This window comes from Streptomyces sp. NPDC051364, assembly GCF_040682115.1.
Lineage (GTDB): Bacteria > Actinomycetota > Actinomycetes > Streptomycetales > Streptomycetaceae > Streptomyces.
Window position 1 is genome coordinate 226,472 of record NZ_JBFBAH010000009.1, and the last position, 97,032, is coordinate 323,503.

Annotated in this window: 88 protein-coding genes, 1 tRNA gene and 3 pseudogenes (1 of these 92 running past the window's edge); 36 read left to right on the forward strand and 56 right to left on the reverse strand. The window is 73.1% G+C overall.

Annotated elements, in window-relative coordinates; genetic code table 11:
• From AB0M76_RS21315 to AB0M76_RS21335, 5 genes are all read left to right on the forward strand, one after another.
• A protein-coding gene (locus tag AB0M76_RS21315) for a dihydrodipicolinate synthase family protein (protein ID WP_365954336.1) crosses the window boundary here: on the forward strand, positions 1-768 show its 3' portion. The gene continues 396 nt to the left of window position 1, outside the view; only the last 768 of its 1,164 coding nucleotides appear in the window; the start codon falls outside the window, past its left edge; the stop codon is at positions 766-768.
• A complete protein-coding gene (locus tag AB0M76_RS21320; RefSeq protein ID WP_365954337.1) occupies positions 765-1,604 on the forward strand; it encodes a sugar phosphate isomerase/epimerase family protein in 840 nt (279 codons plus the stop codon). The genes AB0M76_RS21315 and AB0M76_RS21320 overlap by 4 nt, the downstream gene beginning before the upstream one ends.
• Positions 1,605-1,682: 78 nt before the next feature.
• Complete coding sequence (locus AB0M76_RS21325) at positions 1,683-4,091, forward strand: polysaccharide lyase 8 family protein (RefSeq protein ID WP_365954338.1); 2,409 nt, start codon at positions 1,683-1,685, stop codon at positions 4,089-4,091.
• Positions 4,092-4,176: 85 nt separating this feature from the next.
• Positions 4,177-5,805 (forward strand): N,N-dimethylformamidase beta subunit family domain-containing protein, encoded by a 1,629-nt coding sequence (locus AB0M76_RS21330; RefSeq protein ID WP_365954339.1) that lies wholly within the window; start codon positions 4,177-4,179, stop codon positions 5,803-5,805.
• A 123-nt stretch (positions 5,806-5,928) separates the two neighbouring features.
• Positions 5,929-6,324 (forward strand): VOC family protein, encoded by a 396-nt coding sequence (locus AB0M76_RS21335; protein ID WP_365954340.1) that lies wholly within the window; start codon positions 5,929-5,931, stop codon positions 6,322-6,324.
• 143 nt (positions 6,325-6,467) lie between these two features.
• Here the strand turns inward: AB0M76_RS21335 and AB0M76_RS21340 are convergent.
• Together AB0M76_RS21340 and AB0M76_RS21345 are read right to left on the reverse strand one after the other, a co-directional pair.
• Positions 6,468-6,541: transfer RNA gene (locus AB0M76_RS21340), tRNA-Trp, on the reverse strand.
• Positions 6,542-6,596: 55 nt separating this feature from the next.
• On the reverse strand, positions 6,597-7,358 hold the full coding sequence (locus AB0M76_RS21345; protein WP_365954342.1) for an ankyrin repeat domain-containing protein: 762 nt from the start codon (positions 7,356-7,358) through the stop codon (positions 6,597-6,599).
• A gap of 122 nt (positions 7,359-7,480) precedes the next feature.
• On the opposite strand from AB0M76_RS21345, the gene AB0M76_RS21350 reads away from it, so the two are divergent.
• From AB0M76_RS21350 to AB0M76_RS21365, 4 genes are all read left to right on the forward strand, one after another.
• Positions 7,481-8,029 (forward strand): hypothetical protein, encoded by a 549-nt coding sequence (locus AB0M76_RS21350; protein WP_365954343.1) that lies wholly within the window; start codon positions 7,481-7,483, stop codon positions 8,027-8,029.
• A gap of 115 nt (positions 8,030-8,144) precedes the next feature.
• Positions 8,145-9,473, forward strand: a complete 1,329-nt coding sequence (locus AB0M76_RS21355) for a glycoside hydrolase family 18 protein (protein WP_365954344.1) — start codon at positions 8,145-8,147, stop codon at positions 9,471-9,473.
• A 77-nt stretch (positions 9,474-9,550) separates the two neighbouring features.
• On the forward strand, positions 9,551-10,735 hold the full coding sequence (locus AB0M76_RS21360) for a serpin family protein (protein ID WP_365954345.1): 1,185 nt from the start codon (positions 9,551-9,553) through the stop codon (positions 10,733-10,735).
• Complete coding sequence (locus AB0M76_RS21365; RefSeq protein WP_328619479.1) at positions 10,732-11,616, forward strand: aldo/keto reductase; 885 nt, start codon at positions 10,732-10,734, stop codon at positions 11,614-11,616. The genes AB0M76_RS21360 and AB0M76_RS21365 overlap by 4 nt, the downstream gene beginning before the upstream one ends.
• Here the strand turns inward: AB0M76_RS21365 and AB0M76_RS21370 are convergent.
• Entirely contained in the window at positions 11,599-12,627 is a 1,029-nt protein-coding gene (locus AB0M76_RS21370; protein ID WP_365954346.1) for a sugar kinase, read from the reverse strand. The genes AB0M76_RS21365 and AB0M76_RS21370 overlap by 18 nt on opposite strands.
• Positions 12,585-13,232, reverse strand: a complete 648-nt coding sequence (locus AB0M76_RS21375) for a bifunctional 4-hydroxy-2-oxoglutarate aldolase/2-dehydro-3-deoxy-phosphogluconate aldolase (protein ID WP_365954347.1) — start codon at positions 13,230-13,232, stop codon at positions 12,585-12,587. The genes AB0M76_RS21370 and AB0M76_RS21375 overlap by 43 nt, the downstream gene beginning before the upstream one ends.
• Before the next feature lie 135 nt (positions 13,233-13,367).
• Between AB0M76_RS21375 and AB0M76_RS21380 the strand changes: the two genes are divergently transcribed.
• Positions 13,368-14,165, forward strand: a complete 798-nt coding sequence (locus AB0M76_RS21380) for an IclR family transcriptional regulator (protein WP_365954348.1) — start codon at positions 13,368-13,370, stop codon at positions 14,163-14,165.
• 77 nt (positions 14,166-14,242) lie between these two features.
• Here the strand turns inward: AB0M76_RS21380 and AB0M76_RS21385 are convergent, their stop codons facing one another.
• Positions 14,243-14,572, reverse strand: a complete 330-nt coding sequence (locus AB0M76_RS21385) for a hypothetical protein (protein WP_365954349.1) — start codon at positions 14,570-14,572, stop codon at positions 14,243-14,245.
• Between AB0M76_RS21385 and AB0M76_RS21390 the strand changes: the two genes are divergently transcribed.
• From AB0M76_RS21390 to AB0M76_RS21405, 4 genes and pseudogenes are all read left to right on the forward strand, one after another.
• Complete coding sequence (locus AB0M76_RS21390; protein WP_365954350.1) at positions 14,571-15,191, forward strand: MerR family transcriptional regulator; 621 nt, start codon at positions 14,571-14,573, stop codon at positions 15,189-15,191. The genes AB0M76_RS21385 and AB0M76_RS21390 overlap by 2 nt on opposite strands.
• A 76-nt stretch (positions 15,192-15,267) precedes the next feature.
• Positions 15,268-17,055, forward strand: a complete 1,788-nt coding sequence (locus tag AB0M76_RS21395; protein ID WP_365954351.1) for a sigma-70 family RNA polymerase sigma factor — start codon at positions 15,268-15,270, stop codon at positions 17,053-17,055.
• Between the two features lie 99 nt (positions 17,056-17,154).
• Positions 17,155-19,659, forward strand: a complete 2,505-nt coding sequence (locus AB0M76_RS21400) for a Helicase associated domain protein (protein ID WP_365954353.1) — start codon at positions 17,155-17,157, stop codon at positions 19,657-19,659.
• A gap of 32 nt (positions 19,660-19,691) precedes the next feature.
• Positions 19,692-19,961, forward strand: a pseudogene (locus tag AB0M76_RS21405) (FAD-dependent oxidoreductase); the annotation flags it as partial.
• Between the two features lie 161 nt (positions 19,962-20,122).
• Here the strand turns inward: AB0M76_RS21405 and AB0M76_RS21410 are convergent.
• Complete coding sequence (locus tag AB0M76_RS21410) at positions 20,123-21,514, reverse strand: glutamate decarboxylase (RefSeq protein WP_365954354.1); 1,392 nt, start codon at positions 21,512-21,514, stop codon at positions 20,123-20,125.
• A gap of 293 nt (positions 21,515-21,807) precedes the next feature.
• Here AB0M76_RS21410 and AB0M76_RS21415 point away from each other — a divergent pair, with 293 nt between their 5' ends.
• A complete protein-coding gene (locus AB0M76_RS21415) occupies positions 21,808-22,206 on the forward strand; it encodes a tyrosinase family oxidase copper chaperone (protein WP_365954355.1) in 399 nt (132 codons plus the stop codon).
• Positions 22,203-23,054 carry a tyrosinase family protein gene (locus AB0M76_RS21420; RefSeq protein ID WP_365954356.1) on the forward strand — a complete coding sequence of 284 codons (852 nt, stop codon included), beginning with the start codon at positions 22,203-22,205 and terminating at the stop codon, positions 23,052-23,054. Before AB0M76_RS21415 ends, AB0M76_RS21420 begins: the two co-directional genes overlap by 4 nt.
• On the opposite strand, the gene AB0M76_RS21425 is transcribed toward AB0M76_RS21420, so the two are convergent.
• Both AB0M76_RS21425 and AB0M76_RS21430 read right to left on the reverse strand, forming a co-directional pair.
• Complete coding sequence (locus tag AB0M76_RS21425) at positions 23,006-23,707, reverse strand: response regulator (RefSeq protein ID WP_365954429.1); 702 nt, start codon at positions 23,705-23,707, stop codon at positions 23,006-23,008. The genes AB0M76_RS21420 and AB0M76_RS21425 overlap by 49 nt on opposite strands.
• A gap of 68 nt (positions 23,708-23,775) precedes the next feature.
• Positions 23,776-25,380, reverse strand: coding sequence for a sensor histidine kinase (locus AB0M76_RS21430; RefSeq protein WP_365954357.1), 1,605 nt, complete (start codon positions 25,378-25,380; stop codon positions 23,776-23,778).
• Positions 25,381-25,488: 108 nt separating this feature from the next.
• On the opposite strand from AB0M76_RS21430, the gene AB0M76_RS21435 reads away from it, so the two are divergent.
• Together AB0M76_RS21435 and AB0M76_RS21440 are read left to right on the forward strand one after the other, a co-directional pair.
• Positions 25,489-26,847: a cation:dicarboxylase symporter family transporter gene (locus tag AB0M76_RS21435; protein WP_365954358.1), complete on the forward strand. Its 1,359-nt coding sequence runs from the start codon at positions 25,489-25,491 to the stop codon at positions 26,845-26,847.
• A gap of 269 nt (positions 26,848-27,116) precedes the next feature.
• Positions 27,117-28,874 (forward strand): S8 family serine peptidase, encoded by a 1,758-nt coding sequence (locus AB0M76_RS21440; protein ID WP_365954430.1) that lies wholly within the window; start codon positions 27,117-27,119, stop codon positions 28,872-28,874.
• Positions 28,875-28,893: 19 nt separating this feature from the next.
• Here AB0M76_RS21440 and AB0M76_RS21445 read toward each other — a convergent pair whose 3' ends face one another.
• From AB0M76_RS21445 to AB0M76_RS21460, 4 genes are all read right to left on the reverse strand, one after another.
• Positions 28,894-30,309 carry an alpha/beta hydrolase gene (locus AB0M76_RS21445; protein ID WP_365954359.1) on the reverse strand — a complete coding sequence of 472 codons (1,416 nt, stop codon included), beginning with the start codon at positions 30,307-30,309 and terminating at the stop codon, positions 28,894-28,896.
• A gap of 76 nt (positions 30,310-30,385) precedes the next feature.
• Positions 30,386-31,060 carry a (2Fe-2S)-binding protein gene (locus AB0M76_RS21450; protein WP_365954360.1) on the reverse strand — a complete coding sequence of 225 codons (675 nt, stop codon included), beginning with the start codon at positions 31,058-31,060 and terminating at the stop codon, positions 30,386-30,388.
• A 1-nt stretch (position 31,061) separates the two neighbouring features.
• The gene (locus tag AB0M76_RS21455) at positions 31,062-31,610 is read right to left on the reverse strand and encodes a hypothetical protein (protein ID WP_365954361.1); all 549 of its coding nucleotides are present in this window, start codon (positions 31,608-31,610) and stop codon (positions 31,062-31,064) included.
• Between the two features lie 35 nt (positions 31,611-31,645).
• Positions 31,646-32,713, reverse strand: coding sequence for a hypothetical protein (locus tag AB0M76_RS21460; protein WP_365954362.1), 1,068 nt, complete (start codon positions 32,711-32,713; stop codon positions 31,646-31,648).
• A 1,019-nt stretch (positions 32,714-33,732) separates the two neighbouring features.
• Here AB0M76_RS21460 and AB0M76_RS21465 point away from each other — a divergent pair.
• Positions 33,733-34,419 (forward strand): GNAT family protein, encoded by a 687-nt coding sequence (locus tag AB0M76_RS21465; protein WP_266661044.1) that lies wholly within the window; start codon positions 33,733-33,735, stop codon positions 34,417-34,419.
• Between the two features lie 84 nt (positions 34,420-34,503).
• Here AB0M76_RS21465 and AB0M76_RS21470 read toward each other — a convergent pair whose 3' ends face one another.
• Genes AB0M76_RS21470 through AB0M76_RS21480 form a run of 3 tightly spaced genes read right to left on the reverse strand, consistent with a single transcriptional unit; the run spans position 34,504 to position 37,775 of the window.
• Positions 34,504-35,532, reverse strand: coding sequence for a hypothetical protein (locus AB0M76_RS21470; protein WP_365954363.1), 1,029 nt, complete (start codon positions 35,530-35,532; stop codon positions 34,504-34,506).
• Positions 35,533-35,580: 48 nt separating this feature from the next.
• Complete coding sequence (locus AB0M76_RS21475) at positions 35,581-36,891, reverse strand: MFS transporter (RefSeq protein WP_365954364.1); 1,311 nt, start codon at positions 36,889-36,891, stop codon at positions 35,581-35,583.
• A 2-nt stretch (positions 36,892-36,893) separates the two neighbouring features.
• Entirely contained in the window at positions 36,894-37,775 is an 882-nt protein-coding gene (locus AB0M76_RS21480) for an alkaline phosphatase family protein (RefSeq protein WP_365954366.1), read from the reverse strand.
• A gap of 259 nt (positions 37,776-38,034) precedes the next feature.
• On the opposite strand from AB0M76_RS21480, the gene AB0M76_RS21485 reads away from it, so the two are divergent.
• On the forward strand, positions 38,035-39,279 hold the full coding sequence (locus AB0M76_RS21485) for an alpha/beta hydrolase-fold protein (protein ID WP_365954367.1): 1,245 nt from the start codon (positions 38,035-38,037) through the stop codon (positions 39,277-39,279).
• On the opposite strand, the gene AB0M76_RS21490 is transcribed toward AB0M76_RS21485, so the two are convergent.
• Entirely contained in the window at positions 39,257-40,711 is a 1,455-nt protein-coding gene (locus tag AB0M76_RS21490; protein ID WP_365954368.1) for a carboxylesterase family protein, read from the reverse strand. The two genes, AB0M76_RS21485 and AB0M76_RS21490, sit on opposite strands and share 23 nt — an antisense overlap.
• Before the next feature lie 159 nt (positions 40,712-40,870).
• Here AB0M76_RS21490 and AB0M76_RS21495 point away from each other — a divergent pair, with 159 nt between their 5' ends.
• Entirely contained in the window at positions 40,871-41,221 is a 351-nt protein-coding gene (locus tag AB0M76_RS21495) for a hypothetical protein (RefSeq protein ID WP_365954369.1), read from the forward strand.
• A gap of 81 nt (positions 41,222-41,302) precedes the next feature.
• A complete protein-coding gene (locus tag AB0M76_RS21500; RefSeq protein WP_365954370.1) occupies positions 41,303-41,581 on the forward strand; it encodes a chaplin in 279 nt (92 codons plus the stop codon).
• 138 nt (positions 41,582-41,719) lie between these two features.
• On the opposite strand, the gene AB0M76_RS21505 is transcribed toward AB0M76_RS21500, so the two are convergent.
• The 7 genes from AB0M76_RS21505 to AB0M76_RS21535 all read right to left on the reverse strand — a co-directional run bounded on the left by AB0M76_RS21505 (position 41,720) and on the right by AB0M76_RS21535 (position 49,171).
• Complete coding sequence (locus AB0M76_RS21505) at positions 41,720-42,583, reverse strand: tyrosinase family protein (RefSeq protein WP_365954371.1); 864 nt, start codon at positions 42,581-42,583, stop codon at positions 41,720-41,722.
• 43 nt (positions 42,584-42,626) lie between these two features.
• Positions 42,627-42,992, reverse strand: a complete 366-nt coding sequence (locus tag AB0M76_RS21510) for a tyrosinase family oxidase copper chaperone (protein WP_365954372.1) — start codon at positions 42,990-42,992, stop codon at positions 42,627-42,629.
• 191 nt (positions 42,993-43,183) lie between these two features.
• Complete coding sequence (locus tag AB0M76_RS21515) at positions 43,184-44,425, reverse strand: cytochrome P450 (protein WP_365954373.1); 1,242 nt, start codon at positions 44,423-44,425, stop codon at positions 43,184-43,186.
• Between the two features lie 71 nt (positions 44,426-44,496).
• Positions 44,497-45,729, reverse strand: a complete 1,233-nt coding sequence (locus AB0M76_RS21520) for an FAD-dependent oxidoreductase (RefSeq protein WP_365954374.1) — start codon at positions 45,727-45,729, stop codon at positions 44,497-44,499.
• Positions 45,730-45,894: 165 nt separating this feature from the next.
• The gene (locus AB0M76_RS21525) at positions 45,895-47,007 is read right to left on the reverse strand and encodes an acyl-CoA dehydrogenase family protein (protein ID WP_365954375.1); all 1,113 of its coding nucleotides are present in this window, start codon (positions 47,005-47,007) and stop codon (positions 45,895-45,897) included.
• Entirely contained in the window at positions 47,004-48,197 is a 1,194-nt protein-coding gene (locus AB0M76_RS21530) for an acyl-CoA dehydrogenase family protein (RefSeq protein ID WP_365954376.1), read from the reverse strand. Before AB0M76_RS21530 ends, AB0M76_RS21525 begins: the two co-directional genes overlap by 4 nt.
• On the reverse strand, positions 48,194-49,171 hold the full coding sequence (locus tag AB0M76_RS21535; protein WP_365954377.1) for an NADPH:quinone oxidoreductase family protein: 978 nt from the start codon (positions 49,169-49,171) through the stop codon (positions 48,194-48,196). The genes AB0M76_RS21530 and AB0M76_RS21535 overlap by 4 nt, the downstream gene beginning before the upstream one ends.
• A 188-nt stretch (positions 49,172-49,359) precedes the next feature.
• Between AB0M76_RS21535 and AB0M76_RS21540 the strand changes: the two genes are divergently transcribed.
• The 3 genes from AB0M76_RS21540 to AB0M76_RS21550 are packed head-to-tail and all read left to right on the forward strand — an operon-like array spanning position 49,360 to position 52,294.
• Positions 49,360-50,511 (forward strand): hypothetical protein, encoded by a 1,152-nt coding sequence (locus AB0M76_RS21540; RefSeq protein WP_365954378.1) that lies wholly within the window; start codon positions 49,360-49,362, stop codon positions 50,509-50,511.
• 49 nt (positions 50,512-50,560) lie between these two features.
• Entirely contained in the window at positions 50,561-51,460 is a 900-nt protein-coding gene (locus tag AB0M76_RS21545; protein WP_365954379.1) for an SDR family oxidoreductase, read from the forward strand.
• A gap of 36 nt (positions 51,461-51,496) precedes the next feature.
• Positions 51,497-52,294 carry a hypothetical protein gene (locus tag AB0M76_RS21550; RefSeq protein ID WP_365954380.1) on the forward strand — a complete coding sequence of 266 codons (798 nt, stop codon included), beginning with the start codon at positions 51,497-51,499 and terminating at the stop codon, positions 52,292-52,294.
• On the opposite strand, the gene AB0M76_RS21555 is transcribed toward AB0M76_RS21550, so the two are convergent.
• From AB0M76_RS21555 to AB0M76_RS21575, 5 genes are all read right to left on the reverse strand, one after another.
• Entirely contained in the window at positions 52,281-53,114 is an 834-nt protein-coding gene (locus AB0M76_RS21555; protein ID WP_365954381.1) for an enoyl-CoA hydratase/isomerase family protein, read from the reverse strand. The two genes, AB0M76_RS21550 and AB0M76_RS21555, sit on opposite strands and share 14 nt — an antisense overlap.
• Before the next feature lie 56 nt (positions 53,115-53,170).
• Positions 53,171-53,935 (reverse strand): PIG-L family deacetylase, encoded by a 765-nt coding sequence (locus AB0M76_RS21560; RefSeq protein ID WP_053789870.1) that lies wholly within the window; start codon positions 53,933-53,935, stop codon positions 53,171-53,173.
• 42 nt (positions 53,936-53,977) lie between these two features.
• Positions 53,978-55,285: an alpha/beta fold hydrolase gene (locus AB0M76_RS21565; RefSeq protein ID WP_365954431.1), complete on the reverse strand. Its 1,308-nt coding sequence runs from the start codon at positions 55,283-55,285 to the stop codon at positions 53,978-53,980.
• A 146-nt stretch (positions 55,286-55,431) separates the two neighbouring features.
• Complete coding sequence (locus AB0M76_RS21570; RefSeq protein ID WP_365954382.1) at positions 55,432-56,517, reverse strand: S-(hydroxymethyl)mycothiol dehydrogenase; 1,086 nt, start codon at positions 56,515-56,517, stop codon at positions 55,432-55,434.
• 73 nt (positions 56,518-56,590) lie between these two features.
• On the reverse strand, positions 56,591-57,592 hold the full coding sequence (locus AB0M76_RS21575) for a LysR substrate-binding domain-containing protein (RefSeq protein ID WP_365954383.1): 1,002 nt from the start codon (positions 57,590-57,592) through the stop codon (positions 56,591-56,593).
• Between the two features lie 71 nt (positions 57,593-57,663).
• On the opposite strand from AB0M76_RS21575, the gene AB0M76_RS21580 reads away from it, so the two are divergent.
• Positions 57,664-58,566: a dihydrodipicolinate synthase family protein gene (locus AB0M76_RS21580; RefSeq protein WP_365954384.1), complete on the forward strand. Its 903-nt coding sequence runs from the start codon at positions 57,664-57,666 to the stop codon at positions 58,564-58,566.
• A 395-nt stretch (positions 58,567-58,961) separates the two neighbouring features.
• Positions 58,962-59,723, forward strand: a complete 762-nt coding sequence (locus AB0M76_RS21585; protein ID WP_365954385.1) for a transglycosylase SLT domain-containing protein — start codon at positions 58,962-58,964, stop codon at positions 59,721-59,723.
• A 124-nt stretch (positions 59,724-59,847) separates the two neighbouring features.
• Here AB0M76_RS21585 and AB0M76_RS21590 read toward each other — a convergent pair whose 3' ends face one another.
• The 13 genes and pseudogenes from AB0M76_RS21590 to AB0M76_RS21650 form a co-directional block, all read right to left on the reverse strand.
• Positions 59,848-60,453: a response regulator transcription factor gene (locus tag AB0M76_RS21590; RefSeq protein WP_365954386.1), complete on the reverse strand. Its 606-nt coding sequence runs from the start codon at positions 60,451-60,453 to the stop codon at positions 59,848-59,850.
• The gene (locus AB0M76_RS21595; protein ID WP_365954433.1) at positions 60,450-61,592 is read right to left on the reverse strand and encodes a histidine kinase; all 1,143 of its coding nucleotides are present in this window, start codon (positions 61,590-61,592) and stop codon (positions 60,450-60,452) included. Before AB0M76_RS21595 ends, AB0M76_RS21590 begins: the two co-directional genes overlap by 4 nt.
• Before the next feature lie 153 nt (positions 61,593-61,745).
• On the reverse strand, positions 61,746-62,468 hold the full coding sequence (locus AB0M76_RS21600) for an ABC transporter permease (protein WP_365954434.1): 723 nt from the start codon (positions 62,466-62,468) through the stop codon (positions 61,746-61,748).
• Positions 62,468-63,382 carry an ABC transporter ATP-binding protein gene (locus tag AB0M76_RS21605; protein WP_365954435.1) on the reverse strand — a complete coding sequence of 305 codons (915 nt, stop codon included), beginning with the start codon at positions 63,380-63,382 and terminating at the stop codon, positions 62,468-62,470. The genes AB0M76_RS21600 and AB0M76_RS21605 overlap by 1 nt, the downstream gene beginning before the upstream one ends.
• Positions 63,383-63,689: 307 nt before the next feature.
• Entirely contained in the window at positions 63,690-64,460 is a 771-nt protein-coding gene (locus AB0M76_RS21610) for an aminoglycoside adenylyltransferase domain-containing protein (protein ID WP_365954387.1), read from the reverse strand.
• A 62-nt stretch (positions 64,461-64,522) separates the two neighbouring features.
• Positions 64,523-65,437 (reverse strand): squalene/phytoene synthase family protein, encoded by a 915-nt coding sequence (locus AB0M76_RS21615; protein ID WP_365954388.1) that lies wholly within the window; start codon positions 65,435-65,437, stop codon positions 64,523-64,525.
• A 66-nt stretch (positions 65,438-65,503) separates the two neighbouring features.
• Positions 65,504-67,201, reverse strand: coding sequence for a protein kinase (locus AB0M76_RS21620; RefSeq protein WP_365954389.1), 1,698 nt, complete (start codon positions 67,199-67,201; stop codon positions 65,504-65,506).
• A 27-nt stretch (positions 67,202-67,228) separates the two neighbouring features.
• A pseudogene (locus AB0M76_RS21625) lies at positions 67,229-68,770 on the reverse strand (peptide-N4-asparagine amidase); the annotation flags it as partial.
• A gap of 294 nt (positions 68,771-69,064) precedes the next feature.
• Positions 69,065-69,565 carry a ribonuclease E activity regulator RraA gene (gene rraA / locus AB0M76_RS21630; RefSeq protein ID WP_365954390.1) on the reverse strand — a complete coding sequence of 167 codons (501 nt, stop codon included), beginning with the start codon at positions 69,563-69,565 and terminating at the stop codon, positions 69,065-69,067.
• Between the two features lie 72 nt (positions 69,566-69,637).
• Positions 69,638-69,904, reverse strand: coding sequence for a GlsB/YeaQ/YmgE family stress response membrane protein (locus AB0M76_RS21635; RefSeq protein WP_266661109.1), 267 nt, complete (start codon positions 69,902-69,904; stop codon positions 69,638-69,640).
• Positions 69,905-69,990: 86 nt separating this feature from the next.
• Positions 69,991-70,308: a hypothetical protein gene (locus tag AB0M76_RS21640; RefSeq protein WP_365954391.1), complete on the reverse strand. Its 318-nt coding sequence runs from the start codon at positions 70,306-70,308 to the stop codon at positions 69,991-69,993.
• Positions 70,309-70,313: 5 nt separating this feature from the next.
• On the reverse strand, positions 70,314-71,213 hold the full coding sequence (locus AB0M76_RS21645) for a hypothetical protein (protein ID WP_365954392.1): 900 nt from the start codon (positions 71,211-71,213) through the stop codon (positions 70,314-70,316).
• A complete protein-coding gene (locus AB0M76_RS21650; protein ID WP_365954393.1) occupies positions 71,210-72,172 on the reverse strand; it encodes a phosphatase PAP2 family protein in 963 nt (320 codons plus the stop codon). The genes AB0M76_RS21645 and AB0M76_RS21650 overlap by 4 nt, the downstream gene beginning before the upstream one ends.
• 232 nt (positions 72,173-72,404) lie before the next feature.
• Between AB0M76_RS21650 and AB0M76_RS21655 the strand changes: the two genes are divergently transcribed.
• Entirely contained in the window at positions 72,405-73,037 is a 633-nt protein-coding gene (locus tag AB0M76_RS21655; protein WP_365954394.1) for a TetR/AcrR family transcriptional regulator, read from the forward strand.
• A gap of 189 nt (positions 73,038-73,226) precedes the next feature.
• Here the strand turns inward: AB0M76_RS21655 and AB0M76_RS21660 are convergent, their stop codons facing one another.
• Positions 73,227-73,784: a TerD family protein gene (locus AB0M76_RS21660; protein ID WP_365954395.1), complete on the reverse strand. Its 558-nt coding sequence runs from the start codon at positions 73,782-73,784 to the stop codon at positions 73,227-73,229.
• A 466-nt stretch (positions 73,785-74,250) separates the two neighbouring features.
• Here AB0M76_RS21660 and AB0M76_RS21665 point away from each other — a divergent pair, with 466 nt between their 5' ends.
• On the forward strand, positions 74,251-75,066 hold the full coding sequence (locus tag AB0M76_RS21665) for a glutamate ABC transporter substrate-binding protein (protein WP_365954396.1): 816 nt from the start codon (positions 74,251-74,253) through the stop codon (positions 75,064-75,066).
• Here the strand turns inward: AB0M76_RS21665 and AB0M76_RS21670 are convergent.
• Together AB0M76_RS21670 and AB0M76_RS21675 are read right to left on the reverse strand one after the other, a co-directional pair.
• Positions 75,050-76,006: a twin-arginine translocation signal domain-containing protein gene (locus AB0M76_RS21670; RefSeq protein WP_365954397.1), complete on the reverse strand. Its 957-nt coding sequence runs from the start codon at positions 76,004-76,006 to the stop codon at positions 75,050-75,052. The two genes, AB0M76_RS21665 and AB0M76_RS21670, sit on opposite strands and share 17 nt — an antisense overlap.
• Positions 76,007-76,173: 167 nt before the next feature.
• A complete protein-coding gene (locus AB0M76_RS21675; RefSeq protein ID WP_365954398.1) occupies positions 76,174-76,740 on the reverse strand; it encodes a DJ-1/PfpI family protein in 567 nt (188 codons plus the stop codon).
• A gap of 254 nt (positions 76,741-76,994) precedes the next feature.
• On the opposite strand from AB0M76_RS21675, the gene AB0M76_RS21680 reads away from it, so the two are divergent.
• Together AB0M76_RS21680 and AB0M76_RS21685 are read left to right on the forward strand one after the other, a co-directional pair.
• Positions 76,995-77,828, forward strand: coding sequence for an endonuclease (locus AB0M76_RS21680; protein ID WP_365954399.1), 834 nt, complete (start codon positions 76,995-76,997; stop codon positions 77,826-77,828).
• A 139-nt stretch (positions 77,829-77,967) separates the two neighbouring features.
• Positions 77,968-78,270, forward strand: coding sequence for a DUF3040 domain-containing protein (locus AB0M76_RS21685; protein WP_365954400.1), 303 nt, complete (start codon positions 77,968-77,970; stop codon positions 78,268-78,270).
• A gap of 20 nt (positions 78,271-78,290) precedes the next feature.
• Here AB0M76_RS21685 and AB0M76_RS21690 read toward each other — a convergent pair whose 3' ends face one another.
• From AB0M76_RS21690 to AB0M76_RS21705, 4 genes are all read right to left on the reverse strand, one after another.
• The gene (locus AB0M76_RS21690) at positions 78,291-78,722 is read right to left on the reverse strand and encodes a GNAT family N-acetyltransferase (RefSeq protein WP_365954401.1); all 432 of its coding nucleotides are present in this window, start codon (positions 78,720-78,722) and stop codon (positions 78,291-78,293) included.
• 59 nt (positions 78,723-78,781) lie between these two features.
• A complete protein-coding gene (locus AB0M76_RS21695) occupies positions 78,782-80,443 on the reverse strand; it encodes a glycoside hydrolase family 20 protein (RefSeq protein ID WP_365954402.1) in 1,662 nt (553 codons plus the stop codon).
• A gap of 87 nt (positions 80,444-80,530) precedes the next feature.
• Positions 80,531-80,968 carry a heme-binding protein gene (locus AB0M76_RS21700; protein WP_365954403.1) on the reverse strand — a complete coding sequence of 146 codons (438 nt, stop codon included), beginning with the start codon at positions 80,966-80,968 and terminating at the stop codon, positions 80,531-80,533.
• A 65-nt stretch (positions 80,969-81,033) separates the two neighbouring features.
• Positions 81,034-82,251 (reverse strand): MFS transporter, encoded by a 1,218-nt coding sequence (locus tag AB0M76_RS21705; RefSeq protein ID WP_365954404.1) that lies wholly within the window; start codon positions 82,249-82,251, stop codon positions 81,034-81,036.
• Between the two features lie 217 nt (positions 82,252-82,468).
• Here AB0M76_RS21705 and AB0M76_RS21710 point away from each other — a divergent pair, with 217 nt between their 5' ends.
• Complete coding sequence (locus AB0M76_RS21710; protein ID WP_365954405.1) at positions 82,469-82,918, forward strand: MarR family transcriptional regulator; 450 nt, start codon at positions 82,469-82,471, stop codon at positions 82,916-82,918.
• 155 nt (positions 82,919-83,073) lie between these two features.
• On the opposite strand, the gene AB0M76_RS21715 is transcribed toward AB0M76_RS21710, so the two are convergent.
• The 5 genes and pseudogenes from AB0M76_RS21715 to AB0M76_RS21735 form a co-directional block, all read right to left on the reverse strand.
• A complete protein-coding gene (locus tag AB0M76_RS21715) occupies positions 83,074-83,589 on the reverse strand; it encodes a hypothetical protein (RefSeq protein WP_365954406.1) in 516 nt (171 codons plus the stop codon).
• Positions 83,586-84,317, reverse strand: coding sequence for a SigE family RNA polymerase sigma factor (locus tag AB0M76_RS21720; RefSeq protein WP_365954407.1), 732 nt, complete (start codon positions 84,315-84,317; stop codon positions 83,586-83,588). Before AB0M76_RS21720 ends, AB0M76_RS21715 begins: the two co-directional genes overlap by 4 nt.
• Before the next feature lie 23 nt (positions 84,318-84,340).
• Positions 84,341-84,808 carry an LAETG motif-containing sortase-dependent surface protein gene (locus AB0M76_RS21725; protein ID WP_365954408.1) on the reverse strand — a complete coding sequence of 156 codons (468 nt, stop codon included), beginning with the start codon at positions 84,806-84,808 and terminating at the stop codon, positions 84,341-84,343.
• Positions 84,809-84,943: 135 nt separating this feature from the next.
• Positions 84,944-86,530 carry a glycosyltransferase gene (locus AB0M76_RS21730; protein WP_365954409.1) on the reverse strand — a complete coding sequence of 529 codons (1,587 nt, stop codon included), beginning with the start codon at positions 86,528-86,530 and terminating at the stop codon, positions 84,944-84,946.
• A 67-nt stretch (positions 86,531-86,597) separates the two neighbouring features.
• A pseudogene (locus tag AB0M76_RS21735) lies at positions 86,598-87,559 on the reverse strand (PLP-dependent aminotransferase family protein); the annotation flags it as partial.
• Here AB0M76_RS21735 and AB0M76_RS21740 point away from each other — a divergent pair.
• The 3 genes from AB0M76_RS21740 (at position 87,559) to AB0M76_RS21750 (ending at position 90,741) form a co-directional block, all read left to right on the forward strand.
• Complete coding sequence (locus AB0M76_RS21740) at positions 87,559-87,927, forward strand: EamA family transporter (protein WP_365954410.1); 369 nt, start codon at positions 87,559-87,561, stop codon at positions 87,925-87,927. The pseudogene AB0M76_RS21735 and the gene AB0M76_RS21740 sit on opposite strands and share 1 nt — an antisense overlap.
• 52 nt (positions 87,928-87,979) lie before the next feature.
• A complete protein-coding gene (locus AB0M76_RS21745; protein WP_365954411.1) occupies positions 87,980-88,852 on the forward strand; it encodes an AraC family transcriptional regulator in 873 nt (290 codons plus the stop codon).
• A 68-nt stretch (positions 88,853-88,920) separates the two neighbouring features.
• Positions 88,921-90,741: a protein kinase gene (locus AB0M76_RS21750; protein ID WP_365954412.1), complete on the forward strand. Its 1,821-nt coding sequence runs from the start codon at positions 88,921-88,923 to the stop codon at positions 90,739-90,741.
• Here AB0M76_RS21750 and AB0M76_RS21755 read toward each other — a convergent pair.
• The 3 genes from AB0M76_RS21755 to AB0M76_RS21765 form a co-directional block, all read right to left on the reverse strand.
• Positions 90,713-94,189 (reverse strand): endo-alpha-N-acetylgalactosaminidase family protein, encoded by a 3,477-nt coding sequence (locus tag AB0M76_RS21755; RefSeq protein WP_365954413.1) that lies wholly within the window; start codon positions 94,187-94,189, stop codon positions 90,713-90,715. The genes AB0M76_RS21750 and AB0M76_RS21755 overlap by 29 nt on opposite strands.
• Positions 94,190-94,342: 153 nt before the next feature.
• Positions 94,343-94,717 carry a YbjQ family protein gene (locus AB0M76_RS21760; protein ID WP_266661159.1) on the reverse strand — a complete coding sequence of 125 codons (375 nt, stop codon included), beginning with the start codon at positions 94,715-94,717 and terminating at the stop codon, positions 94,343-94,345.
• Entirely contained in the window at positions 94,704-95,780 is a 1,077-nt protein-coding gene (locus AB0M76_RS21765) for a histidine kinase (protein ID WP_365954414.1), read from the reverse strand. The genes AB0M76_RS21760 and AB0M76_RS21765 overlap by 14 nt, the downstream gene beginning before the upstream one ends.
• A gap of 273 nt (positions 95,781-96,053) precedes the next feature.
• Here AB0M76_RS21765 and AB0M76_RS21770 point away from each other — a divergent pair, with 273 nt between their 5' ends.
• Positions 96,054-96,896, forward strand: coding sequence for an SAM-dependent methyltransferase (locus tag AB0M76_RS21770; RefSeq protein WP_365954415.1), 843 nt, complete (start codon positions 96,054-96,056; stop codon positions 96,894-96,896).
• The last annotated feature ends 136 nt before the right edge of the window (positions 96,897-97,032 follow it).

Below are 97,032 nucleotides of genomic sequence, written 5' to 3' on the forward strand. Positions count from 1 at the left end.
GCCGCGTACGAGGAACAGCTCGCGCACATCGAGGCCTGCGGGGCGGGGGCCGTACTGATGGCCTCACGCGCCCTGGCGGCCACAGCACGCGGCCCGGAGGACTACCTGGAGGTGTACGGGAGACTTCTGCGGCAGAGCACCCGGCCGGTCGTACTGCACTGGCTTGGCCCGATGTTCGACCCGGAGCTGGCCGGGTACTGGGGCCACGGCGATCTCGACGCGGCCACCGAGGTGCTCCTGAAGATCATCGCCGACTGCCCGGAGAAGGTGGACGGGGTCAAGGTCTCGCTGCTGGACGCGGAGCGGGAGCGGGACATCCGGCGCAGACTCCCGCCTGGCGTCCGCTGCTACACGGGCGACGACTACCACTATCCCGAACTGATCGCCGGGGAGGGGGCCGGAGATCTGGCGAGTGATGCACTGCTGGGCATCTTCGACCCGATCGCCCCGCTGGCCGCGCGTGCTGCGCTCGCCCTGGACCGGGACGATCCTGCGGGGTTCCGGGAGCTGCTGGATCCGACGGTGGCGCTGTCCCGGCACCTGTTCGCCCCGCCGACCCGCTACTACAAGACGGGGGTGGTGCTGCTGGCCTGGCTCGCGGGGTACCAGGAGCACTTCACGATGCTGGGCGGGCTGCAGTCGGCCCGGCCGCTCCCCCATCTGGCCACCGCGTACGAACAGGCCGATCTGCTGGGTCTGTTCCCCGATCCGGAGCTCGCAGAGGCGCGGATGCGGCAGCTCCTCGGGGTGTACGGGGTGGCGTCATGAGCCGGGGGCCGGCACCGGCCCGGTTCAGCCTCAACCAGGAGACGGTCCGGCAGTGGTCGATGCCCGAGCTGGTCGCCGGGTGCGCGGAGGCCGGGGTGGGCGCGGTCGGGCTGTGGCGGGATCCGGTCCGGGAGTTCGGGCTGCGCGAGACGGCGAAGCTGGTCGCCGGGGCCGGGCTGCGCGTCAGCTCACTGTGCCGCGGCGGGTTCTTCACCGCCGCCGATCCGGCGGGGCGGGCGGCGGCCCTCGAGGACAACCGGCGGGCCGTGGAGGAGGCGGCCGAACTGGGCGCCGACGCGCTGGTCCTGGTCTCGGGGGGCCTGCCCGACGGCGACCGGGACCTGGTGGGTGCGCGGCGGCGGATCGCCGACATCCTGGGCGAACTGGCCCCGTGCGCCGCCGCGCACGGGATACGGCTGGGGATCGAGCCCCTGCATCCGATGTTCGCCTCGGACCGCTGTGTGGTCTCCACCCTCGGCCAGGCGCTGGACATCGCCGAGCAGTTCCCGGCGCGGCAGGTGGGGGTGGTCGCCGATGCGTACCACCTGTGGTGGGACGAGCGGCTGCCGGCCGATCTGCGCCGGGCGGGAGAGGGCGGGCGCATCGTGTCCGTCCAGGTCGCCGACTGGGTGACCCCGCTCCCCGAGGGGGTGTTGCTGGGCCGGGGGCAGCTGGGCGACGGATGCATCGATCTGCGGGCGTTCCGGGAGCTGGCGGACGAGGCCGGCTACCGGGGCCCGGTGGAGGTGGAGATCTTCCATCCGGGGCTGTGGGCACGGGACGGCTCCGAGGTGCTGAGGGAGGTGATCGACCGCTACCGCGAGCACGTGGCGTGAGGCAGGCCGGGTGGGGCAAGGAACGGGCCGGCGGGGGCCGGTCAGGACATCGGTACGGGATCGGACCAGGAGCAAGCGATGACAGATGTGTGGAGCCGGCGCGCCTTCCTCTCCGCCGCGGGCGGGGGTGCGCTCCTGCTGGGAGCACCCGCCGCGCCGGCGGGGGCTGCGCCGGCGGGGGCTGCGCCGGCGGACGAGGTCCACGACGCGATGAGGGCGGTGTGGCGCGGTCTCTTCCTGGGCGGCGGCATCCCGGCCGCGGCCGAGCCGTTCCGTTCGAGACTGGCCGATCTCGGCGCCCTGGCCGGCGGCTGGCGCTCCGCCATGGCTCCGGCGGCCGGCTCGCTCTGGCCCGACCTGGGGTACGGCAGCGACCCCGAGATGATGATGCAGAGCTACTACCGGCTGCGGACGATGGCCGAGGCCTACGTCCGGCCCGGGACCGGGCTCACCGGGGACGGTGCGCTGCGCACGGCCCTGCTGACCGGGCTGGAGCATCTGCACGCGGACGTCTACCACGCCGGCCAGGTGCGGTATGGCAACTGGTACTGCTGGCAGATCGGCGCCCCGCAGGCTCTGCTGGACCTGTGCGTACTGCTGTACGAGGAGTTGCCGGCCGCCCGCCTCGCCGACTTCTGCGCGGCCGTCGACCACTTCGTCCCGGACTCGGCCGTCGGCTCGTACACCGGGACCAGTACGGGGGCGAACCGGGTGGACCTGTGCCGGGTGCTGGCGCTGCGCGGCGTGGTCGGCGGGGACTCGGCGAAGATCGCCCTGGCTCGGGACGCGCTCGCGCCGGTGTTCCCGTACGTCACCGCGGGTGACGGGCTCTACCGGGACGGGTCGTTCGTCCAGCACACCTGGGTGCCGTACACGGGGACGTACGGGGCGGTGCTGCTCGGCGGGCTGGGGCTGCTGTTCGCTCTGCTGAAGGGCACTGCGTGGCAGGTCACGGATCCCGGGGCGCAGATCGCGTTCGACGCGGTGGAGCGGGCCTGGGCGCCGTTCCTGTTCAACGGGCTGGTCATGGACGCCGTATCGGGGCGGGCGGTGAGCCGGGGTCTGCTGGTCGCCGACCCGCGGCAGGTCCAGCAGGACGACCATGCCCGGGGGCATGCGGTGCTCGCCACGATCCTGCTCCTCGCGGAGGGCGCGAGCACCGCCGAGCGGGCGCGCTGGCGCGGGCTGGTGAAGGGGTGGATGGCCCGGGACTACTACAGTCCCCCGCTCGCGGACACGGCGCTCGCGCTGTCCTCCCTCGCCCGGCTGGCGGACGTCGAGTCCGACGCGTCGGTCACGGCACTGCCCGAGCCGGTCGGGCACCGGCTGTTCGCATCCATGGACCGGGCCACGCACCGGCGGCCCGGCTGGGCGGCCTCGCTGTCCATGGCCTCGAAGCGGATCGCCCACTACGAGACGGGCAACGGGGAGAACCTGCGCGGCTGGCACACCGGGAGCGGGATGCTCTCCTGGTGGGGAGCCATGTACGGCAACGGCCAGTACTCGGACGCCTTCTGGCCCACGGTGGACCCGTACCGGCTGCCGGGGACCACCGTGTCGCGGAAGGTGCTCGCCGACGGTGCCGGCGGTGACTGGGGGGCGTCCCGGCCCGACGCGGCCTGGGTGGGCGGTTCGACCGACGGGGAGTTCGCCTCGCTGGGCCAGCACCTGCGGGGTCTGGGCAGCACGCTCACGGCTCGCACATCCTGGTTCTTCCTCGACGACACCATCGTCTGCCTGGGGGCCGGGATCCGCTGCTCGGACGGGGCCGCGGTCGAGACGGTGGTTGACAACCGCAATCTCGGCGCCACTGGCACGCATGCCCTGACCGTGGGCGGTACGGTCCTGCCGACCGCCCTCGGCTGGTCGGCGGCCTTCCCCTCCCCCGGCTGGGCACACCTCGCCGGCTTCGGCGGGTACGTGATGTCGGGCCCGGGGTCGTTCAAGGCCCTGCGGGAGGCGCGCACCGGCCGATGGAGCGACGTCAACCGCGGCGGATCCACCACGGCCCTGACCCGGCGCTACCTCACCCTCTGGTACGACCACGGCAAGGACCCGGCCGGCGCCGGGTACGTCCACCAGGTGATGCCGGGGGCGACGGTGGCCCGGACAGCCGCCCGGGCCGCCACTGCGGGGTGGCTGTCCGTACTCGCCAACTCGGACACGGCCCAGGGCGTCTCGGTGCCCTCGCTGGGCTTCACCGGGGTCAACTTCTGGCAGGCCGGGTCGGCCGGCCCGCTGGAGGCGGCAGCACCCTGTTCGGTGACGGTGCGGGAGAGACCGGACGGGACGGCCGCGGTGTGCGTCTCGGACCCCGCCCGCGCGCTGACCTCGCTGACCCTGGTCTGGAACCGCCCCGTCACCGCGGTGCTGACCCGGCCGCCGAGCCTCCTCTCGGAGGCCACCGGCGCGCAGTTGCGGCTCGGCTTCGGGGACCTCACCGCGGCTGCGGGGGCGGTCCAGCAGGTGGTGGTGCGGCTGGGGTGAGCCGGGAGAGGCGCGGGGCGGACTGACGGGGAGGACGGTCGGGCCGGTAGCAGAGGGGCGTCAAGCGTGACATAGCGTGCCCTCCATGGATCAGGAGTACATAGCCGGGGCCGGGAACGGCGACGGCGCGGGCAGGCGGCGGTTCCTCGCGATTGCGACGGGTGCCGCGACCGCCGCCGGGCTCGGGGCCGTGGCGGGCTGCGCGAACGGAGCCGCCGAGGGGGCGGACGGCGGGGCCGCAGGCAAGGACAAGGGGGCCACGCCCGGCGGACCGGGCGGCAAGGGCGGGCCGGCCGGTTTCGACGTCAAGGCCGAAAACGCCAGGCCCGGGAACGGCGACTGGCATGTGACCAAGGCCGGCCCGGCCCGGGCCATCGAGGGCTTCGCCGACAAGGTCAGCGTCCTGCCCGGCGAGTCCTTCGGCCTGCACGTGTCCACCACCGCGCCCCGGTTCACCGTCTCCGCCTACCGGATGGGCTGGTACGGCGGCGCCCGGGCCCGGCTGGTGTGGCGGTCCGAGGCCCTGCCCGGCGTACGCCGGCCCGAGCACACGGTGGATTCCGCGACCCGGATGGTCCGCACCCGGTGGCCCCGTACGACCACCGTCGACACGAAGGACTGGCCGGAGGGCTGCTACCTGCTGCGGCTCGACGCACAGGGCGGCGAGGGCCAGCGCTTCGTCCCGGTCACCGTGCGCTCGGCGGCGAGCGCCGGCCGTACGGTCGTGGTGAACGCGGTGGCGACCTGGCAGGCGTACAACCGGTGGGGCGGATACGGCAGCTACGACGGGCCCAGCGGCGGCTACGCGTCGCGCTCCCTCTCCGTCACGTTCGACCGGCCGTACGAGTACGACGACGGCGCGGGCCTGTTCCTCGTGTACGAGGCCCCGCTCCTCGCCCTCGCCGAACGGCTCGGCATCCCCCTGGCCTACGCAACGACCACCGACGTGGCGCGGGAGAAGCGCCTGCTGGAAGGGGCCGCGGCCGTGCTCTCCCTCGGCCACGACGAGTACTGGTCACCCGAGCAGCGGGCCCACTTCACCGCCGCCCGGGACGCCGGGACCAACATCGCGATCCTGGGGGCGAACTGCTGCTTCCGCCGGATCCGGCTGGAGCCCACCGATCTCGGGCCGGACCGTACGGTGGTCTGCTACAAGTCCTCCTACGACCAGGACCCCGGATTCAAGCGGGGCCACCCGGCCACCGTCGACTTCCGCTCGGCGCCCGGCGCCGAGCCGGAGAGCTCGCTGCTCGGTGTGATCTACGACGGCTACCCGGTGGACGCCCCGTACGTGGTGACCCACCCCGGCCACTGGCTGTTCGAGGGCACCGGCGTCAAGGCGGGCGACCGCTTCGCGCACCTGGTGGGGGTGGAGTACGACAAGGTCAACACCGGTTTCCCGACGCCCCGGCCGATCGAGATCCTCGCCCACTCCCCCGTGGTGTGCGAGGGCCGGCCCAGCCACCAGGACACGGCGTACTACACGGTGCCGAGCGGCGCGGGCGTGTTCGCGACCGGGACCATGCGCTGGGTGGAGGCCCTGGACGCCACGGGCGACGGCCGCAGCGGGGCCAACCACGGCCTCGACGCGACGGCGGGCGCGCTGACCACCCGGGTGACGGAGAACCTGCTGCGGGCGTTCGCGGCGGGCCCGGCGGGGCGGACGCATCCCGCCCAGGACAACGTCAAAGCCGTGTACGGGGGTTCGCCATGACCGGAATGCGGTGGACTCGACCCGGAAGTGGTGTTTAGGATCGTGATCACGGCATCGCGTGTCGGTCACCGACCGGGTGAGACATGGAGGTGCCCGTGATGTGCCTTGCGGAGGCATTCACTCATGCCAGTACAGCTCAACCACACGATCGTCCACTCCCGGAACAACCGGGAGGCCGCCGAGTTCCTGGCGGACATCCTCGGCCTCGAGGTCGGGACCGAGTGGGGCCCGTTCATCCCCGTCGAAACCGCCAACGGCGTCACCCTCGACTTCGCAACCGCCCCGGCCGAGTCCATCACCATCCAGCACTACGCGTTCCTCGTCTCCGAGGAGGAATTCGACGTGTCGTTCGGGAAGATCCGGGCGGGCGGGGTCCCGTACTTCGCCGACCCGCACATGAAGCAGCCCGGCGAGATCAACCACAACGACGGCGGCCGCGGCGTCTACTTCCTCGACCCGTCGGGCCACGGCATGGAGATCATCACCCGCCCGTACGGCTACGTGGAGCCCACGGCCTAGCCCAGCCACCTGCTCAGGCGGTCATGCGCCGCATGGCCTGCGGGGCGGGTGCGCGGCCAGGCGGCCGCGCACGCTCCCGCTGGTGAAACGCCGTCGGGCCCGGCCCCTGTGGAGGGGACGGGCCCGACGGCGCGTACTGCTTGCAGGGGCGGCAGGATTCGAACCTGCGACATCTGGTTTTGGAGACCAGCGCTCTGACCAGCTGAGCTACACCCCTTCGGTGAGACCAACTCTGACACGGAGCGCGGCGAAGATCCAAACGAATTCATGGGTCATGCGGGTGGAAGTTCGGCCCGCGTGTGGGCGCCGACAGTTCGAAGCCAGTCGATCAGGGACTCGTTTCCGCTGGTCAGAGCGATGTCCAGCGGGGTCAGGCCGCCGTACCCGATCCAGTCGGCGTCCACCCGGTGAGACAGGAGGTACTGGGCGGCGGGGAGTTGACCTCCGTGGCAGGCGGACCAGAAGGCGCTGGTGAGATCTTCGGCGGGCGGGACACCGGCCGCGAGGAACTCCGTGACACGGTCGAGCAGTCCGAGGGCGGCGGCCTCTTGGAGGTCGGGGCGGGCCCCGAGTTCGAGGAGTCGGCGGGCGGCCCGCCACTGGCCGAAGGCGCAGGCGTCCGCGAGCGGGGTGCCACCGCCGACGACCGCGCCCGGCGCCGCGATGTCGGAGCCGGCCGCGACGAGGGCGTCGACCGCCTCCACGTCGTCATTGCCGGCAGCCCAGTGCAGCGGGGTCTCGGCGTGCGCCCCGATGAACCGGGCCGCCGGGTCGGCTCCGGCGGCGACCAGGGTGCCGATCACCTCCGCCGTCACAGGACGGTGCCCGGGCCAGTCGGTCGCGATGTGCAGCAGGCTGCGCTCGCCCGCGGCCGCACCCCGCTCGACGATGCGGCCCGCCGCGAGCCCGGGGTGCGCATCCAGCAGGCGCCGCAGCTCCGGTACGTCGCCCTCCTGGATCGCGGCCGTGACGGCGACGGCGAGCGGATCGCCGGATTCGAGCAACAGGGGCGGGGGCTCTGACGGGGTCCGCATCGGCGGGAGCTCCTTCCGTGGGGCGGAGCCCAGGCTACGAGGCCGGGCGCGGCGCCCGCAGGTGGCGGGACCGGGGGGCGCGGAGGATCGTGGGCAGGGGAACCCAGGGAGGAGGCTCCGCCATGCGCCGACCCCGCCCACCGCGTCGCCTCCGAACGCCCCTGACCGTGCTCGCCCTCCTCGCCCCCGCCCTGCTCGGCGCCCTCGGCCCGGACGGCTCCGGCGAGACGATCCCACTCTCCGGCACCGATCCCGGACAGCACCTCGACGTCACCCTCACCCGGGCTGTCGACCCCGCGGAGCCCGCGCCGTCGCCCGCGCCCGCGCCCGCGCCCGCGGGCTCCGACTCCGACTCCGACTCCGACTCCGACTCCGACTGCGATCGGCTGGTCGCCGTAGAGTTCCGGCTCGAGAACACCGGCACCGCCGTGTACCAGGACTCCCCCGCGAAGTCCTCGCACCTGCTGGACTCCGACGGGCAGCGGTTCACCGGCTCCAACACCGCGACCACCGCCGGCCCCGCGTTCCCCGACACCGTCACCCTCGCCCCCGGCGGTTCGGCGCTCGGCTTCGTCACCTTCCGGCTGCCGAACGACGCCGCCCTCGCCGCGGTCCAGTTCGCGCTGGACTCCGGCCTCGCCGACGACGTCGGCCACTGGAGCCTCTCCTGAGGCCTGCCGGCCCGAGTTTCGGACACCCCCTTGACCGCTCTGGTCCAGACCAATAGTTTCCGGCATGCACCGCGCACGCGTCCCCGCACCGCTCCCGTATCCGCAAAGGAAGCCCATGCGCCGCAGCATGCTCGGCAGGCTGGCCGTCGCCGCCTGTTCGCTCTCCCTGCTCACCGCCCTCGCACCGTCCGCCGTCGCCGCGCAGGGCGACAGCGGTCACGACCGCTCGTACAAGCGGGTCGGGTACTTCACCCAATGGGGCGTCTACGGACGGGACTTCCAGGTCCAGGACCTCGAGACGAGCGGCACCGCCGGCAAGCTCACCCACATCAACTACGCCTTCGGCAACATCAGCGCGGAGGGCAAGTGCTTCACCGGGAACGTGCCGGGTGAGGCCGACCCCTGGGCCGACTACGTGCGCCCGCTCGACACCGCGAACTCCGTCGACGGGGTCGCCGACAGCGCCGAGCAGCCGCTCGCCGGGAACTTCAACCAGCTGCGCGAGCTCAAGGCCAAGCACCCGGGCCTCAAGGTCCTGCTCTCGCTGGGCGGTTGGAGCTGGTCCACACACTTCTCGGACGCCGCGCTCACCCCGGCCTCGCGCAAGGCCCTCGTACAGTCCTGCATCGACCTCTACATCAAGGGCAATCTGCCGCAGGACGGCGCCCGCGGCGGCGCGGGCGCGGCGGCCGGCGTCTTCGACGGGATCGACCTCGACTGGGAATGGCCCGGCTCGGAGGGTGACACGGACACCAAGTTCCGGCCGGAGGACAAGCAGAACTTCGCCGCGCTGGTCAAGGAGTTCCGTACGCAGCTCGATGCGTACGCGAGCAGCCAGAAGCGGCAGGAGAAGTACGAGCTGACCGCCTTCGTCCCGACCGCCCCCGCCAAGATCGACGCAGGCTTCGACGTCCGCCGCATCATGCGCGACCTCGACTTCGTGACCCTCCAGGGCTACGACCTCCACGTCTCCGGCGAACCCACCACCGCCCAGCAGTCCGCGCTCCACGCCCGCGGCGACTTCAGCGTGGACGGCACGGTGGAGGCCTGGCGCCACCGAGGGGCGCCGGCGCACAAGCTGGTGATGGGCATGCCGTTCTACGGGCAGGGCTGGACCGGTGTCAGCGGCGGCGGGGACGGCATGGGGCAGCCGGCGACGGGCCCCGCCCCGGCGACCTGGGCGGCCGGGTACGAGGACTACAAGGCGCTGAAGAAGCTCGCCGATTCGGGCACGTACAAGGTCTACCGCGACCGGCGCGGCGGCCACGCCTGGCTGTTCGACGGCAGCACCCTGTGGACGTACGACGACCCGCAGGTGCTGCGGAACAAGGCCGGGTACATCCGCGAGAACGGCCTGGGCGGCGCGATGTTCTGGTCGCTGGACGCGGACACCGCCGACGGCGAGCTGATGACGGCCGTCGACCGGGGCCTGCACGGCCGCTGACCGGCCACAAGACCGGCGCCGCCGGGCCGCGGAAAACGACCCGGCCCGGCGGCGCCCCACCACGTACGCTCCCCGGCATGAGGAACACGACGGTACGGGCGGTCAACCGACTCACCACGCGCTGGGCCCGGCAGGCGGTGACCGGCGACAAGGGCACCGTCCTCACAGCAGCCGGGATCTGGCCCCTGCTGGCGTTCCTCGCCGACGGCGCGGGCGGCCCGGCCCGCACCGAACTCGCCGAAGCCCTCGGCATATCCGCCGAGTCCGCGGCCGCGACCGCCCGGGAGCTGCTGGCCGATCTGGCCGGCGTACGAGGCCTCCAGGCGGCCACCGGGCTGTGGGCCAAGGCGGACCTCCCCCTGCACGAACCCTGGTCGGCCGGACTCCCGGACGGCGCCCGCGGCACCCTGACCGGCGACGAGGACACCGACCGCAAGGCCCTCGACGGGTGGGCGGCGGACCGGACCGGCGGGCTGATCGAGCGGATGCCCCTGTCCATCGAGAGGGACACCTTGCTGGTCCTCGCCTCGGCGCTCGCGCTGCGGCTGAAGTGGATCCAGCCCTTCCGAACCGGAGCCGTCGATCTGTCCGAGGGCCCGTGGGCCGGGCGGTCGGCGCTCGCGCTGTACCGCAGCACCTCCCTCCTGGACCGCGCCCGGGTGGCACACACGCCGACCGGCCCGGTGACACTGCTCGAAGTGGTCGGCGACGGCGGGGTGGACGTCCACCTGGTGCTGGGCGAGCCCGCCGCCCACCCGGGGGATGTGCTCGCCGCCGGCGCCGCCGTCGTCACCCGGGCCGTGCCGTCGGCGGGCGCGAGCCTGCTTCCCGAGGGAAAGCCGGGGCCGGGGCTGCGCATCGGGACGGTCCGGTCGCCGGATCGTGAACCCTGTCTGTGGGTCGAGACGGTGGCTTTCGATGTCAGCGCGGACCACGATCTCCTCGACCACGCCCTGCTGTTCGGCCTGCACACCGCTGCGGACACCGGCTCCGGGCATTTCCCCGGGATCAGCTCCGACCCGCTGGCCGTCAACTCGGCCCGGCAGTCGGCGATGGCCCGCTTCCACGCCGAAGGCTTCGAAGCCGCGGCCGTGACCGCTGTCGGTTCGGCCGCGGGCTGCGCCGCTCCCCGCTACCGGTACCGGGTCCGCCGTGCCGAGGTCGCCTTCCGCCGGCCCTTCGGCTTCCTCGCCGTCCACCGCACCTCCCGCCTGGTGCTCGCCGCGGGCTGGGTCGCCGAGCCGGTTAACCTCACCCCATGACCTCCGAAACGATCACCGCGGCAGCATCCGGCACGTGGCGGCTCGGCGACCTCACCGTCCGCCGCATCGGCTTCGGCGCCATGCGCCTGACGCAGCTCGCCGACGGCTCCCCCAGCGACCGTGAACGGGTGACTTCCGTACTGCGCCGGGCCGTCGAGCTCGGCGTGAACCACATCGACACCGCTGCCTTCTACTTCTCTCCGCTGCGCTCCGCCAACGAGCTGATCAACCGGGCCCTGGCCCCGTACGCCGACGACCTCGTCATCACCACCAAGGTGGGTCCGGGCCGGGACTCCGCCGGCGAGTGGTGGTGGGCCACCCCCGAGCAGCTGCGCGGGCAGGTCGAGGAGAACCTGCGCCAGCTGGGCCGGGACCACCTCGACGTGGTCAACCTGCGTGTACCGCGCCGCGAGACGACCGGTTCGATCGCCGAGCACTTCGGCGCCCTCGCCGAGCTGCGTACGGCCGGGCTCGTCCGCCACCTCGGCGTGTCCAACGTACGGCCCGACCACCTCGCCGAGGCGCAGGCCATCGCGCCGGTCGTGTGCGTGCAGAACCCGTACGGGATCGGCTCCCCGGCCGAGGACCACGCCTTCCTCGACGCGTGCGGGCAGCAGGGCGTCGCCTTCGTCCCGTTCTTTGCGATCGCCGGCGCGGGCAAGGAGGCCGGGGTGGTCGCGGAGGAGGCCGAGCAGGTACGGACCGTGGCCAAGGCCCACGGCGTGTCGGCGGCGCAGCTGCGGCTCGCCTGGACCCTGAACCGCGGTCCGCACGTCCTGGCCATCCCGGGCACAGGGAACCCCGACCACCTGGTCGAGAACATCGCCACCGGGGCGCTGCGGCTGTCCCCGGAGGAGATCGCGCTACTCGAAGCCGCCTAGGGGGTAGGCGGCGGCCAGGGCTGCCGTTTCGGGGAACGCGGGAACGTGGCCCGTGCCACCGCGGCCGGACACCGACAGGGAGGCGGCCGCCATGCCGTACGCGACGGCGTCGGCGAGGCGGTCACCCAGGGCGAGCCGGGCCGTGGCGGTGCCGGTGAAGCAGTCCCCGGCTCCGGTCGCGTCGACCGGAGCCGGGTTGACGGGTACGGGATGGTGTTCCGCCCGCGTGCCGTCGTCGAGCAGCAGCCGGTCGGCGCCCGCGGTGACGACGACCGTACGGGCGCCGAGGGCCCGGTAGCGGGCGGCGGCGGTGCGCGGATCGCCGGTGCCGACCAGGGCCTGTGCGTCGGCCGGGCAGGAGGTCTTGAGCAGCCCGGTCAGCGGGGCGATCCGGCCGAGCAGCTCCCGTGCCTCGGCCCGACCGGTCAGGCGCGGACGGAAGTTGGGGTCGTACGTGACGTGCCCGCCGGCGTCGTGCACGGCCTCGGCGGCGGCCACCACCGCGTCGCGGCTGCTCGGGGACAGTGCGCCGGTGATCCCGCTGGTGACGAGGGCCTTCGCGCCGGTCAGCAGGTCCCGCCAGGACTCGATGTGCCGGGTGGAGAGGGTGGAACCGGCGCTGTGGGTGCGCCAGTAGACGAAGGCCCGGTCGCCCTCGGTGTCGGAGCCGAGCAGGTAGGCGCCATTGGGGCGCGGGGCGCGGCGTACGTGGGAGACGTCCACGCCGAGCTCGGCCGCGCGGTGCAGCAGCGGGACGCTGAGCTCGTCGTCGCCGACGACGGTGAGCAGGGCGGTCCGTGCCCCGGCGGCCGCGGCGGCGGCGGCCGCGTTGAGGGCGTCGCCGGAGTAGGAGATCCGGGCCTCGGTGCCGTCGGCGGCTTCGCTCAGGGCGCTGTCGGCATGGATCTCGACGAGGACCTCGCCCAGTACGAGTACGTCGTAGCCGGTAACGGGCGCGGGCGCCATGCTCAGCGCCCCGCGCCGGAGCAGCCGGAGCAGCCGGAGCAGCATGGCCGGGCCAGCCCGGCGAAGACGGCGGCCAGTTCATCCGGATCGTCGGGCAGGCCGCTGCCGATGCCGACGGCGGCAGCCCCGGCCGCGAGCCATTCCGGGATCTCGCCGGGCCGGATGCCGCCGGTCGGGATGAACAGTGCCTCGGGCAGGACCGCCTTGAGGGAGCGGATGAACCGGGGGCCGCCGACGTGCGCCGGGAACACCTTGGCGGCGCCCGCGGACCGGACGGCGGAGGCGATCTCGCCCGGCGTGAAGCCGCCCTCGACGAAGACCGCCCGGCGGCGTGCGGCGACGGCACGGACCTCGGGGGCCGGGTAGGGGGAGATCAGGAAGGCCGCACCCGCGTCGAGGGCGGTCTCGGCCTCGGTCGCGCTGGTGACGGTGCCGACGCCGATCAGGGCGGGCCGGTCGTGCGCGTCGGCGAGCGGGGCGGTCCGGGCGACGGCCTCGGCCCAGCCGGGGGTGGAGGTGGTCAGCTCGACCGTGCGGCAGCCGGCGGCCAGCAGGGCGGTGGTCCGGTGGACGGCCTCGTCCGCGTCGGCGTTGCGCAGCACCGGCAGCAGGCACTGGGCGGCCATGGCGTCGTACGGGTGGCAGGACAAAGGGACCCCTCCATCTGTGCCCGGCGGCAGTTGCCGTCCACGCAGGACAGTTTTTCCACGTAATGGCACGCTGTACCGTGTACCGGAACGCTTCTCGCAGACCCTACCCCCACCCGCCCTGCCTTGGGAGAGCACATGCACGACGACGGGGACACGACGGACGAGGCCGAGGGCCCCGCGCGCGGTGGCCGGACCTCGGCGGCCGGCACGGCGCTGGAAAAGTCGATGCGGATCCTGGAGGCCGTGGCAGCGCCCGGCGGGCCGCACCGGCTCACCGATGTGGTGGCGGCCGCGGCCGTGCCGAAGTCGAGCACCTTCCGGATCCTCGCCTCGCTGATCGAGCAGGGTTTCGTACGCCCGGAAAGCGAATCGCGGTACGGGGTGGGCCCCCGGCTGCGCCGGCTGTCCGCCCTGGTCAGCGGCAGCGAGCCGCAGAGCATCGGGCGGATCCTCGGCGAGCTGCGCGAGGCCACCGGCCAGACGGTCCACCTCGCGCTGCACAGCGGGGAGACGCTCACCTACATCCGGAAGCTGGAGAGCGACCAGCCCTTCCAGACGGCCTCCCGGGTCGGGATGCGGATGCCGCTGCACAGCACCGCCATCGGCAAGGCCATCCTGGCGGACCTGCCCGAGGAGGAGGTGCGGGCGCTGATCGCGGGCGCGGGGCTGCCGCGCCGCACGCCGCGGACGCTGACCGGCCCGGCGGCGCTGCTGGCGGAGCTGGAGGCGGTCCGGGCCCGGGGCTTCGCCGTGGACGACGAGGAGAACGAGCCGACGATCCGGTGCATCGGCGCCGCGATCCCTGGCCCGGCAGGCCGGCCGGTCGGCGGGGTCAGCGTCACCACGCTCACCTTTCTCGCCTCCCGCGAGGAGATCGAGGCGTACGCGCCGGCCCTGCGCGCGGCCACGGAGGCACTGGCTCCGCTGCTGTAGAGCAAGGTCCGGAAACGGAAGGCGTCCCACGCCCGGACACGGACGTGGGACCCCTCACCGGCCGGCCCGGTGTGCGCTCAGTCGCGGAGCCCGGAACCGGCCAGAGCCTCGGGCCGATCACCCGGGCCGCCGGCTCCGCCCGGACCGCCCCGACCCCGCGCGGCCCCTGCCAGCAGGACCACCGCCGCCGCCACGGCCACCGCTGCGGCCAGCGCCCCGGCGGCGCCCAGCGTCAGCACGTCGGGCGAGGTCAGCGGCTGCCCGCGCAAGGCCTGCCAGGTCGTCAGCCCGACCACCCCTGCGTACCCGAGCCCCGCCACCCGTACGAGGCGCGACCGCACCCCCGTGTCGGCCGCCCATCCGTACCGCCGGGCCGCGTAGGCGAGCGCCAGCGCCAGCAACGGCATGTTCTATCTGCGTGAAGGACTGCCCCCGGCCGGGGAGTTGACCAGCCCGAACCAGGCCCGGTACGGCGAAGCACACCTGCGCCGCCTGCACTTGATCCGCGCCCTCACCGACATCGGCGGGCTGCCGCTGGCCTCCGTCGGCAAGGTGGTCGAGGCGGTGGAGGACCACGAGCGCCCGGTGCACAAGCTCCTGGGTGCGGCCGCGCGGGCTGTGGACGTCGCCGTCCCCGACCCGGTCGACTCGGACAGCGCCGTACGGACCCGGGCCCGGGCCATGGCCGGCGAGCTGATCACTCGGCGCGGCTGGCAGGTCGGGCCGGAGCACCCGGCGGTGGAGGCCCTCACCGCCGCGATGGGCTCCGTCCTGTCGGTCGGGCACGAGGACTACCTCGACCACCTGGACGAGTTCGCGGCAGCCGCCGAGCTGGTCGCCTCCGCCGACCTCGCCTTCGTGGCCCGCCGGCAGCGGCCGGAGGAACTCGTGGAGCGGGTGGTGGTGGGCACCGTACTGGGGGACGCGATGCTGGTGGCCATGCGGCGGCTCGCCCAGGTGGACGCCTCGGCGCGGCGCTATCCTCCGCAGGCTCCGGAAAGTTCTTCAGGTTCCTCTTCCGGATAACCGTTATCCGGGCCGCGCTCGACGGTCTCCCAGGTATCGGGCATCATCGACCGCCGGTACGGACGGGGAACCTCACATGACTACACAGCACACGGCAGCGCTGGTGGCAGCCGCCCGCGCGGGCGATGCCCGCGCGCAGGACGAGCTGGTCGGCACCTATCTGCCGCTCGTCTACAACATCGTCGGGCGCGCCCTGAACGGCTCCGTCGACGTGGACGACGTGGTGCAGGACACGATGCTGCGGGCGCTCGACGGGCTGGGCACCCTGCGGTCGGACGAGAGTTTCCGGTCCTGGCTGGTCGCGATTGCCATGAACCGGGTGCGGGCGCACTGGCAGGCCCGGCACAGCGCCCCCGGCGAGAGCGGACTCGAGGCGGCCTGGGAGCTGGCCGACCCGGGCGCCGACTTCGTGGACCTGACCGTCCTGCGGCTCCAGCTCGAAGGCCAGCAGCGGGAGACGGCCCGCGCCACCCGCTGGCTGGAGACCGACGACCGGGCGCTGCTGTCGCTGTGGTGGCTGGAGTGCGCCGGAGAGCTGACCCGTGCCGAAGTGGCCGCGGCCCTCGAACTGTCCCCGCAACACACGGCGGTACGAGTGCAGCGGATGAAGGCGCAGCTGGAGTCGGCCCGGGTGGTCGAGCGGGCACTGGGCACGCAGCCCCCGTGCGAGGGTCTGCGTGGGGTGACGGCCGCCTGGGACGGGGCGCCGTCGACCCTGTGGCGCAAGCGAATAGCCCGGCACGCGCGCGAGTGCGTACGGTGCGCAGGGCTGTGGAGCGGACTGCTCCCGGCGGAGGGGCTGCTGGCGGGTCTGGCCCTGGTCCCGGTCTCGGTGGCCCTGCTGGCCGGCGTACGGGCGGCCGCGGCGGGCGGCATCGTCCCGGCGGGCGCGGCGTACGCGTACGACGGCGGCGCGGGCGCCCAGGCGGGCGGCCCCGGCGACCCGGGGACGGGCACGGGCACGGGCACGGGCACGGGATTCGACGGAACGGACTTCGGCGGCACGGGATTCGACGGGACGGACTTCGGCGGCACGGGATTCGACGGGACGGACTTCTCCGACGCCGCGACCCAGCTCACCCCCACCGTCTCCGGTCAGGGCGGCATACCGGACGCCGCCCCCGGCGGCGGCCGCAGCGTCCTGCGCAAGCGCCGGCAGAGCCGCCGCCGCGCGGTCGGCGGCGCCGTGCTCGCCGCGTGCGTCGCGGGCGGCGGGCTCGCCTACCTCGGCGGCTTCCCCGGCTCGGACGACAAGGAGACCGGCGCCGCGCCCGCCGCCCCGCTCTCCGCTCTGTCGGCGCCCGACGCCGGTTCGGCGTCACCCTCGGATTCGGCCTCGCCCTCCGCGTCCGCCTCCCCCTCGCCGTCGGCCTCCGCCTCGCCGAGTCCGTCCGCCGAGAGCCCGAGTCCGAGCCCGTCGCCGACCAAGTCCAAGGCGCCGGCGCCGCGCCCGCCCGCCCCGGCTCCGGCGCCCGCCCCGGCAGGGGTCGCCGGCCAGGTCATCGCGCTGGTCAACTCCGAGCGTGCGGCGGCCGGCTGCGGCCCCCTGAAGGAGGACTCGCAGCTGCGGGCGGCCGCCCAGGGGCACTCCGACGACATGGCGGCCCGGGACTTCTTCGCGCACACCAACCCCGACGGCGCCGACCCGGGGAAGCGCACGACGGCCTCCGGATACCGCTGGTCGACGTACGGGGAGAACATCGCGAAGGGCCAGCAGACCGCGCCCTCGGTCATGGACTCCTGGATGAAGAGCCCTGGCCACCGCGCCAACATCCTCAACTGCTCCTTCAAGGACATCGGCGTGGGCATCCACACGGGCCCGGGCGGCCCTTGGTGGACGCAGAACTTCGGCGCCAAGATGTGACCCGAACGCTCCGCTCGAGCAGGCTCCGAATGCTTCAAACTTCGTGCAGGATGGAGACTGGAGCCGAAGAGGCTGATCAGAGCGGACGGAGTACGGCACATGGCGAAGAAGGAGCTCCGGCCGCACCAGCGCGAGGCCGTCGACGCCGTACTCCGGGCGCTTGAGCTGCCGGCCGGCGGCCGGGTGCCCGGGACCGGGCTGCGGACCCAGGTGATCATGGCCACCGGCTCCGGGAAGTCCCTGGTCGCCGTGCGCTCCGCCGAGGAGCTGCGGGCCGGGCGGGTGCTGGTCCTCGTGCCCTCGCTGGACCTGCTCGTACAGACGGTGACGGCGTGGCGGGAGGGCGGCAGGACCGGGCGCGCCCTCGCCGTGTGCTCGCTGCGCACCGAGGACGCGGGCGTACCGGCCACCACCGATCCGGCCGAACTGGCCCGCTGGGCGGGCCCGTCGGCGGACCGGCTGACGGTGTTCGCCACGTACGCGTCGCTGGGCCTCGGCACGATCGAGCGCGCCCACCTCGCCGGGCTGCCGGGCTGGGACCTGGTCGTGGTCGACGAGGCGCACCGTACGTCCGGTCGGATCGGCAAACCGTGGGCCGTGGTCCACGACAACACCCGGATCCCCTCCGTCCGGCGGCTGTACATGACGGCCACGCCGCGGGTCTGGCAGGACGGCGCGGAGCCGGACGAGGGCGAAGAGTCCGAACAGCCCGAGGACGGCGGCCGCGGGCGGGGCGATCTCGTCGCGTCCATGGAGGACGACCCCGACGGCCCCTTCGGCGCGCGCTGCCACACCCTGTCCCTCGCGGAGGCCATCGACCGCGGCATCTGCGCCCCGTACCGGGTGGTGTGCGTGGACGTCAGCGATCCGGGGTTCCAGGCGGCGGTGCTGCTGGGCGCCGACGGGCGCTCGGACGCCGTGCGCGGGGCGCGGCTCGCGGCCCTGCAGGCGGCGCTGGTCAAGGCCGCCGCCGACCAGGGGTTCCGGCGGACCCTGGTCTTCCACCACCTGACCAGGGAGGCCGAGGCCTTCGCGGCCGGGCTGCCGGCGGTGGCGCAGCGGCTGCGGGACGCGCGTGACACACCGGAGCCGGCGTATCCCCGTACCGTCTGGGCGGACTGGCTGTGCGGGCAGCACACGGCGGCGCACCGGCGGCGGGTGCTGGACGCGTTCGCGGCGGACGGTGTCGCCGACAAGGCCTTCCTCGGCAGTGTCCGGGTGCTCGGCGAGGGCGTGGACACGAAGGAGTGCGATTCCGTCTTCTGGGCCGACGTACGGGGGTCCATGCCGGACCTGGTCCAGGCCGTCGGGCGGGCGCTGCGCATCCGCCCCGGCGAGGGCAAGGTCGCCTCGCTGGTCGTCCCGGTGCTGCTGGGGCCGGGCGAGACGCCCGAGTCGATGCTGACCTCGCGCTCGTACGGGGACCTCGCGCGGCTGCTGGAGGCGCTGCGGGCGCACGACACCCGGCTCGTCGAATCGCTGGCGCAGCCGCAGGCGCCGAGCCGGCCGCGGGCGGAATCCGCGACCGAGGCCGTGACGGGCGCCGGCATGCGGACCGGGGCGCAGGCCCTGCTGAGCTTCTCGACACCCCGGGATCCGGCGCTGCTGGCGGCGTTCATCCGGCTGCGCGTGCTGCATCCGGAGCGCGAGCACTGGCGGCGCGGGGTGGAGGCCGCCCGGATCTACGCGGCCAGGGCCGGGGATCTGCGGGTGCCGTTCACCTTCAAGGTCCCGAAGGCGCCGAAGACGCCCCGGACCCCGCCCGGTACGGAGGCACTGCCCGGCACGCATCCGGCCGCCGAGGCCTGGCCGCCCGGGCTGGCCCGGTTCCCGCTCGGCCAGTGGATCGCGGACGTGCGGCGCACCCACCGCCGGGGCGCCCTCGGCCGGGAGCGCGTCGCACAGCTCGACGAACTCGGCATGGTGTGGAGCCACTTCGACGTGGCCTTCGAGGAGGGCCTCGCGGCGGCCCGCGGCTGGGCGGCGGAACACGGCCACCTGCTGCCGCCCGTGGAGGCCACCTGGCGCGGCGCGCCGGTCGGGGTGTGGGTCAAGAACCAGCGGGCCGCCGCCCGCCGCGAGGGCCCCGGCGCCCTGCCCGAGGAGCGCCGGGAGGCCCTGGAGGCCATCGACGCGTCCTGGTGCCCGGCCTGGGAGATCTCCTGGCAGCGCGCCTTCCACCTGACCCGCGTCCACCTGGACGCGGGCGGCCGGCTGCCGCTCACCCCGGGTGAGGTGGTCGTGCAGGGCGAGGACCTGGGCCGGTGGGTCCGTACCCAGCGGCTGGCCTGGGAGCAGCTGACCTGGGCGCAGCGCTGGCTGCTGGAGCACACGCTGGGTGTGACCGAGGCGAGCGCGGCCGAGCGCCCGCAGCCGCGGCGCACGCAGGCCGAGAAATGGGCGGAACACCTGGCCGCGGCCCGCCAGTTCCACACCCGCGAGCAGCACCTCCGGGTCCCCCGCAAGCACGTGGAACGCGTCGGCGGCCGGGAGTTGCAGCTGGGCGCGTGGATCGCCAACCAGCGCTCGCGTGCGTCGGCCCTCGCCCCGGACCGCGTCGCGGCCCTCGACGCACTCGACATGCGCTGGCCGGCGTCCGCCTGAGCGGCGCCGTCGGCCGGGCCCGGCGGCCGGCCGGCCGCGAGCCCCGGCCGTTCCGGTTCGGGTACGTCCACCGGCCGGTCAGCCTCGGCCGCCGCGACGCGGTCATCCAGTTCGCCCGCGGCGACGACACCCCGCGCCGCTGGTACCTCACGGGGCGGGCCGCCGTGGCGTACAAGGAGTCCGTCAGCAGCAGCCCGCTCCCCGCGTTCCGCATGTCACGGCGCTACGTGATCCCCGCGCGCGCGATGTGGACCCGCGGCGGCAGCCGCGACCGCCCCGCATCGAGCCCGAGCGGAAGCTAGTGCCGCGTCGGGCAACGTTCGCCCCGTCGCGACGCCCGGCACGCACTCTCGCCGCACCGGCCGAAAGCTCAAGTACGTCCAGTACGAGCGCTTGCGGCCGGCATGCCGAGAGCACGCACCGGACGCCGCTCCTTGACGGGCAAACGTCGCCTGACGCGGCACTAGTGATGGAACCCGGAGCGGGGCTCGGTCGCCGGGACCGGCGGGGGTGTGGCGGTGAGGTGGTCCACCGCCTGGCGCAGGTCCTCGACGAGCAGGGCGATCTGGTCGCGGGTCACGCCGTGCCGGATCAGCACGCGCTGGATGACGGTGTCGTCGCGGTCGGCCGGCAGCGGGTACGAGGGCACCTGCCAGCCGCGCATCCGCAGCCGGTCGGAGAGGTCGTAGAGGGTGAACCCGGCCGCGGCCTGGTCGGTGAGCCGGTAGGAGACGGCGGGGAGGCCGCCGAGGCCGTCGTAGAGCAGGGTGAACGGCCCCATGGCGGCGATCTCCCCGGCCAGGTACTGGGCGGTGGCGACGCAGGCCTCGTGGACGCGTTTGTAACCGGCGCGGCCGAGCCTGAGGAACAGGTAGTACTGGGCGATGACCTCGCCGCCTGGGCGGGAGAAGTTGAGGGCGAAGGTCGGCATGTCGCCGCCGAGGTAGTCCACGTCGAAGACGAGCTCCTTGGGCAGCAGGTCGGCGGTGCGCCACACGATCCAGCCGACGCCGAGGGGCGCGAGCCCGTACTTGTGCCCCGAGGTGTTGACGGACGCGACGCGCGGCAGCCGGAAGTCCCACACCACGTCGGGGTGGAGGAAGGGGGCGACGAAGCCGCCGCTGGCCCCGTCCACGTGGACCGGGATGTCCCAGCCGTGCTCGGCCTGGATCCGGTCCAGTTCGGCGGCGATCTCGGCGACGGGCTCGTAGTCGCAGGTGTAGGTGACGCCGACGATGGCGACGACGCCGATGGTGTTCTCGTCGACGTACTGGGCGAGCTGATGGGGGCGCAGGCCGGTGGCGTCGGGTTCGAGAGGGACCGGGCGCAGTTCGACGTCGAAGTAGCGGGCGAACTTCTCCCAGCAGATCTGGACGGGCCCGCACACCAGGTTGGGCCGGTCGACGGGGAGGCCCTGGGCCTGGCGGCGGGTGCGCCAGCGAAATTTGAGGGCGAGGCCGCCGAGCATGGCGGCCTCGCTGGATCCGGTGGTGGAGCAGCCGGTGGCCGCACCGCCGGCCGGTGCGTTCCACAGGTCGGCCAGGATGTTGACGCAGCGGGCCTCGATCTCGGCGGTCTGCGGGTACTCGTCCTTGTCGATCATGTTCTTGTCGAGACACTGGTTCATCAGCCGGTGCACGCCGTCGTCGGACCAGGTGGTGCAGAAGGTGGCCAGGTTCTGGGCCGCGTTGCCGTCGAGGAGGAGCTCGTTGCTGAGCAGCTCGTAGACCACCTCGGTGGGCGAGTGATCGTCGGGCATCCGGTACTTGGGGAGGATCTGGCCGCTCAGAGCGGACGTGAACACGTCCGTGTCGGCGTCACAGGCGGGTACGTCTTTCGTCTCATGAAGAGCCATATCCGGACTATATGTGACCGATCATCACAAAGGCGGCTTCGACCCCCTCGGCGGATGATTCGGGTCGCCGACACCGAGAGCTTCCGGCCGACTCCGCGGCGTGACCCCCTCCATAGGGGCCGCGCGCGACAGGACAACTTACTGTCGAGTAGGCTTCTGTTCGAAGATCTTCCCGTCCGGGCCGCTGAAGCCGGTTCGGACGGGAAGATCGACCAACTGGTTCTATGGGCAACTTATCCACGCATGTCCGGATACCGGTCAACGGCCTTTGCCGTCCTGATACTTCTTCGGCCATGAACAAGATCACCCGCCGGCAGGCCTTGGGCACCACTGCCGGCGCTCTCACCGTCCTCGGCATCGCCGGCGCCACCGCGCACGCAGCCGCCACCGACTCCCGCGCCTCCCTACCCACCGGCACGGTCGACGAGGTGTACCAGGGCCGCCGCATACAGATCACCCCGGGCGGGGGCGGCCACCACGGCGGCCACCACGGGGGCGGCCACGACGGACTGCCGGCCATCCGGATAGACGGCCGCGAACTGCACGTCATGCGCAACGCCGACGGCACCTGGATCAGCGTGGTCAACCACTACGAGACCTTCGCCGATCCGGCCTCGCTCGCCCGCGCCGCCGTGCGCGAGCTGCAGGGCGCCGTCCTCGCCCCGTTCGCGCCCATGGGAGGCACGGCATGACCGTCCGCAAGAACCAGGCCGCCCTCACCGCCGAGGAGAAGCGCGCCTTCACCAGTGCGCTGCTCGAGCTCAAGCGCACCGGTACCTACGACCGGTTCGTCACGACCCACAACGGGTTCATCATGGCCGACACGGACTCGGGCGACCGGGTCGGCCACCGCTCGCCCTCGTTCCTGCCCTGGCACCGGCGCTTCCTGCTGGAGTTCGAGGCCGAGCTGCAGAAAGTGGACCCGAAGGTTTCGCTCCCCTACTGGGACTGGAGCGCGGACCGCACCACCCGCTCCTCCCTCTGGGCCGCCGACTTCCTGGGCGGCACCGGCCGGGCACGCGACGGACAGGTCCTCGACGGGCCGTTCGCGTCCGCCAACGGCAAGTGGCCGATAAACGTGCGGGTGGACGCGCGCGCGTACCTGCGCCGGGCGCTCGGCGCGGGAGTGGCCGAGCTGCCGACGAAGGCCGAGGTGGACGCCGTGCTCAACATGCCGGTGTACGACATGGCCCCCTGGAACAGCTCCTCGAACGGTTTCCGCAACCACCTGGAGGGCTGGCGCGGCGCCAACCTCCACAACCGGGTGCACGTGTGGGTCGGCGGCCAGATGGCCACCGGCGTCTCCCCCAACGACCCGGTGTTCTGGATGCACCACGCCTTCGTCGACAAGCTGTGGGCCGAATGGCAGGCCCGCAACCCGAAGTCCACGTACCTGCCGGCCGCGGGCACCACGAACGTCGTCGACCTGCACGACACCATGCGGCCGTGGAACGACGTGACCCCGGCGGACATGCTGGACCACCGGAAGTTCTACACCTTCGACACCGAGCCGGTCCCGGCCGCCGCCAGCCAGCGGTAGTGCAGTTCGGGGCGGCCGACCTGGCCGTACCGGGGGGTGCGGTCCGCCCGCCCGGTGTCCACCAGGTGCTCCAGGTAGCGGCGGGCGGTGATCCGGGAGATCCCGGCCGCCTCGGCCGCCCCCGCGGCGGTCAGCCCCTCGGGCGCCGCCCGCAGCAGCGCGCCGACCCGGTCCAGGGTCGGCGCGCTGAGCCCTTTCGGGAGCTCGGCGGGGCCCGGGGCGCGCAGGGCGGCGAGTGCCCGGTCCACATCGTCCTGGCCGGCCGCCTCCCCCGCCGTCGCGCGGAACTCGGCGTAGCGCAGCAGCCGTTCGCGCAGCGTCGGGAAGGCGAACGGCTTCAGTACGTACTGGACCACGCCGAGCGAGACGCTCTCGCGGACCACGGCCAGGTCCCGCGCCGAGGTCACCACGATCACGTCCACGGGATGCCCGGACGCCCGCAGCCGGCGGGCGAAGCGCAGCCCGTGCCCGTCGGGCAGGGTGAGGTCGAGCAGCAGCAGGTCGACCCGGGTCCGCTCCAGGACCCGGGTGGCCTCGGCGAGCGAGTGGACGGCGCCGACGGCGGTGAAACCGGGCACCCGCCCGACGTACAGGGCGTGCGCGTCGGCGGCGACGGGGTCGTCCTCGACCACCAGCACCCGCACCCCGGACATCGCGGGCGCCTCACGTGCCTCACGTGCGTCGCGTGCGTCGCGTGCGTCGCGTGCGTCGCGTGCGTCGCTCATGGCGTCGGCTCCCTTCGCACGGGCAGTCGTACGGTGAACTCGGCTCCCCCGTCCGGCCCTTCGGCGGCGATCGCGCTGCCTCCGTGCCGGTGGGCCACCTGGCGGACCAGGGCGAGGCCGAGGCCGCGCCCCTCTCCCTTGCCCGACCAGCCGCGCAGGAACACATCGGCCGCGGCGCCCGTGGGCAGGCCGGGTCCGTTGTCGGTGACGCGGAGCAGCAGTGCGTCCTCCTCGGGCCGGACGGTGACCGCGATCCTGGCGGCGGGGACGCCGGTGAGGGCGTCGACGGCGTTGTCCAGGAGGTTGCCGAGCACGGTGACGAGGTCCCGGGCCGGGACGGTTCCGGTCCGGCCGTCGACGGCGCGGCTGTCGGGGGTGAGGACCAGCTCGACGCCCCGCTCGTGCGCCTGGGCGGCCTTGCCCAGCAGCAGCGCCACCAGGACGGGTTCTCCGACGCCGGTGACCACTTGGTCGGTGAGGGCCTGGGCCAGTTCCAGTTCGGCGGTGGCGAATTCCACTGCCTCGTCCGCGCGGCCGAGTTCGATGAGGGAGACCACGGTGTGCAGCCGGTTGGCCGCCTCGTGGGCCTGGGACCGCAGCGCCTCGGTGAATCCCCGCTCTTGATCCAACTCGCCGGTGAGTGACTGGAGTTCGGTGTGGTCGCGCAGGGTGACCACGGTGCCGCGGCGGCCGCCGCCCGCGACGGGAGAGCTGTTGAGGACCAGCACCCGGTCCGTGGTCAGGTGCACCTCGTCCACCCGGGGCCGGTCGGCGAGCAGGGCGCCGGTGAGCGGTGCGGGCAGGCCGAGGTCGGCGGCGCCGGTGCCCCTGACGTCCCCCTGCAGGCCGAGCAGTTCGCGCCCGGCGTCGTTGATCAGGGTGATCCGGCGCTGGCCGTCGAGCATCAGCAGGCCCTCGCGGACCCCGTGCAGGGCGGCCTGGTGGTAGTCGTACATCCGGCTGAGCTCGGCCGCGTTCATCCCGTGCGTGTGCCGGCGCAGCCGGGCGTTGACGATGTACGTGCCGAGTCCGCCGAGGGCGAGCGCGCCGGCCGCGACCCAGGCGAGGACGGAGAGCTGCTCGGCGAGCCGGGCGCTGATCGCGCGGACGGTGATGCCGGAGCTGACCATGCCGACGACCTTGCCGTCGTCCAGGAGCGGGGTGACCACGCGGATGGAGGGCCCGAGGGTGCCGGTGTAGGTCTCGCTGAAGGTCTCGCCGCGCAGGGCGGGGGCGGTGTTCCCCATGAAGGGCTCGCCGATGCGGCGGGGGTCGGGGTGGGTCCAGCGCCGCCCGTCCGGGGCCATGATCGTCACGAAGTCCACCCCGGAGTCGACGCGGACCCGCTCGGCGTAGGGCTGGAGCGCGGCCGAGGGGTCGGCGCCCTGTGCGGCGCCGCGTACGGCCTCGCGGACGGACGGGGAGTCGGCGACCGCGCGGGCCACGGCCCCCGCCTGGCGCCGGGCGGACTCCTCGGCCTGCCCGCGGGCGGTGGCGTACGCGAAGACCGCACAGCCGGCGACGACCACGGCGACCAGCAGCACCTGCATGGCGAAGAGCTGGCCGGCGAGGCTGCGCGGGGGTCGAGGAAACCGGAACATGGCGTTCAGTGTGCACCCGGCTGTGAACTCAATGAACGCAAGGGTGACCGGGGTCACAGCCTCGGGCGATGGTCCTCCCGGGACGTATTCACCACCAGGAGGCGAGCCGTGGCCGGCAGACGCGACAAGACCCATTATCTGTACATCGCGGTGATCGCCGCGGTGCTTCTCGGCATCGCCGTCGGCTTCGCCGCACCGGACACGGCCGTGGAGCTCAAGCCGCTGGGCACCGGCTTCGTGAACCTCATCAAGATGATGATCTCGCCCGTGATCTTCTGCACGATCGTGCTGGGCATCGGGTCGGTGCGCAAGGCCGCGAAGGTCGGCGCCGTGGGCGGCCTCGCCCTCGGCTACTTCATGATCATGTCCACGGTGGCGCTGGCCATCGGGCTCCTCGTCGGGAACCTGCTCGAGCCGGGCAGCGGACTGCACCTGACGGAGGCCGTCAAGCACGCGGGAGAGGCGCAGGCCAAGGCGGGCGGGGCGCAGACCACGCCCGAATTCCTGCTGGGGATCATCCCGACCACCCTGGTCTCCGCGTTCACCGGGGGCCAGGTGCTCCAGACGCTGCTCGTGGCGCTGCTGTGCGGGTTCGCGCTCCAGGCCATGGGCACGGCGGGCGCGCCTCTGCTGCGCGGGATCGGACATGTGCAGAAGCTGGTCTTCCGGGTACTGGCGATGATCATGTGGGCGGCGCCGGTGGGCGCGTTCGGCGCCATCGCGGCGGTGGTCGGTGCGACCGGGATCGACGCCCTGAAGTCGCTCGCCGTCATCATGATCGGCTTCTACACGACCTGTCTGCTGTTCGTGTTCGTGGTCCTCGGGACCCTGCTGCGGGTGTGCACCGGGATCAACGTCTTCTCGCTGCTGCGCTACCTGGGCCGCGAGTTCCTGCTGATCCTCTCCACCTCCTCCTCGGAGTCGGCGCTGCCCCGGCTGATCGCGAAGATGGAGCACCTGGGCGTCTCCAAGCCGGTCGTCGGCATCACGGTGCCGACGGGCTACTCGTTCAACCTGGACGGGACCGCGATCTACCTGACGATGTCCTCGCTGTTCATCGCGGAGGCGATGGGCAAGCCGCTGGCGATCGGCGAGCAGATCTCGCTGCTGCTGTTCATGATCGTCGCCTCGAAGGGCGCGGCGGGCGTGACCGGCGCGGGGCTCGCGACGCTGGCGGGCGGGCTCCAGTCGCACCGGCCGGAACTCGTCGACGGTGTCGGGCTGATCGTGGGCATCGACCGCTTCATGAGCGAGGCCCGGGCGCTGACGAACTTCGCGGGCAACGCGGTGGCGACGGTGCTCATCGGCACCTGGACCAAGGAGTTCGACCGCGAGCGCGCCGGCGAAGTCCTCGCGGGACGCCTGGAGTTCGACGAGACCACGCTGGTCGACGACGGCCACGGCACGGAGCTCCCCACCGTGCCCGGCCAGTCGCCGGCCGACGCCAAGGAGGGCGTGCCGGCGTAACCGGCAGCGCCCCGTCAGGGGCCGGCCGGGCAGGGCTCGCCCCCACGGTGCCCAGCCCGGTCGGCCCTCACACAGCCCCATGGTCGATTTTCGGCCATGGGGCTGTGAAGTGTCCTGCGGTAAAAGGTACTTCCATACCGGGGCACGCGTCTGACATCTTGCGTCCACCACTCGTTTCGTACGGCCCGGTAGGTGCCATGAGCACCACCGGGCCGTCTTCGGAGGACGCATTGATACCCCACATATCCAGCCGACCTCGACGCACTCTCGTGCTCGCCGCCACGCTCGGCGCAGCACTCGCCTTCGGGGCACCCGCCGCGCTCGCCGGCACCGCCCCGGTCTCCCCGTCCGCCTCGTCCGCCCCCGCCAAGGCTGCGGCCGCGGCGCCGACCTCCCAGAGTGCGACCTGGGTTGCCGGCACCCGCGCCTACCTGGTGATCACCGCCCCCGGTGACAGCTCGGCGGTGCGTTCCGCCGTCGCTGCCAACGGCGGCACCGTCTTCTCGAACTTCGACGCCATCGGCGTGATCGTCGCCCACTCCTCCTCCGCCGGCTTCGCCACGGCGATGCGCGGGGTCAGCGGGGTCCAGCAGGTCGGGGCCACCCGTACCTCGGACGTTCCGGCCGACGCCTACAACCCGGCGCTGCCCGCCAACCCGGCGCAGTCGACGACCCCGGCCGGCGAGCCCGTCCGCGCCGACATGAGCCAGATCAAGGCCGACCAGGCCTGGGCTGTCACCACCGGCTCCGCCTCCGTCAAGGTCGGCATCCTGGACACCGGTGTGGACGACCAGCACCAGGACCTGGCGCCGAACTTCAATGCGGCCGACTCCGTCTCCTGCGCGTACGGCAAGCCCGACACCCGTACGGGCGCCTGGCGGGACGTGGACAGCCACGGCACCCACGTCGCGGGCACCATCGCGGCCGCCAAGAACGGCAAGGGCGTCGTCGGCGTGGCCCCGGGCGTGAAGATCTCCGCGGTCCGCGTCGCCGAGCCGGGCAACTCGTTCTTCTTCGCCGAGAACACCATCTGCGGCTTCGTGTGGGCCGGTGACCACGGCTTCAAGGTCACCAACAACAGCTACTACACGGACCCGTGGCAGTTCAACTGCCCGGACAACATCGACCAGGCCGCCATCATCGAGGGCGTCAAGCGCGCCCAGGAGTACGCGGAGGGCAAGGGCTCCCTCCAGGTCGCCGCGGCGGGCAACGAGAACTACGACCTCGCCCACAAGACGACCGACTCCGCGAGCCCGAACGACTCGACGCCGGTCACCCGCACCATCACCAACGCCTGCCTCGACATCCCGACCGAGCTCCCGGGCGTGGTCACGGTCGCGGCGAACGGCACGGGCACCACGAAGGCCTCGTTCTCGAACTTCGGCTCGGGCGTCATCGACGTGGCGGCCCCGGGCAGCGACGTCTACTCCACCGTGCCGGGCGGCAAGTACGGCAGCAAGAGCGGCACGTCGATGGCCACCCCGCACGTGGTGGGCGTCGCGGCGCTGCTCGCCAGCACCAACCCCGGCATCACCCCGGCGCAGCTGCGCGACAAGCTGGCCACGCAGGCCAACGACATCGCCTGCCCGTCGGACAACCGCTGCACCGGGACCGCGGCCAACAACTCGTTCTTCGGCGAGGGCCAGGTCGACGCGCTGAAGGCGGTCGGGTCCACCCCGCCGCCCGGGAAGTACTTCGAGAACCTCGGCGACTTCGCGATCAACGACAACGCCACCGTGGAGAGCCCCATCACCGTCAGCGGGGTGACCGGCAACGCGCCGGCCACCCTCAAGGTGGGCGTGGACATCAAGCACACCTACATCGGTGACCTCAAGGTCGACCTGGTGGCCCCGGACGGCACCGTCTACACCCTGAGCAACCGGGCCGGCGGCGGTACGGACAACATCGTCCAGAGCTTCACCGTCAACGCCTCCTCCGAGGTCGCCAACGGCCTCTGGAAGCTCCGTGTGAACGACAACGCCAACGCGGACACCGGCAAGATCGACGCCTGGAACCTCACGTTCTGAGGGCCGTCGAGCTGAAGCACTAACGCTGCAGGACGTCGGCGAGCCAGTCGAAGACGACGTCGCAGTGCTGCTGCGGGGCCATCGGGGAGCAGTGCAACTGCGCTCCGGTGGCCTCCGTCAGTTTCACGTACTCGCGCTTCGAGCGCAGCAGGTCGTACATCTGCCGGGGCTGGCCGGGGTAGAACTGCTCGAAGTCGTAATCGAGGACCAGCGTCGGCGCCTTGATCTGGGGTACGACCTTCGTGATGTCCAGCCCGATGGCGACCTGGGCCGGGGTCCAGAGGTCCTTGAACACCCGGCCGGCGCGCGCCTCGCGCAGTGCCTCCCGCGAGAAGATCTCGAAGCGCTTCTTGACCGTGGTGGCGAGTTCCGGGGTGAGCTCGGGAACGACGTCCTCGTTCCAGACGCGGTTGGTCTCCGCCTTGTCGGCGGTGACGATGTCGCGGATCTCCTTGTCGAAGCCGAGCCAGGGGTTCGGCACTCCGGGCATGCACACCACGGCCGCGAGCCGGCGTTCGAAGGCCGCGGCGCGGGCGACGAGATTGCCGCCCATGCTGAGGCCGGTGATCGCGATCCGGCTGCTGTCCACGTCCTTACGGGCGTCGAGCCAGTCGACGAGCGGGACCACCACCTGCTCCCACCGGGTGGTGAACGGGATCTCCTCGACGAACAGCAGCCGGCCCTGGCCCGGGCCGTCGTAGACGAGGGCGTTCCAGCCCCGCCCGAGGGCAGCCGCGACGCCGTAGGTCCACATGTCGAGGTTCTGCCCGTCGCTGCCGTTGGTGAGGATGACCGTCGGGCGGGGCTCGTCCCCGCCGTCGGGCCGGAAGAACCAGACCGGCAGGCGGGTCTTCGCATACGGGACCTGCGCACGGACGGCGGCCGGGGAGCAGAGCTGGGTGAAGGTGTCCCAGGCCTTGCGGCCCGCCAGGTAGACCGCCTTCTCGTCGCCGGGGCTGCGGGTGCCGAGGACGTAGAACAGGGCCTGGGCGTAGTACTGCGCGGCCCGCAGCGAGCGGAACCGGCGGGTCTGCGAGGGGGTTTCGCCGCCGTGTCGGCCGGCCGCCGGGGGTGCGGCGAGCCGGTCGCCCCAGGCGCGGAAGGTGTCGGTGAAGGTCTGCGCGGACAGCCCGGCGGTGTTGATGGCGTTGACGGCGGTGAGCACCTCGCCCACCTCGGAGGCGCGCATGCCGGCCGCGCCGAGCGCGAGGAGCCCGGCGAAGTTGTACCCGGGGTCGTCGAACAGCTTCATGGCTCCCGGCAAGGGATCCGGGGCTGCCGCAGCTGCCCGGGGCGCGGCCCCCGCACAGCCGGCGGTCCCGCCGACGGCAAGGGCTCCGGCGCCTGCGGCGAGTCCGGTCAGGGCGGCACGCCGGGACAGCACCCAGGGGGGCTCCGAGCGGGGCTGCGGCTGCGCTGTGCGAGCTTGCGTCATGGCAGGGACCGTAGGAGGCGGCCCCGGCGGATCGGCGCCCGCCACACCCGCGGCTGCTCCGAACGGCCCTGTCCGGCTACCTGGTCCGCAGCACGCAGTCCCCGCAGAGTCCGCCGCCGGGCACTTGGTAGTAGAGGCAGCAGCTGCGCCGTACGAACGCCACCCCGAGCCCCTCTTCGTGGATGAAGGTGCCCGTCCCGCCGAGCGCCCCGCCCTCGGCCAGCAGCTCCGCGGCCAAGGACACCGCCGGGCCGCCCGGGACCCGGTCGATCAGCACCCGCAGCGCCCCGACCAGCCCCGACGCGGCGTTCCCGCGCAGCACCTTGGGCGACACCCCGTACCGCTCCCGCAGGCGCGCGTCCAAGGCCCCGAGGTTGCCGAGCACGCTCTCCCCGAGCGCCCCGGCCGGCAGCGCTCCCACAGCGGGCTCGGGCAGCCACAGCTCCAGCGACCCCGCCGCGGGGAGCCGCCACCACACCCGCTCGGCCCCCAGGTCGGGGATCCGCCCGCCCAGCGCGGCGCAGCCCAGGCCCAGCGACCACAGCCGCGAGGCGATCCCGAACTGCGCGGTCGACGCCGCGACCCGGCCGGGCCCGCTCCGGATCCGCCGCCCCACCTCGGCGACGTACGGCTCGAGTTGTGCCCCGTAGAGCTCGCCGAGCGGCCGGAAACCCTCACCGGGCGGCTCCTTCCCGTACGGCACGGCGAAGAAGGGCCCGACGGCGGCCAGCCGGCGCAGTACGTCCTCCACCTCAGGCTCCGTATCCGTCGTCGGGCAGAGCAGGGTCGGCCCCCGGGCACTCCCGGTGGTCCAGGGCGTACGAGGAGACCGTGTGCAGCAGCCAGTCCTCCGCGATCGGTTCCGTGTCACAGCAGCGGGCCACGAAGACGAAGCTCACCATGGTCTGCGGCACGGGCTCCGCGTAGAGGGTCCGCTGCTCGGGCAGCCGCTCGGACCACTCGGTACGCCAGGCGACCCCGGCGCCGGCGAGCGCCGCGGTGAGCCGCGACTCGGTGACGGACACCGGCCCGCGGTACGGCTCCCCCTCGCCGGTGCCCGGGATCTCCAGCGCATCACGCCAGGTGTCCACACTCATCGAGCGCAGTTGTCGGCACCGGCAGTACACGTTCTCCAGGCTCCCGTGATGGAACCAGTGCGGCCACCGCTGCCCCTGGTACACCGGCCACGAGCAGTCCGGCTCGCCGTGCACGGCGACCAGGTCGTGCAGGTGCGCGCCGACGTGGAAGGCACCGAGCCTCCCCGTGGCCGCGAAGCGGACCAGTTCCGTCACGAAGTCCATGCACGGATGATCTCAGGTGGCTGCGGTCCGGCGGATCACGGCCTGCACGGGGCAACCGGCGCCGGAGGCCCGGCGTTCCCCGCAGCAGCCCTGGGATCGCGCCACTTCGTGTCGTCGTGGGCGAAGACGAACGACTCGATCGGTACGCCCCGTTCGGCGCTGAGCCGGGCCACCAGCTCCTGCAGGACCACCGTCTCCAGCACCACGCGCACGGCGTCCGGCACCTCGGGGAGGCGGATCACCGACAGGCTGTCCGCCGGCTCGACCCGGGCCGTCGTCAGCAGCAGCGTGAGGTGCCCGGCGCCGGCCAGCGAGCGGGCCAGCTCGATCTCGCGGCCGTCGCCGAAGACGAGGTGGAGGGTGTTGCCCGCCGACTCCATCTCCCCGTGCAGGTAGTTGCGGGTCGCCGAGGCGGCCGCGGTCATCCGGACCACCTCGCGCAGCAGCAGCGCACCCTCCTCGGCCGAGGCGCACGAGGCCCCGGCCGCCACCGTGTCGGAGGCGATGCAGCGGGCGCCGCGCTCGCGCAGGCCCGCGACCACCTCGGCGGCCCGCCCGTGGACTGCCGCGGTCTGCTCGGCGATGTCGCCCCACGGGTCCTGCGCGCGGCTCGCGATGGCCCCGGCGATCAGGTCGAGGGCGACGACCGTGCCGGTGTAGCCGATGGTCGAGGCGTACGAGTCGGGCTCGTTGCCGAGGCCCACGGTGAGGTCGGCGAGCTCGCCGAGCCGCGACGGTAAGACGTTGAGCAGCGCGGTCCTCGTGATGCCGGGGGCGGCGGACCGGCAGGCGGCGATGGTCTCGCGGCTGCGGCCGCCCTGGGAGACGGCGATCAGGCAGTCGGTGTCGAAGCCGGCGGTGCCGGTCTCGATCTCGCTGGACAGGACGCGCTGGGTGACGACCCCGGCCTTCCGCAACTGCTGTACGGGGACGGCGAGGGCGGCGTACGAGGCGCCGATGCCGGTGAACAGGGGGCGCCGGGCGGCGCGCAGCGCGGCGCGCTCCGGGGAGGCCAGCTGGCTGCGGACGCGGTCGGCGATCCGGGCGAGGGCGACGCCCTGGCCGGCCTGGCCCTCGAGGAAAGTGATGCGGGATCCGGACATGGTGGGGGGTGTCTCGTCTTTCCGTGAAGCTCTGTGCGGGAACGGTGTGTTGGGACGGTGTGTTGGGACGGTAAGGGGCGGGCGACGGGATCGGGCGCCGGCGGCCGAGTGCTGCGCGCGCTCCCGGCCCGCAGTCGCCGGGCCGGACGTCGCGAACGCCCAGCGGATGAGCCCGCGGGCGACGGGAGCGAAGGCGCGGCCCGACGCGATGAAGCCAGGGATTACCGGCGCCCCCGAAGTTGACGACCGCCCCCGGCCGGACCGCCGCCTGCGGCTACTGCGCCCCTACGACGGCCCCCGCGGGCTCGGTCCCCCGGTGAACCGCCCCGGCAGCGGAACCCCGCGACCGAGCCGATCGCCCACGCGAGCGTCCCCGAGGCCGATCCGGGCGAGCGGGCGGGAGACCGATCACCCGGGTGGAGTAGCGGGCCGACCACACGTAGTAGGCGCCGTCTCCGGCGGCCGTGTCGTCATCCGACCGCCGGACCAGCCAGATGGCCCAACAGATCGATCCAATCCGACCACCATCTGCCGGGCCACTTCACGCATGCCCCCAAGCGCTGCCGCGCACGGCCCCGACACCCGCCCGCGGACACATCACCGACGGCCGTCTGTTCGATGTCCGGGCGGTCGGGGAGGGGCCCGGGATCATCCGCCCGGCCGACGGTCGGAGCCTTCCGCGGGCGCGTCCCGGCATCCTCACATCCTCGCAGGTCAGAGGTTGTTTGTACGGCATCCGGAGGCCGCCGGGACCGCCGTCCGGGGGGCCCTCGCCGGGTGGTGGAACGGATGTCCGCGGATCAGGATTACGGGTGCTCCGGGCCGGGGACCGAAGTCATCGAAAAAGATGGCCGCGACGTTGCCAATTTGGGGGTTCATGAGAGGAGATTTAGGGGCTACATTGAGCCACTCGCGTTCACCTGACAGCCCGTTGCCTTTCACTCGTGTTTTGCACGGGGGGCGACGTCAGGAGCGCACACTGTGCAACCACCCCACCGCCCAGAAGGACCGAAGGCTCCGTGCCCGTACCCGTACTCCTCGCCGGCCGCACCGTGCGGCTCGAGCCCCTCGCCCCCCACCACACCGAGGCCTTGGCCATGGCCGGGGCCGAGGATCGTACGACTTACGCCTTCACCCCCGTACCCCATGGGGTGCAGGCGTCCCACGAGTACATCGACCGCGCCCTCGCAGATCAGGCGGCGGGTCGATCGCTCCCCTTCGCGGTGGTCAGAGCCACCGACGGCCGGGTCGTCGGTTCGACCCGGTTCCTGGAACTCGACTACTGGCAGGGACCCCTGGTGTGGCCCGCGGTGCCGGGCGTCCCGTTCGGTGATCCGGCGACGGCGATCCCCGATGCCGCCGAGATCGGCAATACCTGGCTGTCCCCGGGCGCCCAGGGGACGGGCATCAACACCGAGGCCAAGCTGCTCATGCTCCGCCACGCCTTCGAGACCTGGGGCGTCCGCCGCATCTCGCTGCGCGCCGACGCCCGCAACGGGCGCTCGCGCGCGGCGATGGAGCGGCTCGGGTTCACCTGCGAGGGGGTCCGCCGGGCCCATTCGCGGGGACTCGACGGTGCCGTGCGCAGTACCGCCTTCTACTCGATCCTCGACGAGGAGTGGCCGGCCGTGCGGTCGATCATCGAGCTGAGGCTGTCCGCGGGAGCTCAGCGCAAGCGGCGACGCAAGACGCTGATCCCGGCGTAACGGTCCTGCATTCGGCGTAACGGTCCTGCACATCGGCGCAGGAGTCCCGGCAGCGGCCCCCCACCCCGGCCCTTCCTTACGGCGTCAGCCGAGGAAGGCCGGGGCGAGGGCCGAGGCCATCAGCGGGGTGGGAGCGCCGCTGCCGTCGGCCGGTACGGCGTACAGGTCGGCGCCGAAGTCGCCGGGCAGGGAGTAGACGACCGTCTTGTCGTCCGTCCACACCACCTGGTCGTCCACGCTGCGCTCCTCCGCGAGCGGGGTCTCCTGCATCGAGGCCAGGTCCAGGGCGTACAGCCGCCACGGGGCGTCGGGCGACAGGCCGGGCACCCGCTTCTTGAACACCAGCCGGGTCCCGTCGGGCGACAGCGACGGGCATTCCAGGTTCTCGCGGAGCGTGGTCAGGGTGCGGTCGGCCAGGTCGCCGCGGACCAGGTAGGTCTGGCCGCCGGTGGCGAGCGTCGCGTAGAAGGTCCGCTCGTCGGCGGCGAAGGTCACTCCCCAGAAGTTGACGTCGGCGTTGCGGTACGCCTTGCCGTCCTTGCGGATCGCGAAGTCCTCCAGCGAGGCGTCGAGCCTGCCCGTGCGCAGGTCGAGCAGCGAGGTGCGGGTGGAGAAGTTCGTCCCGGCGTACGAGTCCCCTCCGACGAAGACCGTCCAGGCGACGAGGTGTCCGCCGGGCGAGACCCGGGCGCGGGTGGGGATCCCGGCCAGCGGGTGTGCGGAGACCTCCTTGAGGCGGGCGTCGAGGACGACGGCCCGGTAGCTCTCCTGGACCCCGCCCTTGTCGGCCTGGAGGCAGATCCCGGTGCCGGCCGCCGAGTGGAAACGCAGGCAGCTCACGCCGGAGGCGGTACGCGGGCCCTGGGGTGCGGTGGCGGGGACGGTGGCGAGCTCGTCGCGGTGCGGGCCCCACGCCATGTTCCGGAACACGATCCGCCGTTCGGCCCCGGCCGGGGCCAGGGACACCTCGCCCCGGCTGATCTGCGGGCCGCCCGCCTGGGTCTGGTTCTTCTCCTCGGCCCGTGAGGAGGCCCGTACGACGGCGAGCACCCCCACCGCGGCGAGCAGGACGACGGCGGAGACGAGGATCAGCATCCGGCGTTGGAGGGTCATGGGGGCCTTTCGGGGATGTGGGGGAAATTCAGGGGCGGCTGAGCGCACTCAGTCGGCCCGCGCCTCGGCGGCGGACTCGGCGGCCATCGCGTCCGCGGGGCGCAGCAGAGTGCATACGCCGGCCGCAGCGGCCAGCAGCACGGCGGCGACCGCGAGGGCGGGGCGGGCGCCCCAGACGGTCCATGCGGCGCCGAAGCCCAGCGAGGCGGCGAAGCGGGCGAGGGCCTGGCCGGTCTGGACGAGGGCGAGGCCGCCGCCGCGGTGTTCCTCGGGCACGGCTCCGGCGGCCGCGGCCATCAGGACGCCGTCGGTGGCCGCGTAGAAGCCGCCGTGCAGCAGGAGCACGGCGTACGGAAGGGCTGTGTCATGGGCGTGGCCCGCGCCACCCGTGAGCAGGAGGCCGTACGCGAGGAGCAGCGCGAGGTGGCCGCCGAGGAAGACGCGCCAGCGGCCGATCCGGTCGGCGAGCCTTCCGAGCGGCAGCGCGAGCAGGAAGAACGCGGCGGCGGTGCCCAGCGGCAGCAGCGCGAACCAGCGGTCGGCGATCCCGGTGGTGCGCTGGAGCAGCAGGAAGACGAAGGCGTCGCTGACGGTGCACAGCCCGAGCAGTAGCGCGCACAGGCTGATCCGGCGCAGGTCCCGGCGGCCCAGCAGCCCGAGGGCGGCGCGCAGCGAGACGGGCTCCGCGCCGGGCGCGGGTGCGGTGCGGCGGCCCGGGACGAAGAGGACGAGCACGAGCACGCCGAGGGCGGCGACGCAGGCGCTGACCGTGAAGACGGCGTCGTAGCCGTCGGCGGCGCCGCGCAGGATCAGGAAGGCGAGGATCGGCCCGATCAGGGCGCCGGCGGTGTCCATGGCCCGGTGGACCCCGAAGGCCCGGCCGCGGTCCTCGGGGGCGGCGGCCAGCGAGATCAGCGCGTCGCGCGGGGCGGTGCGCAGGCCCTTGCCGGTGCGGTCGAGGGCGAGCACCGCGCCGATCGCGGGCAGGGTGTGCGCGAGCAGGAGCAGCGGTTTGCACAGGGCCGAGAGGCCGTAGCCGAGGCCGGCGAGGGCCTTGTGGCGGCCGAAGCGGTCGCCGAGGTGGCCTCCGGCGAGCCGGACCAGCGCGCTGATGCCGTTGTAGAGCCCGTCGAGGAGCCCGAAGCCGAGCGGGGAGAGGCCGAGGCCGGCGACGAGGTAGAGGGGGAGCACGGCCGTGACCATCTCGGAGGAGACGTCGGTGATCAGGCTGACCGTGCCGAGGGCGAGCACCGTGGGGGCGAGCGCGGCGCGCCGCCCCGGGCTGGTGCCCGGGGCGACGGCCTGCGGCTCGGGGGTCACGGCGGGCGCGGGAGTACCGCGACTGTCCGCAACGTACATGGTCAGGAGGCCCAGATACCCGTGATGTCCTTGGCGGTGGCCGCGTTCCCGGCGTGGGTGGTCAGGCCGGCCAGGCCCTCCAGGGTGCGCAGCATGTCGTAGTGGTTGTACGTGGTGCCCGACGTGCTGCCGGGGGTGACGGGCTGGCCGTAGAGGACGGTCGGGATCTTGTTGCCGGCGAGCCGGTTGTCCTCGTCGAAGGTGACGACGAGCAGGCTGTTGTGGGTCTTGGCCCAGTCGGCGTAGGCCTTGAGGTTGTTCTTGAGCCAGGTGTCGCCGGTGCCGACGGAGCAGTCGTGCATGTCGTTGCACAGGTTCGGGACGACGAAGGACACCTTGGGGAGGGTGGTGTAGTCCGTCGGGAACTGGGTCATGGTCTTCGCGGTGCTGGTGGGCACGTTGGAGAAGGCGAACCAGGGGTTGTGCTTGCGGGCGTACTTGCCGCTGCTGCACGTGGTGGAGCCCTGGCTGGGGAGGGTCTCGTTGTAGCTGGCCCACGTCTTGCCGGCGGCCAGCAGCTCGGAGGCCAGGTTGGGCGCGGAGCTGAAGCCCGGCGTGTAGCAGCTGTCGCCGGTGACGCCCTGGTTCGAGCCGGAGAACAGCTGGAGGTAGTTGGGCTGGCTGGGGTGGGTGATGCCGAACGACTGCGTGAGGTTGGCGCCCCCGCTCTTGAGGGAGTTGATGTACGGGGCGCTGGAGCTGCCGATGACCTGGTCGTAGGCGTGGTTCTCGAAGACCACGACGACGACGTGGTCGGGGGCCGGCAGGCCGGCCGCGTGCGCGGGCTGGGCGGAGCCGATGCCGGCCCACAGGGCCGTACCGGCGGCGGTGAGGCCGAAGGCGGTGGCGAGGGCGGTCTTACGGCGGGACCGTGACGGGGTCATGCCAAACACGGAAAATACCTCCGGGCAGGGGGGTTCTGGGGGCGGCGCGCACGCACCATACCCAGGGGCATGTGCATGGGCCAGGGACGTGCGGCGAACAGACCGGGAACTCCGGTGGCCTGGCGGGTGTTAGGCAACGCCCAGCCCTCGGTCAACCCAAGAGCAGGGAAAAAGGGGAACCACGGAGCACGTAGGCTCATCCTTCGAACAGAAGAGACCACCCCCCGACGGGGCAGCACCAGCCGGAGAGCAACCGCACATGTCGTACTCACCCGACGGACAGCACCAGCCGTACCGGTCGGAAGGGCAGTACCAGCAGCAGCCCTACGGCACTTCGTACGCGCAGCCGTACGAACCCCAACAGCACCACGAGCCCCCGTACGGGCCACCGCAGCCGCCGTACGGCGGGCCGGAGGGGCCCGAGGACGACCGGCGGCGGCCGCGCCGGGGCAGGCGCTGGCTGATCGCGGGTGTCTCCGTCCTCGCGCTCGCCGGCATAGCCGCCGGGGTGATGTACCACTTCGAGATACCCCCCTTCACCGACAAGGGCAAGGACATCTCCTTCGGCCAGCCGGCCGCGGGCGGCGGGCAGACGGGCGGCGCCGACGGCACTGCGAAGCAGGCGGCCAACTCCAAGGCCCTGATGCCCACCGGGCCGAAGTCCGAGTTCAAGAACTCGATGACCCTGGCCGACGGCACGCACGTGGCCGTCACCACGCTGGACGGCAAGAAGTCGGGCTTCAAGGGCAAGGTGTGGGTCTGGGCGCCCAAGGAGTACAACGACCCGAAGTTCGCCAAGAGCGGCTTCCCGGTCATGATCGCCCTGCCCGGCGGCGCCGGCTACCCGAACAACTACTGGATGGGCACCGACCTGGGGCTCCAGACCAGCATCAGCAAGTGGTACGCCGAGGGCAAGAGCAAGCCGTTCATCCTCGCCATGCCGGTGCTGAACCCGGGCCCGGACGACAAGGGCATCTACTGGGACGGCTCCGACATCCCCGACCAGCCCAAGATGGGAACCTGGCTGACCGAGGACGTTCCGGACCTGGTGAAGGCGAACTTCCGCACCGTCAAGTCCCGTGACGGCTGGGCCTACATGGGCTCCTCCACCGGCGGCTTCGCGAGCCTGAAGGCCGTGCTCAAGCACCCGGACAAGTTCAAGGCCGCGATCTGCTCCGGCCCGGACATCGTGCCCGACTCCTCGCTGTGGAAGGGCCACGAGAAGGAGAAGGCCGAGAACAACCCGGAGTTGCTGGCGAAGGCCATGATCGACAAGAAGGGGGCTCCGGACGTCTACCTCGCCTTCCAGGTCGGCGACAACGAGAACAACAAGAAGACGTTGCCCGATGTGCAGAAGTTCGTCGCGACGTACGGCAAGGGGCCGATCCACACCAGCCTGAGGGTCATCCCCGGCGGCCAGCACAACGCCAAGACCTACGTGCCGAACATGGGCGAGGGTCCGATCCAGTTCATCAGCAAGGTCATGGAAGGACCGGTGGAATAACCGCCGGTTCGACCGACTCCACGCGCTGCGGCCCGCCGAACACCATCGGCGGGCCGTTGCCGTCCCAGGGCGCCCAGCCCGGGTTCCCGGTCACGGCGAAGCGCACCCAGGCCGCGTGCATCCGGTCGGCCAGCTCCTGCGGGGCGTCCGGCCCGGCCAGCCAGGAGGCCTCCGGCACGTCGAGCGTGTCGAACACGAAGCCCAGCTCCAGCGCGTGGCAGGCGCCGAGCCCCGGAACGCCGGACGGCCAGCCGAACTCGTACAGGAAGCTCGAGGCGGTCCGCCGCGCCCCGGCGAGCCGGCGCAGCGGGTCGCGCAGCAGCCGGTCGGTCAGCAGCTGGCCCGCGAGCTCGGCCGGGCCCGCCCCGGGCCGTGCGGCGCGCAGCGCCCGTACGGCGGCCCGGTCCTTGCCGCTGCGGGCGCGGGCCAGGGCCACGGTGAGCGGACCGAACCGGTCCATCAGCCGGAGCGCGCCGGTGGGGGCGAGCCAGAGCCGGTACTCCTCGGTGGTCCAGCCCAGCAGCAGCGGTACCTCCGTCGCCGCCGCGGCCTCGAGCGGGTCGCCGGGGAGCGTGTCCGGGTCGGTGACCAGGCCGAACGCGGGGCCTGCGACCAGCGGGCCGGAGCGGCGCAGCACGGCGCCCTGCGCGGCGAGCAGGTCGGGCAGGGCGGTGGCGGCGAAGGCCTCCGCGGTCGCGGGCACCTTCAGGAGGGAGGCCATCCGCCGGACCATCGCGCGCACCTTCTCGCGGGCCGGCACCTCGGGGGCGCCGCTCTGCAGGGCGGCCCCGGCGAAGAGCCCGGCGGCACGCGGGGCGCCGAGCAGGGCGCCGACGCTGATGGCTCCGGCGGACTCACCGAAGACGGTGACGCGGCCGGGGTCCCCGCCGAAGGCCTCGATGTTCTCCCGGACCCAGGTCAGGGCAGCGATCTGGTCGAGCAGGCCGCGGTTGGCGGGGGCATCGGGGAAGAGCCCGTAGCCGAGGACGCCGAGGCGGTAGTTGACGGAGACGAGCACCACCCCGTCGCGGGCGAAGGCGGAGCCGTCGTAGACGGGGACGGCCGAGGAGCCGCGGGTGAGCGCCCCGCCGTGCAGCCACACCATGACCGGCAGCCGGGCTCCGGGGGCCGGGGCCGGGGTCCACACGTTGAGGTTCAGGCAGTCGTCCCCGGGGACCTCCGGGTCGGGCAGCAGCGCGGCGAACTTCGGCGGGTAGGGCACCTTGGGCGCGGTGGGCCCGAAGGCGCCGGCGTCGCGTACGCCGTCCCAGGCGGCCGGGGGCGCGGGCGCGGCGAAACGGAGGGCGCCGACGGGCGGGGCGGCGTACGGGATGCCCCGGAAGGCGGCGATGCCGTCCGGCCCGGTCCGGCCCTCGACCATGCCGTACCCGGTCCTGACCCGGGGCCGGCCGCTGCCGCCCGCTGTGCTCATCGTTTCCGCTCCTCCCCCGACTCCGGTGCATCCCGTAAATCCGGTGCATCCCGTAAATCCGGTGAATCCGCTGTTCCGCGTCCCCCGGGCACGGTCGCACAGGCCTGCGACGGGTGACAAGGCGTGACCCGGCCGGGGGCAGGCCGGGTTGGACCGGGCATGCGATCCATGCGTATCCACCCCGGCGTCCGCGGCTTCGCCCGGGCCGGCGCGGTCCCCCTGCTCCTGATCGTGGCCGCGGGCGCGGCGCAGGCCGCCGGGCCCGGCTTCCAGTACGTCGGCCAGGACGACAGGGTCCACGGGCTGACCGACCCGCAGGGCTGCGTCGGGGCCAAGGGCGGCGGTCAGAAGGCCGTCACCAACGCGACCGGCAGCACCGCGACCCTCTACCGCGGGCAGGGCTGCACGGGTGACGTCGTGGCGGTCCTGCAGCCGGGTGCCGGCGGCCAGATCGAGCCGTTCTTCGCCTCCGTGCGATTTTCCTTCATCAGTAAGGCCCAGCGGCCGTGACCGCTGGGCTCCCGCTGCGTTGTATGCCATGTCAAACGCCGCAGCTCCGCTGTGGCACCCCAATCTCACGAGGAGATCTTGATGTCGCGTATCGCGAAGGCAGTCGCCGTCACCGCTGTTGCCGGTAGCGCCCTGGCCGCCGGTGCCGGTCTGGCCGTCGCCGATGCCGGAGCGCACGGTGCGGCGGTCGGCTCCCCCGGTGTCCTGTCGGGCAACCTGCTCCAGGTTCCGGTGCACGTCCCGGTCAACGTCTGCGGCAACACCGTGAACGTGATCGCCCTGCTGAACCCGGCGTTCGGAAACACCTGCATCAACGCGTCGGGCGGCGAAAAGCACCACACCGAGGGCTACGGCGGCTGACCGCCTGCGCCTCTTCGGTCGGCTTGACCGGTTGATCCGAGGGCTGAGGGCCCCCGCCGTACGGCGGGGGCCCTTCTTCCGTTCCGCCGTCCGGCTGAAGCGTCTTTCGTTCCGCCGTCCGGCTGAACGGCCGCCATTTCATTCGTAGCGGTAGATGCCCTGGTGGCTGAGCATGTCGCGCGGCGTGATGTTCCACGGCGGCATCGGCTCGTCGAGGGAGATCACCCGGCCGCGCTGGAGGTCGCCCAGTTCGAGCGGGGCCGCGGGCAGGTAGCCGGAGACCGGGTGCTTCAGCTGCCAGCGGTCCCAGAGCAGGTCCACGAAGGCGTGGTGCAGCCAGAACACCGGGTCGTTGGGGGCCGTACCGCCCGTCATGTGGCCGCCGATCCACTGGTGCACCTTGTTGTGGTTGCGCCAGCGCTCGCTCTTCGGCGCAGCCCAGCCCTCCAGCTTGTTGCGGAAGCCGCCGCCCTGCGCCGTGGAGTCCCAGGGCGAGGTGTCGTACGCCGGGTCGTCGAGCGCCCACTGGAGCTCCGCCGCGGTGGGCAGGGCGATCGGGTTCTGCGGCCGGCCGAGGTTGCGGGTGAGGAAGCGGGCCTCGCTGATGCCCACGGTGATCTCCCAGTTGCCCTTCTCGTAGGCGAACGGGCCGGTCATCACCCGGCGGTCGCTCTCGCGGCCGGTGCCGCCGAGGAAGTCCTCGGCCCAGAGGGAGGAGACCGGGCTGCTGTCCGTGGTCCAGTCCCAGTACGGGACCGAGACGCCCGGGTCGACGTCCTGGAGCAGCCGCTCGAACTGGAGCAGGTAGCGCCGGTGCCAGGGGAAGAAGGACGGGGACATGTGCCCGACGCGGAGCTTGCTGTCCTTGTCGGGCACGAAGTACTTGCCGTGGGTGCGCACGAGTTGGTCGTACGTGCCGTTGCGCTTGAGCTCCAGCACGGCCGCCGTGAACCGCTTCTTCTGGGCGCTGGTCAGGTTCTTCTGATTCTGCCGGGTGTACATGCGGGGCTCCTCCCGTTCCGTCCTGCGCTGTCGCGTCCGTCCGTCAGCCGTGGTGCGGGGCGGCGAGCGCCAGCTGGCTGGTGCCGAGTTCGTCGACGGCGGCGCGGGCGAGTTCCAGCGGGGTGTCGAAGGACTGGAAGTGGTTGATCCCGCTGAGGTAGCTGCCGTCGGCGCGGCGCATGACGTGCAGGGGGCGGCCGTCGATGCGGACCCCGGCGAGGTCTACGGCGATGTGCCGGCCGCGGTACGTCTCCTCGGTGAGGGGCGCCGGGGTGAGGGTCTGCCGGGGACGACGGGCACGCAGTACGGGTGCCAGGGCCGCGGCGGTGCCGGCGAGCACCGCCGCGGTGAAGGCCGTACGAAGGAACGTGCGGCGGGACGGTGCTGCGGAGGCGGGTGTGGCGTACATGCGGTCTCCCTCGCTCGGTGGTCCGCGCTACGGGGTCTAACGCGGCGCAGCGGGCGAGGTCACCTCGGCTGCTCAGGGTGCTTGTAGAAGAGGGTGGTGGGGTGCAGGCGGCCGGCCGGGTCGGTGGCGGCCGCCCGGGCCGACGCCGGTGCGGGAGACCCAGAGGGCGAGGGAGCCGTCCTCGACGGCAACTACGTTCCCCGGGACGGGTCCTGGGCGCCGGGGGTGAACGTCACCGGCAGGCTCTGGGGACCGCGCAGTCCGCCGGGGCGCCAGCGGATCTCGTCCGGCGGTACGGCGAGGGCGAGGCCGGGGAGCCGGCGCAGGGCGGTACCGATGGCGATCTGCCCCTCCAGCCGGGCCAGCGGCGCACCCAGGCAGTAGTGGATGCCGTGCCCGAACGCGAGGTGGGCGTTGTCCTGCCGGGTGATGTCCAGCCGGTCGGGGTCGGGGAACCGCGCCGGGTCGCGGTCGGCGACGGCGGAGCCGATCAGCACGGTCGCGCCGCGCGGGATGGTCACGCCCGCGATCTCGACGTCCTCGCGCGCGAACCGGGCGATGCCGGGGCTGACCGGGCCGTCGTAGCGCAGGAACTCCTCGATCGCGCCCGGCAGCAGTTCCGGGTCGGAGCGCAGCCGGTCGAGCTGGCCGGGGTGGGCGAGCAGCATGGCGATGCCGCCGCCGATCAGGTTGACCGTGGTGATGTATCCGGCGGCCAGCAGCAGGAACACCATGGCGACCAGCTCGTCCTCGGTCAGTTGCTGTTCCGCGTCGCGGGCGGTGACGAGGGCGCTGAGCAGGTCGTCGCCGGGGTGTGCCCGTTTGTCCCGGATGAGCTCGGTGACGTACGCGCGCATGTGCTGCCATGCCTCGTTCACCACGGCGGGATCCGGCAGCTCCGGGCCCCGCCTGATCAGGCGGTCCGTCCAGTGCTGGAATTCGTGCCGCTCGTCCACCGGCACCCCGAGCAGTTCGCTGATCACCGCGACCGGGAGCGGCAGCGCGAAGTCCGCGACGAGCTCGGCGTGGCCGGCCGGGACGACCGCGTCCAGCAGCCGGTCGGTGATCGCCTGGATCCGCGGCCGCATCCCGGCCACGCGGTGGGCGGTGAACGCCTTGGAGACCAGCCGGCGCAGGCGGGTGTGGTCGGGCGGGTCGCTGCGGAGCATGTTGCTCAGCATCGACTCGCGCTCCGTTGCGGGCAGCTGGCGCAGGATGCGGGTGTCCGAGGCGTCGCGTACGTCGCTGCTGAGGCGGGAGTCGGACAGGGCCGCGAGTCCGTCTTCGTAGCGGGTGACGAGCCAGGCCTCCAGGCCGCCCGCGATGACGGTGCGGCGCACGGGGCCGTCCTCGCGCAGTTGCCGGTACAGCGGGAACGGGTCCGCGACGAAGGCCGGGTCGGCATAGGGCAGAAGGACCGGCTGCTCGCTCATGTTGCCTCCCGAAGTGGATCGTCCTCTCTACGGAGAATGAGCGTATATGTACCGGTATCCGGGATGCCGTTTCAGCGGAGCGATTCCTTCGGGGGCCGCTCGCGCAGCGCCCCGTACCCGATGAAGTAGGCCGGCACCCGGTTCAGCCACCGCGAGTCGGTGACGAGCTCGGTCAGCCGTTTGGCCCGCTGGGGATGGCCGAACGCGGTGCGGCCGTCCAGCAGCGGCTCGATGACCTGGGTGTGCGCCAGACGTTGGAGGCGCTGGGTCGCCACGGTCGTGGGCATGCGGCGGCGCTGTACGCGGCGTACGTCCTGCAGCCCCACGGCGCCCTCGCGCAGCGGGCCCACCAGATGGCGGGCCGCGGCCACCGCGTCCTGCACGGCAAGGTTGATGCCGATGCCGAAGACCGGCGACATGGCGTGGGCGGCGTCGCCGATGCACAGCAGACCCGGCCGGTGCCAGCGGCGCAGCCGGTCCAGCCGTACGTCGAGCAGCTTGACGTCGTCCCACGAGGTGACGGAGTGCGCCCGGTCGGCCAGCCACGGGACGGCGTCCGTGAACTGGGCCATGAAACGGTCGAGGCCCTCGGCGCGGCGCTCGGCATCGGTTCCCTTGGGGATGAGCCCCGCGATCTGCCAGTAGTCGCCGCGGTCGATGAGCGCGCTGAAGAACCGCTCGCCCAGGCCTCCCACGAGCCCGCTGGGGTCGTCCTCGTGGCGCGGCAGCCGGAACCACCAGGCGTCCATCGGGCACGGGAAGCTCTCCAGGCCGAGCTCGGGCAGGACCCTGGCGAAGGATCCGCGGCCGTCGCAGGCCACGGTCAGCGTGGCCCTGAGTTCGCCGGTGCCGCCGTCCGCGGTGCGGTACCGCACGCCCGCGACCCTGCCGCGCTCCATCAGGAAGGACGTCGCCTCGGTGTCCATGCGCAGCCGGAAGGACGGCTCCTTGCCCGCTTCGTCGGCGAGCAGGTCGAGCAGGTCCCACTGCGGCACCATCGCGATGTAGTTGTACTTGCCGTGCAGCGCCCCGATGTTCCCGACCGTGACGAGGGACCGGTCCGGTCCGATGGGCAGCTGCACCGAGGTCACCCGCCGCTGCGGGAGTCGGGCGAACCGTTCGGCGAGGCCGATGTCGTCCAGCAGCGACAGGGTGGACGGGTGCACGGTGTCGCCGCGGAAGTCGCGCAGGAAGTCGCCGTGTTTCTCCAGGACGGTCACCTCCACCCCGGCCCGGGCCAGCAGCAGGGCCAGCACTATCCCGGCGGGCCCGCCTCCCACCACACAGCAGGCTGTATGTTCCACGGCAACCACTCCCTTCGCCGGCATCGGGCAAGCCCCACAGGACGTATACCGCACCCGCGGCGGCGGGGTCGGTAACGACGGCGACGCGCCGTGAGGCGCTGTCGCCGCCACGCATCCCTCCCCATCCGGCCGCGGCACGAACCCGATCGCCCGGCGAGAACGGTCCTAAGGGGACGGGAGTTCGGCGAAGTCCGCCACAAGGGCGTGGTGGTGGCCAGGGGTGCCCAGGGCCAGCGAATCGGCCTTGGCGCGCTTCAGGTACAGGTGCGCCGGGTGCTCCCACGTCATGCCGATGCCGCCGTGCAGCTGTACGCACTCCTCGGCCGCGCGAACCGCGACCCCGGAGCAGTACGCCTGGGCGACCGCCACCGTGAGCGGGGCGTCGGGGGCCCCGCCGGCCAGCGCGTCCGCGGCGGCGCGGGCCGCCGCCCGGGCCGAGGCCACGTCCAGCCAGAGCTGCGCCAGGCGGTGCTTCAGCGCCTGGAAGGAGCCGACCGGACGGTTGAACTGGTGGCGGCCGCGCACGTGCCGCACCGTCTCCGTCAGGCACCACTCCGCGAGCCCGACCTGCTCGGAGGCCAGGAGTCCGGCCCCCGAGAGCAGTGCTCCGGCGACCGCCGCGCGGGCCGCCGCCGGGTCCGCGAGGCGGGTCCCCGCGGCCCGCTCCAGCGTCACCGTGGCGAGCGGGCGGGTCAGGTCCAGCGGGACCGGCGGGGTCAGCGCGACCTCCGCGGCCGGGACCGCGTACAGCCCCGTGTCCGCGAGGACCAGCAGCACATCGGCGGCCACCGCGTCCGCCACCGAGGTGACGGTGCCCGTCAGGACCCCGCCCCCGGTGTCCCGTACGGCGCCCGGCAGCGGCGCACCCGGGGCCTGCGTCAGCGGCAGCGCCGGTACGCACACCTGCCGGCCCGCGGCCAACTCCCCGAGCAGGCACACCACTTCCGGCGCATCGCAGCCGAGCCCGAGCAGGATCTCCGTGGCGAGCACCGCGCTCGTCAGGTACGGCACCGGCGCCACGGCCCGCCCCAGCTCCTCCAGGACCACGGCCGCCTCCCGGTGGCCCGCGCCCTGGCCGCCGAGCTTCTCCGGTACGAGCAGCCCGGCGGTGCCGATCTCCGCGGCGAGCGTGTGCCACAGCTCCGGGTCGTGCGGCCGGCCGGTCTCCGCACGGGCGAGCACGTCCGCCGGTGTGCACCGGTCGGCGAGCAGTGCCCGTACGGCGGACCGGAGCTCTTCTTCCGTGTCGGAGTACAGCAGGTCGAAGGCGTCGCTCATCGGGCCAGGTCCTTCCAGGCGAGGTCCTTGTCGTCGCGCGGCTCGGCGGGCAGGCCGAGGACGCGTTCGGCGACGATGTTGAGGAGGATTTCGCTGGTGCCGCCCTCGATGCTGTTGCCCTTGGCGCGCAGGTAGCGGTAGCCGGCGTCGCGGCCGGTGAAGTCGACGAGCTCGGGCCGGCGCATCGTCCAGTCCTCGTACAGCAGGCCCTCCTCGCCGAGGAGTTCCACCTCCAGGCCGCTGATCTCCTGGTTGAGGCGGGCGAAGGTGAGCTTCATGCCGGACCCCTCGGGGCCGGGCTGCCCGGCGGCGAGCTGCTGGCGCAGCCGCTCGGCGGTGAGGCGGGCGACCTCGGCCTGGACCCACAGCTGGAGCAGCCGCTGGTGCAGTGCGTGGGTCCGCAGCGCGGGCCGCTCGCGCCAGGCCGCGGCGACGGGCGCGATCATGCCGCCCTCGCGGGGGAGCCGCATGCCTCCGATGGAGACGCGCTCGTTCATCAGGGTGGTGCGGGCGACCGCCCAGCCCTGGCCGACGGCGCCGAGCCGCTGGCTGTCGGGGATGCGGACGCCGGTCAGGAAGACCTCGTTGAACTCGGCCTCGCCGGTGATCTGGCGCAGCGGCCGGACCTCGACGCCCGGGGCGTGCATATCGCAGAGGAAGTAGGTGATGCCCTGGTGCTTGGGCAGCGCCGGGTCGGTGCGGGCGATCAGGATGGCCCAGCGGGCGGTGTGGGCGCTGGAGGTCCACACCTTCTGGCCGTCCACGATCCAGTCGCCGGAGCCCGTCTCGCGGACCGCACGGGTGCCGAGCGCGGCGAGGTCGGAGCCGGCGCCGGGTTCGCTGAAGAGCTGGCACCAGACCTCCTCCCCGACCCACAGGGGGCGCAGGAAGCGCCGCTTCTGCTCGTCGGTGCCGTACGCGAGGATCGTGGGGGCGGCCATGCCGAGGCCGATGCCGATCCGGCGCGGGTCGTTGTCGGGGGCGCCGGCCGCCTCGAGTTCGGCGTCGACGACGGCCTGGAGGGAGCGGGGCGCGCCGAGGCCGCCGAGGCCCTCGGGGTAGTGGACCCAGGCGAGGCCGGCGTCGAAGCGGGCGCGCAGGAAGTCGGCGCGGGCGGTGTCGGCGGGCGGGTACGCGGCGAGCAGGCCCCGGACGCGTGTGAGCAGGTGGTCGGCGGTGATCGCGGTCATCGGGACACACCCGGCTGCCGGGGCATGGCCAGGACGACGCGGCCGGTGGTGGTGCCGTCGGCGAGGCGCTGCACGGCGTCGGCGACGGCGGGGAGTGCGACGAGTTCGCTGATCAGGGGTTTGATGGCGCCTTCGGCGGCGAGGCGGGTGAGTTCGGTGTGGCAGGCCAGGATCGCGGCCGGGTCCTTGGCCGCGTAGAGGCCCCAGTGGAGGCCGAGGATCGCGTAGTTCTTGACGAGGGCGTGGTTCAGGGCGGGGGCGGGGATGTTGCCGCTCGCGAAGCCGACGACGACGATCCGGCCCTCGAAGGCCACGCACTTGGCGGAGGCGGTGTACGAGTCGCCGCCGACGGGGTCGTAGACCACGTCGGCCCCGCGCCCGCCGGTGAATTCCTTCACCCGGGAGACGACGTCCTCGGTCGTACGGTCGATCACCAGGTCGCACCCGAGTTCCTCGGCGGTACGCACCTTGGCCTTGCCTCCGACGACCCCGATGACGGTGGCCCCGGCGGCCTTGCCGAGCTGGACGGCGGCGCTGCCGACCCCGCCGGCGGCGGCGTGCACGAGCAGGGTCTCGCCGGCTTGCAGGCGCGCCCGGCGGTGCAGGCCGAACCAGCCGGTCTGGTAGCCGATGTGCAGGGCCGCGGCCTCGGCGTCGCTCAGGCTCTTGGGTGCCGGGAGCAGGGCCCGCTCGGACGCGATCACGTACTCGGCGAAGCCGCCGTGGGGCAGGCTCGGGGTGGCGATGACGCGGCGGCCGTCGTCGGTGAGGCCGCAGATCTCGACGCCGGGGGTGAAGGGCAGCGGCGGGCGGATCTGGTACTGGCCGCGGACGAGCAGCGCGTCGGGGAAGTTCAGGTTCGCCGCGAGCACCTGCAGCCGCACCTCGCCCTCGCCGGGGACCGGTTCGGGAATCTCTTCGAGGCGCAGGGCCTCTCGGGGTTCACCGGGGGTATGTACTCGCCATGCCTGCATCCGGGGCCTCCAGCCGCCGTCGAGGAACCACGCTCCGCGGGCATACTAAGCGGTCGCTTGCCATCCTGTGAACCCTGGTGCCGGCGACCTGCCGGTCGGGCATCATGGCTGTCGTAGATCAACAGGCAGATGCCCTGCGGCATATGACGCGCACCATCAGGGGGACTTCACCAGTGAACGGAACAGGGATGAGAAGCGTGACGGCCGCGGCGGGGGCCGCGGCCGTGCTCGCGGGGCTGATCACCGCCGCCGGACCGGCCGCGGCGGCCGGTACCGCGGCGTGCACCCCGGCCATCGAGCTGCTGCCCGCCCTGCCGGGGGCGAGCGTGGGCACCGTGGCCGGGTTCGGCAGCGGCGGGCTCGTGGTCGGCGAGAGCGGCGACCGGCCCGCCTACTGGACGGGCGCCGAGCACACGGTCCACGCCGTCCCGCTGCCCGCCGGCTTCGACCGGGGCAGCGTCAAGGCCGTCAGCGCCAAGGGCCTGATGGTGGGCACGGCCACCCGCAACGCGGACCACGCCAGGGTCACCTTCACCCACCAGAAGGGCGCCGCGGCCTCCGAGGCGCTGACCACGCCCGTCGCCGAGGGCCGCGCCGTGGACATCGACGTCAACGAGTCGGGCCGGGTCGTCGCCGTGGACAACGGCGTCGCCAAGGAGTGGGTGAACGGCACGGCCGTGCGAGAACTGCCGGTTCCCGCCGACGCGATCCCCGGCACCAAGGTCGTCTCGCTGAGCGGCATCAACAAGCGCGGCGACATCGTCGGCACCGCCAGCGGCTCCTACTTCGACGCCGAGAACGACATCGAGGTCACCAAGACCTTCCCGGTCGTGTGGCCCGCCGGGGGCGGATACCCGCCGTACAGCCTCCAGGTCTGGAACGGCTACCACTACTCGTTCTCCACGATCGGCCGGGACATCGACGACCGCGGGCGCGTGGTCGGCCTGGAGGACTTCTACTACCGCAACGACCCTCGGCTGACCCCGGCCGTCTGGAAGAAGCCGTACGACGCGCTGCCCACCGACCCGGGCCGGCTGGCCGGCTTCGGCCACCTGGAGTTCAACGGCAGCAGCCCGGCCACGAACGTGGCCGTCGGCACCGCCACCACCTTCGAGGAGAGCTGGCCCAGCTACTTCCAGGCCGTCTACTGGCCCGGCCAGGGGACCCCGAAGTCGCTCCCCTTCCCGGCGGGCGCCCCGGGCGCCGTGCCGCTCAGCCGCGCCTTCGCTGCCACCGACGACGACCGGGTCGGCGGCAGCGTGAGCGACCGGGGAACCGGCGCGGGCAGCGCCGTCATCTGGACCTGCGCGAGCAAGCAGGCGTACACACCGCAGAGTTGATCCCGTCCCGGGCATGGTGATCTCGGCGCCCGCGCGCTATCGATGCCCCATGAAGGACGAGATCCCGCGCGGGCTGCCCGCGCCCCCGCCGCTCGGCACGGCCGCGCTGCCCCCCGGTACGTTCGGCGGGCAGGTGGTCCTCGTGACCGGCGGCGGGACCGGGCTGGGCAAGGCCATCGCCGCCGAGTTCGCGCGGCTCGGCGCAGACCTGGTGATCGCGAGCCGGCGCGCCGGGCAGCTGAAGGCGGCGCAGGAGGAGTTGGCGGCCGTCCCCGGCGCGGGCCGGGTGACGTCCGCCGTCTGCGACATCCGGGACCCGGAGCGGATCGCGGAGGTCTTCGACGCGGCGGAGGCGGCCCTCGGCCTGCCGGACGTCCTCGTCAACAACGCGGCCGCCAATTTCCCCTGCCCGGCGGAGGACCTGTCGCCCAGCGCCTGGCGGGCGGTGGTCGACACCACCCTGACCGGCACCTGGTTCACGACCCGCGAGTTCGGCCGCCGCCACCTCGCCGCCGCGACACCCGGCTCCATCGTCAACATCGGCGCCTCGTACGCCTGGACCGGCGGACCGGGCTTCGCCCACAGTGCGGCCGCCAAGGCCGGGGTGAAGAACCTGGTCGAGACGCTCGCCGTCGAGTGGGGTCCGTACGGCATCCAGGTCAACGGTCTCGTCCCCGGCCTGTTCCCGCACGCCGACATGACCGAGGACATCCGCGGCGGGCTGGAGCGCGCCGCACCCGACGCGAAGGACTCCCGCCAGCCGGCCCTGCGTGTCGGCGCCCCGCGCGAACTCGGCTGGGCCGCCACCTTCCTGGCCTCCCCCTTCGCCCGGTTCATCACCGGCCACACGCTGGTGGTCGACGGCGCGAACTGGCAGCGCCGCGCCCTGGTCAACCCCGAGGTGATCCCGATCCGCACCCAACTGGGCCGCGGCCCGTTCACCCCCTGAGCCCCGGTTGTCAGTGGCCGGTGCGAGGATCCGGTCATGTCTCTCGCCGATCTGACCCTTGACCACTGGCGTTCGCTCGACCCGGCCGCCGCCGGGCGCATCGCCCACGAGGCCGCCGCACAGGCGGGCGGCCGGGTGGTGCTGCTCGACACCGTCGAGCACCTGGGCGGGCCGCTGCACCGCGTCCGCATCGAGCGCCAGGGGCAGGAGTTCGCCCTCATACCCGGCGGACCGGTGCGGCTGGGGTTCGATCTGGACGCCTGGGTGCCGACGCCCGCGCAGAGCGCCGACTTCACGGAGAGCGCGGACGAGGGGTACGGGTACGAGCTCGACCTGAAGCCCTATCTCGGCGAGGTGCTCAGCCCGGTCCGTTCCGCGACAGTGGCCACCGTGCTCATGGCCGTGGAGGACGAAACGCTGAGCGAGCGCCCGGACGCGATGCCGGACGTACTCGCGGCGCGCGGGCTGCGGATGCCGAGCGCCGACGAGTGGGAGCACGCCTGCGGGGCCGGGGCGGGCACCCTGTTCCGGTGGGGGAACGAGTGCCCCCTGGACGAGCCCTCGTACGGTGGCGGCGGCCTGCGGCACGAACCGAACGCCTTCGGGCTGCACATCGCGTACGACAGCTACGGCACGGAGCTGAGCAGCGACCCGACCGCGGTGCACGGCGGTGACGGCGGCGAGGCCGTCTGCGGCGGATACGGCGACCTGCTCGCGTGGCTGCCGCTGGCCACTGCCAACCGCAACCCGTCCATGGCCGAGTTCGCGTACGGACCGGATGGCGAGGGGATGTTCGAGGAGTTCTCGACCCGGCCCGTGTTCAGCCTCCACTGAAGTGCGGCGGGCGGCGGGCCGCCTTGGCCGTGTAGCCCTCGCGGCAGTCCTCGGAAGTGAGGGTGAGGGCCGCGGTCATCGCGACGCGATCGAGGGCCGGGGCGAGGTCGGCGTCCGCGTAGGCGTCGATCGCGCGCTTGATGCCCTGGACGGCGAGCGGGGCGTTGGCCGCGATCTCGGCCGCCAGCGCGCGGGCCGCGGTGTCCAGCTCGGCCGGGGGGACGAGCAGTTGGACCAGGTTCAGGCGGTGCGCCGTCGCGGCGTCGATGCGGCGGCCGGTCAGCGCCAGGAACTTGGCCCAGCCGGCGCCCGCCTCGCGGGCGATCCGCAGATCGCCGCCCGCGTCCACCGCGACGCCGAGCTGTGCCTCCGGCAGGGCGAAGACGGCGTCCTCAGCGGCGACGCGGAGGTCGGCCATCAGGGCCAGTTCGAAGCCGAAGCCGAGGCAGTAGCCCTGTACGGCGGCCACCACCGGCTGCGGGAGCCGCGACAGCACGGCGAAGCGCTCATGGACCCAGCGGATGCCCTCGTAGTAGTTGCGGGTCCGCTCGGCGGCCGTCGCGCCCGTGATGTCGCCGCCGGGGGCGGTCACGTCGATGCCCGCGCAGAAGGCCCGGCCCTCGGCGCGCAGCAGGACCACCCGTACGTCCGGATCGAACCGGATCCGGTCCGCGAGCAGGCCCAGCTGGCGGGTGGACTCCCAGCTCCAGCCGTTGAGCCGGTCGGGGCGGCAGAGGGTGAGGACCGCGATCCCGTCCGCGACCTCCAGACGGATGCGCTCCTCGCCCTCCGCGATGTCGTTGCCCATGGTGTCGATCACCGAGCCCACCCGCCTCCGCCGATAACTGATGGGGCGTCAGTTTAGGGGCCCGGGGCTCAGCGCGAGAAGACCTCGAACGTCACCGCCGGGCGGCCGCCGAAGCGCACCGACGCCTGCTGGGCGAAGCCGGTGAGGAAGTTCCGGCAGTACTCCTCGGGGTCCTGGTCGGTGAGCACCTCGATGTACGCCTTGTGCTCCATCAGCGACTTGATGGAGCGTTCCAGGCCGGGGCCGGCGTCCGCCGCGTGCGTCGGCGTCGAGGACCCGGCGACCGCGACCCAGCGCACCCCGTTCCAGGGCTCCAGGCCCTGCTCGGAGAGGAGCTCCGGGAAGATCCACCGGTTGCCCGCGTCGGCGGCGGCGTCCAGGGTGGCCCGGCCGACGGCCTTGTGGTCGGGGGTGTTCCAGTAGCCCCCGCCGCCCTGGCCGCCCCAGGTGTCGCGGTGGTTGAGGGTGATGAGCAGTTCGGGGCGGTGCCGGCGGATGGCGGCCGCGATGTCCCGGCGCAGGTCGAGGCCGTACTCGACGATGCCGTCGCGGTAGTCGAGGAACTCCACGGTGGAGACCCCGACGACGGCGGCGCTCGCGCGCTGCTCGGCCTCGCGCAGCGGGGCGCACTCCTCGGGCGGGATCGTGTCGATGCCGGCCTCGCCGCGCGTGGCCAGGAGGTAGACGACCTCGCGGCCGCCGTCCGTCCAGTCGGCGATCGCCGCGGCGCCGCCGTACTCCAGATCGTCGGGGTGGGCGACCACCGCGAGGGCGCGCTGCCAGTCGGTGGGCATGGGCTCCAGGGGCGCGGGCTGATCCAGTTGTTCGGTCATGCGTCGCACAATAGACGCACCCCGCGCACCGGAAGCAGTGTTCTAGACCTCGTCGCGTACGAGGGCCAGCAGGCGGTCCAGGACACGGGGGCCGCCGGCGCGTACGCCGTCGTGCTCGAACTCGTCCGTCACCCAGGTGCGCAGGCCCCGGATCGCCCGGGCGGTCTGCAGGGAGTGCGCGGTGTCCACGTACATGTCGTCGTGGTAGACCGCGGCGGCCACCGGCACCTCGTTGGCGGCGAGTCGGGCCGGGTCGTACAGGGGCTGCCAGCCGGTACGGGCGGCCAGCAGCTCGGCCGTCTCGCGGAGCGGGGCCAGCGCGGGGTCGGCGGTGAAGTGCCAGGGGTGGATGGTCTCGCCGGTGAAGAGCAGGGGCCCGTCGCCCGCGAGGGTCTTCTCGGCGTCGAAGCCGGGGTGGCCCGCGCGGACCCGTTCGGCGGCCCAGGCGGTCGGCACGGCCGGGTCCTGGGCGTAGATCGGCTCGTGGAGCAGGGCGTAGAGGGGGTGCGCGGCGAAGGAAAGCAGCCCGCGGACGCCCTCCAGGAAGGCGTCGGAGAGGGCGGGGCCCGCCGGGGTCGGGACGAAGGCGTCCTCGAGGAGGTAGTGCAGCTGGTGGCTGCCGTCGCCGGTGCCGAGCAGGATGCCGAGGGACTGGAAGGCCGCGGCGGTGAGGCGGTAGCCGCCGGGGAGTTCGGCCGGCCGCTCCACGAGGTGGGCGGCGATGCGGCGGGCGCGCTCGACGTCCATCGGGTAGCGGGCGTAGTGGGCCAGGTTCTTCCGCTCGATGCGGGGGTACGCGGCTTCGTACACCTCGTCGGCGGTGGCGGTCAGGGACGGGAGGCCGCCGGTGATCAGGGCGGCGGTCAGGCCCTCGGGCGCGGTGGAGAGGTAGTGGGTGGTGCAGAAGCCGCCGAAGCTCTGCCCGAGCACGGTCCAGGGTGCGCCGCCGCCGGTCAGGCCGGGGCGAACGGCCTCGGCGTCGCGCACGATGGAGTCGGCGCGGAAGTGGGCGAGGTACTCCGCCTGCTGCTCGGGGGTGCCGCGCAGGGGCAGGGTCTGCCGGTTGACAGGTGTGGAGCGGCCGGTGCCGCGCTGGTCGAGCAGGAGGACGCGGTACTCGGTGAGGGCTCGATCCAGCCAGGCCTGGCGGCCGACGAAGCGGCGGGCGCCGAAGCCGGGGCCGCCCTCCAGGTAGAGCAGCCAGGGCAGGGTCTCGGGGTCCTTGCCGGTGGCGACGGCCTCGCGGGCGTACAGCTCGATGTGCTCGCCGTCCGGGCGGGTGTGGTCGAGCGGCACGGTGAAGCGGTGGTCGGTGAGGACGACACCGGGCTGGCGGTAGCTGCGGTCGATGGTCACGAACGGCCCCTGGGTGTGCGGCTGCCCGGGCGGATCGCGACCGGGTCACGGGTCTGGCGGCCCGGCCGAGTGTAGTACGGGCCCGCCGCCCGCCCCCGGCCCCCACCTGCACGTACGTCAGCCGGGGGCCGGGCGGAGCCCTAGAACTCGACGACCGAGCGCAGGACCTCCCCGCGGTGCATGCGGGTGAAGGCGTCTTCCACTGCGTCCAGGGGGATGGTCTCGGACACGAAGGCGTCGAGGTCGAGGCGGCCCTGGAGGTAGAGGTCGATGAGGAGGGGGAAGTCGCGCTCGGGCAGGCAGTCCCCGTACCAGGAGGACTTGAGGGCCCCGCCGCGGCCGAAGACGTCGAGGAGCGGGAGTTCGAGCTTCATCTGCGGCGTCGGCACGCCGACCAGGACCACGGTGCCGGCCAGGTCTCGGGCGTAGAAGGCCTGCTGGTAGGTCTCGGGGCGGCCCACGGCGTCGATGACGACGTCGGCGCCGTTTCCGCCGGTGAGCCCCTGGATGGCCTTGACCACGTCCTCCGTACCGCCGTTGACGGTGTGGGTGGCGCCGAGGCCCCGCGCCCACTCCAGCTTCCGGTCGTCGAGGTCGACGGCGATGATCCGGCCCGCGCCGGCGAGGCGGGCGCCGGCGACGGCCGCGTTGCCCACTCCCCCGCAGCCGATGACGGCGACGGAGTCGCCCCGTCCGACGTTGCCGGTGTTCAGGGCGGCTCCGAGGCCGGCCATCACCCCGCAGCCGAGGAGTCCGGCGGCGGCCGGCGCGGCGGCCGGGTCGACCTTGGTGCACTGACCGGCCGCGACCAGGGTCTTCTCGGCGAACGCGCCGATGCCGAGCGCCGGGGAGAGCGGCGTGCCGTCCTCGAGGGTCATGGGCTGCGTGGCGTTGTGCGTGTTGAAGCAGTACCAGGGGCGGCCGCGCTTGCAGGCTCGGCAGGTGCCGCAGACCGCACGCCAGTTGAGGATCACGAAGTCGCCGGGCGCGACGGAGGTGACGTCCGGGCCGACGGATTCGACGATCCCGGCGGCCTCGTGGCCGAGCAGGAACGGGAACTCGTCGTTGATGCCGCCCTCGCGGTAGTGGAGGTCGGTGTGGCAGACCCCGCAGGCCTGCACCTTGACCAGGGCCTCGCCGGGCCCGGGATCGGGCACGAGGATCGTCGTCGTCTCCACCGGTGCGCCCTTGCTCCGGGCGATGACCCCTCGTACACGATGCGTCACGTCGTACCCCGCTCTGATCGGATCTGTCTGGATCAACGAACGTACACGGACGCGGCGGCGGAGGGGAGTTGTGTCACGCCGCGGGAGTCGGAGTGGCGAGTTCCGCTGGCACGGCGGCGCGAAGTGCCGCCCCGAAGGCGGCCACGGCCGGGTGGGCGGCTGCGCCGCTGCGGAAGGCGACCTGGGTGCGCCGCTCCATCAGGAGACGTGTGAGCGAGACGGCCGGGTCGGCGGGCCCCATGACGCCGAGCTGCGGGACCACCGCGACGCCCTGGCCGGCCGCGACCAGGGCGAGCACGGTGGGGAACTCGTCGACCTGGTGGCGGATCCGCGGCGTGAAGCCGGCGGCCTGGCAGGCCCGCAGGGCCATGGCGCGGCAGAGGGTGCCGGGGGTGGCGGTGATCCAGGGGGCGTCGGCGTGGGCCCGCAGCACGGAACCCTGGTCGGGGCCCTGACGGGGGATCCGGTCGGGGCTCCGGTCGGCGCCCTCGCCGGCATCCTGGCCGAGGCCCCGCTCGGCGGTGGCGGCGCCCCCCGTCGTTCCCGTCGGGGCGGCCAGGTACATCGCCTCCCGGTACAGCGGTTCCGTGGCGAGCCCCGGCTCCTTCTGGGCAGGGACGAAGTCGTACTCGTGGATCAGGGCAACGTCCAGGTCTCCGGCGCGCAGCGCGTGCGCGACCGCCGCCGGGTCGGTCTCCGACACCATCGGCTCCAGCCCCGGATGGCGCCGGGCCAGTGTGACCAGGGCGGCCGGGACGATGGTCCGGATGGCGGTGGGGAAGGCCCCGATGCGCAGGGCTCCGGCCAGGCCGCTGCGCGCCTCGGCGAGTTCGGCGTCGGCCTGTTCGAGCCGCTCCAGGACGGCCTCGGCGTGCCGGACCAGGTTCTGCCCGGCGGGCGTGAGCCGGACCCGGCGGCCGGTGCGCTCGAGCAGCGGCAGGCCCGCCTCGCGTTCGAGGACGCCGAGTTGCTGGGACACCGCCGAAGGGCTGAAGGCGAGGGCTTCGGCCACGGCGGCGATGGTCCCGCGGCGGGCGAGTTCGCGCAGCAGGCGCAGGCGTCGTACGTCGAGCATCGGCTCAGCTTACGCTTCGGGTAAGAAACGCGAACTGGATTTGACGCTCCGGGCAGATGAAGCTCGTGGGCATGGCACAGGACCTCTCCCTCCACGGGATTCACGTACCGCTCGTCACCCCCTTCACCCGCGCCGGGGACGTCGCCGCCGACGCCCTGGAGACACTCGCCCACGCGGTGCTCGACGAGGGCGCCACCGGGATCGTCGCCCTCGGCACCACCGGCGAGCCCGCCGCTCTCGACGAGGCGGAGCGCGACCTCGTCACCGACGTCTGCGCCCGGGTCTGCCGGGAGCGGGGCGCGATGCTGACCGTGGGCGCCGGGGCGGACGGCACCCGGGCCGCCGAGGCGGCCCTCGGCCGGCTGGCGAGGTGGCCCGAGGTGCGGGCGGCGCTGGTGACGGTGCCGTCGTTCGTGCGGCCCGCGGCGGCGGGTGTGCTGGCGCATTTCGCGCGACTGGCCGAGGTGAGCCCCGTACCGCTGGTCGTCTACCACATCCCGTACCGGACCGGGCAGCCGCTGGACGCGGTCGCGCTGCGGGCGCTCGGGGAGCTGCCCGGGGTCGCCGGGATGAAGTACGCCGGCGGCGGCATCGGCGAGGACGCGGTGGTGCTGCTCGGTGGGCTGCCGGACGGGTTCGCGGTGCTGGCGGGCGACGACGTGTACCTGTCGCCGCTGCTGGCGCTGGGCGCGACGGGCGGGATCCTGGCCTCGGCGCACCTGGCGACGGCCCGGTACGCGGAGCTGATGGCGGCCTGGCAGGCCGGCGACGTGCCGCGGGCGCGCGCCCTGGGCCACGGCCTGGCCCGGCTGTCGGCGGCGCTCTTCGCCGAGCCCAATCCGGCGGTGGTCAAGGCGGTGCTCCACGCCCGGGGCCGGATCCCCACGCCCGACGTACGGCTCCCCCTGCTGCCGGCGGGCGAGGAGGCGGTGTCGGCGGCGCTGGCGCGGCTGGCGGAGCTGGCGGAGCTCTAGCACCCCCCTCGGGACCATGACGGGCATGCCGGGAACGGCCCACTGTGGGCGATTCACAAACAACGGGCGAGATGCCCGAATCAGGCATGAGTGCGGGCGACTTGTCCGTTTCCCCGAAGGACTTCGGGGGCTCGTGATGTGAGTCACTCGAATAGGGACAACATCATTTATCCGGAGGCGACTATTCCCTTTTCCCGGAAAGGAATTTCGTCATTCCCGGAAGGCGCTCCCAAGGTCATTTCCGACCCCGGTACGGGGAAGTCGATCACCCGGTGGAATTCAAGCCTTGTTCCGGCCCGGCGGGCTCGCTTACGGTCACGTCGTTCCCAGCGGGCAGCTTCCTAAACCGGTCGCCGCCAGGGATCCCCCGCACCCCGCACGTGAGGAATTCCGCCATGCCCGGACTCGGAAAGCACCGTCGGCCGAAGCAGCGCCCGATCGCCCGCAAGCTGGCCTTCGCCGGCACCGGCGGCGCCGCCCTCGCCCTGCCGCTGATCGGCGCGACCACGGCCGGGGCGGCCGTGACGCAGCCGGCCTCGGCGCCCGCCGCGACGACCGCCACGCTGCCCGCCGTCAAGCCGGCGGTGGAAAAGGCGGCCGCTCCCCTGACCTATTCGGTGACCGTAGGCGACACCCTTTCGAAGATCGCCGTCGAGCATTCGGTGAGCGGCGGCTGGCAGGCCCTCTACGAGGCCAACCGGAACGCCATCGGCACCAACCCCTCGATCATTCGTCCCGGGCTCAAACTGAGCATCGGTGCGGCGGCGAAGGCGGCAGTCGCCAAGGCGACCGCGACGCAGGCGACGACCGCTGCGGCCAAGACCGGCACCACGTACGCGAACAACCTCGACGGCTGGATCCGGCAGTCGCTGGACATCATGGCCCAGCACGGAATCCCGGGCAGCTACAACGGAATTCACCGCAACGTGATGCGCGAGTCCTCCGGCAACCCGCTGGCCATCAACAACTGGGACTCCAACGCCGCGGCCGGCATCCCCTCCAAGGGCCTGCTCCAGGTCATCGACCCGACTTTCCGGGCCTACCACGTGCCCGGCACGTCCACGGACTCGTACGACCCGGTCGCCAACATCACGGCCGCCTGCAACTACGCGGCAGCCCGCTACGGCTCGATCGACAACGTCAACGGCCCGTACTGACCCGGCAGCAGGGCAGGGGCCGCCCCGCTCGAGAACCCCGCGGCCCCCGCATCCTCCGCGCCTCCCCCGTACGTCCCCGTACGACCGCGTACGTCCCCGTAGTTCCCCCACCCCGTCCGCGCCGTCAGAGCCAGCCCTGGCGGCGGGCCGCACGGACGGCCTCCATGCGGTTGCGGGTGCCGGTCTTGCCGATGGCCGAGGACAGGTAGTTCCGTACCGTCGACTCGGACAGGTGGACCCGGGCCGCGATGTCGGCCACGGTGGCCCCGTCGACCGCGGCGTTCAGTACGTCGACCTCGCGCGCGGTCAGCGGATTCGGGCCGGCGCTGAGCGCGGCGGCCGCGAGCGAGGGGTCGATCACGGTCTCCCCGGCCAGCACCCGGCGTACCGCGGCGGCCAGTTCCTCCACCGGCCCGTCCTTGACCAGGAACCCGGCGGCCCCCGCCTCCATCGCCCGGCGCAGATAGCCGGGGCGCCCGAAGGTGGTCAGGATCAGCACCCGGCAGTCGGGGCAGCGCGTGCGCAGCTCGGCGGCGGCATCGAGCCCGCTGAGCCCCGGGAGTTCGATGTCGAGCAGGGCCACGTCCGGCCGCGCCGCGATCGCAGCGGGCACGATCTCGTCCCCGGCGCCGACCTGCGCCACGACCTCGATGTCCTCCTCCAGGCCGAGCAGCAGGGCCAGCGCTCCGCGCATCATGCCCTGGTCCTCCGCGAGCAGGACCTTGATCATCGACTCTCCTCGTTCTCCGGAATCTCCGGGTGCTCTGCGCTCCCCCCGCCTTCCGGTCCGGCCTGCTCCACCGGAAGTTCGGCGGTGACCCGGAAGCCGCGGCCCGGGCCCGGGGCCGGGCCGCCGACGAGGGTGCCACCCGCCGCGGCGAGTCGTTCGGTCAGGCCGGTCAGACCGCTGCCCGGCGGGGTCGAGCCTACGCCGTTTCCGTTGTCGGTGATCACCAGGCTGACCCGTTCCACGGAGCTCCGTACCTCGATCTCGCAGGTGGTCGCGCCGCTGTGCCGGATCGCGTTGGTGGCGGCCTCGCGGACCACCCAGCCGAGCAGGGCCGCCGCCTGCGGGGGCAGCGGGGGCCCGGACTGCCGTACGACGGGCTCGATCCCGGCGGCGGTCAGCGCGCCGCGGGCCCGGTCGAGTTCGGCCGCGAGGCTGGCCTCGCGGTAGCCGGTGACGGCCTCGCGGATCTCGGTGAGCGCCTGGCGCCCGACGGACTCGATGTCGGCGACCTGGGCGAGGGCCGCGTCCATGTCGCGGGGGGCGATCCGGCGGGCCGCCTCCGATTTCACGACGATCACGGAGAGGGTGTGGCCGAGCAGGTCGTGCAGATCGCGGGAGAAGCGCAGCCGTTCCTGGTCCACGGCGGCCCGGGCCAGCTCCTGCCGTGTCTCGCGCAGTTCCTTGACCGTCTCGGACAGGGCGAGGATGGCCGCGGTGACCATGCCGGACACGAGCGTCCCGTAGGCGATGCCGAGGGCGTCCCAGCCCCCGCCCAGTCCCGCGATCGCCCCGGCGAGGGCGGTGACGACGAACAACACCGGGCCGAGTTTGCGGCCCCGGACCACCGCGCCGGTGGCCAGGCCCCACAGCGGGAAGAACAGCAGCCAGTTCCCTCCGTAGGCGAGGGCGAGGCCGCAGGTGACCGCGCCGAGGGCGGCGAGACACCAGCGGGTACTGGCGGCCTCCCGTGCCCGCCTGTCGAAGGCGCGGAACACCAGGGTGACGTACAAGGAGTTGAAGAGCAGCAGGCCGAGGGCGCCGATCCAGGGGTTGGGGGTCTCCCCCTTGATCACGTTGGAGATGGCGCCCATGCCCAGCAGCAGCCACGGCAGCAGCGCGAAGGCATTGGGCGGGCCCATCGGGCCGCCGCCGTGGCCGGGTGCCTCCCCGCACGCCTTGCGCCTCTTCTCCCGCGCCCGCCATTCGGCCTTGCGGGCCGCCCAGTCGGCCTTCCGGTCCCCCTCGGTCCCCCGTCTGCCGTGCATCTTCATTCCCGTTCCCTGCTTCATGCGTTACACCGTCCTCGCGGACCGACGGTACGAGAGCACCGCGTACGAGCCGAACAGCAGGGCCCATGCCGCGAGTACGGCGACCGCGCTCAGGCCGGGGGCTGCGCCGGCGGCGAGGGACTGGCCGATCTCGGCGAAGCGGCGCGTGGGGGTGAAGCCGGAGAGGGAGCGCAGCCAGTCCGGGAACAGCTCGACCGGGAACCAGAGACCGCCGACGACGGAAAGGGCGAGACTGCACCCGACGTTGACCACCCCGGTGCTCTGGGCGGTGAGCCGGTAGCCATTGCCGATGCCGAGCAGGGTGAACGGGAGCGCGCCGAGCCACAGGACGAGGGCTACGGCGGCCCACTGCCAGGCCTCGAGCCGGACTCCGTTGACGAACGCCCCGGCCGCGAGCACGGCCGCGATGGCCGGCAGCACGATCACCGAGCCGGTCAGGGCCCGGCCGGCCACCACCTGGCGCGGGGTCATCGGGGTGACCCGCAGCTGGCGCAGCCAGCCGATGCCCTTGTCCTCGGCGACGCCGTTCCCGGTCGACAGGGCTGCGCCCAGGGCCCCGTAGGCGGCCATGGCCACCATGGAGGCCGTCTTCCACTCGCCGGCGCCGGCGTCGGTGCCGAGGTTCGTGAAGAGCAGGTACATCAGCACCGGCATGCCGATGCCGAACACGACGAAGCCGGTGTCGCGCAGGGTACGGCGGACTTCCAGGCGGACGTAGGCGGTGATCATCGGGCGCTCCCGGCGGCGGTGTGGGTGTGCGTGGGGGTGTGGGTGTGGGACTCGGTGAGGGCGAGGAAGGCGTCGTCGAGCGAGGGCGCGGTGACCTCGATCCCGCGGATGGCGCCGAGCCCGGCGAGGGCGACGACCGTCGTGTCCGGGTCCTCCGTACGCAGCCGCGCACGGTCTCCCCGTACCTCTACGGAGACCACCCCGGGCAGTTCGCCGAGGCCCTCGGTGGGGCGCCCGGCCAGGTCGACGGAGACCAGCGACCCGCCGGCGGCGCGCCGCAGCTGCTCCCCCGTGCCGTCGGCGACGATCCGGCCGCCGTCGAGGACCACGATCCGGTCGGCGTGGGCGTCGGCCTCCTCCAGGTAGTGCGTGGAGAACAGGACGGTGTTGCCGCGCCGGGCATAGCCGCGCATGGAATCCCAGAAGGCGCGGCGGGCCTCCACGTCGAGGGCGGCGGTCGGCTCGTCGAGCACGATCAGCTCCGGGTTGCCGGCGAGGGCGACGGCGAACCGGACGCGCTGGGCCTGGCCGCCGGAGAGCCGGTCGATGCGGCGGCCGGCGAGGTCGGTGAGCCCGGCGAGCTCCAGCGCCTCGGCGACGGGCAGGGGGGCCGGGTAGGTCCGGGCCACGAAGCCGATGAGCTCGCGCACGGTGATCCGCGGTACGGCGCGCCCTTCCTGGAGCATCGCGCCCACCCGGCCGCTCTGGACGGCCTGCGCGGGGGTCTGCCCGAAGAGCCGTACGCTGCCGGCGTCGGGCTCGTTCAGGCCGAGCAGCAGGCTGATGGCGGTGGACTTCCCGGCGCCGTTGCGGCCGAGCAGGGCGACCGTCTCGCCGCGCCGGACGTCGAGGTCGATGCCCGCGACGGCGTGGACGGGGCCGAAGGACCTGGCGGCGTGCCGGAACCGGATGGCGGGCTCGTCGTTCGGCGGCTTCGCGGTCTGCGTCGTCCGGGCGGTCTGCGTCGTCTGCGTCATGACCACCACGCTAGGGATCGGGGCAGGCCTCCCGGCAGATCCGCATGTACGGACCCCACCAGTACAAATGTCCCGACCGCTAAGCGGCCTCGGTGAAGTGGGGCGCGTTTCCGCGTCGTCCGGTGCGGTGCATCGCAAGGCGGAGCGGCACGCTTGTACTGGACGTACCAGGGTGCTGCGACAACGCGGCGAGGCGCCGTGCCGGGCGGCGCGGGGACGTGCCCCACTTCCCCGAGACCGCTCAGGCGCCCAGCCGGAGACCTGCTTCGAGGGCCGTCCCGGCGAACGCGATGGTGTCACGCACCCGCGCGGCCGGGTCGGCGTCGTAGCGGGGCGAGCGGGTACCGGCCCCGTTCCGGATGCGGAGAGCCTCGGTCACGATCGGATGCCAAGCCGTGCCGAAGGCACCCAGGGCGTATCGGCCGGCGCCGCTCTTGGACGTGAGGCGGCCCGTGGCCAGCAGATGGTGCAGCCGGGCGACACCGAGCACGAACCACTCGGTCATCAGCTCCGCCCGCTCCGTCGGCCCGGTCGCGACGGTCCCCTCACCGGCACGCAGTTTCTCGACCGCCGGCCTCCAGTAGTCGGCGAGGTTGGCGTGGGAGTAGGCGCGCAGCGCCGTCTCATCGGTCCACACATCGCCCGGCCCCGGTCGGGGACCGCTCAGGGTGATCGCACCACGAGCCAGTTCGTGCCAGGTCACGGGATTGACGGCAGAGCGGCCGGAGGGCTGGAACTCCCATTCCCCGATGCACGGCACGTCCGGACAGTCGGCCGGCGGGCCGGCCAGATCGGCGCGGGTGACGTGGAGTCCGTCGAAGTACGGGCGCGGGTGGCGGCGGCCGAGTTCGGCGAGGGCGTCGCCGAGACGCCGTACGAGGTGATCGGCGGGCCGCTCACTCAGCACTGCGACGAAGTCGATGTCGCTGCGTCCCGGACGGTAGTCCCCGTAGGTGGGTGAACCGACCAGGTACAGCCCCTCGACGAGGCCGGGTGCGGCCTGGTCGGTCAACTCCCTGTAGGCGCGGGCTGAACGGAGGACCTCTGGCGGGAGGGACGGCGAAGACATGACGATCACGCTGGGGCCCGCCGGGCGCGGGCGCGGGCGCGGATCAGGGTGCGGACGGGGGCCGCCAGACCGTAGCCGACGTCCTTGCGCAGGGCCCGGACGCCGGCCCGTTCCACGGCGGTCAACTGGTGCCCCATGAGCTCCGACATGGTGGCGATCACCGGGCGCAGACCCGGCTCGACCAGGTCGAGGATGCCGTCGGTGGCGTCCAGGGCGGTCCGGGCGAGCCGGGTTTCGGCGGCGAGGAGCGCGCGTACGGCCGGGGTGTCGCGGGCCTGTTCGAGGTCGGCCCGGGTGACGGAGTGCTCGGCGAGGCGGGCCCGCGGGAGGCAGAGCCGGCCCTCCGCGAGGTCTCCGGCGAGGTCGGCGAGGAAGTCGACCCGCTGGGCGGCGTCGACGAACCGCCGCCATCCGGCGGCCTGTTCCTCGTCGGGGCCGCCCTGGTACTGGAGTCCGGTGAACACGAGCACCCCGGGCCAGGCGTAGGCGTCGAGGTAGGCCTGGAAGTCCTCGTCGGTCTCGAAGCCGTCGAAGGAGGCCTCGGCGGTGGCGGCGCCCGCCAGGAACCGGGAGACCCAGTGTTCGGGCAGGCCGCGGGATGCGACGGCGTGCGCGTAGGCACGCAGCAGCGGGTCGGGGCTGTCGCCGGTCTTCAGGGCCGCCTCCACCTGCCCGGTGAGTGCGGCCAGACCGGCGGATCGTTCCTGCGGGGTGCCGGTCTCGGCCACGTCGTCGACCAGGTTCATGAAGCCCACCCCCGCCGTCAGCCAGGGCACCAGCGGCGGCGCTGCGAGCAGGCGCAGCGTCAGGTACGGGGCCGGCTCGCGGCGCAGGACCCGGCGGGCGACGCTCGTGTAGTCGTCCCGCAGCCGGGGGGCCGAGATACCGGCCGCCGTCAGGGTGGTGCGCCAGCTGGGCATGGTGGTCGTACTCCTCGAACCGTGAAGGACCGTACTCAGGTGCGGCATGCGTACGGGTACACGATGTCAGGAGCGGTAGACCTTCTTCACGTTGCCCTGGGTGTCGGCGTAGACGTAGCCGCCCTGCCCGTACTCGTCGCTGAGGTAGGGCCGCATGGACAGGGAGGCCGGATCGAGGAGCCAGGGCTCGACGATGACGTAGCGGGAGGTCGGGTTGGCCACGCCGAGCTCCTGCTTGGCCTTGTCGAGGAGGCCGGGCAGGGCGTCCCAGTTGACGGCCGCCATGTCGATCAGCGGCTCGTCCGCCTTGACGGTGCCGCCGGGTCCGGTGCGCTTCGCCTCGCCGTCGCGGTACTGGTAGCGGTCGTAGGTCTTGGCCCCGGGGCCGGTGGGGATGGAGGCGAGCACGTACTCCTCGTAGACCGTCATCTCCACGAACTGGGTCGTGCCGGACTTCTGCTTGAGGGCCTCGAGCGCGGTGCGCACGTTGGCGGGGGTGAGCAGGCTGCCCTTGGGGGCGGCGACCGGGCTGCCGACCGACTTGGGGAGGCTCGGCCTGGGGCTGGAGGCGGTGGAGGGGCCCGTACTGGCAACGGTGTCACCTCCCTTCGCGGCGCCGCTGCCGCCTTCGCCGTCGGGCATCCACTTGACGAGCCCGATGACGCCGCCTGCCAGGACCAGCGCGAGGAGGCCGCCGAGCAGCACCGGGCGGCGGCGCGGGGCGTGTGGCGCCGGGACGGGCGCGGTGACCGAGTACGGAGACCCGCCCCCGGGGGTGAACGGCGCCGCCGGCGCGTAGGGCTGCGGCTGCGCGGGCCGGGTCTGGCCGAGGCCGAGGCCGATCCCCGGCTGCGGGGTCGGCGGCCCGTACTGGCCCAGGACCGTCGGCGACGCGACCGGCGAGGCACCGCCGCCGAGAGCAGTGCTCGCATCCCGGAGCAGTTGTTCCAGCTGCGCCGCGTCGGGCCGTACGGACAGGTCCCGTACGAGCAGCCGTTCCAGTACGGGCCCCAGCGGGCCGGAGCGCACCGGAGCCGGGATCGGCTCGTCGAGCACGGCGACGACGGTGGCCAGGGTGGTGGCCCGGCGCAGCGGATGGGCCCCCTCCGCGGCCACGTAGAGCAGCATGCCGAGCGACCACAGGTCGGAGGCCGCCAGGCCTTCCTCGCCGCGTGCCCGCTCCGGGGCGATGTACTCCGGCGACCCGATCAGCACGCCGGTGGAGGTGAGGGCGGTCGAGCCGTGCAGGGCGGCGATGCCGAAGTCGGTCAGCACGGCCGAGCCGTCGGGGCGCAGCAGCACGTTGGCCGGCTTCACATCGCGGTGGAGCACCCCCTCGGCGTGTGCGGCCCGCAGCGCGGACAGCACGTCGAGGCCGATCCGCAGCACGTCGGCGACCGGCATCGGCCCCGACTCAAGCTTGTCGTGCAGGGAGCCGCCCTTGACCAGCTCCATCACGATCCACGGGTGCCCGTCCGTGCCGGCCGCGGGCTCGACGATGTGGTGGATCGTCACCACGTGCGGGTGCGCGAGCCGGGCGAGCGCCCGTGCCTCGCGGATGGCGCGTTCGCGCAGCTGGACGGTGAGTCCGGGCTGGGCGGCGGCGGTCGCCGGGTCCGGCGGGCGCACCTCTTTGAGGGCGACGTCGCGGTGCAGTGCGATGTCGCGGGCGCGCCACACCGTGCCCATACCACCGGCGCCCAGGGGCGCGATCAGTTCGAAGCGGCCGTCGACCAGCTGTCTGCCGGCCTCACTCATGTCCATGGCCGGTCATCGTAGGCGCCGCCGGTGTCAGCAGCGTCGGCGGTCCACCGTCACCGTGCCCTGGACGGTGACCAGCGTGCGGTCGTAGCAGCCGTGCCCGGCCTCCGGCCCGTACAGCTGGTAGCGCTCGGAGCTGGTGCCGACCGCGTGCCGCTGCTCGCGCGGGACGTTCGCCGTGTAGGAGGCGTCGCCCGTGTACCGGTCGTCGAGCCGGGTCCGGTCCACGGTCCGGCCGCCGCGCAGGGTGGTCGTCTCGGCGCGGTCGCCGAGTGCGATGACGGTGCGCAGCCGGTCGCCGGAGCCGAGGGTGGTCTCGCCGTCCATCGTGTACGTGCGTGTGGTGCGGACGGTGGTGGGCCCGCGGGTGACGCTCTCCTCGTCGGTCCAGGTGGCGGTCAGGGCGTCCTGGTTCTCGCCGTCCGTCCAGCGGTGCACGGAGGTGTTGTGGACGGCGCGGGTGACGGTGGTGGTGACCCGGCCGCGGGAGGTGTCGAGCCGGCCGGCGACGGTGAGGCGGTGGCCGCCCTCGGTGTCGAGGCGGTGCTGCGCACCGGGCGTACCGGGCGTGGCGGGCGTCCAGCGGGTGGAGTTGGCCGGCTCGCCCTCCTCGTGCCGGGTGAGGGAGCCGGTGACGACCGTACGGCCCTCGTCCTGCCACAGGAGGAGGTTCGTCGGGGTGCTCCAGCCGCTCTGCCCGGCCGGGACGCCGGCGACGGACACCTCGATCCGGTGCGGGCGGCCGTCGTTGAGGAGGGCGGCGTACGGGGTGAGGTCGTAGACGACCGGCTGGACGTCGAAGGCGCGGGGCGCGGGGGTCGCGTACCACAGGAACGGGTTGGACCAGCCGCCGGTCCACACGGTCGGGAAGGGGGCCGCGATGCCGGCGAGCTGCCCGTCGACGGAGATCCGGACCTCGCGGTACGGGCCGTCTGCGGCCTTGCAGGAGTACGGGGCGGCGTCGGGGGTGGTCATGTACCAGTACTCCTCACAGCCGCCGCCGGAGCCGGTGGCGTACACCTCGGCGAGGAGCCGCTCGGTGTTGCGCGGGGTGGTGACGGAGGGGGTGGTGAGCGGGAGGACGCGGTCGGGGGTGTCGGGGGCGGGCGTGTGCCGGTCGTGGTCGGCGGCGTAGAAGGTGAGGGTGACCTTGACGTCGATGACGCCGGTGTAGGTGTCGTTGACGACGTTGCCGATCAGCATCTCGACGGGCTGCGGCCGGCTGAGGGTGTCGCGGTAGCGGGTGACGTCCTTCTCGACGGACCAGGTGATGCCGTCGGGCGAGGGCTCGGGGGTGGAGGTGCGCAGGATTTCGACGCCGCCGAGGGAAAGGTGGCCGAGGCGGTCGTACTGGCGGCCCTTGACCTTGCCATCGAGGCGCAGGACGACTTTGGCCCAGGCCCCGCTGCCGCATGCGGCCGGGGGTGTGTAGTTCCCCAGGTAGGGCGTGTAGTCGCGGAACTGTGCCTCGGCGACGGTCACCTCGCAGGACCGGGTCGCGGGGCGGGCGACGGGCGGGGCGGCGGTGAGGGGGTCGTGCCAGTCGGTCCCGAACTCGGGGGGCGGCTCGGCGCCGGCGCCGGGCCGGGGCGCGGCCGATCCGGCCGCCTGGACCGCCGGGTCACCCGGGACCGCTTCGGTGGCGCGGTGGGCCCCGCCCGCGCGCGCGGTGGTGTCGGCCGCGGCCGCGGGTCCCGCGGCGGCGGCCAGGGTGCCCGCGGCGAGCGCGAGCGCGCCGAGCAGGCCCATGATCCTGTGTCGTCTCATGGCCCCGCAGTGAATCCCGCCCGACCGGGTGGACACCAGGGCTCCCGCCCCGCTCCTGGCCGAATCTCGCCCCTGGGTCCCGCGTACGGCGGCGCCGGCTTACGAGGTGCGGAGGATGACCGTGCCGTCGTCGTCCGCGTGGACCGTGTCCCCCGGGCGGAAGGTGACTTCGCCGATCGTGACCGGCTCGTCCACCGTGCCCGCGCCCGTCTTGCCGCTCTTGCGGGGGACCGTGCCCAGTGCCTTGATGCCGAGGTCGAGTCCTCCCAGGGCCACGCTGTCGCGGACCGCGCCGTTGATGATCAGGCCCGCCCAGCCGTTGTGCTGCGCCGCTCCGGCGATGAGGTCTCCGGTGAGGGCCGTGCGCAGGGATCCGCCGCCGTCCACGACGAGGACCGCGCCCTCGCCCGGGGAGTTGACCAGCTCGCGCAGCAGCGCGTTGTCCTCGTGGCAGGTGACGGTCCGCACCGGGCCCGCGAAGAGCCGGCGCCCGCCGAACTGGCGGAACGGCGTGGTGCAGATGGCCAGGCCCTCGCCGTGCTCGTCGTACAGATCGCTCGTGGGGACGGGCGTGATGGGGGTGTCGGGAGTGACGCTCATGTGACTCGGGGCTCCTCGCAGCTCGTACGTCGCGCCGTGCGCCCCCAGCCTAGGCAGTGCTCCCGGCGCCGCTCAGTCGCGGGAGTTGCCGAACAGGATCCGGTAGCCGATGAGCAGGACCAGCGAGCCCGCGATCGCGGAGCCCCAGGTGGCCGGGTCGTAGAACTCGTTGGCGATCGGCTTGTCCAGGAACTTCGCGGAGAGCCAGCCTCCGACGAAGGCTCCGGCGATGCCGATGAGGGTGGTCCCGATCAGGCCGCCGGGGTCACGGCCGGGCAGCAGGACCTTGGCTATGACGCCGGCCAGCAGTCCCAGGACGATCCAGCTGACGATCCCCATGTGTGTTCACTCCGCTTCGTCGTGCGTGCGTGTTCCGTGCGTGTTCGCGTTCACGGGGGAGGACGCGAACACCGGCGAAACGGTTCTCAGCTGCGGCGGGTCCGTACGAGCGCGACCCCGGCGACCGCCGCCGACGCCACCGCGGCGGCCGCGAGGCCGGTGCGCGGGCCCCGCCCGAGCACCGCCCGGGTCGACCGGAACGAGAGCACGGAGCGGTTCGACCGCGCGCAGAGCACGGATCCCGAGCTCAGCCAGGACCCCGCGGAGCCGATCGAGAGCGCGGAGCCGACGGACCCGATGGACAGCACGCTGCCGGCGGAGCCGATGGAGAGCACCGAGCCGGCCGAACCGATGGACAGCACCGAGTTCTTGGACCAGAGCGAGAGGAACGATCCGTCAGCCATACCCGTCATGCTGGCACACGCGTGATCGACACGGCGGCGGCCGAGGCCGATACGGGTGCAGGTGCGGGTGCGGGAACGGGCGCCGCGCTCGGGGCCGTCCGCGTCAGCAGCAGTACCCCGCGCGCCGCAGCGAGCGCGCCGGCCGTGGCGAGCAGGAGCCCCATTGCGCCGCCCTGGAGGCGTTCGCCGAGCAGGACCATGCCGATGGCGGCCGCGGCGAGGGGGTTGGCCAGGTTCACGACGGCCAGCGGCGCCCCGAGCCCGCCCCGGTAGGCCCGCTGCGACAGCAGCATCCCCCCGACCGCGAACACCACGACGAGCAGGGCCACGGAGACGACCCGCACGCTGAGCAGGGCCCCGCCGCGGCCGCCCGCGACGGCCACCGTCTGGGTCAGGGCGGAGGCCACGGCAGAGGCCAGCCCGGACGCCGTCGCGTGCCGCAGCCCCGAGCTCACGTCCCGGCGTGCGGTCAGCACCACGATCGCGAAGGCGGTCGCCCCGGACACGGCGAGCGCCTCGGCCAGGGTGAGGGTGTCGTCGGGGGCCGGTCCGGAGGCCGGGAGCAGCAGCAGACCGAGCCCGACGACGGTGGCCAGGGTGCCCCGCCATTCGGTGGCCGCGACCCGGCGGCCGGCTCCGCGGGCGCCGAGCGGGACGGCGGCGACGAGGGTGAGCGCGCCGAGCGGCTGGACCAGGGTGAGCGGGCCGTAGCGCAGGGCGGCCGCGTGCAGCAGCGCGGCGCCGGCGTTCAGCCCGGCCGACCACCACCAGGCCCCGTTCCCGAACAGGGCACCGGCGCTGCGCGCGACGGCGGCCCGGGCGAGCCGCTCCTGGGCCACGGCGGCGGAGGCGTAGGCCACGGCGGAGGCGAGGCAGAGTGCGACGGCGAGGACGGTGGCGTTCATCGGCCGACCCCCACGACCTCGGGACCGGCCCCCACGACCGCGGGACCCGCCGCAACGACCGCGGGACCAGCCGCCACGACCTCGGCCGAGGCCTCCTGGGCATGCCGGTCCGGCTGTGCTTCCTCGGCCTTCTTGGCCTCCTGTGCCGTCCCTGCCCCGGCCGTATCGGCCGCTCCCACGGCGTTCCGTGGGCGCGGCAGGTGCCGTACGACGGGCAGCGAGCCGGTACGCACCTGTGGGCGCGGGACGACCAGCAGCGCCCCGCCGAGCAGCACGGTGGCGACGATCGCGTCGAGCCAGTAGTGGTTGGCGGTGCCGACGACCACGAGCAGCGTCAGCAGCGGGTGCAGCAGCCACAGCACTCGCCAGCGGGACCGGGTGGCGGCGATCACGCCGAGCGCCAGCATCAGCGCCCACCCGAAGTGCAGCGAGGGCATCGCGGCGAACTGGTTGGCCATGGTGTCGGCGGCGGGCGCGGCCCGGTAGACGGAGGGCCCGTAGACCAGCCCGGTGTCCACCAGGTGCGCGGCGTCGAGCATCCGCGGCGGTGCGAGCGGGAAGGCGAGGTGCAGCGCGAGGGCGGCGCCGGTCAGGACGGCGAGTACGCGCCGGGCCCACAGGTAGTGGCCGGGTCTGCGCAGGTACAGCCAGATCAGGAAGACGGCGGTCGCCGGGAAGTGCACGGCCGCGTAGTACGTGTTCGCGGTGTGCACGAGGGCGTCCCCGTGGAGGAGCAGCCGCTGGATCGTGCCCTCGCCGGGCAGGTGCAGGGTGCGCTCGATGTCCCAGATCCGGCCGGCGTTGCGGAAGGCCTCGTCGGTACGGTCCGTGGAGAGCATCCGGCCCGCCTTGTAGACGGCGAACAGGCCCGCGACGAGCAACAGCTCACGTATGAGGCGTCGCCGCTGCCCGGTTCCCGGGCCGTCGGCCGGCCCGCCAGGTGTCGTGTGGGAGCTCATTCCCCCAACTCTCTCTTCCTGTACTCGCGCGCCGCTTGAACACGGATGGTGCGGATGGTCGCGCGCTGGGTGCGCCGGTGTACTGCGGCCGAAGCCGGCCGCGTGCACATCGACACGCCAGTGTATCGATACATTCGCGTATCGATACGCTGGTGTACCGATACGCTCGCGTTCCCGTACACTTTCCTTACGGAACCAACCGCCGCGGAGCCCCCGAGGAGAGCTGCTCACCATGACGTCGACGCCGCCCGCCGCGCGCCGCTCCAAGATCACCCCGGAGCGGGTGCAGGAGTTCTACGACGCCGTCCTGGACCAGCTGCGCGAGCACGGGTACGAGGCCCTGACCATGGAGGGCGTCGCCGCCCGGGCCTGCTGCGGGAAGTCGACGCTCTACCGGCAATGGAAGACCAAGCCCCAGCTGGTCGCGGCCGCCCTGCGCGCGAACCGGCAGGGCACGCTGGTCGCGGTCGACACGGGCACGCTCGCCGGCGACCTGCGCGAGGCGGCCCGGATCGCGGCCGGCAACTCGGGCCGCGACACCCGCCTCACCCAGGCCCTCGGACATGCCGTGCTCAGCGACGAGGAGCTGCAGGCGGCCCTGCGCGAGGCGCTGGTCGAGCCGGAGCTGGCCGCGTTCGACGCGATGGTGGCGCGGGCCGTGGCGCGCGGCGAGATCGCGGCGGACCACCCGGCCCTGGAGTTCCTGCCGGCCCAGCTCATGGGCGTGCTGCGGATCCGGCCGGTGCTGGAGGGGCGGTACGCCGACGCCGACTACCTGGTCCGGTTCGTCGACGGGGCCCTGTTGCCCGCCCTGGGCCTGGCCCCGATCCCCCTCCCGGACCGGAACCGGGCTCCGGCCCCCTGAACCGGTGGGCCGCCGTCACGATGACCTGACGGCGACCCGCCCGCGCTGCCTCGTGGGGACGGCGGCAGCGCGCCACCCGGACGGGGCGGTGGCCACTCACTCGAGGGAGTGACCACCGCCCGGTCTGTGCGGCCCCGCGCAGGGGCCCGCGCAGGGGCCCGCGTCAAGGCCTCGCGGCAACGCGTTGCATCAGGACCGCAGGGCGCCCATGACCCGGGCGAACTCCTCCGGATCGGCGTCGAAGCCCCGTACGGCGGCGTCCAGCGACCAGACCCCCGAGGCGTCGCGGTTGAACTCCGCGACCGTGGCCGCGGTGGCGGCCGGGACCCCTGCGAAATCGGTCACCGCGAGATCGGTGTAGCCCTCCCGGATCCGGACCCCCGTACCGCCTATGGCCGCGAAGGTCTTCGTACGGGCACCGCGCGGGCCGGTCTCCTGGATGACCACGCCCACCACCACCCGCCCCAGCGCGGGCGCCATCCGGTTCAGCTCGAGGGTCATGACCTCGTCGAACCCGAAGCCCTGACCGGTGTGGCTGTCGCGGTTCAGCGTGATGGTGCCGTCGGGGGAACGGCTGCCGAAGTGCACGAGGTGGACCGGCTCCCCGTGGGGGTCCGCGGCGCCGTACACCGCCGCGATGATGTCCAGGTCGTGGGCGGGTGTGCCCGAGGGGCTCGGATCCCACCGCAGGGCGATCTCCACCTTGGCCAGGCTCTTGCGTACTCCGCTCGCCGTCGACGTGCTCACCGAACTCCCCCTCCGCTTGCCGGGCGTTGCCCGGCCATGCTGTCATGCCGCGGCCCTGGCGGTCCGGACGAGCGTACGTTCCCGGCCAGTTGGGCCGGTTCGCTCAGCGCCGTCGACGCGGCCGTCCACGCGCAGGTCCCGATCGGCTCGGGAGATCACACACAGACCCTAAATCGACCACCTGTTCGAACAGACCTGCCGCCGGGCCGGTCACCCTCCGCGACCGATCAGCTCCGATCGCCGCATCGCGCCCGGCCCCGTTTATCCCGTTCGAAGTGCAATGCACCACAGAAACGCCGGTCACGCCGGATCGTTACCTCAAGCTTTGCTCAATTCCAGTGACAGAGCGCCCACCGTCTTCCTAGCTTCCTCGTACACGCGTCTTGACGCTTCTTACGAACCCGCGGTTCCACCCGCTGCCGGCGATCCCGCAGCGCGTCCCGCGTACCCGAGGAAAGAGTGCAGCATGAAGGTTCCCCAGGCCGGTGCTTTGGCCGCAGTGATCGGCCTCGCCCTGACCGCCACGGCGTGCGGCGGTGACAGCGGCCCCAAGGGGAACCTCTCCATCGGCATCAAGTTCGACCAGCCGGGCATCGGGCTGCGCGAGCCGGGCGGGACCTTCTCCGGTTTCGACGTGGACGTCTCGACGTACATCGCCAAGGAGCTGGGCTACAAGCCCGACCGGATCGAGTTCAAGAAGGTCGACAGCTCCGACCGCGAGCTGCTGCTCCAGTACAACGAGGTCAAGTTCGTCGCGGCCAGCTACTCGATCAACGACAAGCGCAAGGAGAAGGTCGACTTCGCCGGCCCCTACTTCCTCGCGCACCAGGACCTGCTGGTCCGTGCCGACGACGCCACGATCACCAAGGCCGAGGACCTCAACAACAAGAAGCTCTGCTCGGTCATCGGCTCCACCTCCGCGCAGAACGTCAAGGAGAAGCTGGCCCCCAAGGCGAGCCTCCTGGAGCTCGACGACTACTCGGAGTGCGTCATCGCGCTCCAGGACGGTCTCGTCGACGCCATGACCACGGACAACTCCATCCTGGCCGGGTACGCCGCGCAGAAGGCCAACACGGGCAAGTTCAAGCTGGTCGGGCTGACCCTGAGCAACGAGAACTACGGCATCGGTGTCAAGAAGGGCGACAAGGCGCTCCAGGGCAAGATCAACGCCGCCCTGAAGAAGATGGTCCAGGACGGGTCCTGGGAAGCGGCCGTGAAGAAGAACTTCGGCCCGGCCAACTACCGGAACGAGCCCGCCCCCGTGATCACGACGGGCAGCTGACGATCGTCGACGCGGTGGCCGGATTCGACCAGTCGGAGTCGAAGGCGGCGTTCACCACGTAGAGGCGTCCGCCGTGGACCGCCGCCGTCGTGGGCTCGTCGAAGCGCGGATCGGTGATCCGCTTGACGAACCGGCCCCGGCGGCCGTCCGCGCTGAGCGTGAACACGTCGACGGCGTAGTCCCAGTTGCGGACGACGTACAGCGTGCGGCCGTGCACCACGAGCCCGTCGCCGTTGGCCACCGATCCCCCGTCGAGCGGAACCTTGGCGGCGGCGCCGGTGCGCGGGTCGACGCGGAACAGTGCCTGCGCGTTGTCGTTGACCACCAGCAGCGCCCGGCCGTCCGGGGTCCGCTCGATGCCGTTGGAGCCCCAAACCTGGCCGCCGGGCGGGGTGGGGACCCAGTCACCGGTGAGCGCCACGGCTCGCGGGGCCTGGCCTGAGCCTGAGCCGGCGGGCAGGAAGTACAGCACGTCGTTGAAGGAGTCGGTGAACCAGGCTCCGCCGCAGCCGACGACGACGTCGTTGACGAAGGTGGTCCCGGTGGCCGCCTGGTGGGTGGCCAGCACCCGGCCGTCCCCGGCGTGCACGACGCGGATCCGGCCGTCCCCACCCCCCGCGACGAGCAGCCGGCCGTGCCCGTCGAGCTTGAGCCCGACCGACATCGCGCCCGGACCCTGCCCCCCGGTCAGGATCCGCCCGGCCCCGGTCGCGAGGTCCACGCGGTAGATCGCACCGTCGGTCAGCGACCCCGTGTACGCGAGCCCGCCCGGCGAGACGGCGATGCCCTCGGGCTGGAATCCGGGCGGGGTGGGAAGGGTGTCCGGCCGGGACGCGGTGGGCCGGGCCTGGGCGAGCGGTGCGAGCGGCCCCACGAGCGCGGCGCCGCCGAGGGCTGCGGCCGCGCCGAGGAAGCTGCGCCGGCCCAAGGGTCCAGTCACGGTGGTGTCCTTTCAACTGCCGCACCAAACTGCCGTGCGATCAGCACAAGTTGAACAACATCGGTTGACCCTGCCACCTCAGCACAGCACAGCCACCCCGTCAGCCCCGGGCCCGGACCTTTCACAAGGGAATGGGGAGCCTCCCCTTCACCACCCCGCTGCGCACGTCAGGCCAACGGCGCCTTGGCGCGGAGCACCTTCAGGAACTCCCGCATCCAGGCGGAGTGGTCGGGCCAGGCGCGCGCGGAGACCAGGGTGCCGTCGACCACGGCCTCGGAATCCTCGTACGCCGCCCCCGCGGCCTTCATGTCGAGTTCCAGCGCCGGGTACGCGGTCACCCGGCGGCCGTCCAGCCCGCCGCTCGCGGCCGTGATCAGCGGGCCGTGGCAGATCTGGGCGATGGGCTTGTCGGAGCCGGTGAAGGCGGCCAGGATCCGCCGTACCTCGGGATCGTTGCGCAAGTATTCCGGCGCCCGGCCGCCCGGGACGACCACGGCCGCGTACTCCTCGGGAACCACGTCGGCGAACGCCACGTCGGCGGGCCAGGTGTAGCCGGGCTTCTCGGTGTACGTGTCGAAGCCCTCCTCGAAGTCGTGCACCACGAAGCGCAGTTTCTTGACCGCCGGCGCCGCGATGTGCACCTCGTACCCCTCCTCGCGCAGGCGCTGGTACGGGTAGAGGACCTCGAGCGACTCCGCCGCGTCGCCGGTCACGATGAGGATCTTCGCTGTCATGGGCTGCTCCCGGTAGGGGTGTGCACGGTCCGCGCGGCCCCGGCCGGGGCCTCCGCCACCGTGCCCGCACCGGCGCGTCCTGCCAAGAGGTCCTCACCCGTTCGGCTCAGCGGCCGCCAGAGGCAGAATCCAGCCTTCCGACACATGGATTTTACCTGTAAGGCACATGACAATGTGAGCCTCTGCTCTGCCACCTGATGCCCCGCCAACTGCCATGGCGGGGGCGGTGCCTGCGAAGAGGTATCCCCCACACCATGAGAATCTCCCCACGCACCCCCTGGGTCGCCGGGCTCGCCGTAGCGGCCCTGGCCCTCATTCCGGCCACTGCGTCGGCCGGCCCGCAGCGGACGGCGGCTCCCCACGCCGACGCGGCTGCCACCACCGCCACCACCACCGCGACCTCGGTCGACTCGTACTACGCGGCCGCCGAGGGCAAGACCGGAGCCGCACTGAAGACCGCGCTCCACGACATCATCAAGACCCAGTCCAAGGTGACCTACGACGGCGTGTGGAACGCCCTGAAGGTGACCGACCAGGACCCGGCGAACCCGAACAACGTCATCCTCGTCTACTCGGGCCGCTCCCAGTCCAAGTCCACCAACGGCGGCGGGGCCAACGACTGGAACCGCGAGCACGTCTGGGCCAAGAGCCACGGCGACTTCGGCACCGCGACCGGCCCGGGCACCGACCTGCACCACCTGCGCCCCGAGGACGTCACGGTCAACAGCACGCGCGGCAACAAGGACTTCGACATGGGCGGCAGCCCGGTCTCGGAGGCCCCCGGCAGCTTCACCGATTCCGACTCCTTCGAGCCGCGCGACGCGGTCAAGGGCGATGTCGCACGCATGCTGCTCTACATGGCCGTCCGCTACGACGGCGGCGACGGCTTCGCGGACCTCGAGATGAACGACAAGGTCAACAACGGCACCGCCCCGCTCTTCGGCCGTATCAGCCTGCTGAAGCAGTGGAACCAGCAGGACCCGCCGGACGCCTTCGAGCAGCGCCGCAACCAGGTCATATTCGACACCTTCCAGCACAACCGGAACCCGTTCATCGACCACCCGGAGTGGGTCAACTCCATCTGGTGACCCCGCCCTGAACCCCGGCCCGGAGGCCGCCGCCCGGCCGGGTGGCGGCCTCCGAGGGTTGGGCCGCGCCACGTCGGGTATGCGCAGGCCAGAGGCTGCGGCGCGCGCCGCCCGGCGACGCCAGCCGATGGAGGTCGTCATGGACGGAGCCGGACTGTCCGACCGCGAGCGGCGCGCCCTCTCCGCGATCGAAGCCGACCTCAAAGGTGACCGCTCCCTCGTCCGGATCCTGCGCTCCGCGCACACACGCCTGCGTCACCGCACCCTGGCCGCCTGCCTTCTCGGTGCGGTGACGCTGGCCCTGCTGGTCGCGGCCTCGATCACCGTCTCACTACCGCTGATCTGGTGTTTCGCCGCGGCCTGGACCCTGACCGCGGTCTTGGCCCTGCCCTTGGTCGGCCAGTGGATCCGCCGCCGCTGGCAGCGCACAGGCCGCCCGTAGCGGCTCCTGTGCCCGGCGGCTCACTGCTCGCCGAAGACCATCCACTTCCCCGGCTGTGCCATGGACGCGAACCCCGCCTTGGCGTAGACGGCGTGGGCGTCCGCGGTGGCGAGCAGCACCCGGCGCAGACCGTACGGGGCCAGGTGGTCGCGGACCGCGGCGGCCAGGCCCGTACCCAGCCCCTTGCCCCGTACGGCGGGGTCGATGTAGACGTCGCGCAGCCAGGCGAAGGTGGCCCGGTCGGTGACGACGCGGGCGTAGCCGAGCTGGGCGCCCGAGGCGGTGTCGTAGACGCCGAAGTTCAGGGAGCCCGCGATGGCCTGGTCCTGCTTCTCCCTGCTCCGGCCGAGGGCCCAGTAGGCGTCTTGCGACAGCCAGCGGTGGATCAGCGCGGCGTCGAGTCGGGCGGGATCGGTGGACATCTCGTAGCCGTCCGGCAGCTCACTGTTCATCCCGGCATCCAACCAAGGCGTACGGCGGTCGGGCCAGCGAATATGGGCGGATGCACGGCTCACCCCGGCGGCTGGAGCCGGTCGGCGAGTGCCTTGAAGTCGGCCCAGGCCGGCTGCGGCGGGCGGGCGTCCCAGACCTTCTGGGACAGGGCCGCCAGGGGCAGCCGGATCCCCTCGGCGACCTGGGCCTGGGTCTGGGCGCCGGCCAGGTCGGACCACACGGCGAGCCGTGCGCCGAGTATCTGCGCCGCGTACCGGGCGGGCACCGGGGTCGTGCCGCGCAGCACGAGCGGGGTCCACTGCTCGTAGATCCGCTTACCGGTGGGGTAGGTGAACTGGTTCGGCTGGCCGAGCACGTAGTAGAGGTACTCGTCGTTCAGGTTGACCAGCTTGCGGCCCTCGCGCAGGTACTCCAGCGGCGGCCGGGCCCCGAGCTCCTTGCCCGTCCAGTACTCGACCTGGATGTCCTTGGCCGCCTGGACCACGCCTCCGGTGAAGAAGCCGTCGTTCCACGCCTTGGGCACCTTGCCCGCCGGACGCACCACGTCCGCACGGTCGTTCAGCCAGCCCTCGGCCAGGTCCTGGACCCGCGCCGAAGGCCCGTACCGCTGCTGCGCCGCCCGCGCGAGCTGCGGGAAGGAGGCCTGCGGGTTGCGGTAGACCAGTGCCTGGTACTCGTCGGCGCCCAGGTGCCAGAGTCCGCCGGGGAACAGCGGCAGGTATTCGCGGAGCAGTTCGTCGATCAGCTTGGCCGAGGCCGGGTCGGATATGTCCACGGCGCCCTTGACGGCTCTGCCTTGTACGTCCCGCAGTTGGAGGGCGGGGTGGGCGCGCAGCACGGCGCCGAGATGGCCGGGCGAGTCGAGCTCGGGCACGACCTTGATGTGGAGGCGGGCGGCGAGGGCGATGATCTGCCGGACCTCGGCCTTGGTGAGGTGGGGCGTGGAGACGATCTCGGGGTGGGTGTCGGACTGGATCCGGAAGGCCTGGTCGTCGGAGAAGTGCAGGCCGAGCTGGTTGAGCTTGAGGTCGGCCATCCGGCGCAGTTGGTCCTCGATCCAGCCCACGGTGAAGTTCTTGCGGGCTATGTCGAGGTTCAGGCCGCGCTGGGGCTTGGCCGGGCCGTCGCGCACGGTGCCCTCGGGGGCCGAACCGGCGGACTTCACCGCCTGTTTGAGGGTGCGGGTGCCGTAGAAGACCCCCGCCTCGTCCGGGCCGGTGACCCGGACCCGGCCGCCCTGGACGGTGAGCGTGTACGACTCGGGCGGTCCGGAGTTCTTGGCGCCGAGGGTGAGTTCCACGTCGCCGGGGCGCGCATCTGCGGTCTCGGCGAAGCCCATGTGCAGTTCACCGGCGAGCAGTTTGCCCTCGTCGGTGAGGGCGGCGGCGTTCCCCGGCGGTACGACGACCCGCGCAGCGGCGGCCGGTTTCCATCCGGGACCGCGGGCCGGTGTGTGCTCCCGCACGGCCGGGATGGTGCGCGGGGCGGTGGACAGGGCGTACGAGGGCGTCGGCGAGGGGGCGGGGGCCGAGGTGGCCGGCGCGGAGGTGGTGGCGGTGGCGGCGGAGCCCGTGGTGCTGGCGCCGCCGGGGCTGCGGGCCTCGTCGGAGGCGGCCGTGCAGCCGGGCACGGCAAGGGAGACCAGCGCGGCGACGGCTGCCGTCGCGATGACGTGGCCTCTCCTGAGCCGCCTGGACCGGACCTGCCTGGACTGTCGCATCATGCACCCCTGTCCCCCGTACCAACGTGGCACGGGGGACACGGGCGCGCGACCCGGGCGCGCGGCCCGGAAGCCGGGGCGGGGGCGTCAGACCAGCGCGTCGAGGGCGGCCGCGGCGAAGGCGTGGTCCTGGTCGGGGGCGCCGCCGCCCACACCGATGGCGCCGATGAGCCGGCCGTCACGGTGGACGGGCAGCCCACCCGCGATGAACAGCAGCGGCCGGTCGAGGGCGGTGGGCAGGGTGTGGAACAGCCCGCCCGGCTGGACGGCGTCGACGAGGTCGGCGGTCGGGGCGTCGAGCTGGAGGGCGGTGAAGGCCTTGCGGGTGCTGGTCTCGCCGGAGATCAGTACGGCGCGGTCGTCGCGGCGGAAGGCGAGCAGGTGGCCGCCGGCGTCGAGGACGGTGACGCTGACCGTGGCCCCGGCCTGCTCGGCGGCGCTGCGGGCGGCGGAGACGAGGAGTTCGGCGTCCTCGGTGGTCAGCGGGGCGACGGCGGTACGGGCGGGGGTGGTGGCGCTGGACATGCGGGGTGCTCCTGAATCGTGGTGCGATCGTACGAGTGGTACGCGTCGTAACGAGGTGTCGTGGATCAGTGGTGGGCGGGGAGGGGTACGGCGGCCGGGGCTCCGGCCGCGACGACCCGGCCGCCGCCCGGGCGGGAGGCCGTACGCCGCTCCAGCGCGCCGGAGACGAGGGCGAGGACCAGGGCGGAGGTGGCCAGGGCGGCGCCGACCCAGTTCGGGGCGGTCCAGCCGAGCCCGGCGGCGATGACGAGCCCGCCGAGCCAGGCGGCGAGCGCGTTGCCGAGGTTGAAGGCGCCGATGTTGACGGCGGAGGCCAGGGTGGGGGCGCCGGCGGCCTGGTCGAGGACCCGCTTCTGCAGCGGCGGCACGGTCGCGAAGCCCAGCGCACCGATCAGCACGATGGTGGCGGCGGCGCCGATCTTGGTGTGGGCGGTGAGGGTGAAGACGGCCAGGACGACGGCCAGGGCGCCCAGGGACACGTAGAGCATCGGCATCAGCGCGCGGTCGGCGAACCGGCCGCCGATGAGGTTGCCGGCGACCATGCCGAGGCCGAACAGGACGAGGAGCCAGGTCACGGAGGTGTCGGCGAAGCCGGCGACGTCGGTCATCATCGGCGAGATGTAGGTGATCGCGGCGAAGACGCCGCCGAAGCCGAGGACGGTCATCGCCATGGCGAGCAGCACCTGGACGTTGCGGAAGGCGGCCAGCTCGTGGCGGATCCGGACGTCCTCGGGCCGGGGCAGTTCGGGGACCAGCCTGGCGATGCCGAGCAGGCCGAGGACGCCGAGGGCGGCGACGATCAGGAAGGTGACGCGCCAGCCGAGGGTCTGGCCGACGAGGGTGCCGAGCGGGACGCCGACGACGTTGGCCACGGTCAGGCCGGTGAACATCATGGCGATCGCGCCGGCCTTCTTCTCGGGGGCGACGAGCCCTGCGGCGACCACCGAGCCGATGCCGAAGAAGGCGCCGTGGGCGAGGGAGGCGACGATGCGGCCGGCGAGCATGACGCCGAAGGCGGGGGCGAGCGCGGAGAGCACGTTGCCCGCGATGAACAGGCCCATGAGCAGCATCAGCATGCGCTTGCGGGGGATGCGGGTGCCGAGGACGGTCATGAGCGGGGCGCCGAGGACGACGCCGAGCGCGTATCCGGTGACCAGGAAGCCTGCGGTGGGGATCGAGACGCCGTAGCCGGCGGCGACCTCGGGGAGCAGGCCCATGATCACGAATTCGGTGGTGCCGATCCCGAAGGCCCCGATGGCCAGGGCGAGGAGTGCGAGAGGCATGAGGGGGTGCCCTTCAAGGGGGGAGGTGGTGGAGCGGTGGTGCGGTGGCGCTGTCGCGTAACTTGCCGTCGCCGCTTACATGCGTCCACATTAATTGCAGACGCTGGATATTTGCAAGCGCGGGCTATTGCGGCAGTGACCTATCCTGGGAGGGCAAGGGCACCTGTGGGGACACAGGGAAACCGGGCAACGGGGACACGGTTCGAAGGAGCAGCCCATGACGGCCACCGACAGCGCACTGACCGGCCTCGCCCAGGGCTGGTGCGCACTCTCCCTCCTGCACGGGCGGATCGAGGCGCACATCGAGCGGGCCCTGCAGGCCGGCCACGGCCTGAGCGTGCGCGAGTACTCGCTGCTGGACGTACTGAGCCGACAGCACAGCGGCCCGGGCGGCCACCTGCGGATGTACCAGGTGGCCGACTCGGTGGTGCTCAGCCAGAGCGCGACGACCCGGCTGGTCACCCGGCTCGAGGACCGCGGGCTGCTGAACCGCTACATCTGCGACACGGACCGGCGGGGCATCTACACCGACGTGAGCGAGGCCGGCCTGACCCTGCTGGCCGCCGCCCGGCCGACCAACGACACGGCGCTGCGCGAGGCCCTGGACGAGGCCGCGCGCAACCCGGAACTCGCCCCGCTCGTCGCGGCGGTGAAGAACACCCCCTAGTGCCGCGGTGAAGTGGGGTGCGTTTTCGCGTCGTGCGGTGCGGTGGATCGCAAGGCGGAGCGGCGCCCCGTACTGGGCGTACTCGGGTGCCGCGACAACGCGGCGAGGTGCCGTGCCGGGCGGCGCGGGGGCGTGCCCCACTTCCCCGAGACCGCTCAGCTCTTGGACGGTCCCGCGCTCGGGGGCGGTGAGGAGGACACGGGCGTGGACGACGGCACGGCGGACGGGGGAACGGACCTCGACGGCGTCGCCGAACGCGCACCCGACGGGGTCGGCGTCGGCTCGGGCGGCTGCGCCGAGCGGGTCCCGGGGGCCCTGGAGGGCAGCAGGGACGGCGCCACCGAGGGGTGCGGAGCACCGGTGCCCGTACGGGAATCCGGTGTCGGCCCCGGTCCGGTGATCTCGGGCGGCGAGGCCGGCGGCACCGGGCGGGGCGGGGCGGAGTCCGGGGCCAGTACGAGGTACCCGGCCACGGCGGCGGCAGCCGTGGCCAGCCCCGCCAGGGGCAGCGCGAACCGGCGCAGGTTCAGCCGCAGCCGCGCGGCGGGCAGCCGCCGGACGTGCAGAGCCGGCGGATCCGCGGGGCGCAGCTCGCGGACGGTGATCCCGGCCGCGCGGGCGTCGAGGGCCTGGCGCAGCCTGCGTTCGACGGGGCGTTCGCCGTGCGTCATATCCGTCCCTCCAGAATCCGTTCCAGCGCGTCCAGGGCGCGGCTCGCGTTCGACTTCACCGCGCCCCGGCTGATTCCGAGGGTGGTCGCTATCTCCGCCTCGCTGAGTTCGGCCCAGTAGCGCAGTACGAGGACCTGGCGGCGGCGCGGGGTCAGCCGGCCGAGTGCGGCGAGGACCTCGCGGTGTGCCTCGTCGAGGACGACGTGGTCCTCCGCGGACGGGATGTCGGCCGCCGCAGGCGGGGTCCAGGCGCGGGCCGTGCGGCGGCGGCGCAGCACGGACCGGGAGGTGTTGACGACGGCGGTGCGCAGGTAGCCGAGCGCGTTGTCGACCTCGCTGATCTGCTCCCCGTGGCGCCGGTACAGGGCCGTGAAGGCGTCCTGGACCACGTCCTCGGCGGTGGCGAGGTCGTCGACGAGCAGCACCGCCAGCCGGACCATGCGCAGCCGGTGCGCGTGGTAGAGCTCGGTGACGGTGGGCTGCGGCGCGTCGGCGCGCGGGCCGCCGGCATACGCGTCGCCGGCGTACGCGGCCCCCGCCCCGTACGCGGCCCCCTGACCGTAGGCGTGCCCGTACGGCAGGGCGGGCGGCGGCGGGGTGGCGCGCTCGCGGCGCAGCACCGGCGACCACAAGCCCCGCCACGACCACGACCACGAGCCCCGCCACGCCCGGCCGAAGCCGAGCGTGAGGGGGCGTGCGGAAGGTGCGGGCGGTACGAGGTGGACCACTGGATTCCCGGGTTCCTGGGTGCCTAGCCGTTGGCGCGGCGCCGGACGGCGTAGAGGGTGCCGGCGCCGGCGGCGATGAGCGCGGCGGCCCCGCCTCCGATGGCGGCGGTGGTGGCGGAGGAGCCGGTCTTCGCGAGCTCGTCACCGGCCTGCGAAGGGGCCGCGCTGGGCACCGCAGTCGGCCGGCCCGTCGGCTGGACGCTCGGCGCCGCCGTCGGCGGAAGGCTGCGCGAGGGGGTGGGCTGGACGCTCGGAGCCGCGGTCGGCGGGAGGCTGCGCGAGGGGGTGGGCTGGACGCTCGGAGCCGCGGTCGGCGGGAGGCTGCGCGAGGGGGTGGGCGTCGCGCTCGACGGGGCGCTGGGGACGGGCGACGGGGTGGCCGAGGCCCCCTGTGCGGCGAAGGCGGGCCCGGCGAGCGCGAGGACCGCCCCGGCGGCGGCAGCGGTGACGGCCGCACGGCGGACGGTCGAGGGGACGCGCTTCAGGTTCATCACAGTGGTTCTCCACGGTCGGGTCACGGTCGGTGCAGGGCTCGGAATGCCGCCCTTCACCCCCGCACGACGCGCGACCCCCCGCGAGGTTGCCGCCGATTCCGAAGAATTTTTCTCAGGCCGGAAGAATTTTCTTCAGGCGGTGGGCAGCGGGATCCTGCGGACCACCTCGAAGCTCAGATTCCCGTACGAGGTGAAGAAGGCGGCGGCGGTGAGTTCCGTGGCACTGCCCGGGTCGCGGGCCAGGACCTTGGCCCGGCGGGCCGTGCGGTCCAGCTCCGGGGCGTGCCGGCGGCCCAGCCGGACCGTACGCGTGACCCCGTCCGCCCGTACGTTCAGGAAGCAGTCCCAGGTGCCCGGCGGTATCGGATCCCCGCCGGCCAGCTTGGCCAGGTCGACCTCCGCCAGGAAGCCGGCCATCATCAGCTCCGGGTTCTGCTCGGTGAGCTCGGGCGCCGGCCGGGCCTGGGCGGGTACGAGGTGCTCGTCTCCCGTTTCCCGCGCCCTCAGCAGCAGCTCGCTCTCCATGCGGCCGGTCCCGAGCGACTGGATGTACGCGTGGCCGGTCAGCAGCACGCGGCCGCCCTGCCAGGTCAGCGACGTGAGCCGGTGCTGCGTCTTGAGCTTGTCGGTCACGTCGAAGAGCACGTCCGGCAGTCCCGCCGCCGGGTCGCGGAACAGCGGGTAGCAGCGGTACACGCGGCCGTTGTCGACGATCTCCTGCGGCGCCGGCTCCTTCGCCGGGTCGTACCCCATCAGCTGCTCGAAGGCGGGCAGCGGGCCGCAGGCGAACGCGTACAGCCGGATCCAGTCGATCGGCGGCAGTTCGCCGCCCATGTCCGGCCGCCAGTACGTCTGCACCAGCACCCGGGCCCGCTCGTACACCTCGGCCGTGAAGCCGGGGTTCTCGTGGCGGGCCTCGACGGCCGGCCGCAGCGCCGTGCGCAGCAGGCTGCGGAAGTGCCGGCCGAGCATGCGGCGCCGTCCCACCGGGTCCTGCACCCGCTCGGCCACCAGGGCCATGACGCGCTCGATGTGCACCACCGTCTCGCCCGCGGTGCGGGCGCGGGCGGTGATGTTCTGCCCGTCGTCGCGCAGCCGCAGGAAGTAGCAGTCGTAGTCGCCGACGACCGAGATCTTCCCGGCGGCCAGGAACACTCCCGTCACGAAGACCTGGTCCTCGCCGTACCAGAGGTCGTCCGGGTAGCGCAGGTGCGCGTCCTCGATGACCTGGCGGCGTATCAGCTTGGCCGAGTGGAGCGAGCGGTAGACCTCCGAGGTGTAGAGGTCGGCCTCCTCGGCGTGCCGGTGGGCCTTGTCCGACACCGTCCGGCCGAGTCCGACCTGCTTGGCGAGCACGACGTCGCTGCCCTGGGACTCGGCCATGTCCAGCAGCCGCTCGAGTGTCTCGGGGCCGAGGTAGTCATCGGCGTCGAGGACGAAGACGTACCGGCCGCGGGCCAGGTCCAGGGCCCGGTTGCGGGGCCCGCCGGGGCCGCCGGAGTTCGGCTGGTGCAGGACGCGCAGCTGCGGGTACCGGGCGGCGTAGCGGTCGAGTTCGGCGCCGCTGCCGTCGGTGGAACCGTCGTCGACCGCGACGACCTCCAGGCGCTCGGCCCCCAGACTCTGGCCGAGCGCGGAGTCGAGGCACTCGTTCAGGTAGGGCATCGCGTTGTAGACGGCGATGATCACGGTGATGTCGGGGACGGACGCGTGGTGCATGCACCTGAGCATAAAGTTCCGCTTCTCCGACTCCGGAGGGGGTGCCCCGCAGGCGGGACGGGGCGGGTCAGCGGAGTCGGTGCAGGGCACGGCCGAGCAGGCCGATGCCTTCTTCCAGTTCGCCCGGCGGGCCCGCCGCGTAGCCGAGGACCAGCCCCGGGGAGCCCGGCCGGATGCGGTGCCAGGACAGCGGGTGCGCCTTGACCCCGAGGGCCAGGGCCGCCGCCGCGAGGGCGGTGTCCTCGAAGGCCGCGCCGTCGAAGGTGACCATCAGGTGCAGGCCCGCCGCCGCTCCGTGGACCCGGGCGCCCGGCAGGTGCGCGGCGATCGCCCGGAGCATGCGTCGCGCCGGCGGCGGTGGCGGCGCCGGACGAAGCGCAGGTGTCGCTCCAGCTCGCCCGAATCCATCAGCCGGGCCAGCACCAGCTGGGCGAGGACCGGATTGCCGAGGTCGGCATAGCGTTTCGCGGCGACCACCGCGTCACGCAGGCGCGGCGGGACCAGCAGCCAGCCGAGGCGCAGCGCGGGGGCGAGCAGTTTGGACACGCTCCCGGCGTAGCAGACCCCCTCGGGGAGCAGGGCGCGCAGGGCGGGGACCGGTGCGCGGTCGTAGCGGTGCTCGGCGTCGTAGTCGTCCTCGATGACCAGTCCCCCGGCCGCCGCCCAGCCGAGCAGCTCCCGGCGGCGCTCCCCGTCGAGCACGACCCCGGTCGGGAACTGGTGCGCCGGGGTCAGCAGCACCGCCCCGGCTCCGCTCGCCCGGAGCGCGGCGGTGTCGAGCCCGCTCCCGTCCACCGGCACGGGCACCGTCTCCAGCCGCCCGTACTCCAGCTGCTGCCGTGCTCCGAGCGAGCCGGGGTCCTCCACCGCGACCCGCCGTACGCCGTCCTCGCGCAACACGTGCGCCAGCAGGCCCAGCGCCTGGGCGACGCCCGCGACGACGACGACCTCGTCGGGGTCGGCGCGGATCCCGCGGTTGCGGGCCAGCCAGCCGGTGACCGCCGCCCGGAGGGCGGGCGTGCCCAGGGGTGCTGACGCTGCTCACCGAGCACCCGGCCGATCTGTCGGCCATCGGTCCGGCCCAGTGGGCGGCCGCCGGGTACCTCGCCGTCATGGTGACCGCGGTGGCGTTCCTCCTCTGGTACCGCACGGTGGCCGCCGTCGGCGCCGGCCGGGCCGGGCTGCTGACCGGGGTCGCGCCCCTCGCCGCAGCCGCCATCGGCGCATTCTCGGGCGGCGGGATGCCGGGCCTGCCGGTGTGGATCGGCCTGGTCGTGGTGGTCGCCGGACTGGCGGTCGGGCTCCGGAGCCCGCAGCCGGGGCCGCCCGTACGGAAGGAGCCGCTACGGCGGAAGGAGCCTCGGCAGCCGAAGGACCGGGCGCCCGCGTCCCCTTGAGGGCGCCCACCTCCCCTTGAGAGCCCCGGGCCCGGTGGATCACAATCCGCACATGCCGACGCCCCCGCACCCCAGTGTCCCCTCCAGCAGCCCCCCGTACAGCAGTTGGATGCGGTACTTCTCCCCCACCGCCAACCACCGGCGGCTCGGCCTGGTCTGTCTCGGCGTCGGGATCCAGCAGGGTCTGCTGCCGGTGGTCGGACCGCGGGCCCTGGACCACCACGTCGCCGTGGTCGTCACCCGGGGACGGGGCTGGTTCAGCCACGGTGGGCGCCCGCCGCAGCCGGTGTCCGCGCCCGCGCTGCTCTGGCTGGTGCCGGGGGTGGAGCACCACTACGGGCCCGATCCGCAGACCGGCTGGGACGAGTGCTTCGTGGACTTCGCGGGCCGCAGTGTGGAGGCGTACACCGACCTCGGCTACGTCACCCCCGATCGCCCGCTGGTGCCGCTGAGCGGCACGGAGGGGGTGCGGCACGTGGTCGACGGGATCGTCCGGGCGGCCCGGCGCGGCGGCCCGCTGCTGGAGGTGGAGGCCGCCGCGGCCGTGCACGGACTGCTCGTGGCGCTGCGCTACGCCCGCGCCGAGGTGTCCCGGCACGGGGACGCGGTGATGGACGCCCTGGCCCGGGACGCGCTGCTGCCCATCTCGGTGGCCGAGCACGCGGCCCGGCTCGGGATACCGCTGCCCGAACTGCGCGGGGCCGTACGGCGCAGCACCGGGGAGGGGGTCAAGGAGTACCTCCTGGGGATCAGGCTGAGCCGGGCGAAGGAGCTTCTGGCCCGGACCGATCTGCCGGTCGCCGGGGTCGCCCGGCGGGTCGGTTACGAGGATCCGGCGTATTTCAGCAGGCTGTTCAGCCGCCGGGTGGGCATGGCTCCGGTCCGCTTCCGCGCCCAGCAGTCGGTACGGGGCCCGGTCCGCTGACACGGTGCGATCGTGGGCGGCACCCCCCGTTAGGATCTCAACCCTGTGATCATCAAGGGGGATTCCACATGTCCAACACCGACCAAGCCGAACTGCGACCGCTCGGGCCGGACGAACCGCAGGAGATAGCCGGTTACCGGCTGCTCGCGAAGATCGGCGAGGGCGGCATGGGTTCCGTTTATCTCTCCCGGACCCGCGGGAACCAGCCGGTCGCCCTGAAAGTCATCCGCCGCGAGTTCGCCCAGGAGCAGGACTTCCGAGTCCGCTTCGAGCGCGAGGTGCAGGCGGCCCGCCGCGTGCAGGGCTACCACATCGTGCCGGTTCTCGACCACGACACCAGCGGTGAACAGCCGTGGCTGGCCACCGCGTTCGTGCCGGGCCTGGCGCTCGACGACGCCCTCGCGACCCACGGACCGCTGCCCCTGCCAGCTGTCTTCCAGCTGATCGGCTGCACGGCGCAGGCCCTGCACTCCATCCACGCCGCCTCGGTGGTGCACCGCGACCTCAAGCCGAGCAACATCCTGCTCGGCTCGAACGGCCCCTGGGTCATCGACTTCGGCATCGCGCGGGCCACCGACGCCACCCAACTCACGCGCAGCGGCGGGTTCATCGGGACGCCGCAGTACATGTCCCCCGAGCACGCCCTCGGCCGGACGGTCACCTCGGCGACCGACGTGTTCGCGCTGGGGCTGATCGCCGCGGTCGTGGCCACCGGCCGCCACCCGTACGGCGACGGCGCGGGACTCTCGATCGCCGCCGCGATAGCCAACACCCCCCAGCAGGCGCCGGATCTCAGCGGCTACCCTGACCCGCTGCGCCAGCTGCTGGAGCGCTGCCTGCACTCCGACCCCGACAAGCGGCCCCAGCCGACCGAGCTCGCCGAGTGGTGCAGCCAGACGGCGGGTCGGGACCTTCGCGACTTCGACGGCTGGCTGCCCGCGCCGCTGACCGCGGAGATCGCGCGGCGCGAGCAGTCGGCGCGGGCACAGGCGTCGGCCCCGGTGCAGACTCCGGCGCAGTCCCCGCCCCCGCCGGCGTACGCGCCGACCCGGACCCCCGAGCCCGCGCAGCCAGCGTACGCGCCCACGACGCAGGCGTCCGGACCGGTCCCGGTGGCGTACGCGCCGACCCAGGGCCCGACGGGCAGCCCGCAGCCCCCGGTGTACGGCGCGCCGACCGCCCCCGGCCCCAGCCCCGCCTACGGCGCACCCTCGGCGGCACCCGCCCCCACCCCCGCGCGCAGCCGGATGCCGCTGGTCGTCGGCGCGGGAGTCCTGGCACTCGCCCTCGTCGCCGGCGGCACCTGGTACCTCACGCGCAGCGAGGACGGCGGCACCCGGCAGACCGCGGGCGAGGACAAGGGGAAGACCGCGGACGCCCCGAAGGAGGCGGCGGCGCCGGCGGCGGCGCAGTCCGGCAGCCCGAGCCCCTCGGCCTCCGCCTCGGCATCGCCCTCCGGCCGCGCCTACACCGTGGTGTACAAGGACAAGCCGTTGAAGCTCCTGGCGCCCAGGGAGTTCGGCAAGGCCAACGACGTCGACCTCGACTTCCCCAAGGTGGCCGGCTCCCTGTCCGGAGAGATCAGCTGGAAGGACCGGGAGCTGGAGATGGGCTGGTCGAACGTCCAAAGCGGAACCTCGTTCGGTAAGAGCAAGGGCCCCACCCCCGAACAGTGCGAGACCGGGGCCGCCACCGATCCGATCCCCGACAAGCTGCCGGAGTCGGACCTCATCGGCGCGGACCGCGCCATCGTCGCGGGCGACCTGCTGTGCACCGTCACCTCCAAGGGCAACCTCGCCATGGTCAAGATCGTCACTGTCGAAGACTCGACCGACACGCAGTACAAGGTCCCGACGTACCTCACCGAAGTGACCCTCTGGAAGCGGTAGCCGACGGGGGCCGGTAACCGACGTTGAGTTCCGCGACCGAGCTCCACGGATTGCCGGCCACCTCACTCGTGGCCTTGAGCCTCACGTAGCGCGCGGTGCGGGGCGTGAAGGTGACGTCCTGCTGGGCCGTCGTGTTCGGGAAGGTCCCGGCGGCGGCCGCCGTCCCCCAGGTGACCCCGTCGGTGGAGGTGAACACCTGGTAGCCGGCGATGCGGCCGTTGCTCTGCGTCTGCCGGGGCAGGCAGTGCAGCGCCGAGACGTCGTACGAGGCCCCGAGGTCCAGGGTGATCTCGTGGGGCATCGGCGCCGTGGCCGCGTACCACTGCGTGTGCCAGATGGTGGAGGCCTCGCCGTCCAGGACGTTGGCGGCGGCGCCGTTCTCGCCTGCGGTCTCCTGGCTGTCGACGGCCTGCACGCCCATCTGCCCTTGCGGTACGAGGAGTTCACCGCCGCCCGCCGGCCCGAGGTCGTCCACGGTCAGGTCGTCGAGGATCAGGTCGGCCTCGTTGTGCGAGTCCTCCGGGGTCACCTTCCGTACGCCGATCCAGGCGTCGGCCCCGGCGGTGAAGGTGGTGCTGAAGGCGGTGGGCGTACGGGCCTGGTCCAGCGCGGTGGCGGTCTCGGTGCTGCCGGAGCCGGTGATGAACCGGTAGTCCCCGCTGAAGCCGCTCTCGTAGCGGAAGGCGGCCTTGTACGCGTGCCCGGGGGTCAGCCGCAGCGTCTGGGGCAGGGTTCGGTAGACGAGCCCGCTGCGCTCCTCGTGCGACTTGAGGGAGTTCTGCCCGCCGATCACGTCGTCGACGAGCTTCCCGTTCCAGCCGGCCTGCGTGTACGGGGCGTTGCGCTGGGCCAGGTGGGTGCGCGGGTCGGTGGCGGAGCCGCCTGCGCCGCCGAAGGCGAAGGGGCCCCAGCCGGCGTCGGCGTTCTCGAAGTCCTCCGCGAAGGTGTGGCCGCCGAGCGGGGTGCGGGCGGAGCGGACCACACGTACGTCGTCCAGGTAGACGGTGCCGGATCCGGCCGCGGCGGAGAGCTTCAGGGTGGCGGCGGACTGGCCTGCCGGGACGTCGAAGAGCACCTTCATGCGCTGCATCCTGGTGCCGTTCTTCTCGCTGCCGCCCAGGTTGTTCGTCAGGGGCGAGGAGTCGGCGTACACGGAGGCCGCACTGCCCCCTGCGGGCGTGACGTCGAGGGTGGCGGCCCGGCCGGCCGGTGTGGAGACCCAGACGGAGGCGGCGTAGGTGCCGGGCGTCAGGCCCGTGAGCTGCTGGGAGACGGCGGGGGCGGTCCCGGCGGCGAAGGTGAGCTCGTTCTGGCCCTGGGCGTTGCGTGCGACGGCGGCGCCGGTCCCGGTGACGGTCCAGGCGTCGAGGTTGCCCGCGTAGAAGGAGGGGTCCTCGACCGGGGTGCCCTCGCCCCACTTCGGGTCGGCCTGGGCGGGCGCGGCGCCGTTGGTGACGACGTAGGCGGTCTTCGCGGTGGCGTTGACCGTGATCCGGCCGCCGGTGACGGGGAGGTCGCCGACCAGCCGACGGCCGGTGTCGGTCAGCTGGTAGAGCTTGGGCGCGGACCAGCCTGCGGGCAGGGTCCAGGTCGTGGAGCCGCCCTTGTCGTTCCAGTGGTAGAGCTTTCCGTCGCGCGGGAGCAGGTAGCTGCCGCCGCTGAGCACGGTGCGCCCGCCGGTGGTGATCTTCCGGGTGTTGCCCGTGGTGGTGGCGGTGGTGCCGTTCGCGAGGGTGACCGAGTTGGCGGTCCACTTCACGATCGGGGATTCCTGGAGGTACTTGGTCGGCAGGTTGACGGCGAAGGTGGTGTTCAGGAAGGCGGTGTGGTCCTTCTTGCCCTGCCAGCCCTCGTACGCGGTGAGTTCGGCGCCGCCGAGCAGCGGGTTTCCGGCGATCCAGTCGTCCTTGGCGTGGTTGGCGACGAACCGGGCGATGGTGGAGTTGATGCCCTTGAGATCGCTGCCGCCGTAGTTGACGTCGGCCGCCCAGTGGTGCCAGAGGGACTGCTCGGTCAGGGTGTTGGGGAACTCGGTGGCGAGCTGGAAGCCGAGGCCGCCGATCTCGCGCTGGAGTTTGCGCGAGACGTACCCGTCCCCGTACCAGACGTCCACGTAGAGGAAGTCGAGCCCGGGCGCGGCCGTCTTGAGGTCCTGGAGCCGCTTCAGCCGCTCGCCGGACTGGCCGTCCTTCCGCGTGTCCACGTAGTACGACTGGTCGAGCCAGTCCCAGCCGAGTCCGCCGCTCTGGTGGGCCGGGTCGAAGGTCGCGGAGACCGGGTACTCCTCGGTGGCGTTGATGTGGACGCCGAAGTCTGCGTTGTAGGCGTGGCCGGCGGTGGTGAGGGCGTTCAGGTCGGTGGCGCCGCCCAGCTTGGAGCCGATGTTCTTGTAGTCCATGTGTGCGGAGTCGTGGCCCTCGGAGGCGTACCCCTTGAGGAGGACGAACTGGCCGAGGCCGTCGGTGGCGAGGCTGACGCGCTTGGTCTCGTCGAGGGTCTCGGCGAAGGGGTGCGTGGCCTGGGAGGCGAAGTTGAAGGGGATGCGCTGCACGACCCGGTCGGCGGTCTGCTGCCATCCGGTGGGCGGGGTCCAGATGTCGCGGTAGGCGACGGCGGCGTCCTGCCAGTCGACGGTCGCGTCACCGTTGCGGTCCCCGGTGATCGCGATCCGCGCGTACGGGAGCGGCTCGGTGTCGGTGTCGGCGGCGCCCGCGGCCCGGTAGAGCCAGGCGCCGCTCCACAGGCCGGCGCGGCGGTAGGCGCCCTTGTCTGTGACCCGCTTGCTGATCCGGCCGTTCTCCCGGGCGGTGCCGCCGGAGGGGGTGTCGTAGAGGGAGTTGGAGTCGATGGCCGCGGCGAGCTCGGCGGTGTTGGCGAGCCCGTACATCACGGTCGTCGCGGCGGGGTCCACGGGGGTGCTCGCGGTGACGGGGGTGAAGGTGTCCCCGGTGCCGGTGGTGGCGGTGTGCATGTTCGCCGTGGCCAGCGCGGCGCCGGGCTGGTCGCTGCGGACGCTGACGAGGTTGTGGTCGGGGATCGCGAAGCTGCGGACGCGCAGGGCGGGGGTGTCCTCGATCGCGGTGACCTTGAACTCGACGACCGAACCGGTCACCGAGAGCCGGGATCTGATGGTCACCCCGGAGAAGGACAGCGCGTAGTCCACGGCGGAGGCGGACGGGGTGGAGGTCACGGCGGGGGTGTACGCGGTCCCGTTGACGACGATCGCGGAGAGCGCGTCCTCGTTGCCGTTCAGCACGTCCCCGGTGGCCCGCCGGGTGTAGCTGACGACCCGGGGGAAGCCGCTGTCCACGGCGACGGACAGCTCGCTCGAGCTGATCGTCAGGGGGGCGGCGGCCGCCGCGGCGGCGGGCCCGGGCACGGAGACGACCAGGGTGGCGAGGAGACCGGCGACCGCGGCTGCTGCGGTCGGCCGGAAGGGGGTACGCATCGGGCCTCCGGGAGTCGGCGCTTCCTTGGCGGAAGACCGCACGGCCCGGAGGCCCGCGGTCCGCTCACTGACCTGTCAGCTTGCGGACCGCACCGCCACAGGCCCATGGACAAAGCAGAGCCCCGTCCTGGACTTACGTGGCGGATGAGGGGATCAGGTGGAGGCGGGGGTGATCACGACGGCCGTCCCGTACGCACACACCTCGGTCCCGACGTCGGAGGCGTCGGTCACGTCGAAGCGCATCATCAGGACCGCGTTCGCGCCGCGGGCCTTCGCTGCCTCGATGAGCCGCTCCATGGCCTGGTTGCGGGTCTCCACCAGGGTCTTGGTCAGGCCCTTGAGCTCACCGCCGATCATCGACTTCAGGCCTGCGCCGATCTGGCTGCCGAGGTGGCGGGAGCGGACGGTGAGGCCGAAGACCTCACCGATGACCTGCTCGACCCGATAGCCGGGGACGTCGTTCGTCGTCACGACCAGGACGCCGGTCTGCTGGGCCCCCGGGCCGCCGCTGTAGTCATCGATACCCATGGGACCCACTGTGGCGGCGGGCCCGGGCCCGCGCATCCGGAGGGGCCCCTTCCGGCCGTCGGGAACCGGGGTAGTCGTCCTGCGCGTAGTGCACATGGACGGTGGTGTGTGCGGCCGGGGCGTGCTTGATCACATTGGTGAGCGCCTCCTGTACGACGCGGTACGCGCACAGGTCGATCCCGGGCGGCAGCGCGTACGCCGTCCCCGTGATCCGGACGTCTACGGGCACGCCGGCCTCGGCGACCCGCTTGACCAGTTCGTCGAGGCGCCCGAGCCCGGACACCCGGGGTGGATCCTGCTCGGCGGGCGCGCGGCCGTCCTCGCGGAGTACGAGGAGCATCCGGCGCATCTCCGCCAGGGCCTCGTGGGCGCTGTCCCCGATGGTGTCCAGGGCCCGGCGGGCGGTCGGCGGGTCGGAGGCGAACACGTACCCGGCGAGGCCGGTCTGGACGGAGATCACCGAGACGTGGTGGGCGATGACGTCGTGCAGCTCGCGGGCGATCTGGATGCGCTCCTCCATGACGGCCCGCCGGGCCTTCTCCTCCTGTTCCCGGCGCAGTTGCAGGGTGAGCTCGCGCAGCCGCCGGGCGCCGTCGCCGGTCACCCAGCAGACGATCGTGGTGACGGTGACGAAGCCGACGCTGAGCGGGCCGATGCCCGGTTCGGCGAGCCGGGTCCCCCAGAGCAGGACGAACAGTGCACCGACCGCACATCTGGCCGAAACTCGCCGCTCGCGGAGCGAGGCGACGGTGTACAGCGCGAGCGCGAGGCCGCACACGGCGACGGCGTGGTAGTAGCCGCGGGTGAAGTAGCAGCCGGTGCAGAGCGCGGTGCTGATCAGGACGGCGACCGGGAAGCGGCGGCGGAGCACGAGCGGCAGGTAGATCGTGGCGAGCAGGGCGTAGGCCTGTGCGTCGGTGTCCCGCCAGTAGCCGTTGGGGTCGGGCCAGTTGCGGAGCATGGTGGCCGAGATCCAGAGCGAGCCGATGGCGTACACGATCTCGCCGACGGCCGGCAGCGCGGCCCGGAGCCGGGCCATCGCCGGATGTGCGGACACCTGCACGTCAACCCCCCTGAGTACACCCTTGGTTGTACAGGGTGACCCCCCAATGGGGTAGACGGATTTCACCCTGTGGATGGGCGAGCCCGGCGGACCCCGCGCGTAGATTTCCCTGAGCCGGACCAAGCCGGCACGGGCCCTGCCCTCTGGGGCCCCGCCGCGCGGCCGTGCCCGTTCGGGGGCGGGCACGGCCCCGCGTACATCTGTACGGGTGGTGGCCGGCCCGCGGCCGACTGCCTACCATGGGCGGTCACCTCAGCCGGAGGGACAGCGCCCATGGAGTCGCCGCAGAACCCGTCGGGACACCCGCCCGCACACCCGCAGACCCCCCTCATCGACATGCACACCCCGAGCGTCGCCCGGATGTACGACTGGCTGCTGGGCGGGGTGGAGAACTACGCGAGCGACCGCGAGGCCTGCGCCCGGCTGCTGGAGATCGCCCCCAGCACCCAGCTCCTGGCCCGCAACAACCGGGCGTTCCTGCGGCGCGTCGTGCGCATCCTGGTCGAGGAGTACGGGATCCGGCAGTTCCTCGACCACGGCTCCGGTCTGCCCACGCAGGACAACGTGCACGAGGTGGCGCAGCGGGCCGATCCCGGCTGCAAGGTCGCGTACATCGACAATGACCCCATGGTCCTGGCGCACGCCCAGACCACCCTGCACGAGGACGGCCGCACGCTCGTCCTGGCCAAGGACCTGCGGCTGACCCGGCAGATCCGGCGGGACACCGACCGCTTCCTGGACTGGGACCGGCCCATCGCGGCCCTGTTCGTCTCCGTGCTGCACTGCCTGCGGGACACGGACGACGAGAACGATCCGGCAGCGGTCGTACGGAACACCGCCGCGCAGTTGCCGCCGGGCAGTTTCATGGTGATCTGCCAGCTCGTCAGCGACGATCCGGTCGTCCGCAGCGACGTGACGCGACTCATGGACGTGGCCACCCACGGCACCTGGGGCCGGGTACGGGAGACCCACGAGGTGCGCCGGTACTTCGACGGGCTGGACGTCCTCGGGCCCGGGCTCGTCGACGTGGTCGACTGGCGGCCCGACACCCCGCCGCCGCCCCCGGGGAACCGGCCGCGGGACTGGGTGGAGTGGGGCGGGGTCGGACGCCTCTGAGACCGGCCGGCCGGCTCCCCTGACGGCGTCGGGACGCGGCGCTAAGCGGCCTCGGGGAAGTGGGGTGCGTTTTCGCGTCGTCCGGTGCGGTGCATCGCAAGGCGGAGCGGCACGCTTGTACTGGACGTACCAGGGT

Bases quoted from the DNA above. Each gene is read 5' to 3' on its own strand.
- AB0M76_RS21320 (WP_365954337.1), top strand. From the start codon at position 765: ATGAGCCGGGGGCCGGCACCGGCCCGGTTCAGCCTCAACCAGGAGACG.
- AB0M76_RS21325 (WP_365954338.1), top strand. From the start codon at position 1,683: ATGACAGATGTGTGGAGCCGGCGCGCCTTCCTCTCCGCCGCGGGCGGG.
- AB0M76_RS21330 (WP_365954339.1), top strand. From the start codon at position 4,177: ATGGATCAGGAGTACATAGCCGGGGCCGGGAACGGCGACGGCGCGGGC.
- AB0M76_RS21335 (WP_365954340.1), top strand. From the start codon at position 5,929: ATGCCAGTACAGCTCAACCACACGATCGTCCACTCCCGGAACAACCGG.
- AB0M76_RS21345 (WP_365954342.1), bottom strand. From the start codon at position 7,358: ATGCGGACCCCGTCAGAGCCCCCGCCCCTGTTGCTCGAATCCGGCGAT.
- AB0M76_RS21350 (WP_365954343.1), top strand. From the start codon at position 7,481: ATGCGCCGACCCCGCCCACCGCGTCGCCTCCGAACGCCCCTGACCGTG.
- AB0M76_RS21355 (WP_365954344.1), top strand. From the start codon at position 8,145: ATGCGCCGCAGCATGCTCGGCAGGCTGGCCGTCGCCGCCTGTTCGCTC.
- AB0M76_RS21360 (WP_365954345.1), top strand. From the start codon at position 9,551: ATGAGGAACACGACGGTACGGGCGGTCAACCGACTCACCACGCGCTGG.
- AB0M76_RS21365 (WP_328619479.1), top strand. From the start codon at position 10,732: ATGACCTCCGAAACGATCACCGCGGCAGCATCCGGCACGTGGCGGCTC.
- AB0M76_RS21370 (WP_365954346.1), bottom strand. From the start codon at position 12,627: ATGCTGCTCCGGCTGCTCCGGCTGCTCCGGCGCGGGGCGCTGAGCATG.
- AB0M76_RS21380 (WP_365954348.1), top strand. From the start codon at position 13,368: ATGCACGACGACGGGGACACGACGGACGAGGCCGAGGGCCCCGCGCGC.
- AB0M76_RS21390 (WP_365954350.1), top strand. From the start codon at position 14,571: ATGTTCTATCTGCGTGAAGGACTGCCCCCGGCCGGGGAGTTGACCAGC.
- AB0M76_RS21385 (WP_365954349.1), bottom strand. From the start codon at position 14,572: ATGCCGTTGCTGGCGCTGGCGCTCGCCTACGCGGCCCGGCGGTACGGA.
- AB0M76_RS21395 (WP_365954351.1), top strand. From the start codon at position 15,268: ATGACTACACAGCACACGGCAGCGCTGGTGGCAGCCGCCCGCGCGGGC.
- AB0M76_RS21400 (WP_365954353.1), top strand. From the start codon at position 17,155: ATGGCGAAGAAGGAGCTCCGGCCGCACCAGCGCGAGGCCGTCGACGCC.
- AB0M76_RS21410 (WP_365954354.1), bottom strand. From the start codon at position 21,514: ATGGCTCTTCATGAGACGAAAGACGTACCCGCCTGTGACGCCGACACG.
- AB0M76_RS21415 (WP_365954355.1), top strand. From the start codon at position 21,808: ATGAACAAGATCACCCGCCGGCAGGCCTTGGGCACCACTGCCGGCGCT.
- AB0M76_RS21420 (WP_365954356.1), top strand. From the start codon at position 22,203: ATGACCGTCCGCAAGAACCAGGCCGCCCTCACCGCCGAGGAGAAGCGC.
- AB0M76_RS21425 (WP_365954429.1), bottom strand. From the start codon at position 23,707: ATGTCCGGGGTGCGGGTGCTGGTGGTCGAGGACGACCCCGTCGCCGCC.
- AB0M76_RS21430 (WP_365954357.1), bottom strand. From the start codon at position 25,380: ATGTTCCGGTTTCCTCGACCCCCGCGCAGCCTCGCCGGCCAGCTCTTC.
- AB0M76_RS21445 (WP_365954359.1), bottom strand. From the start codon at position 30,309: ATGACGCAAGCTCGCACAGCGCAGCCGCAGCCCCGCTCGGAGCCCCCC.
- AB0M76_RS21455 (WP_365954361.1), bottom strand. From the start codon at position 31,610: ATGGACTTCGTGACGGAACTGGTCCGCTTCGCGGCCACGGGGAGGCTC.
- AB0M76_RS21460 (WP_365954362.1), bottom strand. From the start codon at position 32,713: ATGTCCGGATCCCGCATCACTTTCCTCGAGGGCCAGGCCGGCCAGGGC.
- AB0M76_RS21470 (WP_365954363.1), bottom strand. From the start codon at position 35,532: ATGACCCTCCAACGCCGGATGCTGATCCTCGTCTCCGCCGTCGTCCTG.
- AB0M76_RS21475 (WP_365954364.1), bottom strand. From the start codon at position 36,891: ATGTACGTTGCGGACAGTCGCGGTACTCCCGCGCCCGCCGTGACCCCC.
- AB0M76_RS21480 (WP_365954366.1), bottom strand. From the start codon at position 37,775: ATGACCCCGTCACGGTCCCGCCGTAAGACCGCCCTCGCCACCGCCTTC.
- AB0M76_RS21485 (WP_365954367.1), top strand. From the start codon at position 38,035: ATGTCGTACTCACCCGACGGACAGCACCAGCCGTACCGGTCGGAAGGG.
- AB0M76_RS21490 (WP_365954368.1), bottom strand. From the start codon at position 40,711: ATGAGCACAGCGGGCGGCAGCGGCCGGCCCCGGGTCAGGACCGGGTAC.
- AB0M76_RS21495 (WP_365954369.1), top strand. From the start codon at position 40,871: ATGCGATCCATGCGTATCCACCCCGGCGTCCGCGGCTTCGCCCGGGCC.
- AB0M76_RS21500 (WP_365954370.1), top strand. From the start codon at position 41,303: ATGTCGCGTATCGCGAAGGCAGTCGCCGTCACCGCTGTTGCCGGTAGC.
- AB0M76_RS21505 (WP_365954371.1), bottom strand. From the start codon at position 42,583: ATGTACACCCGGCAGAATCAGAAGAACCTGACCAGCGCCCAGAAGAAG.
- AB0M76_RS21510 (WP_365954372.1), bottom strand. From the start codon at position 42,992: ATGTACGCCACACCCGCCTCCGCAGCACCGTCCCGCCGCACGTTCCTT.
- AB0M76_RS21515 (WP_365954373.1), bottom strand. From the start codon at position 44,425: ATGAGCGAGCAGCCGGTCCTTCTGCCCTATGCCGACCCGGCCTTCGTC.
- AB0M76_RS21525 (WP_365954375.1), bottom strand. From the start codon at position 47,007: ATGAGCGACGCCTTCGACCTGCTGTACTCCGACACGGAAGAAGAGCTC.
- AB0M76_RS21530 (WP_365954376.1), bottom strand. From the start codon at position 48,197: ATGACCGCGATCACCGCCGACCACCTGCTCACACGCGTCCGGGGCCTG.
- AB0M76_RS21535 (WP_365954377.1), bottom strand. From the start codon at position 49,171: ATGCAGGCATGGCGAGTACATACCCCCGGTGAACCCCGAGAGGCCCTG.
- AB0M76_RS21540 (WP_365954378.1), top strand. From the start codon at position 49,360: ATGAGAAGCGTGACGGCCGCGGCGGGGGCCGCGGCCGTGCTCGCGGGG.
- AB0M76_RS21545 (WP_365954379.1), top strand. From the start codon at position 50,561: ATGAAGGACGAGATCCCGCGCGGGCTGCCCGCGCCCCCGCCGCTCGGC.
- AB0M76_RS21550 (WP_365954380.1), top strand. From the start codon at position 51,497: ATGTCTCTCGCCGATCTGACCCTTGACCACTGGCGTTCGCTCGACCCG.
- AB0M76_RS21560 (WP_053789870.1), bottom strand. From the start codon at position 53,935: ATGACCGAACAACTGGATCAGCCCGCGCCCCTGGAGCCCATGCCCACC.
- AB0M76_RS21575 (WP_365954383.1), bottom strand. From the start codon at position 57,592: ATGCTCGACGTACGACGCCTGCGCCTGCTGCGCGAACTCGCCCGCCGC.
- AB0M76_RS21580 (WP_365954384.1), top strand. From the start codon at position 57,664: ATGGCACAGGACCTCTCCCTCCACGGGATTCACGTACCGCTCGTCACC.
- AB0M76_RS21585 (WP_365954385.1), top strand. From the start codon at position 58,962: ATGCCCGGACTCGGAAAGCACCGTCGGCCGAAGCAGCGCCCGATCGCC.
- AB0M76_RS21590 (WP_365954386.1), bottom strand. From the start codon at position 60,453: ATGATCAAGGTCCTGCTCGCGGAGGACCAGGGCATGATGCGCGGAGCG.
- AB0M76_RS21595 (WP_365954433.1), bottom strand. From the start codon at position 61,592: ATGGGCCCGCCCAATGCCTTCGCGCTGCTGCCGTGGCTGCTGCTGGGC.
- AB0M76_RS21615 (WP_365954388.1), bottom strand. From the start codon at position 65,437: ATGCCCAGCTGGCGCACCACCCTGACGGCGGCCGGTATCTCGGCCCCC.
- AB0M76_RS21620 (WP_365954389.1), bottom strand. From the start codon at position 67,201: ATGGACATGAGTGAGGCCGGCAGACAGCTGGTCGACGGCCGCTTCGAA.
- rraA (WP_365954390.1), bottom strand. From the start codon at position 69,565: ATGAGCGTCACTCCCGACACCCCCATCACGCCCGTCCCCACGAGCGAT.
- AB0M76_RS21635 (WP_266661109.1), bottom strand. From the start codon at position 69,904: ATGGGGATCGTCAGCTGGATCGTCCTGGGACTGCTGGCCGGCGTCATA.
- AB0M76_RS21640 (WP_365954391.1), bottom strand. From the start codon at position 70,308: ATGGCTGACGGATCGTTCCTCTCGCTCTGGTCCAAGAACTCGGTGCTG.
- AB0M76_RS21645 (WP_365954392.1), bottom strand. From the start codon at position 71,213: ATGAACGCCACCGTCCTCGCCGTCGCACTCTGCCTCGCCTCCGCCGTG.
- AB0M76_RS21650 (WP_365954393.1), bottom strand. From the start codon at position 72,172: ATGAGCTCCCACACGACACCTGGCGGGCCGGCCGACGGCCCGGGAACC.
- AB0M76_RS21655 (WP_365954394.1), top strand. From the start codon at position 72,405: ATGACGTCGACGCCGCCCGCCGCGCGCCGCTCCAAGATCACCCCGGAG.
- AB0M76_RS21665 (WP_365954396.1), top strand. From the start codon at position 74,251: ATGAAGGTTCCCCAGGCCGGTGCTTTGGCCGCAGTGATCGGCCTCGCC.
- AB0M76_RS21675 (WP_365954398.1), bottom strand. From the start codon at position 76,740: ATGACAGCGAAGATCCTCATCGTGACCGGCGACGCGGCGGAGTCGCTC.
- AB0M76_RS21680 (WP_365954399.1), top strand. From the start codon at position 76,995: ATGAGAATCTCCCCACGCACCCCCTGGGTCGCCGGGCTCGCCGTAGCG.
- AB0M76_RS21685 (WP_365954400.1), top strand. From the start codon at position 77,968: ATGGACGGAGCCGGACTGTCCGACCGCGAGCGGCGCGCCCTCTCCGCG.
- AB0M76_RS21690 (WP_365954401.1), bottom strand. From the start codon at position 78,722: ATGAACAGTGAGCTGCCGGACGGCTACGAGATGTCCACCGATCCCGCC.
- AB0M76_RS21695 (WP_365954402.1), bottom strand. From the start codon at position 80,443: ATGCGACAGTCCAGGCAGGTCCGGTCCAGGCGGCTCAGGAGAGGCCAC.
- AB0M76_RS21700 (WP_365954403.1), bottom strand. From the start codon at position 80,968: ATGTCCAGCGCCACCACCCCCGCCCGTACCGCCGTCGCCCCGCTGACC.
- AB0M76_RS21705 (WP_365954404.1), bottom strand. From the start codon at position 82,251: ATGCCTCTCGCACTCCTCGCCCTGGCCATCGGGGCCTTCGGGATCGGC.
- AB0M76_RS21710 (WP_365954405.1), top strand. From the start codon at position 82,469: ATGACGGCCACCGACAGCGCACTGACCGGCCTCGCCCAGGGCTGGTGC.
- AB0M76_RS21715 (WP_365954406.1), bottom strand. From the start codon at position 83,589: ATGACGCACGGCGAACGCCCCGTCGAACGCAGGCTGCGCCAGGCCCTC.
- AB0M76_RS21725 (WP_365954408.1), bottom strand. From the start codon at position 84,808: ATGAACCTGAAGCGCGTCCCCTCGACCGTCCGCCGTGCGGCCGTCACC.
- AB0M76_RS21730 (WP_365954409.1), bottom strand. From the start codon at position 86,530: ATGCACCACGCGTCCGTCCCCGACATCACCGTGATCATCGCCGTCTAC.
- AB0M76_RS21745 (WP_365954411.1), top strand. From the start codon at position 87,980: ATGCCGACGCCCCCGCACCCCAGTGTCCCCTCCAGCAGCCCCCCGTAC.
- AB0M76_RS21750 (WP_365954412.1), top strand. From the start codon at position 88,921: ATGTCCAACACCGACCAAGCCGAACTGCGACCGCTCGGGCCGGACGAA.
- AB0M76_RS21755 (WP_365954413.1), bottom strand. From the start codon at position 94,189: ATGCGTACCCCCTTCCGGCCGACCGCAGCAGCCGCGGTCGCCGGTCTC.
- AB0M76_RS21760 (WP_266661159.1), bottom strand. From the start codon at position 94,717: ATGGGTATCGATGACTACAGCGGCGGCCCGGGGGCCCAGCAGACCGGC.
- AB0M76_RS21770 (WP_365954415.1), top strand. From the start codon at position 96,054: ATGGAGTCGCCGCAGAACCCGTCGGGACACCCGCCCGCACACCCGCAG.